Origin of the sequence: Tenacibaculum sp. A30 (assembly GCF_051200845.1) — a bacterium.
In the GTDB taxonomy this organism is placed as follows: Bacteria; Bacteroidota; Bacteroidia; order Flavobacteriales; family Flavobacteriaceae; genus Polaribacter.
The window spans coordinates 2023261-2138603 of record NZ_CP195160.1 but is presented as its reverse complement, the minus strand read 5'-3'; the positions used below and the strand labels follow the sequence as shown (position 1 = coordinate 2138603).

The following is a 115343-nucleotide window of genomic DNA, read 5'->3' as shown; positions in this document are numbered from 1 at the left end:
AACGTTGGAGGATTTATTGGAATATTCTTCATGGCGTTAACATTAGCAATTGTATCGTTCTCTTGTACTGGACCGATTTTAGGTTCTTTATTAGCAGGATCGTTAAGTGGTGGTGCTATGCAATTATCTGTAGGTATGGTAGGATTTGGTTTAGCTTTAGCGTTACCTTTTGCTTTATTTGCAATGTTCCCTAACTGGTTAAATACTTTACCAAAATCTGGTGGATGGTTAAATACAGTTAAAGTTGTTTTAGGATTTATTGAATTAGCTTTCGCTTTCAAATTCTTATCAAATGCAGACTTAGTTGGTCACTGGGGATTATTAAAGAGAGAAATCTTTATTGGTATTTGGGCTTTAATTGCATTCTTATTAGCTCTTTACTTATTCGGATTTATTGGGAAAAAGTATGGAAAAATGACGCTTTTCAGAGTCTTAGTAGGTATAGGTGCATTAGCTTTATCTGTCTACTTAGCTCCTGGAGTAATGGAAAAACCAGCTTGGAATCAAAATGAATTATTAAGTGGCTTTGCTCCGCCTAAATTCCATAGTATATATGAAAAAGACAACCACTGTCCTCTTAACTTAAACTGTTTTAAAGATTTTGACGAAGGTATTGCTTACGCTAAATCTGTAAATAAACCAGTATTATTAGATTTTACAGGGTGGGCATGTGTTAACTGTCGTAAAATGGAAGAGAATATTTGGAGTCAACCAAACATCTATTCTTTAATCAATGATGACTATGTATTAATTTCTTTATACGTAGATGATCACCAAAGAATGTTACCAGAAGAAGAACAATTTGATTTTATCAAATCTAACGGTAAAGTAAAAAGAATTAGAACCTATGGTGATAAGTGGGCTACCTTACAAGCAGCTAACTTTAAAACTGCTTCTCAACCATTCTATGTATTAATGAGTCCTGAGTTAGAAGTATTAAACTCACCTCAACAGTATACAGACCACACAACATATTACAATTGGTTAAAAACTGGTTTAGACCGTTTCAACAACAATTAATAGTATTGTTTTATAATCTTTACAAAGCCTCTTTTTTAAAAGGGGCTTTTTTTATATCTTACATTAAAAAAAAGATGAGTCCAGAAACAATCATCAGTATCTTTTTAGGGATCGGGCTTGCCGCTTCGGTCGGATTTCGAGTTTTCCTGCCTTTGTTTGCTTTAAGTTTAGCTGGTTATTACCAAGCTATCCCTTTAAACGAGAACTGGATGTGGGTTGCAAGTTCTCCTGCTATTATCACATTGGGCGTTGCTACTCTATTGGAAATATTTGCCTATTACATTCCTTGGTTTGACAACGTACTCGATACTATAGCCATTCCGTTAGCTGCCATTGCGGGTACAGCTGTAATGGTTTCAACTGTTGCCGATTTATCTCCCGTAATTACTTGGGCACTGGCAATTATTGCTGGTGGAGGAACAGCAACGGCAATAAAAGGAACTACAGCTTCTGCTCGTTTAACTTCAACAGCTACAACAGCTGGCGTTGCAAACCCTATAATTTCAACAGTAGAAACAGGCACCTCGGTGGTAATGTCTGCTTTTTCTATCTTCTTGCCTATACTCGCTATCGTTTTTGTTGTTTTTATATTCTTAAGCATGCGAAAGTTATACAGGTTTGTTTTTCCTTCGCTAAAAAAAGACGAAGAACAAGCATAACTAAATCAAACGTAATAGCTTAACATATTTTTTATATCTTTAACAGAAAGAGGAAAAATATGCTAGTAAAAGTTTATGGAAGCGCTGTTTTTGGTATAGAAGCTACTACAATTACTGTTGAAGTAAATATTGATAAAGGAATAGGTTATCATTTGGTAGGATTACCCGATAAAGCCGTAAGTGAAAGTTCGTACAGAATTTCAGCTGCTTTAGCCAATAACAACTATAAACTTCCTGGTAAGAAAATCATAATAAATATGGCTCCTGCCGATATTCGAAAAGAAGGTGCTGCTTATGATTTAACCTTAGCTGTTGGAATTTTAGCAGCTTCTAACCAAATACAATCTGAAAACATAGAAGATTATATAATTATGGGAGAACTTTCTTTAGATGGAAGTTTACACCCCATAAAGGGTGCATTGCCCATTGCTATTAAAGCCCGTGAAGAAGGATTTAAACACTTAATCCTTCCTAAAGAAAATGCAAAAGAAGCAGCCATTGTTAATGACTTAAATGTTTTGGGAGCTGATAATATTATGGAAGTTATCAATCATTTTGATGGTAATAAACTAATTGAACCTACAACCGTTGACACCCGCGCTGAGTTTTATAAACACATGGATTTTCCTGAATTTGATTTTTCAGATGTTAAAGGTCAAGAATCTATTAAACGCTGTATGGAAATTGCTGCTGCTGGCGGACATAACATTATATTAATTGGCCCTCCAGGTGCAGGAAAAACAATGTTAGCCAAACGACTTCCATCAATTTTACCTCCAATGACCTTACATGAAGCCTTAGAAACCACTAAAATACATTCCGTTGTTGGAAAAGTAAAGAATACTGGCTTAATGTATCAACGCCCCTTTCGTAGCCCTCATCATACAATTTCGGACGTTGCACTCGTAGGAGGCGGACAATATCCGCAACCGGGTGAAATTTCATTAGCCCACAACGGAGTATTATTTTTAGATGAGCTTCCTGAGTTTAAACGAACAGTATTAGAAGTCATGCGCCAACCTTTAGAAGATAGAGAAGTTACGATTTCTCGTGCTCGTTTTACTGTGAATTATCCTAGTAGTTTTATGTTAGTCGCAAGTATGAATCCTAGTCCTTCAGGATATTTCAACAATTCAGATTCGCCTATTACCTCCTCACCTGCTGAAATGCAACGTTATTTAAGCAAAATATCGGGTCCGCTATTAGACAGAATCGATATCCATATTGAAGTAACCCCTGTTCCTTTTGAAAAGCTCTCAGAAGAACGCAAAGGAGAAAGTAGTATGGATATTAGGAAGCGTGTCACTAAAGCTAGAGAGATACAAACAGAACGATTTAAAGATTTTGAAAATATTCATTACAATGCACAAATGAATGTAAAACAAATTCGTGAATTTTGTAAATTATCAGAAGAAAGTAAAAGCTTATTGAAAATAGCCATGGAAAAGTTAAACCTATCGGCTAGAGCTTATGACAGAATTTTAAAAGTATCTCGTACCATTGCCGATTTAGCAAATTCAGAAGATATTCAATCAGAACATATTACAGAAGCTATTCAGTATCGTAGTTTAGACAGAGAAGGTTGGTTAAGCTAACCTAAGAAAAAAGAAATACATTGTAAGGCAACAGGCAATTAGCAATGCTTTGCTCAAAAAAACCTCGTTAATACTGGTAAAAAAGAACATTGTGTAAACGATTAATAGTTTTTTAACACTTGTTCTTTGAATAATATTTATAAATTTACAGACTACTATAAAAAATTTTTATAAATGAAAAAATTTATCTATTCATCGCTTTTAGCGCTATCTATCGTTGCATGTAGCAAAGAATCAAAAGATTATGTTACTTTTTCTGGAAAAATAACAAATAAAAATTCAGATTCTGTTGTAATATCTAACCCTCAATTTAAATTCAACAGAGTAATAAAAGTTGATGAAAATGGTATGTTTAAAGATACTATGAATGTAAAAGATGGCTTTTACAGACTTTTTGATGGGAAAGAATACGCTACTTTATACTTAAAAAACGGAGCTGATATTAACATGACTCTTGATACGAATGAGTTTGATGAAACTATCACTTTTACAGGAGAAGGCTCTAAAGAAAGTGCTTTCATCGCTAAATCTTCTATGGAGCAAGAAAAATTATTTGGAGATAAAGAGTTAATGGATTTACCAGAATTAGACTTTAGAGCTAAAGTTTCTGAATTTGTTGATGGATTTAACAAAAGAGTTGATGAAGCTGCTTTAGATTCTACATTTGTTGCAAACCAAAAACAAAGTATTACTGGTTTAGAAAAATACTTAACAAAAGTATATAACGATAAACAATACTTAGCTAAAAACTTAGCAAAAGGTATGGCATCTCCTAAATTTGTAGATTACGAAAACAATGCTGGAGGTACTACTTCTTTAGATGATTTAAAAGGAAAATACGTTTATATCGATTTATGGGCTACTTGGTGTCAGCCTTGTAAAAACGAAATTCCTTTCTTAAAGCAAGTTGAAGCAAAATATCACAATAAAAATATCGCATTTGTAAGTATTTCTGTTGACAGACAAAAAGATTATGAAACTTGGAAACAAATGATTGTTGACAAAGAATTAACAGGTGTTCAATTATACGCTAAAGAAGATAAGTCTTTCATGGATGCTTATAGAGTTTCTGGAATTCCAAGATTTATCTTATTAGATCCTCAAGGAAACATTGTAGATTCTAACGCTCCAAGACCTTCTAATCCTAAATTAGTTGAGTTATTCGAATCATTAAACATCTAATTAGAAAATCATTAGAAGTTTAGATATAAAAAAATCCCGCAACGTTAATGTTGCGGGATTTTTTTAACTCCTTTATCCTTGTTTAGATTCATTAAAAATAATATATTTGCCGAATGAATTTTTTAACAGAAGACGTATCTTTTAAAATATCTTGTGGTGGCAGAAATTGTTACCAACTAGATTTAGGTTACAAAGTAATAGACTTTACTTTTTGTCAGCTATTGGCTTTCAGAAAAAAAGTACTAGAATACGCTTCTTACGAATCATTAGAAACGATTATCGACGGTGATAACTTCGTACTCCTTTTTGCAGCAGACAACAAGCACTTATTATTCTTAGATGTACCTCAACTTATAGAATTACGAGAACTTCTTTTAGCTATTTTTAAGCAGAAAACCCTTTACTAAGACTAGCTTTAAATTAGATACTCCATTCTTTTTAAAGCCTTATAATCTGTATCTTTATAGTATTAAAACTAAACAAAATATTATGGAAACAGCAATAAGAAGAGACATGATTTTAGATGTGGAAGTAGTTGATTTGCTAAACCACCAAATCATGATGGAGCAATATGCTTCTTCTAAGTACTTAGCTATGGCATCTTGGTGCGACCAAAGAGAGCTTAGAAATAGTGCTACTTATTTTTATAAGCAAGCTGAAGAAGAAAGAGCTCATATGATAAAGATTTTTAAATTTGTAAACGATAATGGTGGTAGTGCCATCTCTCCTACTGTAACAGAAGTAGCGCATGAATTTGAAAGCTTACGAGCTATTTTTGAAGCTTCTTTAGATGCAGAAATAGAAGTAACTAAAGCTATTCATAACGTATTTAAAACCGCAAGAAAAGTAGGTGATTTTACTTCTGAAATCTTTTTACAATGGTTTGTTACAGAACAAGCTGAGGAAGAAGAAAAAGTAAGAGACATTTTAGACTTAATCGATTTAATGGAAGGTATGCCTTTAAAAATGATTGATGAGCGTATTCCTACTGAATAAAACAAAACGTTTATAAAAAGCATAAAAAAATCCCGCAACAATGTTGCGGGATTTTTTGTGTCTTGACTCTTGATTCTAAAATCTCAAATCTCAAATCTCAAATCTATAATCTAGTATCTATAGTGTTCTGGCTTGTATGGACCTTCAACAGTTACACCAATATATTTCGCTTGGTCTTCACGTAACTCAGTTAACTCTACACCAATCTTAGCTAAGTGCAATTTTGCTACTTTTTCATCTAAATGTTTTGGTAACATGTACACCTCATTTTTATACGCATCAGAATTATTCCATAACTCGATTTGCGCTAAAGTTTGATTTGTAAATGAGTTAGACATTACAAAACTTGGGTGACCTGTAGCACAACCTAAGTTTACTAAACGTCCTTCAGCTAATACGATAATATCGTTTCCTTTAACTGTATACTTATCAACCTGAGGCTTAATTTCAACCTTAGTATCTCCGTAAGTATCGTTTAACCAAGCCATTTGGATTTCGTTATCAAAGTGACCGATGTTACAAACGATAGTCTTATCTTTCATTGCTTCGAAGTGCTCAGAACGTACGATATCTTTGTTACCAGTAGTAGTAATTACGATATCAGCCTTACCTACAACAGTTTCTAATTTCTTTACTTCAAAACCATCCATAGCAGCTTGTAACGCACAAATAGGATCAATTTCAGTAACAGTAACGATAGAACCAGCTCCACGGAAAGAAGCCGCAGTACCTTTACCTACATCACCATAACCACAAACCACTACTCTTTTACCAGCTAACATTACATCAGTAGCACGACGAATTGCATCTACAGCAGATTCTTTACATCCGTACTTATTGTCAAACTTCGATTTAGTAACCGAGTCATTTACGTTAATAGCAGGCATTGGTAACGTTCCGTTTTTCATACGCTCGTATAAACGGTGTACCCCTGTAGTAGTTTCTTCAGATAAACCTTTAATTCCAGGAGCTAACTCAGGATATTTATCTAAAACCATATTCGTTAAATCTCCACCATCATCTAAAATCATGTTTAATGGCTTACGGTCTTCACCAAAGAATAACGTTTGCTCAATACACCAATCAAACTCTTCTTCGTTCATACCTTTCCAAGCATATACAGGAGTTCCTGCAGCTGCAATTGCCGCAGCAGCTTGATCTTGCGTAGAGAAAATATTACAAGAACTCCAAGTAACCTCAGCACCTAAAGCTTGTAATGTTTCAATTAAAACCGCAGTTTGAATCGTCATGTGTAAACATCCTGCAATTCTTGCACCTTTTAAAGGTTGCTCCTCTTTGTATTCTTCACGTAAACTCATTAACCCAGGCATTTCTGCCTCTGCCAATTCAATCTCTTTTCTTCCCCAATCGGCTAAAGAAATATCTTTAACTTTGTAAGGAACATATGTAACGGTTTTTGTGCTCATATTTTTGTATATTTATATATCTTAAATTTGAGTCGCAAAATTACGAAATAACTTTCTAAAATATGCCTCTTTACAAAACATTAACGGTAAACAACCACGCTAAAGCGTTGATTTGGAAGATAGATGAACCTTTTGAAGAACTTTCAAAAGGGGTATTTCTTACAGATGAAAATCAGCAGCGAGTAAATGGTATGAAATCCGATTTGCATCAAAGAGGTTTTTTAAGTGTGCGCCATTTACTAAAAGAAATTGGTTATACTGATAATGATTTAGTGTACGATGAGTATGGAAAACCACATTTAAAAGATGGAAATTTTATTTCGATAACGCATTCATTCATCTTTTCGGCTATCATTATTTCTACAGAACAACCTGTTGGTATTGATATTGAAATGCAGCGAGACAAGATTGTGAAAATCGCACACAAATTTACTCCTATTGAAGAATACAAATCGATTGCCAACCACGATGCTTTGGTAAGTAAACTCACCATTGTTTGGGGCGCCAAAGAAAGTTTGTATAAAATCTACGGAAAGAAAAAACTCCGCTTCTTAGAAAACATTTATATTGAAGATTTCTCTTTTGACACCAATGAAACTACAGGTAAAATTTTGTGCGAAGGTGAAACTTCTGACTACGATATTCGCTTCTTAGAAATGGAAGGGTTTACTTGTGTATATGCATACTAAGGAACTATTCTATTAAAACACCTTAAACAATTTTGAAACTTTGTAACTTTGTTTCTTTTCAAAAAAAAAGAACAATGAAAATCTCTGTAGAACTTACCCTAAGTCCACTTCAAAACGAATTTGAAGAACCTATTATCAACTTCATTAAAAAGTTACGTGCTTCTGGTTTAACTATATTGGAAAATCCATTAAGCACCCAAGTATATGGTGACTATGACACCGTAATGAATTTGATTACTTCTGAGTTAAAAAACACGTTTGAATTAATAGATAATGGATTGTTATTTATGAAAATTGTAAAAACGGATCGTAGCGATTATGAACCAACTTTTTGATTTCCTTTTCGGTCAATATGCCAACTATAATCCCATAGATGTTTGGCTAGAAATTATTGCCGTAATTTTTGGTTTTTTATCGGTTTGGTATTCTAAGCAGAATAAAATTTGGGTGTTCCCTACGGGGATGATAAGCACTGCTATTTTTGTGTACCTCTTGTTAAAATGGGAACTATTAGGCGATATGATGATTAACGGCTACTATTTTAGCATGAGTGTATACGGTTGGTATATCTGGACGCGTAAAGTAGATGCCTCTCACGTTACACCAATTTCTAGAACCACACCAAAAGAGAAAAAAATAAGCATCGCTATTTTTTTAGCAACCCTAATTTTTGTGTATGTTGTGTACACAAGTTTCGACAAATGGACTAACTGGACTGCCTATGTTGATACCGTTACCACAGCTATTTTCTTTGTGGGAATGTGGCTCATGGCAAAACGAAAAATAGAGAACTGGATTTATTGGATTATCGGAGATATCATTTCCGTTCCTTTGTACTTTTATAAAGGATTTACCTTTACCAGTTTTCAATATTTAATTTTTACTTTTATAGCAATTGCAGGATATTTAGCATGGAAAAAGCACTTAAACAACAACCTATCAACCTTGTAAAGGTAGTTTTATTTGGACCTGAAAGTACGGGAAAAACTACCCTTTCTAGTCAGTTAGCACGCCATTACAATACGGTTTGGGCTCCCGAATTTGCTCGGGAATATTTACAAGACAAATGGAATAACGAACGTAAAACCTGTGAACAAAGCGATTTAATTCCGATTGCTGAAGGACAAATGGGTTTGGAAAACGAATTGGCTAGAAAAGCAGATAAAGTCTTGGTTTGTGACACCGATTTGCTAGAAACTAAAGTATATTCTGAAGAGTATTATGGCGGATTCGTAGATCCGAAATTAGATGAGGCTGCCATTGCAAACACTTACGATATTTATTTTTTAACCTATATCGATACTCCTTGGGAGGCCGATGATTTACGCGACAGACCCGAGCAACGTTTGGAAATGTTTAAAGCCTTTGAAAATGCGTTAAAAAAATACAATCGCCCTTATTTGTTATTAAAAGGTGATAAAGAAACCCGCTTAAAAAAAGCAGTAGCAATTATTGATGCGTTACTCGCTGAAAAAGAAAACTTGTATTCTTTTTCGGATACCCTTACCGATGTAGACATGCATTTTATGCATCAAGATTTAGGAACACCCGATTACCCAATTGACTAATGAATAAATACATTAAAGAAAACTGTCAATTCGAGTGAATTTTGCGATTGAAAAGAGCATAATTTGTATCGAGAATTTAGGACTTAGACGCTGGAATAGTTCTCGATAGCTCTGCTGAGCGTAGCCGAAGTAAAATTTTCATCTCGTTATCACTTGATAAAAACCACTCGAACTGACATTAGAAATTAATGCATTCACAAACACCATGAACAAAGAACAACTACTAAAAGAACTCAATTTTAAAGCCGTACGAAGCTCTGGTGCGGGCGGACAGCATGTAAACAAGGTTTCCTCAAAAGTAGAATTGACGTTTACTATCGAAAGTTCTGAAGGACTCACCGAAGAGGAAAAAGAATTGTTGCTTAAAAACCTAGACAACAGATTGTCTAAAGACAATGTTTTAACCCTAAGCTCTCAAGAAAGCCGCTCACAACACCGCAATAAAGAATTGGTAACTGAACGCTTTTTTAACCTCTTAGAACAAGCTTTAGTAGTACCTAAAGTACGTAAAGCTACTAAACCTAAAAAAGCAGCGATCACCAAACGTTTAGACGAAAAAAAACAACACTCAGAAAAAAAAGAAAACCGAAAAAAGTTTCGGTTTTAGAATATAAAAAGTTAAAAACACTATTACCTTTAACTTTTTTACTTAAATCTTTTCTTACAACGGAATATTCCCATGTTTTCTATTAGGTCGTTCTACCTTTTTACCTTCTAACATAGCAAAGGCTTTAATCAGTTTTCTACGGGTGTTTTGTGGCAAAATAACCTCATCTACAAATCCGCGTTCTGCTGCTCGGTACGGATTCGCAAATTTATCAGCATACTCCGCTTCTTTCTCCGCTAGTTTCGCTTCGTGATCGTCTGCTTCGGCAATTTCCTTTTTAAAGATAATTTCACTCGCTCCTTTTGCTCCCATTACCGCAATTTCTGCACTAGGCCATGCAAAATTCATATCGGCTCCAATGTGTTTTGAATTCATTACGTCATAGGCTCCACCATAAGCTTTACGGGTAATTACACTTACTCTTGGCACGGTAGCTTCACTCAACGCATATAATAGTTTTGCTCCATTGGTAATAATAGCGTTCCATTCTTGGTCAGTTCCTGGTAAAAATCCTGGTACATCTACCAACACTAATAACGGAATATTAAAGCAATCACAAAAACGAGTGAATCGTGCTGCTTTTTTAGAACTGTTTACATCCAAACATCCGGCTAAACTCATCGGTTGGTTGGCAACAATCCCAACACTTCTTCCTCCTAAACGCGCAAACCCAACCACGATATTATCAGCATAATCTTTATGGATTTCAAAAAACGAATCAGCATCAGCAATACCATCAATTACTGCACGCATATCGTACGGCTTGTTGGCATTATCTGGAACTATATTGGCTAATTCTTCTCTAATTTCATCGCCTAATTCAAATGGTAACTTTGCTGTAGTTTCTTGATTGTTCTGTGGCATATAGCTCAACAATGTTTTAATATCTTCCAAACATTGTACATCGTTCGCTGCCGTTAAATGCGTAACTCCCGATTTGGTTGCATGCGTACTCGCTCCTCCTAATTCTTCTGAAGTTACTTCTTCATTGGTTACTGTTTTTACTACGTTAGGTCCCGTAACAAACATATAACTTGAATTTTCTACCATAACGGTAAAATCGGTCATCGCTGGTGAATATACTGCTCCACCTGCACAAGGTCCCATAATTGCTGAGATTTGTGGAATTACTCCTGATGCTTGTACATTTCTGTAAAAAATATCGGCATAACCACCTAACGAACGTACTCCTTCTTGAATACGCGCTCCACCAGAATCGTTCAATCCGATTAATGGCGCTCCTACTTTTACCGCTAAATCCATAATCTTACAGATTTTTTCGGCGTGTGTTTCCGATAACGAACCTCCAAACACCGTAAAGTCTTGTGCAAACACATATACTAAACGTCCGTTTACAGTTCCGTATCCTGTTACCACTCCGTCACCATAAAACTTCTGATTTTCCATTCCAAAATCGGTCGTTCTATGGGTTACTAAAATGCCGACTTCTTCAAAAGAACCTTCATCTAAGAAATAATCGATTCGCTCACGAGCGGTTAATTTTCCTTTTTGATGATGACGGTCGGTACGTTGTTGTCCGCCTCCTAACTTTGCTTCGGTAAGTTTATGTTGTAATTCTTCTATTTTAGATTTCATCTATATTCTTTTTTTGGGCGTTCCCCAAGGGTCGGGCTTTCCGCTATATCTTTTGTTGGTTCTCGATACTTGCTTCGCAAACTCGAACTGACAACAAAAGGATGCCGCTGCAATCCCTAACGCACATGATGTATTAACAAGTTTTTAAAATACGTTGCTCTTTTAAATACTGCTGTAAGGCTACTTGTGCAGCAATCTTTGCTTCTTTTTCGTATCCTGCTTTTAACAACTCAGGCGTATAATATTTCTTTACAAAATGAGTATCGAAATTCCCTGAGGTGAAAGCTTCGTGTTCGCATACGAACTTTCCGAACGGCAACGTAGTTTCTATTCCTTTTACCTTATAATTACTAATCGCTTGTTTCATTAACTCAATAGCTTCTTCGCGTGTATTTCCGTAGGTAATCAATTTAGAAATCATCGGGTCGTAATAAATAGGAATTTCCATTCCTTCTTCAAAACCATCATCTACACGAATATTTTCTCCTTTCGGATGTCGGTAGGTTTCCAACACTCCAATACTCGGTGCAAAATTGTCTAACGGATCTTCTGCATATACACGTAACTCTAGTGCATGTCCGTTAATTTGTAAATCGTCTTGGGTGAATGATAGCTCCTCTCCTCTTGCTATTTTTATTTGTTGCTCTACTAAGTCTACTCCCGTAATGAGTTCAGTAACTGGATGCTCTACTTGTAAACGTGTATTCATTTCTAGGAAGTAGAAGTTTTTGTTTTCGTCTAGTAAGAACTCCACTGTTCCAGCTCCTAAATAATCACAAGCTTTCGCAACTCTTACAGCTGCAGCCCCCATGGCTTCTCTAATTTCTGGAGTCAACACACTCGATGGTGCTTCTTCTACTACTTTTTGGTGGCGACGTTGTACCGAACATTCGCGTTCAAATAAGTGTACTACGTTTCCATGAGCATCTGCCAATACTTGGATTTCGATATGACGTGGTGACCCTACATATTTTTCTATAAATACAGAACCATCTCCAAAAGCTGATTCTGCCTCTGAAATTGCACGCTGCATTTGTTCTTTAATATCGGCTTCTTTTTCAACAACACGCATTCCTTTTCCTCCACCTCCTGCTGAAGCTTTGATTAAAATCGGATATCCTATTTCATTCGCTACTTTCGAAGCATATTCTACATCGGTTACCGCTTCGTCAATACCTGGAACCATCGGAATATCATAGGCTTTTACTGCATCTTTTGCAGCCAATTTACTTCCCATAACTTCAATAGCATGAGTTTTTGGACCTATAAATACAATTCCTGATTTTGCTACGGCTTCTCCAAAGGCTGCGTTTTCACTTAAAAATCCGTATCCTGGGTGAATTCCATCTACATCTAACTCTTTCGCTACTTCAATAATTTTATCGCCTAATAAATACGATTGGTTAGAAGGTGCAGGACCAATACATACTGCTTCGTCTGCAAAAGTTACGTGTGGTGAATTTCTGTCTGCTTCAGAAAAAACTGCTACCGTTTTAATTCCCATCTTTTTTGCTGTACGCATTACACGCAAGGCAATTTCTCCTCTATTTGCTACTAATATCTTTTTCATATTATTCCATTTCTATTAAAACCGTATTCTTTTCTACTTTATCACCTGCCTGAATAGCTACCGATTTTACGACTCCGTCTCTTGGTGCTTGTAAGGTATTCTCCATTTTCATGGCTTCTAACACCAAAATTCCATCACCTTCTTTTACTTCTTGACCAATTTCAACATCAACAGAAACAATTAACCCAGGCATTGGTGCCTTGATATCGTTTTCTTTTTTCTCTGCAGCTACTTCTAAACCTAATTCATCAATCAACATATCTAATTCGTTAGAAATATTCACCTCATAGGTGTTTCCGTTGATTTGAATGGTGTATGTTTTTTTGTTGAAGTTTGTTTGGAGTATGGTAGCTTGATACGATTGGTTACCACCAAGTACGTGGTAGTTATTTTGTGATTTTTCTACTATGTCTAACGCCTCTATTTGCGCTTCAGTAAAGTCAAAATCATGCGTTTTATTAACGCTCGTTTTAAAAGATTTACTCATAAATGTCTGATATTTTCACCACTAAAATATTAAAATTACAACGGAATGCATGTGTTAAATCTATAAATTGATTAGAATGTTTTTTTACTTCCTTGATTTCATCCTATTCATTTATGAATAACCCTAGAAAAACCCGCTATTTATCGCTCTTAATTCATATTTCGTATTTACCTTTGCACCGTTCTCATAAAGGGGTGCTTTTTTGAGTTATTAGTGTTTAATGAATAGTTGTTAGTTAACTTAAAATTCAACATTTACAACTCATAGTTAAAAATAGGCTGAGATCATACCCAACGAACCTGGAACAGGTAATGCTGTTTAGGGAGGCGATAATCGCCATTTGGAAACCAATTATTACGAGAAACTTGTTTATTGAAGAAAAGATTACTTCGTCGTAAACTCCTCGTAATGACAAATTTTAATTATTCAATGTTTAACTAAAGAATAATTACCTCTTTTTATTCGATTTTGTTTTTTATAAATGAGACCGATGTCTTTTCGTAAAAAAGTGAAGATAGTAACTTTTTTACTCGTAGTATTCACAACATTAACAACAAGCGCACAAACGTTTATTTTATCTGGTAAAGTAGTTGATGGAAATCAAGAACCTTTAGTTGGCGCAACCGTTGCTGTTAGAAATCAAACCAAAGGAACTTCAACCGATTTTGAAGGTAGTTTTAAATTAAACCTAACCAAAGGAACACATGTTATTGAGGTTTCTTATGTAGGATTTAAAAGTACTTCGCAAGAAGTTGAACTTACCAACAACCAACAAATTACCTTTCAATTAATTTCTAACGAAACAGTGTTAGATGAAGTGTTGGTTTCTGCTGTTCGTGTAAAAGCAGATGCACCTGTAACACACTCTAACCTTAGCAAACAAGAAATAGAAAAACGTAATTTAGGACAGGATATTCCTGTATTATTAAACTATTTACCTTCGGTAACATCCTCATCAGATGCGGGTGCTGGTATTGGATACACCTATATTCGTGTACGTGGTTCGGATGCTTCTCGTGTAAATGTTACCATTAACGGAATTCCGTATAACGATGCCGAAAGTCAAGGAACTTTTTGGGTAAATATGGGAGATTTTGCTTCGTCAACCCAAAGCTTACAATTACAACGTGGTGTAGGAACTTCTACGAACGGTTCTGGAGCTTTTGGTGCTAGTTTAAACATTTTAACTGATGCTGTTTCAGAAGAAGCTGGTGGAGAAATTTCAAATGCTTTTGGTTCGTTCGGAACAAGAAAGCACACCGTAAAATTTACTACTGGAAAACTAAACGATCATTTTGAGTTTGCAGGACGTTTGTCTAACATTTACTCTGATGGATACGTTGATAGAGCTTTTACCGATTTAAAATCGTATTTCTTACAAGGTAGTTATACTGATGACAATACGTTGATTAAAGCCTTAGCTTTTGGAGGAAAAGAAAGAACGTACCAAGCTTGGTATGGATTAAGTGCTGAGGAATTACAAGAAAACCGTCGTCAAAATCCGTATACCTATGACAACGAAACTGATAATTATTGGCAAGATCACTACCAATTACACTGGAATGAGCAGTTATCTGAAAATTGGTCTACCAATATTGGTTTAAATTATACCAAAGGAGAAGGGTATTTTGAGCAATTTAAAGAAGACAGTGCTGTATCAAAATATGATGGTATTGTAGAAGCGACAGGAACTGACTGGTATGGTTCTCCGGCTACAGATTTAATTGTTCGTCGTTGGTTAGACAATGACTTTTATGTGGCTAATGCTAACGTAACTTATAAAACTGAAAAGTTCGAGTTAATATCTGGTGCTTCTTATAGTAATTATACAGGAGATCATTTTGGAGAAGTTATTTGGGCTAAAGAATTTGCTGATGGAGCTAGTATTAGAGATCATTATTATTTTAGTGATGCTAAAAAAGATGATTTTAGTGTTTTTTCTAAGGCTACTTTTAATGTTTTTGATAACCTAAAAGCTTTTGTTGATCTACAAGGTAGATTTATTGATTATCAAACTAACGGATTAACTTCAGATAGAAACCCTTTAAATGTTGATACTTCGTTTAGCTTCTTTAATCCTAAGCTAGGGGTTACTTACACCATCAATAAAGAAAACAGTATTTATGCATCGTATGCGCGTGCGAACAGAGAACCGAACCGTGATGATTTTCAAAACGGTATCAACGTACAACATGAAACCTTAGATGATTTTGAACTTGGATGGCGTTTACACAATAAAACAGTTCAATTGAATACTAATATCTACTATATGTCTTACGATAATCAATTAATTCAAACAGGTGGACTAAATGATGTAGGGGAGTATTTACGTGAAAACGTTAAAGATAGCTATCGTTTAGGAGTAGAAATTGATGCTAATATTAATGTTTCAGACAAGTTTAGCATTAACCAAAACCTTACGGTAAGTAGTAATAAAATCAATAATTTTATGTTAGATCGTGATGGTGTTCAACGTAATATTGGAACTACGGATATTGCTTTTTCTCCTAATATTATTGCTGGAAATGCTTTAGTTTATAAGCCTGCAAAAGGGCTACAATTAGCTTTACTGTCTAAATTTGTTGGTGAACAATACTTAAGTAATACTAATACAAAAGCCTCTAAACTAGATAGCTATTACGTTAGTGATTTTAATGTTAGTTATGAACTTGAAATGAATACAATTTTTAAATCAATTGTATTTACAGGATTGGTTAACAACCTTTTTGATAAAGAATATGTTGATAGAGGGTATACCTATTTAAATACTTGGGACACTCCTGGAACTTCTTTTGAAGTACAAGGATACTATCCGCAAGCTACTAGAAACTTTTTAGTAGGTGCAACGTTAAAATTTTAAGTGGGAAAAGAGCTAAGAAAAAGTAAAACCGAGACAATTGTCTCGGTTTTTTTATGCTCTTGAAAATTAAGTTCTAAAAGACTAACTTCGTTATCGGTAGATATAACTTATATTCTTAATTACGTTATCATTAATTTTGAAATAAACCTAACAAAAGCAAAAAAAACCTTAAAAATTATATTTTTTTAAAAATAAAATCAAATAATTGATTTTATTTTGTATTTTAGCTTAAAACAAGATTTTAATGATAAAAGAAATTTCTAAAAAGCAAGTTTTAGACAGAATAAGGTTTGAAAACCCTTGGTGGGTTGAAGGACACATTGAGGATGATTATAATGAAATGCCTCGCAGGTTGTATTTTGAACTTTTTAAACCCCTTGTTTATGAGAGAGATATAAGACGGGCTGTTGTTTTAATGGGACCTAGACGTGTAGGTAAAACTGTAATGTTATTCCATCTAGTTGAAGATTTAATTCAAAATGGTGTTAATCCTAAAAAAATTATTTTCATCACAATTGAAAATCCGATTTATAATAACATTCCTTTAGAGCAATTGTTTTTATATGCTAAAGAAGCTACTGGAATAAAAGATAAAAATGATTGGCATATTATTTATGATGAGATTCAATATTGTAGAGATTGGGAAGTTCATTTAAAATCTTTAGTAGATAGTTATCGTAAAGATAAGTTTATCGTATCTGGTTCAGCTGCTGCCGCTTTAAAATTCGCAAGTAATGAAAGTGGAGCGGGAAGATTTACAGACTTTTTATTACCACCTTTAACATTTAACGAATATATATCACTTAAAGGATTAGATAGGATAATTACAACAACAAACCTTAAATGGAAAGAGCATATTACCGAATTTTATTCATCATCACATTTAGATGAATTAAACAAACATTTTCTTGATTACATAAATTTTGGTGGTTATCCTGAAGTTATTTTTTCAGAAAAAATTCAAGCTAATCCAGGAAGATATATAAGACAAGACATAGTAGATAAAGTTTTATTAAGAGATTTACCTAGTTTATATGGAATTAGCGATACAAGAGAATTAAATTCACTGTTTACTACAATTGCATATAATAGCGGTGGAGAATTTTCTCTTGAAACATTAAGTAAACAATCTCAAGTACCTAAAAACACTTTAAAAAAGTATATTGAATACTTGGAAGCAGCCTACTTAATAAAACAAGTAAAGCGAATAGACCAAAGTGGTAAACGATTTAAAAGAGATAACTTTTTCAAAATATATTTAACAAATCCATCTTTAAGAAGCGCATTGTTTTCCCCCATAACTGCTACTGATGAAATGATTGGGAATATGGTAGAAACCGCAATATTTGCTCAATGGATGCATCGTGAATGGTTTACGCCTTGGTATGCAAGATGGTCAGGTGGAGAAGTTGATATGGTTGGAATTAGCGATTCAACCTTAAAACCTTTATGGGCACTAGAAATTAAATGGTCTAACAGATATTTTGATAAACCTAATGAACTCAAAAGTTTGTATAAATTCTGCACAGAGACTAGTTTAAACTATCCTATAGTAACTACTATAGACAAAGAAGGAGAAAAAGAATATAAAGAATTAAATATTCAGTTTCTTCCATCTTCCGCTTATGCTTATACTGTCGGAAAAAACAGTTTAGACCGAAAGAAAAATATATAAAAAGCTACTTACAACAATCGTTCCTATAAAAAGTAATTGCTTCTTCTCGTCTACTTTTGAAAATCTTCGTAGATTTTTAGTTTAGTATGTATCTACAAAATTTAATACTAAATCACGCAACTAATCATAGCCGAAGCTGATAACAAAACACAAAAAATCCCGAGCAAATGCTCGGGATTTTCTTTATTCTTTATTTTTTTCTTCCCATTCTAAAATTCCTCCTAGAACATTGTAGGCTTTGTATCCTTTTTTGGCTAGGAGTTCTGTAGCTTTTTTACTTCTACCTCCTGAGCGACAGTAAATATATACAGGTTGCGTTTTATCTAACTTTTCTAAAACCTTTCCTTCAAAGTCATCTCCTGTAATATCTATTTTTATCGGATCTTTAATTACTCCCTCTGCCCATTCTTGTGGAGTTCTAACGTCTAATAACTCTACGTTATCTTCGTTTTCTAAAACTACCTGCAAGTTTTCAACCGTGATATCTTTTGCCTCATTGGTTTGAGGTTTACACGACAATACCACTGTTAAAAATAAACCTACTAAAAATATACCTCTCTTCATTATTTTTATTTTAAAGTTGATGGACAAACAGCTGCTGATCTTGGAATATCAGTTTCTTTAATTGCTTTGTATCCACCTGCAACATCAATTATGTTATGGAATCCTCTTGCTTTTAAAATAGATGCTGCAATTACAGAACGATATCCACCTGCACAATGCACATAAAAATCTCCTTTCGTTGGAAACTCTTCAATATGATCGTTTAAGAAATCTAACGGAGTACTTGGTGCATCTATAATATGCTCACTTGCATATTCTCCTGGTTTACGCACATCAAAAACTGGAGCTCCCTTCGTAAGTTCTTCTGCTAAAACAGTTGCAGGAACAGAACGCAAGGTATCTACTTCTTTTCCTGCTGCTTTCCAAGCATCAAAACTTCCATCTAAATATCCTAATACATTGTCAAAACCAACACGAGATAAACGTGTAATCGTCGTTTCTTCTTGTCCTTCAGGGGTAACTAATAAAATTGGTTGTGTAACATCTTTAATCAAGGCTCCTACCCATGGGGCAAATGTTCCTCCTAAACCAATAAAAATTGACTGCGGAATGAATCCTTGAACAAATTCTGCTTGATTACGAACATCTAACACCAACGCATCAGTTTCATTCGCTATTTTTTCAAAATCTTCTACTGATAAAGCTTTTGCTCCGCTTTTAATAACTTCATCGATAGATTGGTATCCTTCCTTATTCATTTTTACATTTAAAGGAAAATATTCAGGTGGAGGCAATAAACCATCAGTTACTTCTTTCACAAACTCTTCTTTGGTCATGTCTGCACGCAATGCGTAATTGGTTTTCTTTTGATCTCCAATCGTTCCAACTGTTTCTTTACTTAAATTCTTACCACAAGCTGAACCTGCTCCGTGTGCTGGATACACGATTACTTCATCTTCCAACGTCATGATTTTTGTACGTAAACTATCGTACAATAATCCTGCTAATTCTTCTTGTGTTAAATTTGCTGCTTTTTGCGCTAAATCAGGACGCCCTACATCTCCTAAGAATAAAGTATCTCCACTAAAAATCGCATGATTTTTTCCGTCTTTATCTTTTAATAAATAAGAAGCACTTTCCATGGTATGCCCTGGTGTGTGTAATACGGTGATGGTAATATCACCTAACGTAAATACTTCACCATCTGTTGCGATATGAGCCTCGTAGTTCGTTTTCGCTGTTGGTCCATATACAATCGTTGCTCCTGTTTTTTCTGCAAGGGTTACGTGACCGCTTACAAAATCTGCATGAAAATGCGTTTCAAAAATATATTTGATTTTAGCGCCATCTTTTTCAGCTCTGTTTATATAAGGATCTACTTCACGTAATGGATCTATGATTGCTACTTCTCCGTTACTTTCAATATAATAGGCTCCTTGTGCTAAACAACCTGTATAAATTTGCTCTATTTTCATAATATTATATAGTTATTTATACGCTTGATGTATGTATTGTGCGTATTTTTTTTGGTTTTGATTATCTCCTGTTTTATAAAAATTTACGGCTCCATTAGCACGCATAAAAAAGTGATCTAAACTTACAACATCTAATAAACCACCTCTAAAAAAGGCATCTCTTACTGGCCCTTTGACTCCTGCAAAATAGAATTGGATATTATGCTTGTTAAAATAAACTATACGTTCTTTTAACATATCTATACCCGTACTATCTACTCTGTTAATACTCTCTGCATCTAAAACAATCAACTTTAATGCCTTTCCTTTTTCTGCTGCCATTTCGTCTAATTTATCACGAAAATAGTTGGAATTGGCATAAAATAATTGTGCATCAAAGCGGAACACTAAAATTTCTTCTTCTATGATAACTTCCTTGAATCTGTTTTTATTACGATAAAAATCTGAATTTGGCACTTTTCCTAACTCCGCTACGTACGGTCTTGAGGTTCTAAAAATTAAAACGATTAACGATAAAACTACTCCTATTAAAATTCCATATTCAATTCCGAAGAAAATCGTTGCTAAAAAAGTAGCTAATAATAACCAGAAATCTAAGTTATTCGCTTTCCATAACCTTCTTGCTTCTTTTACATTTATCAAGTTAAAAACCGCAACAATAATAATTGCTGATAAAATAGTTTTAGGTAAATGGTAAAATACCGGTGTTAAGAAAAGTAAGGTGATTACTACTAATAATGCTGAAACAATTGCTGAAACCCCTGTTGTCCCTCCTGATTCTGCATTGATTGCCGAACGAGAAAAACTTGAGGCTGAAGGATATGATTGAAACAACGATCCAACCATGTTACTTAATCCTAACGCTACTAATTCTTGGTTTGGTCGAACCCTATATTCATCTTGTTTAGCTTCCAACGTTTTTCCTATAGAAATGGTTTCTAAATATCCTACCATCACCAATGTTGCAGCAATTGGTATTAATTCTCGTATTAATGCTACATCAATTACTGGTATTGAAAACTTAGGAAGTCCTGAAGGAATATCTTTTACGATAGCTACATCTGTAAGTTGATCTCCAAAAAGACGTATTGTTACGATTCCTAATATCACAACGATTAATGCATTTGGAATCTTTCTATTTATTTTTCTAAAAATTATGATAATTATACAGGCAATTAAACCTATGATCGTAGTATTTGTTTTAAAATATTGAAGTCGGAACAAAATATCTTCTAACAACACATGTATTTGATCACTTTGTACAAAATCTACTCCAAATAAATTTCTAAACTGATTCAGTCCAATAATTAAAGCTACGGCTGATGTAAACCCAGTTATTACTGGTCTCGATAAAAAGTTAACTACAAAACCTAAGCGGAAAATTCCCATTAAAAATTGTATACTCCCTACTACCAACGCAAGTAATATTGCTATACCTATATAACTTTCAGATCCTGTTAATGCTAAGGTAGAAACTCCTGTTGCAACGATTAATGAATCCATTGCTACAGGACCAATTGCTACTTGGCGTGATGTACCAAAAATAGCATACATTAATTGAGGCATTAATGCGGCATACAACCCATAAATTGGTGGTAATCCAGCAATAAGTGCATACGCTATACCTTGTGGAATTAACACAATAGCAACGGTTATACCTGCAACTACATCACCTCTTAATTGTGATTTTTTATAGTTGGGCAACCATTCTAGTATCGGTATGAGTTTTTTTAACAGTTTCATTTTTAAAAGAGCTCTCCTTGGCTACTTCCTTTAATTCTACCTAAATGTTTATAAGCCAAATCGGTTACTTCTCTTCCTCTTGGCGTACGCATGATAAACCCTTGTTGAATTAAAAAAGGTTCATACACTTCTTCTATTGTTTCTGAATTTTCTGCCACGGCAGTAGCTAACGTGGTAATTCCAACTGGCCCCCCTTTGAACTTATCAATAATCGTAGATAATATTTTATTATCCATTTCATCTAGCCCATGTGCATCAACATTTAATGCTTTTAGCGCATATCTAGCTATTTCAATAGTAATGGTACCATCTCCTTTTATTTGTGCAAAATCGCGCACTCTACGCAATAATGCATTCGCTATACGTGGTGTTCCTCTACTTCTTCCTGCTATTTCAATAGCAGCTTCCATAGAAATTGGCACTTTTAATATAAATGCACTTCGTTGGATGATGTTTGTTAGCAGTTCAGTTGAGTAATAATGTAATCGACTACTGATTCCAAAACGAGCTCTCATAGGAGCTGTAAGTAATCCTGATCGTGTAGTTGCTCCTACTAAAGTAAACGGTTCTAAATTGATTTGTACTGTACGTGCATTAGGCCCTGATTCAATCATAATATCGATTTTATAATCTTCCATAGCCGAATACAAATATTCTTCTACTACAGGGCTTAATCGATGGATTTCATCTATAAAAAGTACATCTCTTTCATCTAAGTTGGTTAGTAAACCTGCTAAATCTCCTGGTTTATCTAAAACAGGGCCTGAGGTAACTTTAATTCCTACTCCCAACTCATTCGCTAAAATGTGTGCTAACGTCGTTTTTCCTAACCCCGGAGGTCCATGAAATAAGGCGTGGTCTAACGCTTCATCACGCTGATTTGCTGCTTCAACAAAAATCTTAAGATTTTCTATCGCTTGATCTTGACCTGTAAAATCATCAAATGACAGTGGACGCAGCTTTTTTTCAACGTCTAACTCTTCATTAGAATAATGTTTGTTTTCAGGGTTTAGGTTTTCGTTCATATAGTTGCAAATATACTTGAAATAAAACGGTTGTTTTGTAATATATGTTACTTAGCTCTTTACTATGCTAAGATACGTATTGTAGACAGTCCTAATAATTAATTATTGATAAGGAACAAATTTATTATCAAACTTTACAGAAACAATACTATCTTTAATGTAATTAACGAATATATAATTACAAGTTAATTTATCTAAAAGAACATCTTTGCCTTTATTTATGTTTATTTTGACTTTAGAAATATTTTTTATGCTTCCTAAGTTAACATCTTTAGCATAACCTAATGTTTTGTCTGTTGTCACTGTACCTTTAAATACTTCTTTGTTATTCACCGATACTTGAACTAAATCATTATCAAAATGAGACTCAAAAAAGATTACGGTAGTATCACTCTTGTAATCTAAACAATTCCCAGTTCCAAATTTAATTCCATAATTACTTTTAGTATCCTTAACTACTTTTTTACATGACACATTTATAAGGCGAAAAAGTAAAAACATTATAATACTTGGTGTAATGTAATTTTTCATTTTTATATAATATTTTTTTTATTCTTTTTCCAAATTTTATAAAAGGTAGTAAAAATAAAAAGCCTCCCAAAATTGGGAGGCTTTTTATTTTTTACTTTTTATTAAGATGGCTCTTCTCCATCTAATAATGGCACTGTTTGCGGCACGAAGTCTTTTCCGTGAACATACTCTCCATTTTCATCTGTTTTACTGTAATCGTAAGCCCATCTGTGAACTTCAGGAATTTCTCCTGGCCAGTTTCCGTGAATAGCTTCTACAGGAGTAGTCCACTCTAATGTGTTTGCATTCCAAGGGTTTTGCGTAGCTTTTTGACCTCTGTACATAGAGATAAAGAAGTTAGCGATAAAGATTAACTGAGCAAATCCACCGATAATTGCCATGATAGTCATGAATACGTTGATATCTGCTAAGTCATCAAACATTGGGAAACTTGTGTTTGTATAGTAACGACGAGGTAAACCAGCTAAACCAATAAAGTGCATTGGGAAGAATACTCCGTAAGCTGTAATAATTGTTAACCAGAAGTGCCAGTAACCTAATGTTTTGTTCATCATTCTACCATACATTTTAGGGAACCAGTGGTACACACCAGCAAACATTCCTAATAAGGCAGATACCCCCATTACTAAGTGGAAGTGAGCCACTACGAAATAGGTATCGTGAACGTTAATATCTAATGCTGAATCTCCTAATACTAATCCTGTTAAACCTCCTGTTACGAATGTAGAAACTAATCCGATAGAGAACATCATTGCTGGGTTTAACTGTAAGTTACCTTTCCATAGTGTAGTTACATAGTTAAACGCTTTTACTGCTGATGGAATTGCAATTAATACTGTTGTAAATGTGAATACAGAACCTAAGAATGGATTCATTCCTGATACGAACATGTGGTGACCCCATACGATTGTAGATAAAAATGCAATTGCCATAATAGATCCAACCATTGCACGGTATCCGAAGATAGGTTTACGTGCGTTAGTAGAAATTACTTCAGAACTAATACCTAATGCTGGTAATAAGATGATATATACCTCAGGGTGACCTAAGAACCAGAATAAGTGTTCAAATAATACTGGTGATCCTCCTTGGTAGTGTAATACTTCTCCAGAAATAAAGATATCTGATAAGTAGAAAGAAGTACCAAAGCTTCTATCAAAAATTAATAATAATGCTGCTGATAATAATACTGGGAATGAAATTACACCAATAATTGCTGTAATGAAGAAAGCCCACATTGTTAATGGCAATCTTGTCATTTTCATTCCTTTAGTACGTAAGTTTAAAACTGTTACGATATAGTTTAATGATCCTAGTAAAGATGAAGCAATGAAAATTGCCATAGATACTAACCATAATGTCATACCTGTACCTGAACCTGGAATTGCTTGTGGTAAGGCAGATAATGGCGGATAAATTGTCCATCCTGCAGATGCTGGTCCTGCTTCAACAAACAATGAAATAACCATGATTACTGATGATAAAAAGAATAACCAGTATGATACCATGTTTAAGAATCCTGAAGCCATATCACGTGCTCCAATTTGTAACGGAATTAAAAGGTTAGAGAAGGTACCACTTAAACCTGCCGTTAATACAAAGAATACCATGATTGTACCATGTATTGTAACTAAGGCTAAGTACATATCTGGGTTCATAATTCCATCTGTTTGATGGTTACCTAAGAACGCTTCAACAATTGAAAACGATGTATCTGGCCATGCAATTTGTAAACGAAACAACATAGACATAAAACCTCCTATGATACCCATAAATATACCTGTAACTAGGTACTGCTTAGAGATCATTTTGTGATCTTGACTAAAGATGTATTTAGTTACAAATGTTTCTTTGTGATGATGATCTGACATAATCTATATCTTTATATACTTTTAAAAAATATCTTATTTTATTACTTGAGCTAATGTTTGTTGTTCTGACAACCATTTGTTGTATTCGTCTTCTTCTACAACAGTAATTTTCATTTGCATGTTGTAGTGAGAGGCTCCACAAATTTTATTACATAATAATACATAATCAAACTCATACGGATCTTCTCCTTTAGCTCTTCTAATTTTGTTAATTCCTTCGGTTTTAGCAACTACTTCTGAGTTCTGACGCATTTCAGCAGTTGTATACTTTGGTGTGAAAGCAAATTGAGTAACCATACCTGGAACACAGTTCATTTGCGCTCTAAAGTGAGGCATATAAGCAGAGTGTAATACGTCTTGTGAACGGAACTTGAATAATACCTTTTTACCTTTTGGTAAATATAATTCTGTTACTTGCTTATCGTCTTGTGCACTTGGGTCAGACATATCTACACCCATAGTGTTAATTCCTTTGATAAAGTTTACATTACCAAGACCTAATTGGTTGTCTTCACCTGCATAACGAGCATCCCAACGGAATTGTTGAGAGTATACCTCAATAACAATTGGGTTTTCATCGTCTCCAACATACATAATGTTGTTCCAAGCCCATAAACCGTATCCAATTAACAATACAATTGTTACTGCAGGAATTGTTGTCCAAATTAACTCTAATTTGTGGCTATCAGCATAAAATAATGCTTTGTTGTTTTTATTTCCTCTGTACTTATAAGTAAAGAAGAAAATTAAAAACTGCATTCCGAACTGAACGATTCCAATTAACCAAAATGTAATATTGAATAAGTTATCGTCATGCTCTCCTTCAACAGAAGCAGCTTCAGGTAACATGATTACATTCATTGCTATTAAGCAATAAATCATCATTGCATAAAGGAATGCTAGGAAAGCTAACGAGTATTTAGCTTGTTTTTCGTTGTCTTCATCTGTAGCAATTACAGAACGGAAATTCATTATACGAGTAATTTGCCAAAAACTTACTCCGATTGCAACTGCTATGAAAATATAAAATAAAGCGAGCATATTATCTAAACTATTTGTTTATTAATTCTTTTTAATTAATGATGATTACTATCTTCTCCTGTGTGTTCGATGTTGTAGTAATGATAGGTTTCACTTTCGTGTAAGTAAGGGTTTCCTTTTGGTACTGGATTAGCTTTAGCAAATGCACTAAACGTAGCAAAGATAAATAATCCTGTAAAGAATAATAATCCGCTTATTTCACCAATTCCGAATCCCCATTGACCACCAACGGTACCTGGCATAATCATTACAAATAAGTCAATATAATGACCTGCTAAGATTACAACACCTCCTAAGATTACAAACCAAGGTCTGCTCTTAAAATCACTGTTGATTAATAATAATACTGGGAAAACAAAGTTCATTACAACCATTGCTAAGAATGGTACTTTGTATTCGTTAAAACGTAATAAGAAATACGTTGTTTCTTCTGGCATGTCTGCATACCAAATTAACATGAACTGTGAGAACCATAAGTATGTCCAGAATACTGAGAAACCAAACATAAATTTCGCTAAGTCGTGAATATGACTATCGTTTACTAATGGTAATGCTCCTTTTGAACGTAAATAAATAGTTACCATAGCAATTACTGTTAAAGCAGATACTAAGAAAGTAGCTAATACATACCATCCAAATAATGTAGAGAACCAGTGTGGGTCGATACTCATAATCCAATCCCATGACGCCATACTTTCAGTAATCATAAAGAATACTAAGAAAATAACTGTAGCGTTGTAGTTTTTCTTGTGTTGTTTTAAATCACCATTATCTTGTGCTAAAGACCACTTTCTGATAAGGAAATAGTAAACATTCCATCCTGCTAAGTATACAATACTTCTAATTAACCATCCTGGAGTGTTTAACCACCATTTTTTACCATCTACAATAGCATCGTAGTTTTCACTTGTAGGATCAGTTACTCCTTCTCCCATCCAAGTAAATAAGTGGTTCATGTGCATCGCTGTTAATATTAAGAACGCTAACATGAAAACACTTACGTAATGTATGTTTGAAGAGATAGCTTCCATTACTCTGTGTAATACTACTGACCATCCTGCTTGTGCAACGATTTGAGATCCGTAAAAAGCTAATACTAATAACGTGATTCCTAAAGAGAATAATAAAGCTACATACATTGCAGACCATGGTCTGTTTTGCATTTGGTGTAAAGCGTGCTCTGCGTGAGCATCATGATCTTCACCATGTGCTTCAGCTACTGCATGAGTTTCTTCTTTTACTTCAGTTTGCGCTACTTCTTCCTTAACGTCAGCTTCATTTGCATTAACAACTGTTGAGTCTTGTGCTTGTTCTGCAACGTTTGCTACAGTCTCTTCTACTTGAGTTGCTGTGCTATCTGCTTGAGTTTCTTCAGTAGCTACTTCTTCTACATGCTCTTCTACTTTAGCTTCTTCAACATGCTCCTCTATAGTGTGAGTAGCTGTTGCTTCATGACCACCGTGGTGAGCATCTTGTTTTGCTAAAATTTCTTTTGCTTCATCTAATGTTTTAGGCGCTGTAAAGAAACTATAACCTGTTCCTAAAAGTCCTACAGCCATTAAAACAATAGCTAGCATTTTTAATTTTCCTGAAAACTGGTACATATCTTAACTATCTATTATAGACTTATTTTAATTCGCTTCTTAATTTTTCTACGTATTGTACAACTTGCCAACGCTCGTTGTATCTTAACTGTGATGCGTGAGATCCCATTAAGTTTTTACCGTACATAATTACGTGGTAAATGTTTCCTGGTGTTAACTCTCTATCGGTATAACTTGGAATACCGTTGAATTTATCTCTTTGAGATAATACTCCGTTACCATCACCTTTTGTTCCGTGACAAGAAGCACAGTAAATATCGTATAACACTTTACCTTTTTCTAAGTTTTCCTCAGTTGTTGGTAATGGGTTTTTTAATTCTGCTTTCGCTTTTTCATATCCTTCATTGGTATCAGGAATATCATAAGCTACTACACCGTTTCTACTTACAGTACCTGCAACAGGTTGTATGTTTACCATCTTGTTATTTACACCTTCTGCTCCATTAGCGTCGTAAGGTACAGATACATACATATCAGGCATGTATTGTACTTGTGGTTTACGTTTATCGTTACAAGAACTTAAGCTTGTTGCTACTACAGCTAAAGCGATAATTATTTTTAAACTCTTCATATCTCTTTATTAGTGCGTTTCTACTACGTTAATTTCTACAGCTCCTGTTGTTTCTAACAATGCTACTAACTCATCTTCGTTTCCGTGAACTGGAACTTCCATTAAGAAATGATCATCTGTAGTTCTTGGATCTGGGTTTTCAGCTTCTTTAAATGGCCAAATTCTACTTCTCATATAAAAAGTGATTACCATTAAGTGTGCTGCGAAGAATATTGTTAATTCGAATAAAATTGGCACGAAAGCTGGCATGTTAGCTGCCCAAGAAAAGTTTGGCTTACCACCAATGTCTTGAGGCCAATCAGCAATCATAGTATACCATGTTAACCAAACTGCTACTGATAAACCTGTAATACCATATAAAAAAGCAGTAATTGCTAAACGTGTTGGAGCTAAGCCCATTGCTTTGTCTAATCCGTGAACTGGGAATGGACAAAATACTTCTTCAATATGATGATTTTCTGATTTTACTTTCTTAACGGCATCCATTAAGATATCATCATCATTATATAATGCGTGAATTACTTTATTAGTGCTCATTGTTCTCTTCTCTTGATTTTTTAAAATTCTCACCTGATGATTTCAAAATAGTCTTAATCTCTGCCGTAGGGATTACTGGGAAAGTTCTTGCATATAATAAGAATAATACAAAGAAGAACCCAATAGTTCCTATGAAGATACCTACGTCTACGAACGTTGGCTCAAAACGCCACCATGTAGATGGTAATTGTCCTTTACTTAATACAATTGCGATAATATCAAAACGCTCGAACCACATACCGATGTTAATTACAATTGAGATAATGAAAGACCAGATAAAACTTCTTCTAATTTTTTTAATCCATAATAACTGTGGAGTGAAAATGTTACAGATTAATAACGACCAGAATGCCCATCCATAAGCACCTGCTTCAGCACCAAACGATAAATATGTATAGTTTTCATAAGGAGAACCTGTATACCATGCGATGAAGAATTCAGTTGCATAAGCTACAGCTACAATACCACCTGTTAAAATAATTACGATGTTCATATACTCTACGTGTAAACGCGTTATATATGCTTCCATATTTGTAACCTTACGCATAATACCTAATAAGGTTTGTACCATTGCGAATCCTGAGAAAATCGCCCCTGCTACGAAGTAAGGAGGGAAAATTGTTGAGTGCCATCCTGGGTTGATAGAAGTAGCGAAGTCCATCGATACAATTGTGTGTACAGAAAGTACTAATGGAGTTGCTAAACCTGCTAATACTAACGACACTTCTTCAAAACGTTGCCAGTCTTTAGCTCTACCAGACCATCCGAAAGATAATAATGCATAAATTTTCTTTTGGAAAGGTTTTACAGCTCTATCACGAATCGTTGCAAAATCAGGTAATAAACCAGTCCACCAGAAAACTAATGATACCGATAAATACGTAGAAATTGCGAATACATCCCATAATAATGGCGAGTTAAAGTTAACCCATAATGATCCGAATTGGTTAGGAATTGGTAATACCCAGTATCCGTTCCATGGACGACCCATGTGGATGATTGGGAACAATCCTGCTTGGAATACCGCAAAGATTGTCATCGCTTCTGCAGAACGGTTAATTGCCATTCTCCATTTTTGACGGAATAATAAAAGTACTGCAGAGATAAGTGTTCCTGCGTGACCAATACCTACCCACCATACGAAGTTGGTAATATCCCATGCCCAACCGATGTTTTTACTTAATCCCCATACACCGATTCCTGTTCCTACGGTGTAGAAGATACATCCAAATCCCCATAACATTGCTGCTAAAGAGATATAGAATGCTATATACCAATTTTTGTTTGCTTTACCTTCAATAGGTCTTGCGATATCTTCCGTAATATCATGGTAACTCTTGTCACCAAGTATTAAAGGTTCTCTATAAGATGATTCGTAATGAGACGACATAAATCTATATACTTATTAATTTTACTATTAAGCTTCGTTTGTATTTCTTACTTTCACTTGGTACACTACGTTTGGTTTTGTACCAATATAATCTAACACATGGAATGCTCTTTTATCTTCTTTTAATGCTGTAACTGTATCTTCAGAGTTGTTAATATCTCCAAATACCATAGCTCCAGTAGAACAAGCTGCAGAACAAGCTGTTTCAAACTCATCTTTGTTTACAGCTCTACCTTCTTTCTTAGCTTTTAAGATGGTAGCTTGTGTCATTTGAATACACATAGAACATTTTTCCATAACTCCACGAGAACGAACAACTACGTCTGGGTTTAACACCATTTTTCCGTACTCATTGTTCATGTTAAAGTCAAACTCGTTGTTTTCAGCATAGTTAAACCAGTTGAAACGACGAACTCTATATGGACAGTTGTTTGCACAGTAACGAGTACCTACACAACGGTTATATGCCATTTGGTTTTGACCTTGACGACCGTGAGATGTTGCTGCTACTGGACATACTGTTTCACATGGTGCGTGGTTACAGTGCTGACACATCATTGGTTGGAAAGCAACCTGTGGATTTTCAGCTGGGTTTTCTAAAGCATCAAATAAATCTCCTTTGCTTAACTCTAATACTTTTTCAGTATATCTTCTTTCAACTTCTTGGTTCGCTAAATTAGGGTTCTGAGCTTTGAACTCTTCTAACGTCATTGTTGCTTCGTGTTGCTTATCTACAACAGTTGAAGAATAATAACGGTCAATACGTAACCAAGCCATATCTCTACCAACTCTCATTTCATCTTTACCAACAACAGGTACGTTGTTTTCTGCGTGACATGCAATAACACAAGCCCCACATCCTGTACAAGATGTTAAGTCAATAGATAAGTTAAAGTGGTGTCCTATACTTCTATCATGCTCATCCCATAAGTCGATTTTACTTCCTTCAACTTCTTGGTGATCGTAAGAAACCATAAATGGTTTGTTCCATGTATGTTTAGGATCTAAACTCTTATCGTTTACTTCTTTTAATGAAGCTTCTTTTAAAATATCATGACGACCTGCTAATGTGCTTTGTACTTGCATACAAGCAAACTTGTGCCATCCAGAAGCTTTTTCAATAGAAACGTTGAATTGTACGTTGTTTCCATTTTGATAGAAAGGATATGCATTGATACCTACTTGCATCTCTGGCTTTAATCCTTGAGTTCTACCGTAGCCTAATGCTAAACCAACTGATCCTTTAGCTTGACCTGGTTGAATGATTACTGGAATCTTGTTAATTGTAACTCCATTAACCGTTACATTAGCATAGTTCCCGTTAATTGCTCCGTTATCTTTTACTGGGTTTTCAAAACCTAATTCTTTAGCATCTACCATAGAAACAGTTAAATAGTTATCCCAAGAAGCACGGGTAAGAGGGTCTGGTAATTCTTGTAACCAAGGGTTGTTGGCTTGTTTACCGTCTCCTAATGCAGTTGATGAATATAAGTTTAATTCAAATCCTGAAGCACTGTTAGCAGATCTTACTAATCCTACTGCTGCTGCATTTACATCTGCAGTAGATTCAAAAGCAACATCTTCAGAAATAATTGCTTCAGACTTAAAGAAACCATCATGCAATGCTTGATTCCAAGAAGCTCCTCCTAAAACATTAGTACTCCAAAATTCTTTTAAAGTATCATAGTAATTTACTGTACTACCTGACCACTTTAATAATACATCTTGTAACTGACGTGTATTAAATAATGGTTGAATAGTAGGTTGCATTAAACTATAAACACCTTCTTTAGCCATAACATCTCCCCAACTTTCTAAGTTGTGAGGTGCTGGTAATGTATATTGTGTAGCATTAGCCGTTGCATCATTCTGAGTAGATAAGGCAACAGATAATTTTAAGTTTTTAATTCCTTCTGCAAAATCAGCTGCATTTGCTAAAGAGTAAACTGGGTTTACGTTATACGTAACTAAACCTTTTACTTTTCCTCCTTTAATATCTGCTACTAATTGTGCAACTTCAGTATCGTTACCTTGGCGAGTTAAGTTTACCGCTTTTGTATCGATTACTTCACTGTTTAATGCGTTGTTAATTGCTAAAGCAATTAATTGTGCGTTTTTATCATTTAATCCAGTAAGTACAACTCCTTTTGAACCTGCTTTTTTAAGATCGTTAGCTAATTGCTTAACTTCTGCATCAAAAGCGGTTGCTTTAGAAGGAAGAGAACTTCCTGTTACTGCATTGTATAAATTGATTAAAGCGAAAATTTGTTCAGATGGCTTAGCAACTATTCTTTTATCGGCACTAGCACCTGTTAAAGACATGTTACTTTCTATTTGAACGTGATAAGACATTTTACCTGTTGCTACTCTACGACCATCTGCATATGACTTCTCATATCCACCTTGCCAATCTCCTATGAAATCTGCTCCGATAGACGCGATAACTCCTGCTTTGCTAAAATCGTAATCTGGTAAAGCTCTTTTACCATACATAGCTTCAAAAGCATCAGCTGTAGCACTTTCAGAAATTGCATCATATACTACATGCTTAACATTTGGATAAGCAGAGATAAAATCAGCAATAACTTTATCAGTAGAAGGACTCGCTAAAGTTCCTGTTAATAACACTACTGGTTCGTTAGCGTTCTTTAACTCGTTTAATTTAGCCACGATTTCTTTATCCGCATCAGCCCAAGAGATTTCAGTTTCACCTTTTCTTGGTTCTCTTAATCTTAATTTACCATCATACAATGATAAAACCGATGCTTGCGTACGTGCGTTTGTTACTCCTCCTGCCTCTTTGTTAGGCATGATTTGAATTGGACGCCCTTCACGTGTTTTAACTAATACGTTTGCGAAATCAAAACCATCTGCGATTGTAGTTGCGTACCAATCGGCAACACCTACTACGATATCATTAGGTTGCACTACATAAGGAATTGATTTTCTTACTGGACCTTCACAAGCTGCTAAAGAAGCTGCTGCAGTGGTAAATCCAACATATTTCAAGAAATCTCTACGTGATGTTGATGAAGTTTCTAAGGTTTCTTTATCACCTAAAAACTCATCTGTAGGGATATCTTGTACAAACTCATTATTACGTAGCGTTTCAACAATAGAACTTCCTTTAAGTTCCTCAACACTTTGCCAGTATTTTTTGTCTGAAGCCATTTATATATGTGTTTTTCTACTTTCTAATTTGATTAATAGTGGCACTTACCACACTCTTTTCCTCCTAATTGTGCAATTGTTACTTGCTCAACACCGTACTTTTTAGCTAATTCTTCGTGAATCTTAGCATAGTACTCATTACCTTTTAAGTCTACCTTAGTATCCTTATGACAGTCGATACACCAACCCATTGTTAATGGAGAATATTGATACACTTCTTCCATTTCTTCTACTGGTCCGTGACATTTTTGACAAGCAACCCCACCTACTGTTACGTGTTGTGAGTGGTTAAAATATGCAAAATCTGGTAAATTATGAACTCTAACCCATTTTATTGGCTTAGTATTACCTGTGTATTCTAATTTTTCTGGATCCCAACCAGCAGCTTCGTAAATCTTAGCGATTTCTTTATCTAAATCTGATTTCACTAACGTATGGTCATCCATTACTACTTTAGTATCTTCTGCTACTTCTGAAATGTTTTTATGACAGTTCATACAAACATTTACAGATGGTATACCCGAATGCTTACTATGTTTTGCTGCAGAGTGACAGTATTGACAATCTATCTTATTATCTCCTGCGTGAATTTTATGCGAGAATGCAATTGGCTGAATTGGTTGATACCCTGTATCAACACCTACTTTAAACAACGTACCAAACAAGAAGTACGCCGCTACTAAAGCACCAAAAATCACCGTTAACACTTTCAAGAATGTATTTTGCTTAATACCTTCCCACAACTCAGCAGTTTGCCCCATTAAACCTGGAGTTTTTGGAGCTCCTTTTAATTCACTAATAGTCTTTAATAAACTACCAATAATTAAAAACGCAACAATAATTGCCGCCGCTAATATGTAAACCAACCACTGAGGCGCTTGATCTCCTTGAGACTGACCAGCAACTTCCGCACCTGCAACAGGAGCCGTCTTCAACTCACCTACAGTTGTATAATACAAAATATCATCAATATTTTGATCAGTTAACTGAGGGAAAGCATTCATGCTAGATCCATTATACTCTTCAAAAATCGCAATAGCATCTTTATCTCCAGAAGCTCTTAAAGCAGCATTATCTTTAATCCATGCCTTTAACCATTCATTGGTTCTTTTTTCTTCAATACCAGCTAAAGCAGGCCCCACAAGTTTTTTATCTAACTTGTGACACGAAGCACATAAAGACTTAAATAATTTCTTCCCTTCTTTTTGACGCGCTTCGTCTACATCTTGCGAGAACGCCGAAAAACTTACTAAGAAAACTAAAAAGAAAGCTAAACTCCTTACTAGAGTTTTGGTTAACCGACTGTGATGATTCACACTTTTCATACTATAAAATATAAGTTTTGTATCTATTTTGGTACAATTTTTTCTGTATTACTAATTTTAATTTAGCACACAGAAAGTTGCACAAAAGTACTACTTCTGTCTAAATTGTGAAATGTAAAGAGATTGCTTATTTGCAATTTATAATAATTCTAAATAAAAGAGATTAACAATCTATTAACGGACAAGTCGTTACTTTTGTAAAAAGATTCAAAAAATGAAGAAAAGCAGTTTAATCATAACACTTATACTTCTATTAACAGCTGGTGTTTTTAGCGCAAACGCACAATCTAAGTACGCTGATAGCAAAAACATTAACTCTTTAATAGAGAAAAAGAGAGCTTACAACAAACACAACGGAACTGGTTATAGAATACAACTATACAATGGTCAAGAAGGACGCGCTAGAAGCTTACGAAATAGATTTCAAGTTGAGTACCCTGGCGTATACACCAAATTAACCTATTCTGCCCCTGAGTGGAAAATACAAGTTGGAAATTACAAAACACGTTTACACGCAGACAGAGCTTTAAATGAAATTCGCGAGAAATTCTCTGGGGCTATCGTTGTTCCAATGTAAAAACAATACTTACACCATAAAAAAAGAGTGATCGCTTGATCACTCTTTTTTTATTTATATCACTAATACTTATTATTAATAAGCTCTAGCATCGCTTCCTTCATAAAAATTGATAAACGCTTGGTTTACTACTCTATGACCTCCATCGGTAGGATAATCTCCAGTAAAGTACCAGTCTCCTAAATTATCTGGACAAGCTTTATGCAATTCACTAACAGGTTGAAAGATTACTTCTACTTCAGCTTTGATTTCTTCAGTTTTTAACATCTGAGCAATCTTAGCAGAGATTTCTTCATCAGTAAACGGAGCATAAATTTCTTTTACGTAATTCACTACGTCTTTGTCCTCACTATTTTCTTGTTGCTTACATTTTTGATATACTTCATCAACAATATTGTATTGATTTGTTTCTTTTAACAACTCTAAAGCAGCTTTAAATGCGATAAATTCATTAATCTTAGCCATATCAATACCATAACAATCTGGATAACGAATTTGAGGTGCCGATGAAACCACAACAATCTTCTTTGGATTTAATCGATCTAATATCTTGATGATACTTTTCTTCAAAGTAGTTCCTCTTACGATACTATCATCAATAATCACTAAGTTATCGGTTGGTTTTACAACTCCGTAAGTAATATCGTATACGTGCGCTACTAAATCATCACGACTACTGTCGTCTGTAATAAAAGTACGTAATTTCGCATCTTTAATAGCTATCTTTTCAAAACGTGGTCGTTTAGAAAGAATCTCCGTTACCTTTTCTTTTGATAATTTTCCTCCACCTGCTAAAATAGCATCTGTTTTCTGTTGATTTAACACATCTTCCGCAGCTTCCATCATTCCGAAGAAAGAAGTTTCTGCTGTATTTGGAATGTAAGAAAACACAGAGTTTTCAATATCGTTATCAATCGATTTTAACACTTCAGGAAATACATATTTTCCTAAATTTTTACGCTCTTTATAAATTGAAGCATCACTACCTCTTGAGAAATAAATACGCTCAAACGAACATGCTTTTTTAGGACGTTGCTCTAAAATTGGCAACATGCTTGTTTGACCATTTTTCTTAATAATTAACGCATGACCTCTTTCAATTTCTTTTATTGAATCGATATCTACATTAAAAGCTGTTTGAATAACTGGACGCTCAGAAGCTACCACCACCACTTCATCATCTTCATAGAAAAATGCTGGACGAATAGCTGATGGATCTCTCAATACAAACGCATCTCCGTGTCCTAACATACCTGCCATGGCATAACCCCCGTCCCAGTTCTTAGCTGAACGCTTTAAAATACGTTGAATATCTAAATGTTCTTCTATGTAAGGAGAAGCATCTTTTTTATTAAATCCTTCTTCTTTTGCTTTTAAGTATAAATCAGAAACTTCTGATTGTAAGAAGTGCCCTATTTTTTCTAAAATAGTAACCGTATCTGTAGATTCTTTTGGATGCTGCCCTAACTCTATTAAATCATTTAATAATTGTTTAGAGTTTGTCATGTTAAAGTTACCCGCAACAATTAAGCTTTGATGCTTCCAGTTACTTTGACGTAAAAACGGGTGTACATTTTCGATAGAGTTTCCTCCAAAAGTACCGTAACGAACATGCCCTAAGAATAAATTACCTAAATAAGGTACATTTTCTTCCTGCCATTCAACATCATCAACTTTATCTGGATTTTCTTCAAAAACCCCGTTGATTCTTTTATTAATTTTTCCAAAGATATCTTGAATAGGTTGCGACTCATTCGATCGAACTCTACTTATATACCTTGTTCCTGGCTCTACATTAAATTTAATACTTGCTAATCCAGCACCATCTTGACCTCTGTTGTGCTGTTTTTCCATTAACAAATACATTTTGTTTACACCATAAAACGCGGTACCGTATTTATCTTTATAATATTGTAATGGTTTTTTTAATCGAACCATTGCAATTCCGCATTCATGTTTAATAGCGTCACTCATTTAATTTCAAGTATTTAGTTGTGTTGTGGTTTTGTGTGTTGTATAAAAAAATCCGCACCAAAAAGCGCGGATTTATAGTTATGATAATTCAATATCAAATTGTGTTAATTCTTTAAAAGCTTGTAAACGTGTTTGTACTTCTTGGTTAGTTAGCTCCTCCATACGCTCTGTTCCGAATTTTTCAACACAGAACGATGCTAAGTTAGATCCGTAGATAATAGCACTCTTCATATTTTCAAAAGAGATATCTTCAGTTTTAGCTAAATATCCGCAGAAACCTCCTGCAAACGTATCTCCAGCTCCTGTAGGATCGAACACTTCTGCTAGTGGTAATGCTGGTGCAAAGAACATATTACCTTCGTTAAATAATAAAGCTCCGTGCTCTCCTTTTTTAATCACCACGTATTTAGGTCCCATTTCATGGATTTTTTGAGCTGCATTAACCAACGAATACTCTCCACTTAACTGGCGAGCTTCTTCATCGTTAATTGTAATAACATCTACACGTTTTAACACTTCGTGTAAATCGTTTAAAGCGATATCCATCCAAAAGTTCATAGTATCTAGCACCACTAACTTTGGACGCTCATTCATTTGATCTAATACAGATGCTTGCGTTAACGGATGTAAATTTCCTAACATTACAATTGGCGCATCTTTAAAAGATTCTGGCACTACTGGCTGAAAATGCTCTAACACATTTAATTCAGTAACCAAAGTATCACGAGAATTCATATCGTTATGATATTTTCCACTCCAAAAGAAGGTTTTTCCGTCTTTTACGATTTCAACTCCATCAGTATTGATTCCTTTGTTGTTCATCATATCTAAATATGACTGAGGAAAATCTCCTCCAACAACAGAAACAACTCCTGTTTTTACTCCAAACTGTGAAGCTGCCAATCCTACAAACGTACCTGATCCTCCTAAAATCTTATCTGTCTTTCCGAAAGGTGTTTCAATAGCATCAAACGCTACCGTACCTACTGCTAATAATTTACTCATAACTCTACCTAATCTCCTGTACTAGAAGAAATATTTATTTTCTTTTTGCCTTAACAACGTAAGACTTAAAGTTTTACTAATAATATGTATTAAGACGCAAACTGTAATGTTAACTGCCTTTTTTGTCGTAATTTTGCCCCTTTAATTAAAAACGGTCTTTTTGACTTTGCAAAAATAGTTTTAAAAAATGACTATCAAAGAAATACAAGAAGAAATTATTGATGAGTTTTCAATGTTTGAAGACTGGATGGAACGTTACGAATACATCATCGAATTAGGAAAATCATTACCATTAATAGACGATGCTTACAAATTAGATGAAAATCTGATAAAAGGCTGTCAGTCAAAAGTATGGCTACATTCTGAATTAAAAGGAGACACTATTGAATTTACTGCCGATAGTGATGCAATTTTAACCAAAGGAATTGTGGCTTTATTATTGAGGGTATTTTCAAACCAAACACCGAAAGCTATTTTAGAAGCTGACACTAATTTTATTGACGAAATTGGCTTAAAAGAACATTTGAGTCCAACCAGAGCTAACGGATTAGTATCAATGGTAAAACAGATTAAAATGTATGCGATTGCACAGCAAAGTAAATTAACTAATTAGAAACCTATTGAATATGAAAAAATTTTTTAGCTTTTTATTAATTCTTTTCTTTTTAGTTAGCTGTTCTAACAATGATGAAGAGCTTACAAAAGAAACACCTAAGCTACTCATAAAACTTGAGCAAATAGAAACAGGAAGCAGTTCTGATACACATATTTCACATTATAATTATGATTCTGATAACTTTTTAATAAGTATCACTAATAATGATACTTTTTTTAGTAAAGCTCATTATGACAGTAATAATAATTTAGTTAAACTAGACCAAGAGAATTATAACGTTTCTGACAATTATGAATATCTAAACAATAAGCTTGTAAAGCACTCTAGAGTTGAAGATAATTCTATTGTTAGATCTATAGAATACACTTACGACAGCAATAATCTTTTAACTTCTGAGAAAGTAACTTATCATTACAATACACCATCAACAACAACTATTATATATAACTATGAGTATAACGGTAATACTGTAAAAAAAATAAATACTACAAATACAAGCAGTTATACAATAATTAAATACGACGGTAAGAACTTTCCTTTTTTGGAAGCAAATTATGTAAAAAGAATTTTTCCTTTAATAAAACTAGGTAACATTATAGAAGAAAAATCTTATAGCAACGGAGAGTTAAATTACACTAAAACAAATACAATTACGTATGACAATGACGACTTCCCTACTGTAATTGTGGTTAATGAAGTTGATTCTAGTGGTTACTCATGGGGAGAAACAAGAAATTATACATACAACAAATAAAATAAGATGACTGAAGATCAATTAGAAGAATTAGGAGATAAAATTGTACGTGTATTAAAAACGATATACGATCCTGAAATTCCAGTAGACATCTACGAATTAGGATTAATTTATGACGTATTTATTTCGGAGGAAAACGATGCGAAAATATTAATGACGTTAACCTCTCCTAACTGTCCTGTAGCAGAAACTTTACCTGTTGAAGTTGAAGAAAAGGTAAAAACACTAAAAGAAATTAACAACTGTGAAGTTGAAATCACTTTTGATCCTACTTGGACACAAGACATGATGAGTGAGGAAGCTAAATTAGAGCTAGGAATGTTATAAAATAATTTCATTTTTTAAGGAAATTATTACAATACTTAAATAGCAGTTAAAGTTTTTTAACTCAACAACTATTGAATAAAAATATGGCAGAAGAAATAATTAATAGAGTAGCAAATAGTAATCTTACTACAATAGACCTTGAAGATTTTTATCCGAAAGGAAATCGTATTGTATTTGACATAAAAGACTGGCTGTATGAAGAACTCATATTGCGTGAAAAAGATTTTAGAGAATCTGTAAAAAATCACGATTGGTCTCAATATCAAGATAGTTATGTTGCTCTAACTTGTTCTTCTGATGCTATTATTCCTTCATGGGCATACTTGTTACTAACTGTAGAACTTACTCCTTTTGCAAAAAAAGTAGTAGTTGGTGATTTACCGTTACTTGAAACAGTTATTTATCAAGATATCATAAACCAAATTGATATATCTGAATACAAAGACAAACCCATAATCATAAAAGGTTGTGCAAATAAGCCTATACCACCTTCAGCATACACCTTACTGATTGAAAAAGTAAAAACTGTAGCCAAGACTATTATGTTTGGCGAAGCTTGCTCAACGGTACCTCTTTACAAGAAAAAAAAGTAATTCGATTTATAAACTCCTTAACTTAACTATAGATGAAAAAACTCTTTTTATTTCTTTTTATATGTTATTCTTTTTCTACCTTTTCACAAAGGACAAAAAAAGACAGCATTTCAGCATTAAAATTAGTTAGTGCTCCTGCTGAAGTTGACTATAGTTCTACCATTATAAGACGATTCCTTACTCCTGAAGTATTGGTAAAAAAGAACCCACCAAAAAAATGGATGGTTACCGGAAAATATACTTTTTTATTCAACCAATCATCTTTTGCCAATTGGTCTGCAGGAGGAAACAACACGGTTGCAGGAAACATGACGCTTGGTTATGATTTCAACTACAAAAAAAAGAAATGGAACTGGGATAATAAAATCATATCTGCTTACGGCTTAAGCTATGTTGATGGTCAAGGAATGAGAAAAACAGAAGACCAATTTGAATACAACTCTTTATTAGGTTTAAAAGCCTCTAATCTTTGGTTCTTCTCATTTTTTAGCAATTTTAAAACTCAGTTTTCTAGAGGGTATGACTACAAGCAAGAACCAAAATTAGCTGTTTCTGACTTTTTCTCTCCTGCTTATTGGAGTTTTGGTCCCGGTATGCTTTGGAAACGAAATGACGATGCTAGGATAAACATCGCACCAGCTACAGCACGATATACATTTGTTTCTAATGAATTTTCAGGAAAATATGGTGTTGAAGAAGGTAAAACCTCAAAATTAGGGCTAGGTTTTAACCTTTCTGCTTACTACAAGAAAGAAATTATGAAAGACGTTACAATGGAAAACATTCTTGCTGTCTATTCAGATTACTTAAACAAACCTCAAAACATTGACATAGATTACCAATTAAACATCTTGGTTAAGATTAACAAAAATCTTTCTACAAACCTTGGTTTACATGCCATTATTGATGATGACGCTTCTAAAAGAATACAATTTAAAGAGGTTTTTGGACTTGGATTAAATTATATTTTTCATAAAACGTGACTTTTAATCAATAACTTTGTCTAAGTTTTTTGTAAGGTGTACATTCGCGCCTTCAAAAAAATAAATTAAAATTTATCCAAATGAAAAAATTATTAGCAATCGCTGTTTTATTTAGTGCTTTAACAGCCAATGCCCAAGAAGAAAAAAAAGATGAACCTAAAGAAGGATGGAAACGAAGTGGAAACATTTCTTTCCTATTCAATCAATCTGCTTTTAATAACTGGTTAGCCGGAGGTACAAACAACATTTCTGGTACTCTTGGTTTAAACTACGATTTTAACTACACAAAAGGTGATTGGACTTGGGACAATAAATTAATTGCTTCTTACGGTTTAACAAAACTAAAAGGAGAAGAAATGAAAAAAACAGATGACCGTTTAGAGTTAAACTCTTTAGTTGGTAAAAAAGCTGGTGGAAACTGGTACTACTCTGCTTTTTTCAACTTTAAAACACAAATGTCATCAACTGATGTGAATGGTGTTCAAACTTCGCACTTCTTTTCTCCTGCATACTTCCAATTTGGACCTGGTATGTTATGGAAAAAACACGATAACTTAAAAGTTAACATTGCCCCTGCAACTTCTAAATTAATAGTAATGCACGGACATTTAACCGAAATGGGAGACGCTTTTGGTGTTGCACAAGGAGAAACTACTCGTTATGAGTTAGGGGCTGCTTTAAACGCTTATTACAAGTTAGATGTAATGAAAAACGTTTCGGTAGAAAATATTTTAAACCTTTATAGCAACTACTTAGAAGATTTTCAAAATGTAGATATTGATTACACTGTAAATGTTGTGATGAAAGTTAACAAGTATTTATCAGCCAACCTTTCTATGCAAGCAATTTATGATGATAATGCTTTTGAAGGATTTCAAACAAGAGAGGTATTTGGTTTAGGAATTAACTACGGTTTTTAAAACATAACAAAACACCTATTTAAAACCTCAAGAAGTACTTCTTGAGGTTTTCTTTTTTATGTATTTTAGCTTAAAAATTATAACGAATGACACTTTTAATTGTTTACGCAACTTTATCTATATTTTTTTCTTTTTTATGCTCCATACTTGAAGCTGTTTTACTAAGTGTAACACCAACTTTTGTTAATGTTAAAAAGAAAGAAGGTAAAGCGTACGCTGATGGCTTAGAAGCCTTAAAAAAAGATGTAGATAAACCTCTTATTGCTATTCTTACTGTTAACACTATTGCTCATACTGTAGGCGCTATTTTAGTAGGTGCGCAAGCAAAAAAAATATTTAGTGATGATGGTAATGGTGTTTTTATTGTTTCAGCTATAATGACTATTTTAATTTTAGTGGCTTCTGAAATTATTCCTAAAACTATAGGAGCTACTTACTGGAAATCGTTAGCTGGTTTTTCAACAAAAGCTTTAAACATCTTAATCTTTTTCTGCAAATACACAGGAATTATCTGGACGCTTCAACTTTTTACCAAAATATTTGGAAAAGGAGCCCATGGTGAAAGTGTACTTAGTAGAGAAGATTTTACCGCAATGACTGACATTGCTGAACAAGAAGGAGTTTTTCATGAAAGTGAAGGAAAGGTGATTAGAAATATGTTAAACTTTAAACAAGTACAAGCTAAACATATTATGACTCCTCGTACAGTTCTTACTACTGCTGATGAAAACCAAAGTATAAAATCTTTCTTTGACGAAAATAGACCTTTGCGTTTTTCAAGAATTCCTGTTTATGCTGAAAATCCAGATAACATAACGGGTTATGTGTTAAAAGATCAATTGTTGCTTTCATTGGTAGATAATAAAGGAGATGAACCTTTAAAAACTATTAAAAGAAATATTATAATAGCTAGTAGAGAGTTATCTATTCCAAACTTATTTGATCGGTTAATTGAACAAAGAGAACATTTAGCCTTAGTTGTAGATGAATATGGCTCTGTTAGTGGTTTAGTTACTCAAGAAGACGTTATAGAAACGCTTTTAGGACATGAAATTATGGATGAAAGTGATAACGTAGCCAACCTTCAAAGTTTAGCTAGAAAGAGCTGGGAACAGCGTGCTAAGCGATTAGGAATTATTAGTGATGATAGTGAAAATGAATAAACTATTTTAATCATTATACAAAAAGAGGCGTGAATTACAAATTCACGCCTCTTTTATTTTATACAACTAAATTAATTAGTCATTAATCGTCCAAGAAACATAGTACATAGAACCGATGAATCCTGAACCAGGAGCTACCATATATTCGTTACCTGTTAAATTAGTTCCTCCAATTTTAAATCTAGATTTAAGTGAAGGCACTCTATAATTTATTTGTGCATCTAATACTGTTCTTGCAGATACCATATCATCTAAGAAACTCGACTGCCATAAAAACTCATCTTGCCATCTTACATTCACATTAAATCCAAAGTTGTTAAATAAATTCGGATTACCAAACATAACTTTTACTTGATGCTCTGGTGTATTAAATCCTGGTTTAAAGCTTGAATCTTCACTTTGATCAAAAACTAGTTTTGAATAGGTATAATTTGCTCCTAAATTAAATGTCTTAAACACTTTAGTATTTAACCCTACTCCTACACCGTACGAATCTACATTAGCTGGTGTATTTGTGTTAAGTACAAACGATGTATAGTCTCCATTATCAATTGCTGCATTAGCTAAAGCGTTTGGTGTTCCATCTGCTTCTAAACCTCCATAATTAGCTACAATAACATCTTTAAAAGCTACAAAATCGTTATACTGGTTGTAATAACCATTAATATCTAATTCTAAAATGTTTCTACTATTTAAATCAATAATACTTCTATACCCTACTTCATAAGAAGTTACTTTTTCTGGTTTAATTGGGTTTACATGAAGCTTAACTCTGTTATCTTCTCCTGCCAATGCGTTGTCAAAAACGTTTCTACCAGTAATTGTATTGGTAGTACCATCTTGATTCATTGCTATTGTAGAAAAACGGTCTAAGTTTTCTTCTGAAGTTCCTAAAATATACTTACTTGGTCCTGAACGTAATCCGAAGTATTGCTCTAAAGTACTTGGATTTCTAAACCCTGTTTGATAAGAAGCTCTTAAAATATGGTTTTTTGAGTCTCCTAAAGAATAGTTTAATGCTACCCTTGGCGAGAAGTTTCCTTCGAAGTTTTTAGATTTATCATAACGAACAGATCCTGTAAACTTTAATCTATCCTCTAAAAATTTCTTTTGAATTTGAGAGTAAACCCCAAACATATCAAACTCAATATTATCGTTTTCATCGGTAAATAATGTTCCGTTTGAGTTAATATCATACTTACGATAAGAACCTCCTACTTGAATTTCTCCCCAACGAATAATATCTTTAAAGTTATAGTTGGCATCAAAATGGTAAAAAGAAGTTTCATCTTTTATACCTGCTCCTCCTTTGTTTATTGGAGTATTAATTACTTCTTCTAATGCTGTTTTAAATTCTGCTGATCCTGGTACAAATCTATTTCTGTTAGCATATCTTCTTGCATCTGCATCGTTAAAAGCAGTGTAATTTTGATCGTTAATTACTCCTGAATACATGTCTATGTATTCTTTATACCAGTTTTGCGTCGGATTGTACTTTTCATTTAAGGCAATTGCAGCAAATCGTAAATCGTGAGTTTTTCCTGAATCGTTTCCAGTATAGTATCCTCTTGCATAGAAATTCTTCCCTTTTAATTCTAATTTATACTGCTCGATAAAATATCCTTTTTGAGAGAATCTGTTGCTTCCTTGGTAGGTATTGTCTCCACGAGAAAAACGAGAATTTAAAATAATTTCGAACGCATCATTAGCCCATGGTCTGATATGAATAGATCCGTCAAATTTTAAGTTATAACCATCATAATTAGTTAAGTCTGCTTCATTGTACCCTGTTCTACTTACATCCAAAGAAGGTAATGCTGAATTTAAATCATTTAAGTTAAAATTAAAGTCATCACCATATACATTTACTCCATCGTAATCTGTATTAGTATCTCTATCTCCATCAATTGCTACACCACCAATTCCTGTAGTATTTCTAGTATCATCAGCATGCCACTCTTCTGCAGAAAAGTAAGTTAGGTTTACTTTTGCAGCTAAATAGTTATTAAATTTATATGCCATACGTGCACCCACATCGTAAAAAGCATTATTCCCTGCTGCTTCTTGCGACATGTTTCCTGTTTTAATATACGTGCTAATACCTGCATCATCAAAAGGGTTTCTACTTTTCATTAACAAAATACCGTTAAAGGCGTTTGCCCCATATAAAGCAGAAGATGCTCCTGGAAGAATTTCAACATTTTTTACATCTAAATCTGAAAGCCCCATAATATTTCCTGCTGAGAAATTTAATGCAGGAATTGATGTTTCTACCCCGTCTACTAACTGTACAAATCGAGTGTTATCGAAAGTAGAAAAACCACGTGAGTTAACAGATTTGAATCCGTAGTTTGCTTCACGCGACTCGATTCCTTTTAAGTTTGTTAATCCGTCATAAAACGAGATAGAAGTATTTCTTTTAACATCAACAATCCCCATTCTTTCAATGGTTACTGGCGATTCAATAACTCGTTCAGGAGACCTTGATGCAGAAATTACAACTTCTTCTAATGCGATGTTTTCTTTCAAAATCACATTTATTTCTTGATCTTGAGATACAACCTCAATGATTTCTGTTTTGTATCCAAAAGCTGAAACTTGGATTGTTACAGGATAGTTTGATGCTGATTTTAAAATAAAACTTCCCTCGAAATCTGAAATTGTTCTATCATTTCCTGAAATAATTACAGCATTAGAAAAAGGCTCTAAATATTCATCATAAACTTTTCCATTTATAGTCGTTTGTCCGTATACAGATACAGCACAAACTACTAAAAATATAGATAGTAGTTTTTTAAACATAATGTTTATTTTAATTGGTTTTTGTAAAATTATTATTGATTTATTTACTCATCTAGAGCAAACATGATTGGGAATCCGTATTTAACTGAAGCGTTATCTCCTTGTTTTTTTCCAGGGATAAATTGAGGTAATTGAGATACAACTCGAACCGCTTCGTTATTTAATAACTCTCCGCCCTTAGGCCCTAAGGTTTTGATGTTTTTAACCTGTCCGTTTTTATCAATAATAAAACGAACCCAAACCTCGCCTTGAACAGATTCTTTTACCGCCTGACTTGGGTATCTGAAGTGTTTTTGAATATGTTTTACCATTTCAACATTAAAACAATCTAATCGTTCTCCTTTTTTTACTTTTTTACAAGCTGTAAAAAGAGGGATTTTATCTACAGTACTAAATTTTTCAGCATTTTTTATTTCTTCTGCTGATAATTTACTGGTAATATCTTCGATATTATTTTTTATTGTTAATGGCTGAGAGATTTCTGCAAGTTGATTTGTGCTTTCAACTTCAGCTGTTCCTGCACTAGATAACTCCACACCAGATGAAACGGCTTGTTTTTTGAAATTTTCTCTCTTTTTTAAATACCTTCTATTAGCTGATACTTTAACAGAGATTTGACGCGTACCTTTATTGTCTTTACTTTTAGGTTCAATCGTACATTTAGTAATACTATTTAAATCTAAAGTTTCTTCTGGAGTTTCGCAAACCTCTCGTTGAGACATTGCATTAGTAGTGTATAAACACACTAAGAATATAAATAAGAATAATTTTTTCACATTTATGGGTTTTAAGAATCTCCTAGTCAACCAATTAATTGATTTAATAACCGGGGAATTTCGGCGTGCAAAGTTACTCTTTTTTTGTGAAAAATTAAATTTTTTAGCAGTTAATCTACATTAGATGTTAATGTAAAATCCATAGGAAAACTATACAGTACTTTTGACGGTTTATTAGCTTGTTTTCCTGGCTTAAAATTTGGGAGTAACAACACAATTCTTTCTGCTTCTTGTTTCAAGATTTCATGCACTCCTTCACCTTCTATTTTTATACTTGTTACCTTACCTGTTTCGTCAATTATAAAACTTACCTGCACGCTTCCTTCTATCCCTTCATCTAAAGCTTTTTCTGGATAAACTAAATTATTAAGTATATGCTGTTGCATTTCATAATTAAAACAATCGATTTTATTCATTGATGCATCTGCACACGATAAAAACATTGGTATTTCTTCAACTACATCAAAAGAAATCCCCTTACTTTCTACAGTTCTAATAATTGGGGTAGGATTACTTAAACGAGCTAGTTTTAAATTATTAATTGCATTGAAAGTATGCATTTCTTTCGCTTTTAAGTCTTCAGCTAAACGAATAGCTTTTTCAAAATAAACACGTTTTTTTAAATATCTTCTACTAGTAACTGTGGTAACCATTGTAGAAGCTTCATCATTACTGTCATCATGCTTTTCAATCAAACATTTATCTACAGTATTAATATCTTGTGTTTTATGATCTTGAGATGTACATTTTTCTTGTGCATTTACTAAATGCGTGCTATATAAAATAGCAAACAAGAATATCATTATTTTTTTCATCACGATCTTATTTTGTTAAAACATGGTAACTCAATACAAAATTGAGCAGACAATTCTTTAGGCCTTTATTTTAAAAATTAAAAGCTTTGTGAATACCTATTAAGTTTTAGGACTGTATTAAACTAAGTTTAGAGTGTTAATGAATGAACTCTTTTCAACTTGATGTTCTACTAAAAATCGTGCTGATTTTTTATGTGAAGTTTTGTTATTTTTCATTTTTTAGGGGGATAAAATGTTTAAAAAACTGGTTTACAATGTTTAAAATAACACAGAAAATACTGTATTAACAATTATAAATGTAATGAAAAAGAACTTAAATAGCAATTATTTAAGTTCTTTTTGTGTTATCGTTGTGTTTTGTTATCGTAAAAAACTAGTACTCATTATATAAGAAATCATTATACGGAAAACGCTGTATATGTATCTTTTTTACCTCTTCATACACCTTTTCTTTAAAATCTTCTAAATTGTCTTTATTCAAAGCTGATATGAAAATACACTCCGTTTCTAAATCATTCATCCAGGTTTTTTTCCAATCTTCTAAAGTATAATGTTCCTTTGTTTTTTCTGTTACTATATCGTCTTCATCAATAGTTTCATGAGTATAAGCATCTATCTTGTTAAACACCATAACCGTAGGCTTATCTTTACTATCAATTTCATCTAAAATTTTGTTTACAGAAGCAATATGATCTTCAAAATTTGGATGCGAAATATCTACTACATGCAGTAGTAAATCGGCTTCTCTAACTTCATCTAAGGTAGATTTAAACGATTCTACTAATTGAGTTGGTAACTTTCTAATGAACCCAACAGTGTCGGTCATTAAAAATGGAATATTTTTAATGACTACTTTTCTCACTGTAGTATCTAAGGTTGCAAATAATTTATTTTCAGCAAAAACCTCACTCTTACTAATTACATTCATTAAGGTAGATTTCCCCACATTCGTATATCCTACCAAAGCAACGCGCACCATTTTCCCACGGTTTTTACGCTGTATTGACATTTGCTTATCAATAGTTTCTAATTTCTTTTTAAGCAATGAGATTTTATCACGAATAATACGACGGTCAGTTTCAATTTCTGTTTCCCCTGGTCCACGCATACCAATTCCCCCTTTTTGCTTATCAAGGTGAGTCCACATTCGGGTTAATCGAGGTAATAAATATTGATATTGCGCTAATTCAACCTGAGCTTTTGCTGAACTTGTTTGTGCTCTACTCGCAAAAATATCTAGGATTAAGTTGGTTCTATCTAAAATCTTACAGTCTAAAAAACGTTCTATGTTCCTCAACTGCGCAGGCGATAATTCGTCATCAAAAATTGCTGTTCCAATATCGTTTGAATCTATATACGCTTTTACATCTTCTAGCTTTCCTGTTCCTAAAAAAGTTTTCGGATTGGGCTTATCAAGTTTTTGCACAAAACGTTTTACAGCAACCCCTCCAGCTGTTAGAGTTAAAAACTCTAGTTCATCTAAATACTCTTCTGACTGTTTTTCGTCTTGATGTTGGGTTATAATTCCTATTAAAACCGCTTTTTCTGATATGGCTTCTCGTGTTTCTATCATACGTTACAAAAGTACGAATTTATCAATGCAAAGTAATTAACTTATTTGTTTAAGAACTAGGTTATTTTTAATCTTACAGTAACTCTTTAATCATCTTTTTTAATTGTGGAAGCACCTCTTTTTCAAACCATGGATTTTTAGTTAACCAAAATCGATTTCTTGGTGATGGATGTGGTAACACAAAATAGTCTGGTAAATATTCGTGAAAAGCATCTACCGTTTCTGTAAGCGTTCGTTTTGCTTTGTCTTTTAAATGGTAATTCTGAGCATACATCCCAATTAAAATAATTAACTTCACATTAGGCATTTCATCTAGCAAAGGTTGATGCCATTTCGGAGCACATTCTTTTCTTGGTGGTAAATCTCCTGATTTTCCTTTTCCTGGATAGCAGAATCCCATAGGAACAATTGCAAAGTTATTGGTGTCGTAAAATTGGGCATCGGTAACTCCTAACCATTTTCGTAATTGCTTTCCACTAGCATCATCCCACGGAATACCTGATTGATGTACTTTAATCCCTGGTGCTTGACCAACAATAATAATCTTTGATTGTTTACTTGCTAAAACAACAGGATTAGGCTCAATAAAGTCTTTACAAATAGTGCATTTACGAATATCGGCTAGTAATTCTTCCATAGTTAAAACACTAAAATCCTATCGATTTAAAATGCTTTATTAATAAGAGATGTCTCTATACAATTTTGTGCTTATTCGCATTCCTCAAGAACAAAATCACTCGATATGACAAGTATTAAAACTTAATAAAATCATCAAAAGCTACGTAGTACGGTTGATCTTTAAAAACAGGGAGCTCTATACTCTCAGCATTCGCAATACCAATTCCTGCAAACCAAACTTTTGCATTTTGATTTTTTGCGTGTTCTTTAAAGGTTTCCATCCATAACACATCATATTCTTGTGGTGACTGAATGTTATTTGTAGTTTTTACCAACACAAAAATGGTAGGCTCTCCTTTTTTATACAACACAAACTGCGGATGCTTTTTCAACTCGCTATTGATTGCAACAAATTCATAACCCATTTCTTGCAGTTTCTTACCCACAATATTCATTCCTAAATTGTGGAGTTCTTGCTTGGTAAGTTCTTGCATTATTTCTTCTTATTGCGTTTATTATAGTTTTTATCGCCTCTAGTTTTTGGCTTTTTGTATTTCTTAGCAAGCTCTCTTCTATACGAACCTCCTTGATTTGTTTTTTTATTCTTTTCCTTTTTTTCATGGAAAGCTGGACCTGCTTCATACTCTTGAGAAGTTCTATTTTTATTTACTTCTCTTTCTTCCTTCGGACGCTCTTCTTCCGTTAATTGCTTGGTTATCTCAACTTGTTCAGGAATTTCTAACTTCGGAATTGTATAATTCATCAACTCCTCAATTCGTTGTTTAGCTTCCTGCTCTTTTTCCGTAGCAAATAAAATTGATTTTCCTTCATGTTCTGCACGACCTGTACGACCAATTCTGTGCATATAGTTTTCTGGGAAATGCGGCACATCAAAATTGACTACATGAGTAACCTCTTCTAAATCCAATCCACGAGCAATTACATCGGTTGCAATTAAGATTCGTTTTTCTCCTTTATTGAATTGTTCAATAGAACGCAAACGATAATTCTGTGTTTTGTTCGAGTGAATTACACAGGCTTGTGACGGAAATTCTTCAGCAACACAATCAAACAATCTATCTGCGTTTCTCTTATTCGGTGCAAACACCAACACTTTACTAAACTCCGATTTATCGAATAACAAATAGTTCAATAAGTTGACTTTTGTATAAAAATTCGGAACGTCATAACTTGTTTGTTGAATATTATCTAACGGAGTTCCACTAACTGCAATAGCTATTTTATGCGGCGCTATAAAAAAGTCATCAATCAATGCTTCTACATCTTCCGTCATCGTTGCCGAAAACATGATATTTTGACGTCGTTGTGGTAGTAAATCAAAAATATTTAACAACTGAAAACGGAAACCTAAATCAAGCATCACATCTACTTCATCAATTACCAACTTTTGAATAGATTTTAGCTTCAAAACATTGCTTAATGCTAAATCGTATAAACGTCCAGGAGTAGCTACAATAATATCTGCCCCTTGCATAACTGCTTCTTTATGACGGTTTAAATTAACACCTCCATAAACTCCTACAGTTTTTAACGTAATATATTTGGCTAACTTTTCAATTTCATCAACCACTTGCACAACTAATTCACGTGTAGGCACTAAAATCATCACTCTCGGATGTTGTTGTTTTGAAAACTTTAAATCGCGAAGTATAGGCAATAAATACCCGAAGGTTTTACCTGTACCTGTTTGGGCAATACCCACTACATCTTTTCCTGAACGAATTACAGGAAATGCTTGTTCTTGAATAGGTGTCGGATTAACGAAGCCTAATTCTTCAATTGAATTTCTTAGTGGATTTGATAAGTCTAAATCTTGAAAAGTAGTCATTAACAATAATTTGATGCAAAGGTACAACCATTATTTTGTATATTTAAAGGACTTAATTCATTTTGATTATGGAAATACCTAAAAGATTAGAGCAAGCACTTATAAAGCTTTATAACGCTTTTCATAATGACGAATTAAACCCTGAATGTTGTTCAGCTTGTGCAGTTGGTAATATTTTAGACAACCGAGATAGCTGGAAACACCTAACAAATGGTCATGGTTCGTTAGAGTTAAGCTATGTAGGTAGGGTACATCAAAATTTAGGTAGAAAATTTAATGGTTACTCTCCTTTAGAACTCTTACAAATTGAAAAAGTGTTTTTAGAAACTTGTGGATTTACAGTTCCGTTATGTCATTACAATCCAAAACCTCAAAACCCAACACATAAAGAAACTTTATTTAATGGTTTATGTGCTGTCGTTGCTCACTTGTGCAAACTAGAAGACTTACCAAATGTCATGGAGTATTCTAAGATTTTTGAATATGAACAAGACAGTCCTGTGTATAAGTTTGATGTGATTTACGAATAAATCATCTTGCAAAAAACATCGTTTTGCAATCAAAACACTTAAATTTTTTCTTATTGAAAAATATGACCTTTTGAAGAAAGCTTCTTCTTTTTCTTCTAACAAATGTAGATTGGCAATTTGGACAATTCATAGATTTAGTTTTATTATTTATTTAGTTGATAATCAAAAAATAAAATCATTTTTTTAAATCTAAAGTTAAAAAAAATACATTTTGTTGAAAATTAATTATGAAAAGTACTTTTTTATGCATAAAAAAACCGATACAATACTGTATCGGTTTTATATTTTAAAATCACTGAGTGATTATCCTCCAAAGTCATCAAAACGAATGTTTTCGTCATCAAGACCAAAATCTTCACCCATTTTTTGTACTGCTTTGTTCATTAATGGTGGCCCACAGAAATATAATTCTAAATCCTCAGGACTTTCATGCTTAGATAAATATTGGTCTATTACAACTTGGTGAATAAACCCAACAAAACCATCTCCGCTTTCATCATTAATATCTTTTTTAACCTTCCAGTTATCTTCTTCTAATGGCTCAGATAATGCCAAGTAAAATTTAAAGTTTGGAAAGTCTTTTTCTAATGCTCTAAAGTAGTGAATGTAGAATAATTCTGCTTTAGAACGACCTCCGTACCAGTATGTTACTTTTCTACCAGTCTTTAAAGTTCTAAATAAATGATAAATATGTGAACGCATTGGTGCCATACCAGCTCCACCACCTACATATAACATTTCAGCTTCAGAATCATTAATAAAGAATTCACCATAAGGTCCAGAAATAGTTACTTTATCTCCTGGCTTTTGATTAAAAATATACGAAGATGCCACCCCTGGATTTACATCCATCCATCCACCTTTAGCACGGTCGAAAGGAGGTGTAGCTACACGAACATTTAACATGATTTCTCTTCCTTCTGCAGGGTAAGAAGCCATAGAATATGCACGCTCTACAGTTTCTTCATTCTTCATTACCAATGGCCTTAGGTTAAATTTATCCCAATCAGCCTCAAATTTATCAGGCTCACCTGGATGATCTTGTGGATGAGCAGAAATATCCATATCAGCATATTTTACTTCACATGGTGGTATTTCAATTTGAATATACCCACCTGCTTTATAATCCATTTCTTCTGGAATCTCAACTACAAACTCCTTAATAAAGGTTGCTACGTTATAGTTTCTTACAACAGTTGCTTCCCATTTCTTAATTCCGAAAATTTCTTCTGGAATAGAAATATCCATGTCTTGTTTTACTTTTACCTGACATGCTAAACGAATACCATGTTGTAATTCTTTACGTGTAAAGTGAGGCGTTTCTGTTGGTAAAGCTTCACCTCCACCAGAGTTTACGTGACACTCACATTGTACACAAGAACCACCCCCACCACATGCTGATGGTAAGAAGATTTTTTCATTACCTAAGGTAGATAATAAAGTTCCTCCTGATGGTACTTCTATTGTTTTTTCACCATTGATTGTAATTTTTACAGGTCCAGATGGTGCTAACTTTTGTTTTACAAATAATAATAACGCTACTAAAACTAAGATTACCGCTAAAAACGCTAATACTGTAATAGCAACTGTTCCTCCTGTGCTTACTTCTAAAAATACCATTATTCTGTAATTTCTTTAGTGTTATTAGCTAATTCTTCAGCTTTCTCTTCAGTTGTTTCAACTTTCTTCTCTTCTACTTCTTTCTTTTCAACCTGAACTGCTGTAGTTTCTTCTTTTTTACCTTCATCATCACCACCTGTTAACATTCCACCGAAACTCATAAATCCGATAGCCATTAAACCTGTAATAATAAATGTAATTCCTAATCCTCTTAACGCTGGTGGTACAGATGAATATCTGATTTTTTCACGAATAGCTGCAATTGCTAAAATTGCTAAGAACCATCCGATACCAGAACCTACACCGTAAGTTAATGATAAACCTAATGTTGGGATTTCACGAGATTGCATGAATAACGATCCTCCTAAAATTGCACAGTTTACAGCAATTAACGGTAAGAAAATTCCTAAAGAGTTATATAATGCTGGTGCAAATTTTTCTACAATAATTTCTACCAATTGTACCATGGTTGCAATGGTTGCAATAAACATGATGAATGATAAGAAACTTAAATCATAGTCTGCATACTCAGCTCCTAACCACTTTAAAGCTCCAGGTTGTAATAAATACTGATCTAACAACCAGTTAACTGGTACAGTTACCGCTAATACGAAAATAACGGCTGCTCCTAAACCTACGGCTGTTGATACTTTTTTAGATACTGCAAGGTATGAACACATTCCTAAGAAGGTTGCGAATACCATGTTATCTATAAATATCGACTTGAAAAATAATTCTATATGTTCCATATTTTTATAGTATTTAGTATTGAGTTTATTGATAGCATCTCAATTCTCATATCTAACGTCTCATTACTATTTTAATCTTCTACTAATGCTTTATTTCTTGTACGTTGTACCCAAATAATAATACCTACAACGATTAATGCCATTGGTGATAATAACATAAATCCGTTGTTTTCATATCCTAAAGCATACAATCCTGTTTTCTCGATAGGATCTCCTAATACTTTAAATCCTAATAAAGTACCAGAACCTAATAATTCTCTAAAGAATCCTACAATAATTAAGATTACTGCGTATCCTAAAGCATTACCAATACCATCTAAGAAAGATCTCCAAGGTCCGTTACCTAAAGCAAAAGCCTCAAAACGTCCCATGATAATACAGTTGGTAATAATTAACCCAATAAATACCGATAAGGTTTTACTTAAATCGTACGCAAATGCTTTTAACACTTGGTCTACAATAATTACCAATGTAGCTACTACGATTAACTGTACAATAATTCTAATTTTTGATGGAATAATATTTCTCATTAACGAGATTACCACATTTCCTACTCCTAATACAAATAATACCGATAAAGACATTACAATAGAAGCTTTTAACTCTGCCGTAATTGCTAATGCAGAACAAATACCTAATACTTGAATAGTAATTGGGTTATTATCTGCTAATGGATCAGTAATTAACGCTGCGTCTTTTTTTGATAAAAGTCCCATATTTATTTTAATGTTTTAAAGTAAGGTACGTATAAACCTAATTCGGTTTTAATCATTGCAGCTACCCCGTCTCCAGTAATAGTTGCTCCTGCAATTGCATCTACCTCGTTATCATTTTTATCTTCGTTCTTTGGATCATTGTTTGATTTAGAAACTGCAATTCCTTTAAAAGAACCGTTGTTCATTAAATCTTCTCCAATAAAATCATCCATAAAGTAACGTTGCTTAATGTTAGCTCCTAAACCTGGTGTTTCTCCTTTATGATCAAAGAAAACTCCTTGAACTACCATGTTTTTATCCATTGCAACGTATCCCCAAATAGCATCCCAAAGACCTTTACCTCTAATTGGTGCGATGTAAAATGTAGTTCCATCTTTTTCACCAACAAATAATGGTAATTTTCTTGTTTTACCTTCTTTAGCTGCTGTTTGTTGTTTTTTAACATCAATTAAATATGCGTTAGCATCTTCAGAAACGTTTTCTCCTTCGATTACTAATTGCTTTTTGATGTATTTAGCAAACTCATCTGCTACTTTATCTTTTGAAACAAATACGATACTTGTTTCATCGTTTTCGTTTACACCCATTGCATACAAAATGTTTTGTTGCTTTTCGATACGTTTGTTAGCATCGATTGTTGGGCGAAGTGATGACGCTGTAAAAGCTAACAACGCACCCACTACTAGTACCATTCCTATTGCGAATACTACCGTATATACATTACTATCTGTCTTCTTACTCATAATTAGGCAGTTTTAGCTTTTAAACGTTTTAATCTTCTCTTTACATTTCCTTGAACCACATAGTGATCGATAGTTGGAGCAAATACGTTCATTAATAAGATCGCTAACATTACTCCTTCTGGATATGCTGGGTTGAATACACGAATCATAATCGAGATAAATCCGATTAAGAAACCGTAAATCCATTTTCCTTTGTTAGTTTGTGCTGCTGTTACAGGGTCAGTTGCCATGTAAACCGCACCAAATGCAAAACCTCCAATTAATAAATGCTTCCAGAAATCTAAACTCATTAATCCGTAAAACTTACTCGTTTCACCAACCCATCCCATATCAACTACTTGGTTAAAGATGAATCCCATTACTAAAGCTCCGATTACTGAAGATAACATAATTCTCCAGCTTCCAATCTTTGTAAAGATTAAGAATAAAGCTCCTAATAAGATTAATAATGTTGAAGTTTCTCCTACTGAACCTGGAATAAATCCGAAGAACATATCAGAAACTGAATAACTAATTGGTTGTGATTGTGCTAAACTTCCTAAAACTGTTTCACCAGAAATTGCATCAGCAGTTCCAGCAGCTTCTACAGCTCCGTGAACCCATACTTTATCTCCTGACATCCAAGTTGGATATGCGAAGAATAAAAATGCACGAATTGTTAACGCTGGGTTTAAGATGTTCATTCCTGTACCACCAAATACTTCTTTACCAATTACAACACCGAAAGCTACAGCTACGGCTAACATCCATAATGGTAAGTCTACTGGTACGATTAACGGAACTAACATTCCTGTTACTAAGTAACCTTCTTCTACTTCGTGTCCTTTAATTACAGCAAAGATAAATTCGATTACTAAACCTACTAAATACGATACAATTACTAATGGTAAAATTTTAGTTAAACCAACTAGGAAGTTGTCCATATTCCAAAAGTCTCCACTAAAGAAAGACATTCCTTCAGTAAAGCCATTAATTGCAGCGTTGTGTTGATACCCTGCATTAAACATACCGAAAAGTAAACATGGTACTAATGCCATAATTACTGTATTCATGGTACGCTTTAAATCATCGGCTGCCTTGATATGAGTTCCTCCATGAGTAGTCTCATTTGGCAAATATAAAAAGGTGTGGATTGCGTTAAACGCAGGTGCCATCTTAGTACCTTTATATTTCTCTTTTAAATTATGTAAATTTTGTTTTAAGCCCATATCTTATCCTAATTCTTCTCTCATTAAATCTAATCCTTCACGAATTATTTTTTGGTGAGGTTGTTTCGATACACAAATAAATTCTGTTAATGCAAAATCTTCTGGTGCAATTTCATAAGCTCCTAATCCTTCCATTTCGTCAAGATCTTTATACATACAAGCTTTTAATAATTGCATCGGATAGATATCTAACGGAAAAATTTCTTCATACGAACCAGTTACCACAAATGCTCTGTGCTCACCGTTAGTATTCGTATTTAAGTCATATTTTTTCTTCGGGTTTAACCAAGAGAATGTCAATGCTCTAGAAGTAGATATCTTGTCAAAGATTGGCTTATTCCATCCGAAGAATTCATAGTCATCTCCTTCTGGAATTGCAGTAATTACATTGTCGTAATATCCTAAGAAACCATCTTCCCCAACTTGCACACCGCTTAACACGTTTCCGCTAATAACACGTGCATTAGTAGTTTCTAAGTTTCCTTTAACAACATCAGCAATTTGCGCTCCTGCCTTAGCAGTTACGTATTGTGGTTTGTTAAATTTAGAACCTGCTAAAGCAATTGTACGTGTAACGTTAAACTTACCTGTTAATAATAACTCCCCAATAACAACTAAGTCTTGTGGAGTTACTACCCACACAACTTCTCCTTTATTAATAGGATCAATTTGTGCAATTTGAGTACTTACGTTACCTACAGGGTGTGGACCAGAAACTTTATGTAACTCAACACCTTTAACCCCATTAAATGGAGATAATGTTGAATTTGCTGCTACAGAAACATGTACTTTACCAGTAGTTAACTTTGTTAACGCTGTTAAAGCTGCTTGTAACTCTGCTTCTTTACCTTTTAACGCATAATCATAATCTGCTGCTAAAGGTGCACTTGCATAGGCTGATACAAAAATAGCTTTTGGTGCTTGATTTGGATTTGCAACTACGTCATATGGACGTTGCTTTACAAACGGCCAACAACCTGAAGCAAATAAGTGGTTTTTCACCTCTTCTCCAGACATTGCATCAACATCTTTTTTACCAAAATCTTTGTATTCCTGCTGTGCATCAGCAGTGATTTTAATTGCTAAAACTTTTCTTCGTGCTCCACGAACGATTTCCGTAACTTTACCACTAACTGGACTAGAGAATAAAATACGCTCGTCACTTTTTGCATGAAAAAGTGCTTCACCTGCTTTTACTTCTGTACCTTCTTTTGCTAAAATTTTAGGAATAACGCCGTGAAAATCATCTGGCTTTACTGCAAATACACCACCTAATGGAAGTTCGGTAGTTACCTGTTCTGCCTCGCCAACTAGCTTGATATCCAAGCCTTTCTTAATACGGATGTCTTTTGACATAGGAACTGATTAATTTGATTTTCTTAAAAACACGCAAATTTAAAAATTTTACCCCCCTTTACAGAACAAAACAATCCATATCTTTACTTTATCTTCTTATTTATATTTATTCTAAATAAAAACCTTGTCTTTGGCGTATATTTTGATATTTTTGTTACATTATGAAATTAAGAAACCTACTTATACTTGTTTTTTTCTGTGCTATTTCAAACTATGCTCAAAACATAAAAACAGTTCAACTACGTCCTAAGCACAATTCTGAACAATACGCACCAATTGTACGTTTAGGAGATGTTTTAAAACTATCTTTTGATGATTTAGAGGCTGATAGCAAACAATATCAATACAAAATTGAACACATGACACATGATTGGAAACCTAGCTCTATGACTAGCAACCAATACATTCAAGGTTTTGAGCAAAACGAAATCATCAATTTTTCAAATTCGTTCAACACACTTCAACCCTACACGCATTATTGGGTTGAAATACCAAATCAAAACACCATTATTACTAAAAGTGGCAATTATTTAATTTCTGTTATTGATGAAAATTACGAGGTTGTTTTCACTAGAAAATGTGTATTTTATGAAGATATAACCACCGTAGGTGTGGCTGTTTTTAGAAGTAGAAATACCGCTACAGCTAACGAACAACAAACTGTTCAATTTTCAATAAATCATCCGAACTTACAAATCAACAATCCTGCACAAGAAATTAATGTAACACTTTTTCAAAATCACAATTGGAACACCGCCATTAACAATTTACAACCTGTTTTTACAAAACCTCATCAATTATTATACAACCACACTGTAGATACTAATTTTTGGGCAGGTAATGAGTTTTTAAATTTTGACACCAAATATATTAGAAGTAGCAGTTTAAATGTTGCTAGAGTTACACGTGACAATTTATATCACAGTTATTTATACACCGATGAACCCAGAGCGGACAAACCTTACACCTACAATCCTGATATTAACGGACAATTCGTAATAAGAACTACCGAACGTGATGCAAACAACGAACAAGATGATACCGAAGCTGATTACTCTTTAGTCCATTTTTCATTAGATTCTTTTGAACCTTATGAAAACAAAGACGTGTATGTGTATGGCGCTTTCAATAATTATGAATTATCAGAAGAAAACAAAATGTCGTATGATTCTAGTCAAAGTATATACAAAGCTGTTTTACCTTTTAAACAAGGATTTTACAACTACAGTTACGCTACTTTAAACTCTAACAATTCTATAAACCTACATGAAATTGACGGTTCTTTTTATCAAACCGAAAACGAATATACCGTAATTGTTTACTACAAACCGTTTGGTGAAATTTATGACAGAGTTATAGGTGTTGGCAACGGTTATTTTAATCAAAATAGGTAAGCCTTACAATAAACATTGACTAAAAAGTGAAAAAGAACTATCTTTATCCTATGTTTCAGCAAGTAACTAAGGGGATAAAAATTTCGGTAAAAACTTCTTTTAAGAATACCGTGTACAAGGGCTATCAGCAGTATTATGCCTTTAGCTACTATATTACTATTGAAAACAAATCGAAAGAAACGGTAAAGCTCCTGGAACGTTTTTGGGTAATTTTTGATGCTCTTAACAATATTGAATATGTAGAAGGTGAAGGTGTTGTTGGCGAAACCCCTATTTTACAACCAAACGATGTTTACAATTACAGATCTAACTGCTTTTTACTCTCTACAACTGGAGCCATGGGTGGCAACTATAAAATGATTAATACCAAAACCCTTGAAGAGTTTTTAGTAACCATACCTACATTTCAACTAACTACTACGCCTACTTTAAACTAAATGATTAAAAAAATAAAGTTCCTGTCGTAAGAGATGCTAACTGCCTTAACTGCGGATGTCCTTTTACCAATAATTAGAAATTCTGCCCTGAATGCGGACAAAAAAACAGAGGTGAAAAAATTACCTTAGCAACCTTTCTTCGTGAACTTTTTGCTGGATTCTTTTCTTTAGATACAAAGTTTTGGAGAACCTTAATTCCTTTATTGATTAGTCCCGGAAAGGTTTCAAAAGATTATATTGAAGAAAAACGTGTTCGATACACCAATCCGTTTCGATTTTATTTAGCTACAACAATTATTTTCTTTTTGATTTTGGGAGCAATTAATAGTTACGACCATTTTGAAAGACTTAGAAAAGGAACTCTTGAAAAATCATCTCCTATAAGTGTTAATAACGAAAATAATCAAGAAAAAATACTCAGAATTGGTCAATTACACGATTTAGTTTTCGGTGAAATAAAGATCAATCAAAAGAAATTAGACTCTTTAAATCAAAACAAAAAAGATTCGGTACCTCAACTGGACTCAATAGTTAACAACTACAACAATTCTACTATCGAAGTTTGAAGAAAAAAATCCAACTCTTTCTTCTGAAAAAGCTTTAGATAGTTTAGGTATTGAGAAAAATTTCAGCAACAGGTTCTTGTATTCTAAGGTAAAACTTGTAAACTCTTACCTTAGAAGTGATGAAGAGCATTCAAAATTTAACAAACAACTATATTCACATATTTCAATTTCACTATTTGTACTACTTCCACTGTTTACACTCTTCTTGTCGTTTATGTATATTAGAAGAAAATTTACCTATGTTGAGCATTTAGTGTTTGTTTTTCATGTTCAAACCGTATTTTTCTTACTCGCCAGTATTTTTTACATTATAGGCTTCATCAATAAAAGTGGCAATAATTTACCTACAATTTTTTCAGTGCTTTTTTTACTATATTTATTTATAGCAATGAAAAAGCTTTACGGGCAGTCGTTCTTTAAAACCCTAGTAAAATACTTTATTGTAAACACCGTTTTTATAAACTTAATGTTTATAGGTATTCTAGTTGTGTGGATTATAACTTTCGCTCTGTATTAATTTTTAATTCAATAGTTGTAAAAAGAAGTTTTTTGAAGTATTTTTTAACTTTACTGTTGCTTTTAAGTCATTACTACTAGCTACAAACAATTGTATTGATTGTACTTTATCTAGATATTTGTTTTTGAAGGAGTATACGCCCCTATCTTTAGCTTGATATTGAGCCACATCAAACAAAAAATAAAACTTATCATCAAGTTTTTTAAGCTTATTTAAAACTGGTTGTTTTTGCGAAGTGAATTGTAGCTCTCCCTCATTACAAAAACTATAGGTAGTAAATAAAGGCATAAGAGTTAACACTTCGCTATTGTTTACTCTTTTGATTACCTCTTTTTCATGCAAATACTCACATAATCCCTCTCCTTCTAAATTAAAAGTTACGTTAGGAGTTATTGTATTTTGAATTTCTTTTTTGGCAACCTTGTTAAAGTCATCATCGTACTCATAAGTTACAATAGTGTCTGATTTCGTAACAAAGGAAGAGAGGTTAAAGTCCATTACCCCATTCCATTTAGTCGTGATAGAATCCAACGATAATGTAGTAAGCTTTTTAAATTTTCCTGAAGCATTTTCAGGCAAAATATTGACTAACTTTTTTATATTTAGTTTCCCTGAAATAATAGTGATAGCATCAGCTTCAAAACCAGCTTTAAAAGGTAAGAAAATATCGTTATTTTCATTTAATTTCCCTTCAATACTTAACTGACCTTCATCAACCAAGACTTTGAAAAAGTCTCCTTTATTGGTACTGAATGCTATCGGGCTTTTATGCTTTTTAATATTCGAAAAAATTTCAGCATCATCAGAAAAGTAATTCCCTTTATCAAGAGCCTTTATTAACTCATTAGAAACCTTAGCACTTTTATCAATCTTAAATAGTACTTGAACTTTATTATTGTTAACTACACAAGTAACTTGTTGTTTCCTGTAAATGGTAGTTATACCTACCTTTTCTTCTTTAAATCCCGTCTCTTTTAAAACTTCAACAAAATTATTTTTAACCGAAACTTTATTACTGATTAAAAATCCTTTAAACTCTTGTTTATTGGTATACAGAAACACATTACTTGGAATTTCAATTTGATCTAACAACGAGCGTTGTTTTTCTTTTACTGCAGATGATTTTTTAAAGTCTAGTTGAGAAAATGGATGCTCTAAAAAACTGGTAAGTATATTGTATTCTATTTCTCGAAGGTTGATATGTACAACCGCCTCTGCAGAAACAGGAACCTTTTCTGTATAAATTACGGTTGGATTATACCTAAAAAACCCAACCGTAACTATAATACAGCATACTATAAGAAAGGTATATGCTATTTTTTTTATCATTCAGTTTATTTAGCTACCGAATTGATAAACTTTAATAATAATTTTAAGGTGTTTTCTTCTGTACCTTGTGTTGAAAGTTTTAACTCAGAAGAAATTGTATTCCCTTTCATTCTAGACACTCTAAACACAGCATCATTCATGTTTTCAGTAGAAAAATGTAACGCTTCTTTTTCTGACTTACTCATCCACTCGTTTGGTACTTTGTTTAAAACAGCATTTACATCAACATATAATACTGTTGAGTTATTCCTAACTAATTTACTGTGTTTTTTAGTATTGAAATTTGTAGTACCGTTTGCAATATTTAATGCTCCAGTTTTAGAGGTCGTTAAATACAACACATCGTTTTTAACCACTGAGTATAACCCAAATGGTAAATCAGCTTTTTTAGTTACAAACTCAACCACATTATCCTGAATTTTTACCGCCTTGTGCTTTTCTCCTATTCTGTAAAACTTATTTAATAAATCTTCTTTTTCAGAGCCAATCATTAATGTAAAATCTGGCACAAAATCTTCTTTTGTTTTTGTTACCTCTTTACGCTTATAATTCTTATCATACTCATAAGTAGTGTACTCAACTTCTTGTTTAGCAAAATCGTTCAATACCAACAACGCATCACCTGTAATTAATTCTCCAATTGCTTTTTCATCTATCACTAAAGAAAATAAATCTCCTACAATTTCAATTTCTTCTTGAAACTTAGGTAAAATGCCACCGTACATTTTGTTTACCAATTCTGGATACTGTTTTAACGTTTCTTCAGTGTTTAAAGAAATACTCCAAAAAGCTAAAGCTTTATCATGATCGAAGCTATTAACTAAATTACGATCCATTCTCTTATTATAAATCTTCTTAAAAGACCTTTTCATATCAGAACTAACTGCCATATCTAACAAAACTCTTGCATCTTCTTTTTCAAAAAACAAGTTTGCTGTTACTTCTTCTACTCCGTAAACATTTTGATTTCCTTCTGCATACAAAGGATAAAAGCTGTTTCCAAAAGATTTGAAAATATCTGTCATTAACTCACCATAATTACGCACCCATAATGTTGCTGATGAATTCTTCTTTTTACTTTTTTGAAATTTTCTGTTTGAAGCAATTGATTTAGAGTAGTTTTTATCAAAAACATTCAATCCATATTCTTTCGACCATTCTCTAGCTAATCTTCTCTTAAAGTTATAATTGTATTCTCCTTCTTCTTTTAATTGCTCTAAACGCTCTTTGTTATCAGAGAAAAATGATGAAGACATACTTCCGTTTATAAGTAATAACGTGTGGTCATTCCAAATTTTAAAAGAAGAACGTCCTGCGATGTAACTATAGTTTCCTTCCGTTTTAAGTTTCTTTTTTTCGCGTTCATACAACAAAGATTCAAACGTTTTTCTATCGTTTAACTCAACATAAAAGTTATGATACGAAATGCTATCCGTCTTTGTTAAGAAATAATATGCGTTTGCATTAATATTCACACCTGCCTTAGCTACAGAAGAAACTTTATGCTTAATTACTTCATTATCTTTACTTCTTTCTTGATTTTCATCAACAACTACTGATTGAGACTTAACCTCGTAATTCCTATAATCTCTATTTAAATCTTTTAAAATCTCTCTTCCAATAGCATTTTCATCAATATCTGACACATTGATTAACTTAAATAAGTTTTCTGCATTTGCAGAAATTAATACATCAACATTCTCAGGTATTTTAGTCTCTAATCTTTGAGCTTGTATAACTGTAATTGTGTTTAAAAGCAGCAGTGTAGCAATAATTTTTTTCATCTGTTTGTTTTTACTTTTTAAAATCATAAGTAACCTTTGATGATTAAAGTAATCTTTATACTTTCTATTTAAAAGATTTTTAACCATGTGGGTTTCATCCTGATTTTAATTCTCTAATTGAATTTTATTTTTGATTGTTTGTGTGTTCGATATAATATCTTGCGCTTGTAAATGCAGCATAATTGCTTTTTTACTTTTTGATATTCTTGCTTGGTTATTCTCAGTTGATTTTATAGGTTCTTCAAATCGATAAACACTCGTGTACGTAGCCGTTTCAAATACTTTACGATCTTGATTTTTTGTTTTTTGAAACTCTTTTCCTAAATCGAAATGATGACTACGAGTAAACGTTTTCTTTTCTTTATTAAATGTGAAATGCTGATTCTTCTTAATCGCTTCTATATGCTTTTTTGAACTGAAGTTAGAAATCACTTCGTTCAAAGCTTCAACATTATCAAAATCACACGAAACAGTTACGATAAATTCGTTAAAATCTAACGTGTTTTTTACGTTATGAACCCCTTTGGTCTGCTTTATTTTGTAAACTATTTCGTTTACTTTGTTTCTAATAGTAGTTTTAGATGGTACTTTGTAACCATTAATACTATCAAGCAACATTATTGAAGCTAATTTTGTTTTACTTTTACTTAAATTGATAGTTAACACAGCACTACCCGAACCATCTTTTTTAAAGCTAACTTCTTCTACAAACTCAAAGCAGCTTGTAAACAAAAAAGTAGAAATAAGTGAGAATAGCAATAGTAATCTTTTGTTCATATTAAATTTTTGGCAAAGATACCAAATAGGTTTAATTACGAACGAATGATTTCTTCTTGTATTGTGTTAATATTTGAATGTAAATCGTAGTAAGTCATAGTTAGTTCATTGTCTTTTTTTACCACAGAAGTAATACTTACTGTTTCAACATAACTACGTTTCATTTTTAATGAAATTTCTGGAGTTCCTCTGGTTTCATCTTGATGAAAGTTAACGATATTTAACTGATTAATCTCTTGAGTAGCATTCAACCATTCTGAAAACCATTCTCTTCTTAACTGTTTCATTTCTTCACCATATAAGGTAGAAGATGACCATATTTTAGGTTCACTACCTAACTCTTGAAAATATTTTTCAACTCCATCCCAAACCAACTCGTATGCTTTTAGTTCGTTTACCCAATCTACCAACACAATTGTAAATGGCTCTATTCCTTCAAAATTAAAATTCTCAATCATTTCAAAAGGATTATCAACCTTTAGTAATTGCTTTACAATAACTCCCCTACTCATGCGGTAAGATTCCGCTCTTTTGTGTTTGGCAAAACCTCCGTTCAATAAACAAATCAACCGGTGTTTTTCGCTTAAACCAATCCATGTCCCACCAGCTAGCTCATCTTTCGGATAGGTTAACTTCACTCCTTCTTCACAGTAAGTTTTTGGCGCAATTGTTTTACGCTTCGGATCTTCATCTCTATTAGAAGTTAAAATAAAATTATTATCCTTTAAAGGTAAATAAGTTACCGTACACATGTTGTTCTCCTTTTATTAAATTCAAGCCTTTTGTCCACCTAAATATTCCTAAAATAACCTTAACTTTGTCTTTTTAAGAAAGTTTTCAAGACTTTTCAATAACAAAGAAAGAAATTTAATTCAACAAACAACATACAAAAATGGGAAAAGGATTTTTTCACGTACCGACTGCCATTAATGAAACTGTAAAAGGATACGCTCCTGGATCTCCAGAGCGCGAAGCAGTTTCTAAACAATACAAAGAATATTTTAACGGATCTATGGATGTACCAATGTATATCGGTAGTGAAGAAGTTAGAACAGGAAAGACTGAAAACATGACTCCTCCTCACGATCATCAACATGTAGTAGGGCAATATCATGTTGGAGACAAATCGCACGCTGAAAAAGCTATCGCTGTTGCTTTAGAAGCTCGTAAAGAATGGGCACAAATGCCTTGGGAGCAAAGAGCTGCTATCTTTTTACGTGCTGCTGAATTAATCGCAGGTCCTTACCGTGCAAAGATTAATGCTGCAACAATGATTGCACAGTCTAAAACAGTTCATCAAGCAGAAATCGATTCAGCTTGTGAGTTAATCGACTTCTTACGTTTTAACGTAGAGTATATGACTGATATTTACAGTGAGCAACCTAATTCTGATGACGGAATTTGGAATCGCGTTGAATACAGACCATTAGAAGGATTTGTGTACGCTGTAACCCCTTTTAACTTTACTGCTATTGCTGGAAACTTACCTGCATCTGCAGCAATGATGGGGAATGTTGTAGTTTGGAAACCTTCTAGTAGCCAAGTTTTTTCTGCGAACGTAATTATGCAAATCTTTAAAGAAGCTGGTTTACCTGATGGTGTTATCAATTTAGTATTAGGAAATCCTGCTGATATTACTGAAGTTGTATTAGCTTCTCCTGATTTTGCTGGAATCCACTTTACAGGTTCTACAAACGTATTCCAAGATATTTGGAAGAAGATTGGAGAAAACATCCACATCTATAAAACATATCCAAAAATTGTTGGTGAAACAGGAGGTAAAGATTTTATCATCGCTCACCCATCAGCAAACGCTAAGCAAGTAGCTACTGGTATTTCTCGTGGTGCTTTCGAATTCCAAGGGCAAAAATGTTCTGCAGCTTCAAGAGTATACTTACCAAAATCATTAGCTGAAGAAACTTTAAATTATGTAAAAGAAGATATCGCTTCTTTTAAAATGGGTTCTCCAGAAGATATGAGCAACTTTATCACAGCTGTAATCCACGAAGGATCTTTTGATAAATTAGCTAGCTATATCGACCAAGCTAAAGCTGATGCTGATGCTGAAGTTATTGCAGGTGGTAACTACGATAAATCTAAAGGATACTTTATCGAGCCAACAGTTATCTTAACTACTAATCCTAAATACACGACTATGGAAACTGAATTATTCGGTCCTGTAGTAACTATTTATGTATACGAAGATGCTGATTGGGCTGAAACATTACAATTAGTTGATGGAACTTCTGAATACGCTTTAACAGGGGCTGTATTCTCTACAGATCGTTATGCAATTGCTGAAGCTACTAAGGCATTAGAAAACTGTGCTGGTAACTTCTACGTAAACGATAAGCCAACAGGTGCTGTAGTAGGACAACAACCATTTGGTGGAGCAAGAGCTTCAGGAACAAACGATAAAGCAGGATCTGCCCAAAACTTATTACGTTGGGTATCTCCTCGTTTAATCAAAGAAACATTTGTTTCTCCAACTGATTACCGTTACCCTTTCTTAGGATAGGATATTCCGATTACGGAACTCTATATAACTAAAAGCAACCTCACTTCGGCTACGCTCAGTAACCAAGTAGGTTGCTTTTTTATTTCCTTAATTAACTCAACTCAATTTTCATATTCAAATACAACCATTTTGTTGGTACATCTAATGATTGTCCGTTTACTAGCTTATCATAATCAATACCCCAATCCAATAAATTTACTTGACCTTGTAGTACTAATTCACTAGACATGCTTTCGTATGAATTTCTAATTCCTGTTGCAAAAAACTTCACTTCTTTTTCAACTCCTTTAATAGACATCGCACCATTAATTTGATACCAATCCACTCCCATCACATACACATTGGTCGTTTTAAACCTTATTTTTTCGTTGTTATCGCTAATAAAAACTCCTTTGGTTTTAACTCTTTCAGTTAAATCAGCCACATCACCTCTACATGCTTTAAATGAGTTAGGATCTACTTCAAAAGAAATACGCATATTTTCTAACGGATTTCCAGCATCCATTCGCACAGGAATTTCCACTTTTAAATCGTCTACAATACCTCCAAACGGTGTGCTACAATGTCCGTGTGTTACAAACATATTAATCGTTTGATTTTTTTCTGTTTTTTCAACCTCTGTTTTCTCTTTTATAGTAGGTACTGAAGTTTTAGTAGCATAACCACTAATAAAAACTACTGTTAACAATAACACTCCTAACAGAAGGCCTTTTTTTATACTATTCATAATTTCAAATTTTAAAGTTTCCTCAAAATTATCAGAGCCTATCGTGAAAAATGCAAATCAATTGTCAAAAAAGTGTAAAAAGTACCTTTAACAAGGCTTTTATACTTAGTTTGCCCTCTGAAATACTATAAAATAAATGTTTCATCATTCCTTTTAACCTACCTTTGCAAAAAATATTTTGATGCAGTTTTCAGACCTACAACTTAGCAAGTCTATCTTAAAAGCACTTAATGAAGAAAGACACCACAAACCAACTCCGGTACAAGAAGAAGTAATTCCGTTAGTACTCAATAAAAAAGATGTGATTGTAGCTGCTCAAACAGGTACAGGTAAAACTGCTGCTTTTGCGTTGCCTATTATTCAAGAGCTTTCTGAAGAAGCTGATGTTGAAAAAAGAGCCAAAAAGATAAAAGCGTTAGTGGTGAGCCCTACTCGTGAATTAGCGATTCAAATTCAAGAAAACTTTAAAACCTATAGCAAATACACTAATTTAAGAACTACTGTTATTTATGGTGGTGTTGCCATACAGCCACAAAAAGATGTTTTAGAAAAAGGAGTGGATGTTTTAATCACTACCCCAGGTCGTTTTATCGATTTGCACCAACAAGGCAGTATTGATGTTCGTCAATTAAAAACATTGGTGTTAGATGAAGCCGATTTAATGCTAGATATGGGCTTTATTGAAGATGTACAAAAAATTGAAGAATTGTGTCCGCGTAAAAAACAGACCTTACTATTTTCTGCAACAATGCCTAATAAAGTAAGTGATTTGGCTAAGTCGATGTTATACAAACCTGAAAAGGTAGATATTTCTCCTGCGGAAACGACCTCAACTAACATTGGTCAGTTACTGTATTACACACCAAAAAAGCATAAGGTCGACTTATGTTTACACTTGCTTCGTAATACTATACATGGACGTATTATTATCTTCCGTCGCACCAAATTTGGAGTTGACAAATTGGAGAAAACACTTCAAAAAAACGGATACAAAGCAACCAGTGTACACGGTGATAAATCGCAAAACTTACGAAATCAAGCTATCGAAGATTTCAAAAATAACAAAGCCAATATTTTAATTGCTACCGATCTTGCTGCTCGTGGAATTGACGTTAGCAAAGTAGATGCAGTAATTAATGTTGACTTACCTAACATTCCTGAAACATACGTACACCGAATTGGTAGAACTGGTAGAGCAGGTAAATCTGGAATTGCCTTTTCATTATGTAGTGCCGATGAAACTTCTTACATCAAAGCTATTCAAGAATTTATGGATAGAACTATAAAAGTTATAGAAGATCATCCATTCCCTTTAGCAAAGCCTAAGCCTAAAAAGCAGCCAAACACCATTAGCAAACACAAAAAAGGAAGAAAATCAGAAGCTTCTAAAAAGAAGAAAAGACGCTGGTATTAAACTTTTTATAAAAAATAACACTAAAATAATTGGTGTTTTATTTATTAATCGTAATATTGCAATATACAGATTAAGTAATGGGATTAACCAAATCAGAAATATTTACTGAAGAGCAAAATCAATTGGCTACCATCGCAAAAGTGTTGGGACATCCTGCTCGTATTGCCATTTTACAACACTTATTCAAATTGAATTCTTGCGTGTGTGGTGACTTGGTAAATGAAATCGGTTTGGCGCAACCTACCATTTCGCAGCATTTAAAGGAATTAAAAAAGATTGGTATCATTAAAGGAACTATTGAAGGAACTAGCGTTTGCTATTGCATCAATCCATCAACTTGGAAAGAAATTAAAACCTTGCTTTCTTCTTTTTTAAACCTTGATATGAATAACCAGAGTTGTTGCTAAAAAAAATTTGAAACCATTAATCGTAATATTACAATTAAAAAAAACAAAACCATGAAACTATCAGAAATTAAACAACATTTAAGTACGTTAAAAACTATTGCTTTTCAATTACCTGACGGAAGCTTAGTGCCTAATCATTTTCACGTAACAGAAGTAGGAAAAATTACCAAAAACTTTATCGATTGTGGTGGAGTTGTTAGAAATGAAGAAGTGGTAAACTTTCAATTATGGAATGCGAATGATTATGATCACAGATTGCATCCAGAGAAGTTAATCCACATAATTGAATTATCAGAAAAAGTATTAAACATTCCTGATTTAGAAATTGAAGTAGAATACCAAGGAAGTACGATTGGAAAGTATGGATTAGATTTTGACGGAACTAACTTCTTATTAACTACAAAACAAACAGATTGTTTAGCGAAAGATAACTGCGGAATTCCACAAGAAAAACCAAAAGTGAAATTAGCTGATTTGCAAAAGCAAACTGCTTGTACACCAAACTCAGGATGTTGTTAATATGAAAGCAAGAACCTCAACGCTATTTTCTGAACTACAGGAAACTATTTCTAGCTTACCAACTGTTTCAGAAGAACGAAAAGAAGTTTTACAACTGCTTGTAAACTATATTCAGGAAAAACTGGAGAATAAGGAGATGATAAGCCTAAATTTTATTTGCACACACAACTCCAGAAGAAGTCATTTGTCGCAAGTATGGGCGCAAACTATGGCGTATCACTATCAAATACCAAATGTAAACACTTATTCTGGTGGTACAGAAGCTACCGCTATGAATTCAACAGTTGTTACTACTTTAGTTGATAACGGATTTAAAATTCAACAATTATCTGATGGAACAAATCCTATTTACGCAGTAAAGTATGCTGATAACACACCATCTATTATAGGTTTTTCTAAAAAGTATGACGATAACTTTAATCCAACCTCAAGCTTTTGTGCTATTATGACTTGTTCACAAGCAGATGAAGGATGTCCGTTTATCGCGGGTGCTGATAAAAGGATACCTGTTACTTATGAAGATCCAAAATTATATGATGGAACACCTTCTGAAAAAGAAAAATACTCAGAAAGAAGTTTACAAATTGCATCTGAAATGCAGTATGTATTTTCTTCAATAAAAACTAGCCTTTAAACTTTATTGGTAAGTGCACCACTTTTTTAGTTTCGAAGAAGTCTTCTTCAAAAAAGTCTGGTAAATCATAAATGGTGGCTTTAGGGAAGTTCGCAAGTTCTTCTGTAAGGTCACCACCTTTTAAATATAAAATTCCGTTTTTCAACGCGTGGTTTTCTTTCTTTTTTACCTTATTTTTTACCCAACGATGAAAGGTTTCCATTTGCGCTACCGCTCTACTTACAATAAAATCATAGGTTTCATCTACCTCCTCTACGCGTCCGTGAGTCGTTTTTACATTTTGTAAACCTAACCCTTCTACTACTTCGTTAACCACTTTAATCTTCTTCCCAATAGAATCTACCAAGTGAAATTGCGTTTCTGGAAATAAAATTGCCAACGGAATTCCTGGAAAACCTCCACCAGTACCTACATCCATCACATTTGCTCCTGGTTGAAACTCCATTACCTTCGCTATTCCTAATGAATGTAATACATGACGTAAATACAATTCATCAATATCTTTACGAGAAACAACGTTAATTTTTAAATTCCAATCTTGATACAATTCTTGCAACTTAGAAAATTGTTCTAATTGTGTTTCCGTTAAATTGCCAAAGTATTTTTTTATAAGTTCCATCTAGTGATTTTTTCCGCTGCAAAAATAAAAAACAATTTGGTATTGTTAATTTTTAAGTAAAAGATATTAATCTGGTTAAAAAGTTGGTCTATAGCAATAACCGTGAACCAAAAACGTTTATTTTTGCGAGACAAACAAACAACAAATGACGACAGTAAACTTCTCAAGAATAGACAAAACAAAGTTCTTTAGAACTTTAAACAAAAGAGTTAATACATACTTTAAAGAAAACGAAATTAAACGTACAGGAAACTGGAAATTATACACAAAGGCAATAATTATGTTAGCTATTTTTATTGTTCCTTTCATATTAATTTTAACTATTGATATGTCTCAATGGATAAAATTAGCCTTAACTGTATTAATGGGAGTTGGAATGGCTGGAGTTGGAATGAATGTAATGCACGATGCTAACCATGAATCTTTCTCAAGCAAAAAATGGGTAAACAAACTTTTTGGAAGCAGTATTTATATTTTAGCAGGTAATGTGTACAACTGGAAAGTACAACACAATGTATTACACCATACCTACACAAACATTCAAGATCATGATGAAGACATGGATGCTGGTAGAATCATCCGTTTTTCAAAGCACTCACAATGGTTATGGATTCACAAATTTCAAAAATATTATTCAATCTTTTTATACGGATTGTTAACTATTAACTGGGCAATTACTACCGATTTTAAGCAGATGCATAGCTATTTAAAACGTAAATTATCGTACGGAGAATTCCCTAACCCAGCAAAAGAATGGACAAAATTAGTGGTTTCTAAAGTGATTTATTATGCTCTTTGGTTGGCATTACCAATCGTAGTTACAGATGTTGCTTGGTGGAAGGTATTAATCGGATTTTTTGTAATGCACTATACTGCAGGAATCATTTTAAGTGTAGTTTTCCAATTAGCACACATCGTTCCTAAAACAGAAACTCCTTTACCTGATGAAGACGGAAATATGAAAAACACCTGGGCTATTCATCAGTTATATACCACTGCAAATTTTGCCCCTAAAAACTGGTTTATCAATTTCTATACAGGTGGATTAAATCATCAAGTAGAACACCATATTTTTCCTCATATTTCTCATATTCATTATGATAAATTAGCTAAGATTGTAAAAGAAACTGCTAAGGAATTTAATCTTCCTTATAACGAATACAAAACAACTCGTAGAGCAGTTATTGAGCATTTCAGACATTTAGCTGAGTTAGGAAGAAAACCTCAATTAGCATAATCAACACACAAGATAACAACACAATGTCAAACGCATTATCAAACAGAATTAACAGTTTACCTGTATCGCAAACTTTAGCTATGGCAGCTAAAGCAAGAGAATTAAAAGCTGAAGGTAGAGATATCATCAGTTTAAGTTTAGGAGAGCCTGATTTTAACACTCCTGATTTTATTAAAGATGCCGCTATTGAAGCCATCAATCAAAATTACAATTCATATACTCCTGTAGACGGATATGTAGAATTGAAAGAAGCTATTTGCGAAAAATTTAAGCGTGATAACGACTTAACATACACACCAAACCAAATTGTAGTTTCTACAGGAGCAAAACAATCTATTGCTAACGTAGCACAAGTATTGTTAAATCCTGGTGATGAAGTGTTATTACCTGCTCCATATTGGGTAAGCTATTCTGCAATTGCTACGTTATGTGAAGCAACCTATACAGAAATTCCTTCTTCTATTGATACTGATTTCAAAATCACTCCAGAGCAATTAGAAGCAGCAATTACACCAAAAACAAAGATGATTTTCTTCAACTCACCAACTAACCCTAGTGGTTCTATTTATAATGAGGAAGAATACAGAGCTTTGGCTAAAGTATTAGAGAAGTATCCAAACATCTATATCTTATCAGACGAGATTTACGAGCATATCAACTACGGAACAAAGCCATTTAGCTTTGCTGCTATTGAAAGCATGTACGACCGCACCATTACTGTTAACGGATTAGCGAAAGCATTTGCTATGACAGGATGGAGAATCGGTTATATTGGTGCTCCTGAATGGATTGCTAAAGCGTGTACAAAAATGCAAGGTCAAATTACTTCAGGAACCAACTGTATTGCACAACGTGCTGCAATTACCGCTGTAAAAGCATCGCCAGAAAAAGTACAGTACATGGTAGATGAGTTTAAAAACCGTAGAGATTTAGTATTACAATTACTAGGTGAAATTGACGGTTTCAAATTAAACGTACCTGAAGGTGCTTTTTATATTTTCCCAGATATTTCTGATTTCTTCGGAAAAACCATCCGTGGAAAAGAAATTAAAGATGCTAACGATTTTTCTATGTTGTTATTAGAAGAAGCTAATGTAGCTACAGTTACTGGTGAAGCCTTTGGCGCTCCAGACTGTATCCGTTTATCGTATGCTGCTTCTGAATTACAATTACGTGAAGCTATCAAGAGAATTAAAGAAGTTTTAAGTTAAAACTAAAAATCCTTTATAAAAAAAGACCTCACAACTTTCTAAAATCTGTGAGGTCTTTTTTGTTAGTAAGCGCTACTTTTTATAAATCTTCCTATGATAAACAATTGGCTATCGCCCTGCGATTAAAAAGGAACTTTCAATTTTCTAACCTTTTTCTTTTTTGGCTTCTTTAAATACAATGCTTTTTTATTGTAATCTATAAACGCTTTTCCAGCTTCTAAAATATCTGCACCAATAATCCCATCAACTTCTTGTGCATTATGTTGTTTTAAGGCAGTATTTACATGCGTTAAGTCAAACAATACTAAATCACAAGCTTCAGTTTTCCACTTCCCTATTTTCAATGAATTATTTTCCGACTTGTGTGTTTCCATATCGGTTGCTCCAGCTCCTGCTGCTTTTACCTCACTCTCTTCAGAAACAAGTTTAAAACGCTCAATTAAATCCAATCCAACACATGAATTAGACGCTCCTGTATCCAGAATAAAAGCTCCCTTCACCCCATTAATTTCAGCAGTTAACTCCAAATGATTAGTCACCATTTTTTTGAGTTTTATTTTGATGTATTTCTTTTTTCGTAATACTTTTTTCAAACTTGCCATTTCTTGTACTTTTGTCCTCGCAAAGATACAATATAATACAATGTACCCTTGAACACAGTCGAAAGGGATTTCTATTAAAATTATGATAACCGATACACATACACACCTATACTCAAGCCAGTTTGATGAAGATAGAAACGAAATGATACAACGTGCAAAAGATACTGGGGTTTCTCGTTTCTTTATTCCTGCGATTGATAGTTCTTATACTGAACGTATGTTCGATTTAGAAAAAAACTACCCGAACGATGTGTTTTTAATGATGGGGTTACACCCAACTTCGGTAAAAGAAAACTACCAAGAAGAATTAGCGCATGTAAAAGAATGGTTAGACCAACGTGATTTTTATGCAATTGGTGAAATTGGTATCGATTTGTATTGGGATAAATCATTTTTACCACAACAACAAGAAGCTTTTCGTACGCAAATTCAATGGGCTAAAGAAAAACAATTGCCGATTGTTATCCACTGTCGTGATGCCTTTGATGAAATTTTTGAAGTTTTAGAAACTGAAAAAGGAGACGATTTATACGGAATTTTCCACTGTTTTACAGGAACCTTAGAACAAGCTGAGAAAGCAATTTCTTATAACATGAAATTAGGAATTGGTGGTGTAGCGACTTTTAAAAATGGAAAGATTGACAAGTTCCTAAACCAAATAGACATCAAACACATTGTTTTAGAAACCGATTCTCCTTACCTAGCTCCTACTCCGTACCGAGGAAAACGTAATGAGAGTAGCTATATTACCAATGTTGTAGATAAGTTAGTAGATATTTACGGATTAACTTTCGATGAAATTTCGGAAATTACAACACAGAACTCTAAAGACGTTTTTGGTGTCTAACCTACAAACTACATATTATAAAACTCCTATTGGGATTGCCAAAATTGAAGGTGATGAAAGCGGAATCCAATCAATCTCCGTACTAGATGAAGATACCTCAACTCCAATCAGTACTCAAAAAGATGTTCCTGCTTATTTACAAGAATGTGTTACACAATTGGACGAGTATTTTGCAGGAACAAGAACAGCGTTTGATTTACAATTGAATCCTCAAGGAACAATCTTTCAGCAATCGGTTTGGAATGAGCTATTACATATTCCTTTTGGTAGCACCAGAACGTATTTAGAACAAACCAAACAGTTAGGAGATGTCAAAGCCATTCGTGCTGTAGCTTCAGTGAATGGTAAAAACCCTATTTGGATCGTTATTCCGTGCCACAGAGTTGTAGGTTCTGATGGCTCATTAACAGGATATGCAGGGGGTATTTGGCGTAAAAAATGGTTATTGGAACACGAAAGTGGAGCAAAACAACAAACACTATTCTAATTTTCGTCAAGCTAAACTCGTTTCAGCTTCGCATCCTAAAAAGATTCCTGCCTACGCAGGGATGGCAACTTAATTCAAATTGCGTTTTTCAATAAAAAATTTCTTCAACAAAAACCCGCATTCTTCTTCTAAAACCCCTGATATTACCTTTGTTTTTGGATGTAATTTTGTTTTTAATACACTAAAACCAAGCTTTGGTTCACTTGCTCCGTACACTATTTTACCTATTTGCGTCCAGTAACTCGCTCCTGCACACATCTGGCAAGGTTCTAATGTAACATACAAAGTACAGTCTTTTAAATACTTTCCACCTAAAAAGTCTGCTGCTGCAGTAAACGCTTGCATTTCAGCATGTGCGGTAACATCATTTAACAACTCTGTTAAGTTATGTGCTCGTGCTATTATTTGATTTTTAAAAACAATAACTGCACCAACAGGAACCTCTCCTTTATCAAAAGCTAACTCAGCTTCTTGAAAAGCTTTTCTCATAAAGTAGGCATCATCAAATGGATTCATCAACAAGAGTTTTTGTAAATACGAAAACAAATGTAGCCAAAATTTGTTTGTGTAAACTCTAGGTAAAATACTTATTTTTACCAAAATTTACGATTTGATTTCAATCAATACTTCTGAGAATAAAAAAGTCTATTTTGCTTCTGACCAACATTTAGGAGCTCCAACTTCTGAAGCTAGTTTTCCTCGTGAACAAAAGTTTGTTGCATGGTTAAACGAAGTTAAGAAAGATGCTGAGGCTATTTTTATTTTAGGTGATTTATTTGATTTTTGGTTCGAATACAAAACTGTAGTACCTAAAGGCTTTGTTCGTGTTTTAGGTAAACTTGCTGAAATAAAAGATAGTGGTATTCCGATTTACTTTTTTGTTGGAAATCATGATTTATGGATGCATGATTATTTTGAAAAGGAATTAAACATTCCTGTATTTCATTCACCTCAAGAATTTAAAATCAACGATAAATTATTTTTAATAGGCCATGGTGATGGGTTAGGACCTGGAGACAAAGGGTATAAACGTATGAAAAAAGTGTTTACATTCCCGCTATTTCAATGGATGTTTCGTTGGCTACATCCAGATTTAGGTGTTCGATTAGGACAATACATGTCGGTTAAAAACAAATTGATTTCTGGTGATGAGGATGCTAAATTTTTAGGCGAAGACAATGAATGGCTAGTACAATATTGTAAACGTAAATTAGAAACCAAACACTACGATTATTTTGTTTTTGGACACAGACATCTTCCTTTAGAAATTCAACTTAAAGAGAACAGTGTTTACCTTAATACAGGGGATTGGATTCAGTATTATACCTATGCGGTTTTTGAAAACGATAAACTATTTTTAAAAGAATATAAACAATAAAAAGAGCACCTCAAAAAGGTGCTCTTTTTTATCTAACAATTAAGCTTAGAACTTAAAAGTTAATCCTGCTTTAAAAGTCATTCCATTAAATCCAAATTGATTTACCTCCCATGGATACTTAAAACGCCCTCCTAAATCAGTTACAACATCTCCTTTGGTATCAATTTCATCTGGGTACACATCAAATAAATTATTTACCTGAGCATTAAACGAAATCATATCTGAAAATTCATAACCAAAAGACACGTCAGTTATTACTTTCCCACTAAATGTTTGATCTTTATTGGGATCTGTTGCATGTTGCCAAGTTACTTCTCCAAAATAGGTGTTATTTAAAAAAGCGGTAAACTTTTTATACTTGTAATCTGCACCAAACAAAAGTTTGGTATTTGGTCTTGCACTAATAATTCTTGACTGCTCTTTTCTATTAAAAATAGCATTCTTATAATTTGCCAACTTAGTTGGGGTTTTTACTTCTCCTTCTAGTTTAGTTTTATTGATGTTTAATGCTAAGTTTAACCCTAATTTACCTGCCGCAAAATCGATATTTTTATAACGCATTGTATAATCAAAACCTTCTGTTTTAGTATCAGCAGCATTGATAAAAAACTTAATACTTGTTACTGAGTTATCATCTAAAATCTGTTGAACATCTGCATTTGGATTACCGTCATCATCAGTTCCTCCTATTTCTCCAGAAAACACAACTCTATCTTCTACTTTAACATTATAATAGTCTAATGAAATAGTAAAATCATTAGAAGCCTTAACAGTTAATCCTGCTGAAATATTTTTTGATGTTTCTGCAAACAATGAAGCTACTCCTAAATCTTTAATCACAGGACTAACGTTGTTGAATGTTCCTTGATTAGAGATTGTACCTCCAGAAACCAAAGTTTGTACATTACTTAAATATACTTGATGTAACGAAGGTGCTCTAAACCCAGTACTATATGAAGCTCGTAACACTCCTGCTTCTCCTAATTTATATCTAGAATTTACTTTCCATGAAAAATTATCTCCAAAATCTGAATAATTCTCATAACGAACTGCTCCCCCTATTAAAAAATCTTCTGAGACATCCCAATCTAATGTCCCATAACCACCTATATTAGTTCTTGTTTCATTTAAAGCATTACCTGGTTGTAAACCTGGAAATGATTGTGCTCCCCCGTCAATATACGAAGCCTCTTCTCCAGCAGTTACCTCAAAACGTTCTTGTCTTGCTTCAACTCCAAACCCTATACTTACATCTCCAAAAGAACGACTCATATCAAAGTTCCCAACAATATTACTGAAAGCATACGCTCCAGCATCAAAAGAAGTAGGGCTATTAGCTCCTAAACTTACATTAATAGTATTACCTATAGTATAATCAACAGAGTTACGTCCGTAACTACCACTTAAATCAGCATTAAATCCTCCTAACTTAAACCTACTACCTGCTGTAAACAAAATATCTTGAATATCTGTTTCAAAGGTTGGTTGAAATCCATCATAAGTTTCTCCTGGAGGTGTTAACAATCCAAAATCATCTGTAATCCAATATGGAGGTCTATAAAGAGCAAAACTTTTACCTTGTCGCATATTAAATCCTCCAAAACCATATAGTGTAGTATTCTCGTTTAAAGGATATTCTGCATTCACAAACAAATCTCCTTTTTTCATTTCTGGCTGTCCAATAATCATTCCTAAATCTGGATTATCTCGTGTCCATTGATTATCTACACCAAACAAATCATCTTTTCCTGGTTCACCAGCCCTATCGGTTTTCTCTTGATAACTTAAACCAAGTGTAGCATTCACAAAACCTCCTTCACCAAAGGTAAATGTATGGTTAACATCTCCATCAATATTAAATCCGTCTCCTTCTTTCGTTACCCCAGAGTTTACATTTACTTGAGTAAATTCAATATTTTTCTTTAAAATAATGTTTACAACTCCAGCTACGGCATCAGAACCATATTGAGCCGAAGCTCCATCACGTAAAATCTCTACTCTTTCAATAGCAGCTGTAGGAATACTTTTCATATCTACTCCAACTTCTCCTTTACCTGGTGTATCATTTACATACACCAAAGCACTTTGGTTCTTACGCTTTCCATTTACCAAAACTAAAGTTCTACTTGGCCCTAGCCCACGCAAATCGGCAGGATCAAAATGCGCAGTTGCATCAGAAATTGTTTGGTTACTTGAATTGTAAGAAGGAACCGTGTACGTTAACATTTGGTCTATATTTGTTTGACCTGTAGCTTGCAACTCTCTCACACTTACATTATCAATAGGCACTGCAGAATCTAAAATTGTTCTAGGCTTAGCACGGTTACCTGTTAACACAACTTCTTCTAAAACATTATCTTCCTTTAAAACTATAGTAACGTATGAAACATTATATAATGTTTTTTCTAACGTGGTAAAACCCACCGAAGAAAACACTAACGTAGCAGGCATCTGTTTAACATTGAGTACAAATTCACCTTGTTCATTCGTACTTACCCCATTAACTGTCTCCTTTTCCAAAACATTAACCAAAGCAAGTGGAGTTCCACTTTCATCAGTCACTTTACCTTTAATTGTCTGACCAATCATTGATGTAAATGACATCAATAAAATAAAGACAAAAATTTTGTTTTTTGCTTTCATAAGTGTATTCATTAGATTTAGTTTATATACAATGTTAAAAGTGTTAATTTTATATCAGAATAGCAAATTTTTTAATATAAAATTGACATATATATAAATAGAAACGTTGTTGTTTAACAAAAAACCACTCAATCATGGCTTTTTACCTTTAACCATACTTTAACAACTCTTATTTTCTTATTATTGTAGCTTTGTTTCATAAAATTCTAATTTATTTCAAATACTATGGATATAGACGTAAGAGCCATCAATGAAAAAATAGAAAGAGAGAGTGCCTTTGTAGATTTATTAACTACTGAAATGAATAAAGTAATTGTTGGTCAAAAGCACATGATTGAACGATTACTTATAGGGCTTTTAGGAAACGGTCATATCTTATTAGAAGGTGTTCCTGGTTTAGCAAAAACCCTAGCTATCAACTCACTTTCTAAAGCTATCGATGCAAGTTTTAGCCGTATTCAGTTTACTCCAGACTTACTACCTGCTGATGTTGTAGGTACTATGATATACAACGTAAAAGAGAATGACTTCTCTATTAAAAAAGGACCAATTTTTGCCAACTTTGTATTAGCAGATGAGATTAACCGTGCTCCTGCAAAAGTGCAATCTGCATTGTTAGAAGCTATGCAAGAACGTCAAATTACTATTGGCGACGAAACTTTTAAACTAGACGAACCTTTCTTAGTAATGGCAACTCAAAACCCAGTTGAACAAGAAGGTACATACCCACTTCCTGAAGCACAAGTTGACCGTTTCATGTTAAAAACTGTAATTGACTATCCAAAATTACAAGACGAACAACTTATCATGCGTCAAAACTTAAATGGAAGTTTTCAAAAAATAAACCCTGTAATTTCTATAAACCAGATTATCAAAGCTCGTCAAGTAGTTAATGAGGTGTATATGGATGAAAAAATCGAAAAATATATCTTAGATATCATTTTCGCAACTCGTTATCCTGAAAAATATAACCTAGAAAAACTGCAACCATTAATAAGTTTTGGATCTTCTCCTCGTGGTAGTATCGCTTTAGCAAAAGCTGCAAAATGTTATGCTTTTATTAAACGAAGAGGATATGTGATTCCTGAAGATGTGAGAGCTGTAGTAAATGACGTATTACGCCACAGAATTGGAATTACTTACGAAGCAGAAGCAGAAAATATTACTTCAATAGATATCATCAATTCTATTATTAACGAAGTACAAGTACCTTAATCAATTATCAATGAACAATTATCAGCTGAAAATATTTTTACTGATTATTGATAACTGTTAACTGAGAATTGAAAAAATGGACACAAAAGAATTACTAAAAAAAGTTCGAAAAATAGAAATTAAGACACGTAGGTTGTCTAATCATATTTTTGGAGGAGAATACCACTCAACCTTTAAAGGGCGTGGTATGACTTTTTCTGAAGTACGCCAATATCAATACGGAGACGATATTAGAGCAATCGATTGGAATGTTACCGCGCGTTACAATGAACCTTATGTAAAAGTTTTTGAAGAAGAACGCGAACTTACTATGATGTTGGTAGTCGATGTTTCAGGTTCTGAATTTTTTGGTACTTCTGAACAATTTAAAAAAGATACCATAACAGAAATTGCTGCAACATTAGCATTTTCTGCCATTCAAAATAACGATAAGGTTGGATTAATTCTGTTTTCTGATCAGGTTGAGTTATACATTCCGCCTAAAAAAGGAAAAAGTCACGTATTACGAATTATTCGTGAGCTTATAGAATTTCAACCAAAAAGCAAACAAACCAACATTAGTGAGGCTTTAAAATTTTTATCCAACATTATGAAAAAGAAAGCTATTGTTTTTATGCTTTCTGATTTTATGGATGATAATTATGAGCGTACTTTAAAAATTGTTGGTAATAAGCACGATGTAACGGGTATTCGCGTATACGATAAACACGATGAAGAAATTCCGAATTTAGGAATGGTTCAAATGTTAGATGCAGAGACAGGCAAAACACATTTGGTAAATACGAGTTCTAAAAATGTAAGAACACATTACAAAGCCAATGCCTTACGTTTAGCTGATTATTTTGAAAATTCGTTTACAAAAAGTGGCGCAGGCACTATTAGCACAAGAGTTGATGAAAGCTATGTGCGTAAATTATTAGGTTATTTTAAAAGAAAAGGATAAGAATGAAATACAACTTTTTTTATTTATGCTTGTTTTTAGCTTCTTTTACCTTTGCACAACAACCTCAGGTAAAAGCTGAAATTGACACTACCAGCATTAGAATTGGAGAACAATTTCAATATAAAATATCTGTTGATGCTACCGAAAATGTCATCATCCCTAAGTTAGAAGATTTAAAAGGATTGGAAGTAATCGATACCCTAAAAATTGACACTATTGAAAACAAACTGGTTCAAAAATATATTTTAACAGGATTTGATAGTGGTGCATTTTACATTCCTAGGCAGCAAATATTTATTAGAAATCAAGCCTATTTAACTGATAGTTTACTTGTAAATGTTGCTACTGTTCCTATCGATACCACCAAGGTTAAAAAATTCCCTATTAAAGGAATCAAAGGGGAACCGTATCAATTTGATGATTTTAAACAGTATATCTGGTGGGCTGTGATAGTTTTAGCTGTTATTGCACTACTACTCTACTTCTTTGTTTTCAAAAAGAAAAAAGAACAACAAGAAAAAGTTGTTGTTCCGTTATTGGCTCCTTATGAAGAAGCAATGCAAAAATTAGAAGAGCTAGATAAAAAATTATTGTGGCAGAATAATCAAGTAAAACAATATTACAGCGAGTTAACCGACATTATTAGAGGGTATATTGAACGAGAGTTACACGTTCCTGCTCTAGAAAGCACCACGGATGAATTAATTAGTGTTTTAAAAGATTTTAACGACACAAAATCAATAGAAACGACTAAAGAAACTATTGAAAAGTTAAAAGGATTATTACAAGAATCCGATTTAGTAAAGTTTGCAAAGTCAAAGCCTTTATCACATGAAATAGAAGGAGACCGTAAAAATGCTACCTTTATTATTGATAATTTGAAACCAAAAAAACAAATAGAAGAAGATGGAGTGGAGTAATTTTGAGTTTCATAGTCCCGAGTTTTTATGGTTGCTAATATTGATTCCTCTATTAGCTTTTTGGAGTTTCTATAGCCGAAAAAAAGATAGTGCAAAATTAAAAATACCAAGCACCAAAGGTTTTAAAACACAAGGTTCTATTTTACCTAAATTAAAACCTTTACTGTACTTGTTAAGACTACTTGCATTGACTTGTTTAATCATTGCTTTGGCTCGTCCAAGAAACGTAGCTGTTAGCAAGAAAACAAAAACAAATCGCGGTATTGATATTGTAATGGCTATTGATGTTTCGGCAAGTATGTTAGCCAAAGATTTACAACCAAACCGATTGGAAGCTTTAAAAAGAGTAGCTACTGATTTTGTGAATCGTCGTCCGAATGATCGTATTGGTATCGTTGTGTATGCTGGTGAAAGTTTTACACAAACTCCTATTACTAGTGATAAATCCATTGTAAAAAGAACCATTTCTGAAATTAAATGGGGACAATTAGAGGATGGTACCGCTATCGGAATGGGCTTAGGCTCTGCCGTAAACAGATTAAAAGAAAGTAAAGCAAAAAGTAAAGTAATTATTCTGTTGACAGACGGAGTAAATAATGCTGGTTTTGTTGATCCTAAAACAGCTACGGAGCTAGCAAAAGGTAACGAAATAAAAGTATACACTATTGGTATCGGAACTAACGGAATGGCTCCTGTACCTTGGGCAAGAGACCCAAGAACAGGTAAGATTTCATTTAAAAATCAACCTGTAGAAATTGACGAAGCCTTACTAAAACATATAGCTTCCGAAACCAACGGAAAATATTTTAGAGCCACAAACAATACGAAGCTTAAAGAAATTTACGACGAAATTGACAAGCTAGAAAAAACAAAAATAGAAGAGTTTAAATACTATAATTATTCTGAAAAATATCGCTTACTCGTGTTCTTAGCAGGAATCTTTTTATTACTAGAGTTTTTGCTGAAAAACACACTGTTTAAGAGTTTTATATAGAGTTGTGTAGTTTTGAATTCTTTACGAAAAGCACAGTTAAACCATTAAACACATCAACAATTAAACTATCCGAAGGATGTACAAACTAGAAGAACCAATATATTTTTACCTTTTTGCAATTATTCCCATAATAGTTGTGGTTTTCCTGTTGGTTTTATGGTGGAAAAAACGAACACAGAAAAAATTCGCAAACACTATTCTTTTAACCAGAATAGCACCAAACACTTCCACTTTTAAATCCGTTTTAAAATTGATTGTTTTTATTTTAGGACTCTCTTTTTTAATTCTGTCTTTGGTAAACCCTAAAATGGGTTCCAAACTTAAAACTGTAAAAAGAGAAGGTGTTGATGTTGTTTTTGCTTTAGATGTTTCTAAAAGTATGTTAGCAGAAGATATTGCTCCAAATCGACTAGAAAAAGCTAAACAAATTATTTCTAAAACGATTGATAAATTAGGAAGCGATAGAGTTGGTATTATCATTTATGCAGGAAATGCGTATCCGTTACTTCCAATAACAACCGATCACGCAGCAGCAAAAATGTTTTTGCAAAATGCAAATCCTGATATGGTTTCAAGTCAAGGTACCGCTATAAACGAAGCCTTAAACTTAGCAAAAACTTATTACGATAACGACGAGCAAACCAATCGCTTTTTAATTATAATCTCTGATGGTGAAGATCATCAAGAAGAAACTAAACAAGTTGCGCAAAATATTGCCAACGAAGGTGTAAAAGTATACACCGTAGGTGTAGGTACTGAAAAAGGAGGTCCAATTCCTATAAAATTAAATGGCGCACTTATTGGTTATAAAAAAGATAGAATGGGAGAAACAGTAATTACCCAACGTAAACCCGATGTTTTACAAGGAATTGCTGATGCTTCTGACGGACAATATTTTGATGGAAATAAAACTGAAAATCCGGTTGAGGCTATCGAAAAAATTATTGGCAATGCACAAAAAAGTGAGTTTGAAACTAAACAATTCTCTGACTACAAAGACCAATTTCAATGGTTTGTAGCTATTGGGTTGTTGTTTTTAATTCTCGATATGTTTTTGTTCGACAAAAAGACCAAGTGGTTAAAGAAAGTAGATTTATTTAATGAGGAGTCGTAAACTCCGTTAAGTATTGAATGATAGAATGAAATATTTACAAAACATCCTAATAATCCTTGCTTTTGCTTTATCGGCTACGGTAAACGCACAACAAGACACGTTGAAGTTACAGCGTGAAGCACGTGCTTTATTACGAGACGGAAACAAGCTTTACAACAAAGAAAAATATAGCGATGCTGCCATTGCTTACCGAAAAGCCTTAGGCAAAAACAGTAAGTATGAAAAAGCAAGTTATAACTTCGGAAACACTTTATATCAAGAAAAAAAGTACAAAGAAGCTATTGAACAGTTTGAAGTAACCACCAAAACCTCAAAAAATAAAATAGAGCAAGCTGAGGCTTACCACAATATTGGTAATGCTATGATGGAAGAAAAGCAATACGAACAAGCTGTAGAAGCTTTTAAAAATGCTTTACGAAGAAATCCGAATGATGATGAAACTCGTTATAATTTAGCAGTTGCTCAAAAAGAAGCTAAAAAACAACAGCAAGATCAAAAGGACGACAAGGATAAAAACAAAGACCAACAAGATCAGAATCAACAGAATAAAGATCAGCAAGAGCAAGACGACAAAGACAAACAAAACGATAAAAATAAAGATCAAAAAGGCGACGATAAGGACAAAAAGGATGATAACCAAGATCAGAAAAACGATGATCAAAACAATCAGCAAAAACCTAATCAAGACCAAAAAGACAAACAAAATCAACAACCTAAACCTCAACAAGGTAACATGACTCCTGAGCAAATGAAACAACTGCTAGAGAGTTTGAACAACGAAGAAAATAAGACACAGAAAAAAATGAATGCGCAAAAATCAAAAGGAAGAAAAGTAAAACAAGAAAAAGACTGGTAATTTTTTCAGTTGTTAAAATCTTAATTATTTTTAGGCATTTTTGAAAAATGAATATGAAGTTGAAAGTATACATAACGTTATTAGTTAGTTTTATAACAATTGCCATTAGTGCACAAGACGCTGCATTAACGGCTACGGTTAGTAAAAACAAATTGGGAGTTAACCAGCGATTACGTATTGAGTTTTCAATTAACAAACAAGGAGGCGACAACTTTACCCCACCAAACTTTACTAATTTTAAAATAGTTGGTGGCCCTAGCCAATCAGTTAGTCAATCTTGGATTAATGGTAAAGTTTCTTTTAACCAATCCTACACTTTTATTCTTCAACCATTACGAAAAGGAGAATTCAACATTCCTTCTGCAAGCATAGAAATAGAAGGAAAAACCATTAAATCAAATCCCATAAAAATTATTGTTTTAGATGCTGTAGACATTCCAAAAAACCCAAATGACCCTAGTTATATTGCCGAACAAAACATTCATTTAGTTGCAGAAGTTTCTAAATCGCAGCCCTATGTTGGTGAAGGAGTTTATATAGAATATCGTTTATATGTTAGCGATAATGTAAGCATTTATGATTTTGGGGTTACAGAGGCACCGCAATACAATGGCTTTTGGAATCAAGAAATAAAAGTTAATGGAACTCCAGTAAAAATAGGTACTTATAATGGAGAACGTCATCGTTACGCTGTTTTACACAAAGCATTATTAATTCCTACAACTTCAGGTAAACTGACAATAGACCCTATGAAAATGGATATTGTCGTAGCTGTACCTACTGGAAAAGTAGACTTCTTTGGAAACTTAATTACACGTCAAATACGTAAAGAGTTTTCTTCAGCAAAAAAAGTAATTAACGCTAAAGCATTACCTCTTCAAAATAAACCTGAAGATTTTACAGGTGCTGTTGGTCAGTTTTCTTTTGATGTTTCCCTTAGTAAAAACACCTTAAAAGCAAACGAGTCATCTCAAATTAAAGTTGCTGTTAATGGAAAAGGAAACTTGAAACTATTTGAACTTCCTAAAATTGAAACTCCTAAAGAACTAGAAGTATACCAACCTGAAAGAAAAGAAAATGTTAGTGTTCTTTCTGATGGTTTAAAAGGATCAGTTACTGATAGCTATACAGTGGTTCCAGAATATAAAGGGAAATACAAAATTCCTAAAGTTAGTTTTTCTTACTTCAATCCTAAAGAAAAAGTATACCAAACCATAACTACAGATGATTTATATGTTGATGTGTTAGAAGGAAAAGAAATTACTTCAAATTCTGATAATAACGCTGCAATTAAACAAGACGTAAAAGTTACGGGTAGTGATTTTAGGTATATTCAAACATCAACTAGTTTTCAACCTAAACAAACAGAAGACTTCTTTAAATCAACCATATTTTATATTTTGTTATTACTTCCAATCTTAGCGATTCCTTTTGGAATATTTATTTATAAGAAAAAAGAAGAACGCGATGGCGATGTTATAGGAAACAAACTACGAAAAGCTGATAAACTGGCTAAAAAATACTTATCAGAAGCTCAAAAACAATTAGGTAATAAAGAAGCTTTTTATGAAGCGTTGGAAAGAGCTCTACACAATTATTTAAAAGCAAAATTAAACGTAGAAACTTCTGATATTAGTCGTGAGAAAATCACTGAATTATTAGCTAATAAAAATGTTGATAACACAACAATACATAGTTTTATTGATGTTTTTAATGATTGTGATTTTGCTCGATACACTCCTATTACCAATGTACAAATGAAAGAAGAGTACGAAAAGGCAAAACAAGTAATAATGCAATTAGACCGACAATTATAATGAAAAAGCTAGCTATATTATTATTCTTATTGGTGTCATTTAGTACGTTAGCACAAAACACCAACGATTTATTTTCAAATGCAAACTCTTTGTATAAAGAAGGTAATTATGAAGAGGCAATTAAATTATATAAGCAAATTGAAAGTCAAAACATTGCTTCTTCTGAACTATATTACAACTTAGGAAACTGTTACTATAAACTTAACAAAGTAGCTCCTACAATTTATAATTACGAAAAAGCACTACAACTAAACCCTTTAAACGAAGATGCTAAAAACAATTTAATTTTTGCTAAACGATTAACTTTAGATAGAATTGAAGCCTTACCTAAATCGGTATTTCAAAAATTTAATGAAAACTATTTACAAAAGCTTACTTATAACGCTTGGGCTATCGTTACTGTAGTAATATCTTTTATTGCTTCAATATTGTTTTTACTTTTTTATTTTGCTTACAGTCCTAACAAGAAAAGACTTTATTTTTCAACAAGTATCATCTCTTTTTTACTTTTAATAATTTCAATTACCATCACTTATTCACAGTACAGTCAGTCTAAAAATACTATTGAGGCTATTATTTTTACAGAAGAAATTTCTATTAAAAACGAACCTACAAGTAACTCAGACGAAGTCTTTACTTTACACGAAGGCACTAAAGTTCTTGTACTAGATTCTGTGGACAATTGGAAGAAAATAAAACTAGCTGATGGAAAGATTGGTTGGACTCAATCTAAAAATTTAAAAGAATTATAACATTTTAGCTTAAAAAAAATAATTACTTTTGTAGCTGAACTTATAATAGTTATATCGATTGAAGTCTAAAATCGCCATATTTTTTGTTGTACTATTCGTAGGAATCATTGTTGCTCCTTCGATAATTACGTTGGTAGATAAAGACCAAGATATTACTATCTTCTTAAGCTTAAGTGAAGAAGAAGAAAATACAAAACATGTTAAGGTTGCTGAATTAAAAGCTCATCCTAACAGTGATTACACTTCTTTTTTATACAGAACTATTCAAAAAAAGAAAAACGTACGTTTTGAATCTAAAAACTATGTTTCTCAACACCCTAAAATTCTAACTCCACCTCCCGAGTTTTTTACTGCTTAATTTTTTGACTATTTATTTCATGGAATAAAAATCCGTGTGATGTTTGGTGAATAAAATTAATGTTTTTTGAGATATGCACTTATAATTATTGTCATACCTCAACCTATTAAGTAAAAATAATTGATTTTTCATTTTAAAAGTACACTCTAAATTCTCATTTGGAGTATCAAAATATACACATACATTATGTTTAAAAATATTAAAAGCGACTTACCCGCTAGTATAGTCGTGTTCTTTGTAGCTTTACCTTTATGTTTAGGTATTGCTTTGGCCAGTGGAGCCCCTCTTTTTTCAGGAGTAATTGCAGGAATTGTTGGAGGTGTTGTTGTTGGAGCTATCAGTGGCTCTAAAATTGGAGTTAGTGGACCTGCTGCTGGTTTAGCAGCTATTGTATTAACAGCTATTGGTTCTTTAGGAGGTTATGAAAACTTTTTAGTAGCTGTTGTTTTAGGAGGAATTATTCAAATTCTTTTTGGAGTTCTTAAAGCTGGTGTTATCGGATATTACTTTCCGTCATCTGTAATTAAAGGAATGCTTACTGGTATTGGAGTTATCATTATTTTAAAACAAATTCCTCATTTCTTCGGATATGATGCTGAACCAGAAGGAGCAGATAGTTTTATTGAAGCTTCTGGTGAAAATACATTTTCTGCAATCTTTAATATTGTAGATAATATTACCATGGGGTCTATGGTTATTGGTTTTATTGGATTAGCTATTTTAATTCTTTGGGATAAAGTTCTAAGTAAAAAAGGGAAAATATTTCAACTAATTCAAGGGCCTTTAGTAGCTGTAGTGTTGGGAATTGTGTTTTTTACATTAACACAAGGAAATGAAACATTAGCAATTCAAGCTTCTCACTTAGTAAGTGTGCCAATTCCTGAAAGTGTTGATTCATTCTTAGCTCAGTTTACCTTCCCTGATTTTAGTGCTATTACTAATTATGAAGTATGGGTAACAGCTTTTACTATTGCTTTAGTAGCTAGTTTAGAAACGTTACTTTGTGTTGAAGCTACTGATAAATTAGACCCTGAAAAGAATGTAACTCCAACCAATAGAGAGTTAGTTGCACAAGGAACAGGTAACATTTTATCTGGTTTAATCGGTGGATTACCAATTACACAAGTAATTGTAAGAAGTTCGGCAAACATTCAATCAGGTGGAAAATCTAAAATGTCTACTATCATTCACGGTTTATTATTGTTGATATCGGTAATTTTAATTCCAACTTTATTAAACAAAATACCTTTATCTGTTTTAGCTGCAATTTTATTAGTAGTAGGTTACAAATTAGCAAAACCAAGCTTGTTCAAACAAATGTACACTTTAGGATGGAAGCAGTTTATACCTTTTATGGTAACAGTTTTAGGTATTGTTTTTACCGATTTATTAACTGGTATTTCATTAGGTTTAGCAGTAGGAGTAGTTGTTATTTTAATTAAAAGCTACCAAAACTCTCACTTCTTACACATTGAAGACAAAAGTAACGGTGTACACAAAATAAAAATGACACTTGCTGAAGAAGTAACATTCTTTAACAAAGGAGCTATCTTAAAAGAATTAGATAGTTTAGCTGAAGGAACACACTTAGAATTAGATGTTAGAAAAACTAGATATTTAGATAACGATATTATTGAAATTTTAGAAGATTTCGCATTTAAAGCCAAAGAAAGAAATATTAATATCAAGCTTATTTCTGAACGTGGAGAAGTTGAAAACCCAGATAGTTTCATTCAATTCTTTAAGTTAAGACCAAAAGTGGCATAACGCCTTTTAAAGGTTATAACGAAATAAAAAACACTTTACTAACAATACGCTATTCAAAGTATTGTTAGTATTCAATAAAAAGATATAAATAATTTTATAAAAAATATAAATCATGAAAGCACATACTAAAGAAACTCAAGCTACTATGACTCCTGAAAAGTCATTACAATATTTAAAAGAAGGAAACTTAAGATTTCAAAACAACTTAAAAGCGAACCGTAACTTATTAGAGCAAGTTAACGATACTAGAGAAGGACAATTTCCTTTTGCTACTATTTTAAGCTGTATCGATTCTAGAGTTTCTGCTGAGTTAGTTTTCGACCAAGGTTTAGGAGATATTTTTAGCGCAAGAATTGCTGGTAACTTTGTAAACGAAGATATTTTAGGTAGTATGGAGTTTGCTTGTAAGTTAGCAGGTACTAAATTAATCGTAGTATTAGGACACACAAGTTGTGGTGCCGTTAAAGGAGCTTGTGATAATGCTGAGTTAGGTAACTTAACCGCCATGTTAGGTAAAATTAAACCAGCTGTAGAAGCTGTAACTGAGCCAAAAGACGAAAGCTTAAGAAACTCATCTAACATCGAGTTTGTAAATAACGTTGCTGAAAAGAACGTACAATTAACTATTGATAGAATTTTAAACGAAAGTGAAGTACTAGCTGATATGCATAAAAACGGTGAGGTTATGATCGTTGGAGCTATGTATAACATTGAAGACGGTGCTGTTACTTTTTTTGAATAAAAATTACCCCTCTTGATTTTACACCACAAAGAGAATCTAAATTTAATTTTAGGTTCTCTTTTTTTATTAACTTCGAAAATTATTTCCCTCCAAAAATAGAAAGGTGGTGAAAACTCTTCTAACGAGTAATATTTACAACTATGAATCTATCTAAAATTTTTGATAACAATAAAGAGTGGGTAAAAAACAAGCTATCTACCGATAAAGACTATTTTAAAAAATTAAACGAAGGACAAAATCCTGAATTACTATACATAGGATGTTCAGATAGTAGAGTTTCTGCTGAAGACTTAATGGGTCTTGACCCTGGTGATGTTTTTGTACACAGAAACATTGCCAACATGGTACCTGCAATCGATTTGAATTCTGCTTCGGTAATTGAATATGCTGTAGAGCATTTAAAAGTAAATCATATTGTGGTTTGCGGTCACTATTCTTGTGGTGGTGTAAAAGCCGCAATGCAATCTGCCGATTTAGGTTTATTAAACCCTTGGTTACGTTATATTAGAGATGTATATCGCTTACATAAAGATGAATTGAATAAAATTGAAGATGAAAATGAGCGTTACGACCGCTTGGTTGATTTAAACGTACAAGAACAATGTGTTAATCTTATTAAAACCGCTGCTGTACAAAAGGCTTACAGAGATAGAGGCTTAAAAGTACATGGTTGGGTTTTTGATATTAAAACAGGAAACCTCATCGATTTAAACATCGATTTTGAACGCATCTTAGAGGGTATTATGGAAATTTACCATTTAGACTAAAAAACAAAAACGGATGAAAAGTTTCATCCGTTTTTGTTTTTATATATTGAGATCTAACTCTAAAGTATTCTTTTCTCCCTCCTCCTTTTCTTCATCTTTAATAATTGATGGGAAAATAGTTGGTGCTATTTTTTTTACGGGTTTGTATAAAATAGACTCTTCTAAACTTTCTTGTTTTACAAACGGAATGGTGTCATTCATTTTTCCAAAGAAAATAAAAATTACGCTTAAAATTAACCCAATTTTTAAAGCTCCAAAAACACCACCTAAAATTTTGTTCAAAATTCCTAAAGCAGCAAAATCAGCTATTTTGGTTAAAATTTTTCCTAATAATGCTATGGCTACAATTATTACCACAAAAGTTCCTGCAAAAGCCGCTAGAGAAATATACTTTTCATCCCAAGTAACACTATTTTTTAACCAATCTCCAATAAAATACGAAAAGTGAATCGCTCCATATACTCCAGCAACCAAGGCTACCAACGAAGCTATTTCAACAAAAAGCCCTTTCATAATACCTCTTACAAAACCGAAGAGCAACAAAGCTGTAATAATAATATCAAAAGTATTCATAAGTGCGAAAACAAATTACATGTTCAAATATACATAACTCATTTGTATCTTTGCTTTTTCTAAAAAACACAAATGACTAAAGAAACCAACTTAAAAGAAAAATGGGATTTCGTGGTAACTCAATTATCACAACAATTTGCTGACGGTGATGAACTAAATATAGATGGAATTATTTATTTAATTGGTGTTCAAGAACTCGGACAAGGTCATAGAAAGTTTAAAAAAGATGAGAAAGTTAACCTAATGCACATAGCAATTTGTAAGTTGTTAGAGCCTTACGGATACTATGAATTCGATTTTTTTGATAATGATGGTTGGCCTCACTATAAAACCTTAACTGAGCTTCCTACTTTAAAACCAGGAGAGCAATCGGTTTTAATGAAAGAAGCTATTATTAACTATTTTGAAGTAATTGACTTTTTTAGTTAAGTAACACTTAATTTTCGAATCATTTTTGATAATAACTTCGGAAAGAAACGTTTGGTATAAACTCCAAGCTTTTCCTTAACTCCGGCAATATATACCTCTTCTCGTTTGTTTCGAATAGCTTTTAGCATTTGTTTAGTAAACTCATCAGGATGAATACCGTTTGCTGTGGCTGTATCCATCGTATTTTGCGGACTTCCATCACCTGTTAACGCATTTTTAGAAACATTAGTCGTTACAAAACCTGGACAAACCAACGTAACAGCAATATTATCGTTATGGTGTTCTGCTCGCAAACTATCAAAAAAACCATGCAATGCATGTTTTGTTGCAGCGTAAGTGGAACGTAATGGAGTTCCTATCTTTCCTACTATACTCGTGGTTACCACAAAATGTCCCGATTTATTTTCAATAAAATGAGGTAATAAAGCTTTTGTTAAAGCAACCGTTCCTAAATAATTAATATCCATCAATCGTTTGTCAACTTGTATTGAAGTATCTTTTACCAATGATCGTTGGCTAATTCCTCCATTATTTACTAAAACATCTATTCTACCAAAAAATGAAATAGCTTCAGCTACTTTACTAGCTAAACTTTCATAAGCCTCTAAATCTAGCGTAAGAATAGCAACCTTTTCAGGAAACTTACATTGATTCTTTACTTCAATTAAGGCACTCTCGTTTCTTGAAGAGATAATTAATTTTGCTCCTAGATTAGCCAATTCAATAGTTAAAGATTTTCCTATACCTGATGAAGCTCCAGTAATCCAAAATACTTGATCTTTAAATTTCATGTTATCAAACAATTAAAAAAACATCTCTAAAGTACAGAAGAAAAAATAAATGTGGTATACTTCTTGGATAGAAGTTTGTAAATACCTAGTTTTAAAACCTTGTAAGTAACCCTTTAAAATATTATGATGAAAAAATTACTCGCTCTATTAATATTTACCGCACCACTAGTTAACGCTCAATATTCTGTTAAAGGTACTATGACTCCTCCAGAGAAAAGTGACCAAATAGCTCTTTATAAAATAGAAGGCGCAAAACAAGATTATGTTGCCTTCACAAACATAAAGTTAGACACCGTAAATATTAACGGAAGTCAGCAAGTTTTAGGGAAGTTTAATTTTGATTTGGGCGAAAATGCTAAACCTGGTGCTTATCGTGCAGTATACAGAACTAGAGGAGCAGGTTTTGTTGATTTTTTCTTCAACAATGAAAATATTGAGTTTATTTTCAATCCAAAATACCCAGATCAATCGGTTCTTTTTACAAGTTCTAGAGAAAATAAATTGTATAGTGAATACCTACAAGCTTATAACGCAGTACAAAAAAAAATAGATTCTTTACAAGCTTCTTATATAGAGTCTGAAGATAAAGAAGCTAAAAAAGCTTATAAGAAAGAAATTAAAGAGCTTGAAGATATTCAAAAAACCTTTGAAAACAAATCGGAAGGAATGCTGGTAAACAGCTTTATAAAAGCATCTCGCCGTTATAACTCATACAATCCTCACGATAATATAAAAGATTATTTATCTGCTACTAATGAAAACTTTTTTGAGTATGTAGATTTTAAAAACGAAGACCTATACAACTCTTCTTTTTTAATTGATAGAATTAACGACTATGTTTTCTATTTAAACTATTCTGATGATAGAGAAGTACAACAAAAGTTAATTAAAGAGTCTATTGAAAATGTAATGAAGAAAATTTCTTCAGATAAATTAGAAAAGGCTGTTACTTACTACTTAATTAGCGCACTTACCGATAAAAGAAACGGCCCTCTTGTAGATTGGATGTTTGAAGAATATTTTGATGAGTTACCTGCTAAAGATCAAGATGCGGAGTTTAAAAAAGAAAAATTAGACGTTTTACTGGCAACTGTAGGTAGAACTGCTCCAGATTTTTCTTGGGAAGAAAACGGACAAAAGTTAAAATTATCTACTTTAAATGACGGAGAAAAGTACTTATTAGTATTTTGGAGTACAGGTTGCCCGCACTGTGTAAAAGAAATACCTGAATTATATAAATTCATGCAAACGCATAAAGAAGTTTCTGTTATTTCTTTTGGTATAGAAGACGATGCTGCTGAATGGACTGCATTCGTTAAAGATTTACCAGAGTGGCATAATGCAATAGGAACACATCCTGATTACAAGTTTGATAATGAAACGGTAAAAAAATACAACTTACTTGGTACACCTACTTATTTCATATTAGACAAAGACAAGAAAATTATTGCAATGCCTGATCACGAAGAAGATGTAGAAAAATATTTTAATAGTGGTAAAAACAATTAATCCACTCAATTAAAACCTCACAAAAAAAGCTCAACAGAATTATTTGTTGAGCTTTTTTTATACTTTAAAAATATAGAAAGGCATCTTTAATATGCTCTATTTTAAACGCTCCTTGTTCTCGTAAAATAGCAATTATATCAAATCGAACTTCAACATCTAGATCTCGGTCATTTACATAATTATCAATAGCACTTACTAGTAATTTTATTTTCTTCGGATTCACAAAATCTTGGGGATTACCAAAATCGATAGATGATCTTGTTTTCACCTCAACAGCAATTAACAAATCGTCTTTTTGAGCAATAATATCTACTTCTGCTTTTTGAAAACGATAATTCTTTTCAACAATTTCATACCCATTTTTCAATAGATAATCAACTGCTAACTGCTCTCCTTTCTTACCAAGCTCATTGTGTTGTGCCATATAAAAACTTATATTTGAATAACCTTAAAACTATCTACCATGAAAAAAAATATGGGAAACACCGACAAAGCTATTAGAACACTAATTGCTTTACTAATTGCGGCACTTTCTTACTTTGAAATTATCTCAGGCCTTTTAGGTAACATATTGCTTGTACTGGCAATTATTTTGCTAATCACCAGTTTTGTTAACTTTTGTCCATTATATCGTTTATTTGGCATAAACACTCGAAAAGACAAAAATTAAGTTACTTAAATAATACTGTAGAAGTTTCTTTTTGAACACTTAAAGAAACTTCTCTTCCTAAAATCAACGCTCTATTATCTGGCTCATGCCCTGCAGGAAAGTTAAAAAGAATAGGAATATCTTTTGGAACAACCTCTAAAATTAACTGCTCTATTGAACTTCCCCACGGAGTTGTGTTTCTTTTTATCTTGGTCATATCACCTACAATAATAGCCTTAACCTTTGTAAAATACCCTGCACGTTTTAAACTTTGCAACATTCGATCAATCGAATATTTGTATTCTCCTATTTCTTCTATAAATAAAATTTTACCGTCCGTAGAAATTTGACTATCCGACCCCAACATCGACGCTAAAATAGCAATATTTCCTCCTACCAATTCTCCTGATACTTCTCCTACTCTATTCTCTTTTGAAGAAGGAATTGAATATCGTAATTCCTCTCCAAATAATGCTTTTTTAAAAGTAGTAATGGTTTGTACAAGTTCTTCTGGTTTTTCTTCCATACTTGTACCCATCATAGCATGTAGCGTTTCTATTCCTAAATTATGAATATGATTATGAAAAGCTGTAATATCAGAATAACCAACAATCCATTTAGGATGTTGTTTAAACTTCGTGAAATCTAATTTATCTAAAATTCTAACAGAACCATACCCACCACGAGCACTCCAAATTACTTTAATATTCGGGTTATCTAACGCATCTTGAAAATCTTGACAACGCTCTTCATCCGTCCCTGCAAAATGATCATTTTGATTGAATAAATGTTTACCATAAACCACTTTTAATCCCCAACTTTCAGCCAGTTCTTTTGCTTTATCAATTACATGTTTTCTATTCTTTAAAATTCCTGCAGGAGCCACAATAGCTATTGTATCTCCTTTATGTAAATATGGTGGTGTTATTAATTTCATAGTTTTATTTTGCGCATAAACCGATGTAATTATCAATAAAAAAAATAAAGTGAAAATTCTTTTTTCCATAAACAAGTCTCTTTCTTGATTCTAAAAGTTTAAAATCCATCAAATGTACCTAATTTATAACAGTATAAAAAATTGCTTTTTCGTACTTTTGCGGTTTAATTTTAGTCGAAAAAACATGAGTACACCAAAAAGATATACAATTACAGCAGCATTACCTTACACAAACGGACCTATTCATATTGGTCACTTAGCAGGGGTATATGTTCCTGGAGATATTTATGCTCGTTATTTACGTCAAAGAGGAAAAGACGTGGCATACATTTGTGGTTCAGATGAACACGGAGTTGCAATACCAATGCGTGCTAAAAAAGAAGGTGTTACTCCACAAGCTATTATAGACAAATACAACGGAATCATTAAACAATCGTTTGAAGATTTCGGAATTTCTTTTGATAACTATTCGCGTACCTCAGCAGAAATCCATCATAAAACAGCTTCAGATTTCTTCACCAAATTATACAACGATGGTGAATTTATTGAAGAGGTTACACAACAATTGTACGATGAAGAAGCTAATCAGTTTTTAGCAGATCGTTTTGTTATTGGTACCTGTCCTAAATGTGGCAACGAAGAAAGTTATGGTGATCAGTGTGAAAAATGTGGAACGAGCCATAATGCTACCGATTTAATCAATCCTAAATCGGCAATCACTGGTAATGTACCTACTTTAAAAGAAACCAAACACTGGTTTTTACCATTAGATAAGCACGAAGCTTTTTTACGTGAATGGATTTTAGAAGGACATAAAAATGATTGGAAACCTAACGTGTTAGGTCAAGTAAAATCGTGGATTGATGACGGTTTACGTCCTCGTGCCGTAACTCGTGATTTAGATTGGGGAATTCCCGTTCCTGTTGAAGGTGCTGACGGAAAAGTTTTATATGTTTGGTTTGATGCCCCTATTGGGTATATTTCTTCTACCAAAGAATGGGCTGCCCGTGAAGGTAAAAACTGGGAAGACTATTGGAAAAAAGACGATACGAAATTAGTACACTTTATTGGTAAAGATAATATTGTGTTTCACTGTATTATTTTCCCTGCAATGTTAAAGGCACATGGAGATTTTATTTTACCTGAAAATGTACCAGCAAACGAGTTTTTAAATTTAGAAGGAAATAAGTTATCTACCTCTAAAAACTGGGCAGTTTGGTTGCATGAGTATTTAGAAGATTTCCCAAATCAGCAAGATGTGTTACGTTATACCTTAACAGCTAATGCACCTGAAAACAAAGACAACGATTTTACTTGGAAAGATTTTCAAGCAAAGAATAATAATGAGTTAGTTGCCATCTTCGGTAACTTTATCAACCGTGTGGTAGTGTTAACCAACAAATACTATAACGGATTAGTACCTGCTGCTGGGGAATTATCAGAAGCAGATGAAAATGCTTTAGAACAATTAAAACAATTCCCAGATGTGATTGCGAAATCTATCGAGCGTTACCGTTTTAGAGAAGCATCTCAAGAGATGATGAACTTAGCTCGTTTGGGTAATAAATATTTAGCAGATGAAGAGCCTTGGAAAGTAATTAAAGAAGATGAAGAGCGCACAAAAACAATCATGAATGTTGCCTTGCAAATCGCAACTGGTTTAGCAGTAGTATCTGAACCGTTTTTACCTTTTACTTCTGAAAAGCTAAAATCAATTTTAAATATTGACAATTCACTTACTTGGAATGACATCGCTGAAAAAGAGGTTTTACTAGCTGAGAATCATCAAATAAATAAAGCTGAATTATTGTTTTCTAAAATTGAAGATGCTACTATTCAAACACAATTAGATAAATTAGAAGCTACTAAAAAAGCGAATGAAGCTGAAAACAAAGTGGTAGAACCTCAAAAAGACACCATCGAGTTTGATGATTTTACTAAAATGGACATGCGTGTTGGAACTATTTTAGAAGCTGAAAAAGTAGCGAAAGCTAAAAAGTTATTAAAACTAAAGGTTGATGTAGGTATGGATGTTCGTACAATCGTTTCTGGTATTGCTGAAAGCTTTAAACCAGAAGATATCGTTGGACAACAAGTAACTGTTTTATGTAATTTGGCTCCAAGAAAAATCCGTGGCGTAGAAAGCCAAGGAATGATTTTAATGACCGATACACCAGATGGTAAATTAGCTTTTGTACAACCTTCTGAAAAGGTGAATAATGGGGAGCTTATAGCTTAAAATATATTCACAAGATAAAAAACCTCGCTAAAAAGTGAGGTTTTTTTTACATCTTTATTAAAGAAATTCCAACCCCTTACTTACCTATCATAAAGCACTTTAAAGCAGCAGCTTCATTAAATTTCAAATTTATCTTATAACACACTTAATTTAAGGCATTATTTTTGAGGAATTCTGAATTCATTGCTAAAAGAATTACATGAAAACTGAAGTCATATTCTACAAAAAAAAGCTAATCAAAATTTTTAAATTATTTTTATTTATTAATCTCCTTTTTATTAAAACCTTCTCCTTTGCACAAAAACAAAAAAACAATTTAATAATTAATAATTTTCAAAACTATGCTACTGAATATAGAGAATTAGCCTATTCTCAACTTAATAAATCTACCTACATAAAAGGAGAAACTTTGGGGTTTTGTAGTTATATAATTGATAAAGCAAAAAAAACACCTTCACTTTTAACTAAAAACTTGTATTGTGTTATTACAGATGAAAACAACCAAATTATTAAGAGCAAATTAATTAAAGTTAATCGAGGAATTGCATATAACTCGTTTGAAATCGACAGTCTTTTTTCTAGTGGAAAATATACTTTTAAAGCATACACAAACTGGATGAAAAACTTTGATGAGCCCAATGCTTTTATTGAATCTTTTAAAGTTATAGATCCAGAAAAAAAATCTTACTTAAAAAGAAGTACTCTTTCCAACTCAATAGATGCCCAATTTTTACCCGAAGGAGGTCACTTTGTTAATAATATAAAAACCAAAGTAGGAGTTACTATAAAAGATAATAACGGATATGGTATTCCGAATGTTGTAGGCGAAGTATACGATTCTAATAACACCTCTATTGCCACTTTTAAAACAAATTTTGTAGGTATTTGTAATTTTTCTTTACTTCCAAAGACGAAACAAAATTACATAGTTAAAATTACTCATTTAGGTAAAGAATACAAATACACTATTACAGGAGCTAAAAGCAAAGGAGTTTCGATTAAACTAAGCCAAGTAAACAACAAAGTTCTTGTAGAGTTAAATACAAATCAAGAAACATTAAAAAGTATTAAAAACAAACCTTTTAAATTAATTATACATAACGGAGATATTATAAAAGAAGGTGTAGTTAAATTTAACAAAACTAGTTCTACTAAAATAATTGATCAAAAAAACTTACTTCCTGGGATAAATATTTTTACTCTTTTTGACGAGAACAACAATCCTATTTTAGAGCGTTTATTTTTTAATTATAAAGGTATTGAAACGTTAAGTTTGGGGGAGGCTAAGTTTTCAAAAAAAGAAGATTCTTTACAAATTAACATTCCTTTTTCTCAACCATCTTATAATACTAAAAACAGTTTACACCTAAGTATATCTGTACTACCAAAAGATACTAAAGCTTATCAAAAAAATCATAATATAATTTCTTACACACACCTACAACCATATGTTAAAGGATATATAGAAAATGCGGGGTATTATTTCACTAATATTAATAGAAAAAAGAAGTATTATTTAGACAATTTACTCCTTACACAAGGTTGGAGTAGTTATGATTGGAACTCTATTTTTGAAAACAACACTTCAAGTCGATTTGCTTTTGAAAATGGTATTACCATTAAAGTAAATAAAAACAATATTAACAACTCTGAATTTTTTATTTCTCCATTAAAGCTTAATAATCCAAGTATTATAAATATCCAAGAAAACAAAAAGTTTTTTGTTGAAGATGGCTTGTACCCATTAGAAGAAGAGTCTTTAAAATTAAGTGTATTAAATAAGAAGGGAAAACTAATTAAACCTAATTTATATGTTCAATTTTCCCCTTATAAAATCCCCTTAATTAATAACTATTTAAAAACATCTTTACCTCCCAAAAACAATTATTATTCTTATGAATTTAAGACTAGTCCTTTTTTATCCTCTAAACTTGATGAATATCAAAACCTAGACGAAGCCATTATTAGTGTAAATTTAAGGCAACAAAGAATCGATAAAATTCAATCTAAAAATTGGGGGGATATTTATTTAATAGATGACTCTCTTAGAAGGTTTAATTTAAGATTATCTAACTATATCACTTCATATGTAATGGGTTTTACAGTTACTGAATATATGGGGCTGTTTATTTTAAGTAAAAGTTCAGGGAAATCATCTTTCAGCTCCGCTCCTCCAACCGTATACTTAGACGATGTGATTCAGTCAAATCTTGACTTCTTACATCATTTCAGTATGGATGACATAGATTATATGGTTGCAAATCGACATGGATTTGGTGAGGGCATGCGTGGGTCTAATGGGGTATTAAAGATTTACACCCGAAAAACCTCAAACGTAAAAAGAAAAATTAACAATAATAGGACGTTTGATTTTCCATTAACCTTTTCAAGTAACAAAAAGTTTTACACTCCTAAATACACAACTTACAACACTTCTTTTTACAAAGAATATGGTGTAATAGACTGGATTCCTAATGTTATATTAGACAATGAAGGGAATTTAAGTTTTAAAATACACAACCCTGCTAATACAAACATCCTTCTTTTTATAGAAGGGATTACCCAAGACGGAAAATATATTACTACTACAAAAACTTTAAATATTAATAATAATTAGTACTATTAATCAAAATAATAAAAGAGTTAACCTTTAAGCAACTCTTTTATTTTACACATTCTTAAACCAACCTACGATACTTAAGCGAGGTCTTGTCAACGCTACTTTTACCTCATGCTCGGTTACATCACTCTTAAAAAAAGCAACCCTACCTCCAATCGGTAAAATAGATTCTGTCTTTTCTTTAGTGTACAACACCAGCTCTCCTCCATCATCTACATTCCAATCGTCATTTAAGTACATTACAAACGAAAATAATCGTCCGTTATCACTCTTAAACTGATCGACATGACGTTTATAAAAACTACCTATATCATAATAGGCATAATGAAATTCAAAAGCATTAATACTAGTATAACATGTTTTGTTTAGATACTCAGCAAATTCATTCATTTTCTGGATGAACTTTTTCTCTAAAACATCCTCTGTTTTTTCGTTAATCCAGCAAATAACATCTCGTCGTATCTCTTTGTCTTTTGTATAGTCAGCGTCTTTTCCAATACCCGCTCTATACATGGTTCCTTCGGTATAATGTTGTGTCAAATTATCCCGAAATCCTGCTATCATATCCGCAGAAAAAAAATCATCACAAACTCCAAACTCGTTGGAAATTAAGCCAGTAATCAATCGTTCATACTGTTGCTTATGCAATTCATTTACAGTTGTTTGCATTAATAAATTTACAATTAGACTAACCGCGAAAGATAGTCTAAAAACATATAGATTGTATACCCCCGAATAAAAATTTATATTTGTTTTATTTTATGAATTTACTATCCTTTATAGGTTCTCACACCAACCTTTCTTCAACCGCTATTCAAAATACTATTGAACTGTTAAATGAAGATTGTACCATTCCTTTTATTGCTCGTTACCGAAAAGAAAAAACAGGAAATTTAGATGAAGTTGAAATTGGTCAAATTGTTCAATTCAAAGAACAATTTGAGGCCTTAGAAAAGCGAAAAGCAGCAATTTTAAAATCTCTGGAAGAACAAGAAGTTTTAACCGATGAGTTAAAAAGCAAGGTTGAAAAAGCAGAAGATTTAACTACGTTAGAAGACCTATATCTTCCCTATAAAAAGAAACGTAAAACCAAAGCGGAAACGGCTCGCAAGAATGGATTAGAACCGTTAGCAAAGATGATTATGAGTCAGCGAGTAAATGATTTGGAATTTACCGCTTCAAAATACCTTTCGAACGAAGTAGAACAAATAGACGATGCTTTAGAAGGTGCTCGCCATATTATTGCTGAATGGATTAACGAACGAACGGATGTTCGAAATAACATTCGTTATCAATTAGAGCGTTTTGCAACCATTGAAACCAAAGCTATCAAAACCAAAAAGGAAGATGAAGCTGCTCAAAAATTTAAAGATTATTTTGATTGGGAAGAAAACCTAGGTCGAATTCCTTCTCACAGATTGTTAGCTATTTTACGTGCAGAAAAAGAAGGTTTTATCCGTATAAAAATCAGTATTGATGACGAACGAGCACTTCAAAAAATGGAAGACAGAATTATTCGTTCACATAACGAATGTGCAGAACAAATTGAACTAGCTATTGCCGATGCATACAAACGCTTGTTATTCCCTGCATTGTCAAATGAAGCTTTAACTATTGCTAAAGAAAGAGCAGATGAAAGTGCCATCAACGTATTTGCTAAAAACCTACAACAATTACTATTAGGTTCTCCACTGGGTGAAAAACGAATTTTAGCTATCGATCCTGGATTTAGAACAGGTTGTAAAGTGGTTTGTTTAAGTGCTCAAGGAGATTTATTACATAACGAAACTATTTTTCCGCATGCACCGCAACATCAATCAAAAGAAGCAATGAACAAACTTAGTTCTTTGGCAGATGCCTATAAAATTGAAGCCATTGCTATTGGTAACGGAACTGCTTCAAGAGAAACAGAACAATTAGTAAAACGTGTATACTTTAAAAATACTGTGGAAATATTTGTCGTGAGTGAAGCTGGCGCTTCTATTTATTCAGCTTCCAAAATTGCACGAGACGAGTTCCCTAATCATGATGTAACTGTTCGTGGGGCAGTTTCCATCGGACGTAGATTAGCAGATCCTTTAGCTGAATTGGTAAAGATTGAAGCAAAATCAATAGGAGTAGGACAGTATCAACATGATGTAGATCAAACACAACTAAAAAAGTCGTTAGATACTGTAGTAGAACACTGTGTTAACAAAGTAGGTGTTAATATTAATACCGCCAGTGCTTCTTTGTTAAGTTATGTTTCTGGTATTGGACCTAAATTGGCTGAAAATATTGTGAATTATAGAAATGAAAACGGAGCTTTTACTAATAGAACCGCCATTAAAAAAGTTCCTCGTTTAGGAGGAAAAGCATTTGAGCAATCTGCCGGTTTCTTACGAATTAAAAATGGTGACAACCCGCTAGATGATTCTGCAGTACATCCAGAACGTTATACTTTAGTAAAACAAATCGCCAAAGATGCTGGTAAAAAGGTAGATGATTTAATTGGTAACGCTTCAGTTTTAAAACAAATTAAACTCCAACAATATGTAACCGATTCTTACGGATTACCAACGCTACAAGATATTATAAAAGAGCTGGAAAAACCTGGCTTAGATCCTCGCTCAACAGCCAAAGCTTTTAGTTTTAACGAGCATATTAAAACAATAGATGATGTACGAATAGGTATGGTACTACCTGGAATTGTAAATAACATTACCAATTTTGGTTGCTTTGTTGATATAGGTATTAAAGAAAGTGGCTTGGTACATGTTTCTAACCTTTCTGATTCTTTTGTAAAAGATGTTAACGAACATGTAAGTTTACATCAACACGTTCAAGTTAAGGTATTGGAGGTAGATATTACAAGAAAACGTATTCAATTAAGTATGAGTTTTTAACTAAAAAAAACGAGCTAATTAAGTTAGCTCGTTTTTTGTATGCAAAATACTATTATTTTAGTTATTAATAATCCAAGAAAGATAATACAAACTACCTATGTTTCCTAAACCAGGAGCATGTTGATATTCTTCTCCAAATAAATTTGTTCCACCTATTTTAAACTTTGATTTTAAACTAGGTACACGATAATTTAATTGTGCATCTAAAACAGTTCTTGCTTTTACATCTCCCTTTACAAAAGTAGACACCCATCTGTATTTATCTCTCCATCGTGCATTGATGTTAAATCCAAAATTTTTGAAAAGCTTTTCATTACCAAACTGGATTTTAACACTATGTTTTGGTGTGTTAAAGTTAGGTTCAAAAGATCCAAAATCTAAATCTTCTTTCATTTCAAAATCTGTGAAGTTATAATTTGCACCTATATTAAAGTTTCTAAATAGCTTTGTGTTAAGCCCTATACCCACACCATAAGAGTTTATCTTAGATTTAGCATTGGTTATTAAGTTAAACTCTGTTACACTTCCCGTTCTAACTGCTTCATCAGCTAAAGGGTCTAATTGTCCTGTTGCTATAACATTTCCAATATTAGGCACTACTACATCTTGAAAGAATACAAAGTCATTATGGATACTATAAAAAGCGTTAAAATCTATATCTAAATTAGTATCATTAATGTTTAAAAGGCTTCTATAACCTAATTCAAATGTTTTTACCTCTTCTGGTTGTATCTCTTTATAATCAGATTTAATATTTTGTCCTTTATCGTTAATAAAATCTAAATCATATACAGATCTTGTTAATAAAGCATTATTAATTATATCATCTCCTGTCGTAATAGAATTTTCTGTTACAGTATTACCCGTAGTAGGATCTTCATATCTACTAACAGTAGGGATGACTATTCTTCTTAGGTTATCTGCTGTAGAACCTATAGCAGTTTTTCTTGCAGAAGGCAAAAACATATATTGTTCTTGAATTGTTGGGTTTCTAAAACCTGTTTGATAAGATGCCCTAATTATATGTAGTTTTTCTTCTCCTAAAGCATAATTAAGCGCTAATCTTGGAGAATAGTTTGGAGAAAAATTCTCAGATTTATCGTAACGGATAGAACCTGTAAACTTTAATCTGTCATTTAAAAATTTCTTTTGAAGTTGAGTATAAAAACCATATTCTTCAATACTAATTTCTTCGTTAGCATCATTAAATATTGTTCCTTTTGATTCTGGATTATAGTTTCTATAAGAACCTCCTACTTGAACATCTGCCCAATCATTAAGTAAGCTTCTAAAGTTGTAGTTTGCATCTACATGCGCATAAGCACTTTTATCGTAAATTTTACTACCTCCTTCAGTTATTAAGGTTGATGTAATTGAATTAAACCCATTGGTAAATTCAGCAGTACCTGGGTTTAACCTATATTGATCTGCAAATTCTCTAGACATTGCTATAACTCTTGAATCAACATCACTTACATTAAAAGGATTACCTGAAGCTCCTATTAAAGATGAGTTATTATTAACTAAATCCATATACTGTATTGCATAATAATCTCCCCAGCTTGGTCTGTAAGTTGTACCAGATAAAACAGGAATCTTAGCATCAGCTAAAGAATTTAGTCTTTGAGCTGTTCTTGTTAAATCGTAAGTATTACCAGCGTCATTACGTGTATAATAACCTCTTACAAAGAAATTATCTCCTTTTATTTCTAATTTAGATTGTCCAATATAATAGTTACGTTGCGCAAACCTTGAAGCAGCTCCTTGAAACATATTATCTCCCATTGCTATTCTTGTAGCTAATTGAATTTCTAATGATTCATCTTTAAAAGGTCTATAATGTAAAGAGGTTGAAAATTTTATGTTTTTAGATTTGTAATCTTTAACTAATTCTCTTTCTGAATACCCTTTTCTACTAATATGTGTTCCTACAGGGAAGTTTAATGTAGAATCTTCATCTAGTGATGAAGCATCTAAATACCCTAAATATACAAGCACAGGAGTTGAGCTAGCTAAATCAGCAAAATCTTCATCTCCATACATATTTACACCATCATAATCTAAGCTTAAAGGAGCATCAAAACTTCCATTAATAATTTCGTTGGTGTCAATTCTTTTGTTTCTATTGTCGGTAGCATGCCATTCTTCTGCTTCAAAATAAGAGAAGTTTACTTTTGCAGCGAAAGCATCACTAAACTTATAGGCCATTCGAGTACTTACATCATAAAAAGGATTATTTCCTGCTGCTTCTTGACTGGTCATTCCTCCTTTTGCTAAAACACTTATTCCTGTATGATTAAAAGGATTTTTGGTATCCATTATCATAATACCATTATAAGCATTGGCACCATATAATGCTGAAGATGCTCCTGGTAGTATCTCTACACTTAAAATGTCTAGTTCTGATACACCAGATAAATTACCAGCACTAGTATTTAAAGCTGGTGCTGCTGTATCCATACCATCTACTAACTGAACAAACCTTGAATTATTAAAATCAGCAAATCCTCTAGTGTTTATAGATTTGTATCCATAACTAACTTCTCTAGCATCAACACCTTTTAAGTTTACCAAGGCATCATAAAATGAATTTGAGCTACTCTTTTTAATATCGGTTAACCCTAATCTTTCTATGGTAACAGGAGATTCAATAATTTTTTCTGGTGTTCTAGAAGCTGATATAACGACTTGGTCTAATAACAAGTTTTCTTTTAAAACAACATTTACTTTTTTCTCGAAAGAAACAATTGAAACCTCTTCTGTATTAAACCCAAAAGCAGAAATTGTTATTGTTTGAGGTAACGTATTGCTCGGTAAAAGGATTGAGAAATTTCCTTCTTCATCTGAAACAACAAATGTTTCTCCATTTGAAATTTTTGCATTGTAAAACGGTTCTAAATATTCATCATACACAGAACCTGATATTTTTACCTGAGCATAACTTGATAGCATAGCCAAGGTAAAAACAATCATTACTAATTGTTTTTTTAACATTTTAAATTTAATTGATTTTTATTCTTCTAATGAAAAGTTTATTGGAAAACCATATTTTACAGGTACACGTTTTCCATTATTTTTCCCTGGTTCGAAGCGAGGTAGCATAGATACCACTCGTTTTGCTTCTTCATTAAGAATTTCTCCTCCGTCAGGGCCTAAAGTTTTAATATTTGTTACATAACCATCTCTATCTATAACGAAACGAATCCAAACTTCTCCTTGAATTTGGTTTCTTACAGCTTCTCCTGGATAGCGAAAATGTTTATTAATGTGATTAACCATCTCTAAATTAAAACAATCAAGTCTCTCTTTTTTCTTGGTATTTTTACATTTATCAAAAGAAGGTATTTTTTCTGTATAATAAAGTTTAGTTGCTTTTGATAACTCTTCTTTAGATAACATTTCTGTTATTCTTGTTAAATTATTTTCATACCCTGATGTTAGGTTTTTATTTTCAATATCTACAGGTTGTGTAGTTGAAACCTCGTTAACATTTAAAGTACTAACTGAATTTATAGCTTGTGCCTTTTTTTTAAGGACTCTTTTTTTAAGATATCTTTTGCTTGCTGATATTTTAACTTTAATTTGTCTATCTGCCTTTTTCTTTGAGTTTTTTACAGGTTCTATAGTACATTTTGTTATACTATTTACATCCATAAAAGAATCATCTGGAGATTCACACACTTCTTTTTGAGCATAAAAACTTAAAGATGACAACAAAAAAATCACTAAAAAATACTTTCTCATATAAATAATTATATATTATTAAAATAATAAGGATTAAAAATATTCTTACGAATTAGATATCATCGGGGGAACTGCCGGCAAAATTACATGTTTTAAAAATATTATTAAGTATTTTTTTTAAAAAAAACAGCTACATTTATCTTTGTTTTTTAACGTTGATTATCAGTATTTTAGATGTTTTACTTACTCCCTAACATTAATAGTTCATTACAAACTACTTCTGTTATATAACGTTTATTACCTTCTTTATCTTCAAAAGAGCGAGAAGTCAATCTACCTTCAATCATTACTTCTTTTCCTTTTTCTAAGTACCTCTCAATAATTTCAGCTGTTTTATTCCAAGCAACTACATTGTGCCTCGTTGCTCACTACTTTTGTTAGCCTCCCCCATATTAAAGCCACAAATTTAAGCTACCATATTTGTTTTTAATCTTTTTTTATTTAATTTTGTTAACCAAATGGTTAAACTTAATGGTTGAATTATGGCGAAACACAAAGACAATAAAACAGAGGAACAAATACTGGAAGCAGCACAAAAAATATTTCAATCTAAAGGAATGGATGGTGCCAGAATGCAAGAAATTGCTGATAAAGCTAGCATCAACAAGGCCATGTTGCACTACTATTACAGAAGCAAGCAACTTTTGTTTGAAGCTGTTTTCAAAAAGGCGTTTACCTTATTGGCACCACAGCTTAATGCCATACTTAACGATAATTCAAGCTTGGAAGACAAAATCAAGAACTTCACCCATAACCATATCAGCTTTATTTTAAAGCATCCTTACTTACCAAACTTCATCATTCAAGAGCTTAACAGAAATCCGCAGTTCATTGAAAAAATAAAAACCAATGTTGCTTTTCCCAATATTGACAAGTTTAAGGAGCAAGTAAAAAATGAAGTGGACAAAGGAACCATAAAACCTATTAGCGCAGAACAATTGTTCATCAACATTATATCCCTAAACATTTTTCCCTTTGTTGCTTCACCTTTAATCAAAGCCTTTACAGATGCTGATGACAAAACCTTCAAAACACTTATGGAAGCAAGAAAAAAGGAAGTATCCGATTTCATCATTAATTCCATTAGAAAATAATTCTCTATGAAAACTATATTTATATATGCATTAGTTCTGTTAACAACATGTTTTGGCTACAGCCAAAGCACAATGAGTTTACAAGAGTGTTATGAAGGTTTAAATACAAATTATCCACTTGTTAAACAGCGTGCTATTTTAGATAGTCAAAAAGAAGCAGAACTTTCGGCTATTACAGCCAAAACGCTACCGCAATTTAACCTGAATGCCCAAGCCACCTATCAAAGTGACGTTACGGAAGTGCCTTTTCCAAACACGGGTATCGAACCTTTGAACAACGACCAATACCGTGCTACCCTTACGGCCAACCAGTTGATTTTTAATGGCGGAAAAATCAAGGCAACACAAGGGCTTCAGAATATTGCAACCGATAGAAAAAAACAGGAAGTTGAAGTCAATCTGTACCAGTTGAAACAACATGTTAACCAACTGTATTTTTCAATTCTTCTGATTGATGACCAAACGGCACTATTGAATGTAAGGGAACAACAGTTACAAAGTAAACTAAAGGAAGTGAAGTCTGGAATAGAAAACGGCGTGCTGTTACCAACTTCAGATAAAGTTATTGAAGCCGAATTGCTTAAAATCTTACAGCAAAAACAAGAAGCCGTCAACAATAAATCAAAATTGATAGCCTCTTTATCTGCATTAATTGGAATTTCCATTTCAGCTGAAACAGAATTCCAAAAACCTTTGGTCTCAATGAACGAAAGTTCTGAATTGAACAGACCCGAATTAGGTTTGTACAGCTTGCAAAAACAAGAGATTGAACATCAACAAAACCTACTATCAAAATCATTGATTCCTGAACTCAATGGTTTTGCAACAGGCGGTTATGGCAACCCAGGCTTGAATATGCTGGAAAACGACTTTACCTCATATTACATAGTTGGTTTAAAGTTAAACTGGAATGTGTTCGACTGGAACGGCAATAAAAAGCAACGGCAAGCACTGGACTATTCAAAAGAATTGATAGACAATCAAGAAGAAGTTTTTAAACTGAACACAAACACCGCTTTAAATGAACAGCTTAAAGAAATTGAAACCCTTGAAAACACCATTGAGATAGACCAACAGCTTATGGTTTTGCAACAGGAAGTTGTGGCTACTTCAGAATCCCAATTAAAGAATGGTGTTATTACAACCTATGAATATGTTACAGAACATACCAAATTGCACGAAACAGAAAATGTGTTCAACCAACATAAAACCCAATTGGAACTGGCCAAAGCCAATTACAACATCCTTAAAGGAGATCCTAAATAGAAGAACGATGAAAACAACAAGAATAAAAATACTAATTGTACTAACTATTGCAGTTTTGCTAACCGCATGTAACAGTAATGGTGATAAAGCAGATGGCTACGGTAATTTTGAAGCTACCGAAATAACCATTTCCGCAGAAAACACAGGAAAACTAGTGGCTTTTACTATTGACGAAGGCACTGTTGTAGAGCACAATCAATTAATCGGTTATATAGACACCATTCCTTTGTATCTCAAAAAAGAGCAGCTTTTGGTTCAAAAAGAGGTCATTAATTCCAAATCCAAAGGCGTCTTGTCACAAATTGATGTATTACAGGCCAGACTGAAATCCGCCAATATCAACAGAACTCGAGTCGAGAACCTAATTAGAGACAATGCCGGAACTCAAAAACAACTGGATGACGTGCAAGGTGAAATAGACATAATCAAAAACCAAATACGAAGCGTTGAAATCCAAAATGCACCTGTGGTAAACGAACTGAAAACGCTTGATGTGCAGCTACAACAAGTAGAAGACCAAATTCAAAAAAGTAAAATCGTTAATCCAATAAACGGAACGGTGCTATCAAAATATGTCGAAGCCAACGAGATTGTAGCTTTTGGAAAACCACTCTATAAAATTGCCGATTTATCAACAATGGAATTGCGTGTTTACGTAAGTGAAACCCAATTGGCCAAGATAACGATAGGCGAAAGCGTTTCCGTCAAAATCGATGACCAAGAGGCAATGAAAACCTATGAGGGCATCATCAGTTGGATAGCTTCGGAAGCGGAGTTTACCCCAAAAATCATCCAGACCAAAGAAGAACGCGTTGCCTTGGTTTATGCAGTAAAGGTTCAGGTAAAAAACGATGGTAGTTTAAAAATAGGAATGCCTGCCGAAATGTGGTTAAAATCAAATAAAAATCAATAACTATTTAAATCTAAAACTTATGAAAAGAACAACACTCATGCTATTTGCAGCAGCACTACTTATTGCAAGTTGTAAAGACCAGCCAAAAGAAAACAGCACAACTGAAACCAATAAAGTTGAACACACAGAACAACATTCTGAAAGTGCTGTAATTGATAATAACTGGATGAACAACATAGAACTGAACAATGGTGCTAGATGGGAAGCAAACCCAGAAACCAATGAAGGAGTTGCAAATATGAAATCAATTTTAACACAGAGTAATCCTAAAGAGTTGAAAGACTATCACGAGATTGTCAATGCCTTGAATAAAGAGAAAAACTATGTCATCAAGGAGTGTTCCATGAAAGGACCTTCACACGATAATCTTCACGTATGGCTACTTCCTTTAATTGAAAAAATTGATGCTTTAGAAGAGGCTAAAACATTGAATGAAGCACAACGCATTTATAAGAGCATTGAGCAAAATGTAAATGCCTACGACGAATATTTCGAGTAAACATGGGCATTACCGTATCCAACATATCAAAATCCTATGGCAAGGTAACTGCCTTATCGGCTATTTCTTTTGATGTAAAGCCCGGTGAGCTTTTTGGGCTCATTGGGCCTGATGGTGCCGGTAAAACCACCTTGTTTCGTATCCTAACCACCTTGTTGATAGCTGATAAAGGACAAGCTACCGTAGCAGGTTATGACGTGCTTAATGATTACAAGTCCATTAGAAACAGTGTTGGCTACATGCCTGGGCGATTCTCATTGTATCAAGATTTGACCGTAGAGGAAAACCTAAATTTTTTCGCCACCATTTTTGGAACAACCATTGAAGAAAACTACGATTTGGTAAAAGATATTTATGTACAAATAGAACCTTTTAAAAATCGTAGGGCAGGCAAATTGTCTGGTGGTATGAAGCAAAAATTAGCGTTGAGCTGTGCATTGATACACAAACCCAAAGTATTGTTCTTGGATGAACCTACAACCGGTGTGGATCCTGTATCCAGAAAAGAGTTTTGGGAAATGCTAAAGCGGTTGCAAGAAAAAGGTATCACCATTTTGGTTTCGACACCTTATATGGACGAAGCCGCCCTATGCGACCGCATTGCGTTAATTCAAGATGGTAAAATCCTGGAAATTGACACGCCAAACGCTATTGTAAGCCATTTCCCTAAACCTTTATACAATATCAATGCTGACAATATGTACAGTCTTATCGAGAGTTTAACAAAGTATGAACATACCTACAGTATTTTTCCTTTTGGTGAATTTGTACACTATACAGACAAGCGGGACTCTATGGATAAGGAAAGTTTAAAAGCCTATTTGGAATCACAAGGGCTTACGGATATTCACATAGAAGAAACCCAGCCTACCATAGAAGATACTTTTATGGAATTAGCCAAATAACTGTCCGTTCGAGCGCAGTCGAGAACCAAAAAATATTTTGATTGTGCTCAAGGCGACAAAATAAATTATGAAAAACAAAAACGTCATAGAAGTTGAAAATTTATCCAAATTGTTTGGTGATTTTGCTGCGGTAAACAACATCAGTTTTCAGGTTAAGGCAGGTGAAATATTTGGTTTTTTAGGAGCTAATGGTGCTGGCAAAACGACAGCCATGAAAATGCTTATTGGTATTTCATCGCCTACATCGGGAAAGGCAACCGTTGCTGGTTTTGATGTGTATAAAGAAGCCGAGTCCATTAAAAAGAATATTGGTTACATGAGTCAAAAATTTGCTTTGTATGATGATTTGACCGTAAAAGAGAACATCACTTTTTTTGGTGGCATCTATGGACTATCCAAAAAGCAAATAGACCTAAAGCGCTGCGAACTGGTTGAAGAATTAGGGCTTCAAGAAGTCACCAACAGCCTTGTGGCTTCATTACCCTTAGGATGGAAGCAAAAGTTGGCCTTTTCAGTGTCCCTTTTGCACGAACCCAAAATTGTTTTTTTAGATGAGCCCACAGGTGGCGTTGACCCTATTACCCGACGCCAGTTTTGGGAAATGATATACAAAGCCGCCCACAACGGAACGACCATTTTTGTAACGACCCATTATATGGACGAAGCCGAATACTGCGACCGTGTTTCTATAATGGTCAATGGTAAAATTGAAGCGCTTGATACCCCAAAAAAACTAAAAGAGCATTATAAAACAGACACCATGAACGATGTGTTTTTAAAACTGGCCAGAGGATGAAACGATTTGTAGGCTTTGTACGAAAAGAATTTTATCACATTTTCCGAGATAAACGTTCCCTGTTTATTTTGTTCGGAATGCCCATTGCCCAAATATTACTGTTTGGTTTTGCCATTACCAATGAAATCAACAATGTAAATATTGCCATTTTAGACCAAGCCAATGATGTTACCTCTAAAGAAATAATAAATAAAATAGCCTCTTCAAAACACTTTA

108 protein-coding genes and 1 pseudogene (2 of these 109 only partly in view) are annotated in these 115343 nt (G+C 33.2%); 60 read left to right on the top strand and 49 right to left on the bottom strand.

Annotated features, from left to right (window positions below):
* The 6 genes from ACR9ES_RS10260 to ACR9ES_RS10235 form a co-directional block, all read left to right on the top strand.
* Positions 1 to 1020: the 3' portion of a cytochrome c biogenesis protein CcdA gene (locus ACR9ES_RS10260; RefSeq protein WP_435254145.1), read on the top strand. Its footprint begins 945 nt before the window's first position; 1020 of the gene's 1965 nt are visible here — the last part of the coding sequence; its start codon lies off the left edge, out of view; its stop codon occupies positions 1018 to 1020.
* Between the two features lie 74 nt (positions 1021 to 1094).
* Positions 1095 to 1679: a DUF4126 domain-containing protein gene (locus tag ACR9ES_RS10255; protein ID WP_274633423.1), complete on the top strand. Its 585-nt coding sequence runs from the start codon at positions 1095 to 1097 to the stop codon at positions 1677 to 1679.
* Positions 1680 to 1738: 59 nt separating this feature from the next.
* Positions 1739 to 3274, top strand: coding sequence for a YifB family Mg chelatase-like AAA ATPase (locus tag ACR9ES_RS10250; RefSeq protein WP_435254144.1), 1536 nt, complete (start codon positions 1739 to 1741; stop codon positions 3272 to 3274).
* A 174-nt stretch (positions 3275 to 3448) separates the two neighbouring features.
* The gene (locus tag ACR9ES_RS10245) at positions 3449 to 4456 is read left to right on the top strand and encodes a TlpA family protein disulfide reductase (RefSeq protein WP_435254143.1); all 1008 of its coding nucleotides are present in this window, start codon (positions 3449 to 3451) and stop codon (positions 4454 to 4456) included.
* Between the two features lie 113 nt (positions 4457 to 4569).
* Positions 4570 to 4863 carry a hypothetical protein gene (locus tag ACR9ES_RS10240; RefSeq protein ID WP_435254142.1) on the top strand — a complete coding sequence of 98 codons (294 nt, stop codon included), beginning with the start codon at positions 4570 to 4572 and terminating at the stop codon, positions 4861 to 4863.
* Positions 4864 to 4945: 82 nt separating this feature from the next.
* The gene (locus ACR9ES_RS10235) at positions 4946 to 5452 is read left to right on the top strand and encodes a ferritin (RefSeq protein ID WP_435254141.1); all 507 of its coding nucleotides are present in this window, start codon (positions 4946 to 4948) and stop codon (positions 5450 to 5452) included.
* Positions 5453 to 5562: 110 nt separating this feature from the next.
* On the opposite strand, the gene ahcY is transcribed toward ACR9ES_RS10235, so the two are convergent.
* Positions 5563 to 6879, bottom strand: coding sequence for an adenosylhomocysteinase (ahcY, locus tag ACR9ES_RS10230; RefSeq protein WP_274633428.1), 1317 nt, complete (start codon positions 6877 to 6879; stop codon positions 5563 to 5565).
* A gap of 62 nt (positions 6880 to 6941) precedes the next feature.
* Here ahcY and ACR9ES_RS10225 point away from each other — a divergent pair, with 62 nt between their 5' ends.
* The 5 genes from ACR9ES_RS10225 (at position 6942) to arfB (ending at position 9743) form a co-directional block, all read left to right on the top strand.
* Positions 6942 to 7568, top strand: coding sequence for a 4'-phosphopantetheinyl transferase family protein (locus ACR9ES_RS10225; RefSeq protein ID WP_435254140.1), 627 nt, complete (start codon positions 6942 to 6944; stop codon positions 7566 to 7568).
* Between the two features lie 74 nt (positions 7569 to 7642).
* Positions 7643 to 7903 carry a hypothetical protein gene (locus ACR9ES_RS10220; protein WP_274633430.1) on the top strand — a complete coding sequence of 87 codons (261 nt, stop codon included), beginning with the start codon at positions 7643 to 7645 and terminating at the stop codon, positions 7901 to 7903.
* The gene (gene pnuC, locus ACR9ES_RS10215) at positions 7887 to 8519 is read left to right on the top strand and encodes a nicotinamide riboside transporter PnuC (protein WP_274633431.1); all 633 of its coding nucleotides are present in this window, start codon (positions 7887 to 7889) and stop codon (positions 8517 to 8519) included. Before ACR9ES_RS10220 ends, pnuC begins: the two co-directional genes overlap by 17 nt.
* A complete protein-coding gene (locus ACR9ES_RS10210; RefSeq protein WP_274633432.1) occupies positions 8480 to 9136 on the top strand; it encodes an ATP-binding protein in 657 nt (218 codons plus the stop codon). Before pnuC ends, ACR9ES_RS10210 begins: the two co-directional genes overlap by 40 nt.
* Positions 9137 to 9341: 205 nt before the next feature.
* A complete protein-coding gene (gene arfB, locus ACR9ES_RS10205; RefSeq protein WP_274633433.1) occupies positions 9342 to 9743 on the top strand; it encodes an alternative ribosome rescue aminoacyl-tRNA hydrolase ArfB in 402 nt (133 codons plus the stop codon).
* Positions 9744 to 9797: 54 nt separating this feature from the next.
* On the opposite strand, the gene ACR9ES_RS10200 is transcribed toward arfB, so the two are convergent.
* The 3 genes from ACR9ES_RS10200 to ACR9ES_RS10190 form a co-directional block, all read right to left on the bottom strand.
* The gene (locus ACR9ES_RS10200; protein ID WP_274633434.1) at positions 9798 to 11339 is read right to left on the bottom strand and encodes an acyl-CoA carboxylase subunit beta; all 1542 of its coding nucleotides are present in this window, start codon (positions 11337 to 11339) and stop codon (positions 9798 to 9800) included.
* A gap of 133 nt (positions 11340 to 11472) precedes the next feature.
* Positions 11473 to 12909: an acetyl-CoA carboxylase biotin carboxylase subunit gene (accC, locus tag ACR9ES_RS10195; protein WP_435254139.1), complete on the bottom strand. Its 1437-nt coding sequence runs from the start codon at positions 12907 to 12909 to the stop codon at positions 11473 to 11475.
* 1 nt (position 12910) lies between these two features.
* The gene (locus tag ACR9ES_RS10190; protein WP_435254138.1) at positions 12911 to 13396 is read right to left on the bottom strand and encodes an acetyl-CoA carboxylase biotin carboxyl carrier protein subunit; all 486 of its coding nucleotides are present in this window, start codon (positions 13394 to 13396) and stop codon (positions 12911 to 12913) included.
* A gap of 490 nt (positions 13397 to 13886) precedes the next feature.
* Between ACR9ES_RS10190 and ACR9ES_RS10185 the strand changes: the two genes are divergently transcribed.
* Positions 13887 to 16256: a TonB-dependent receptor gene (locus tag ACR9ES_RS10185; RefSeq protein WP_435254137.1), complete on the top strand. Its 2370-nt coding sequence runs from the start codon at positions 13887 to 13889 to the stop codon at positions 16254 to 16256.
* Positions 16257 to 16500: 244 nt separating this feature from the next.
* Entirely contained in the window at positions 16501 to 17931 is a 1431-nt protein-coding gene (locus ACR9ES_RS10180; protein ID WP_435254136.1) for an ATP-binding protein, read from the top strand.
* 183 nt (positions 17932 to 18114) lie between these two features.
* On the opposite strand, the gene ACR9ES_RS10175 is transcribed toward ACR9ES_RS10180, so the two are convergent.
* From ACR9ES_RS10175 to ACR9ES_RS10115, 13 genes are all read right to left on the bottom strand, one after another.
* A complete protein-coding gene (locus ACR9ES_RS10175; protein WP_435254135.1) occupies positions 18115 to 18495 on the bottom strand; it encodes a rhodanese-like domain-containing protein in 381 nt (126 codons plus the stop codon).
* Between the two features lie 5 nt (positions 18496 to 18500).
* The gene (locus ACR9ES_RS10170) at positions 18501 to 19910 is read right to left on the bottom strand and encodes an MBL fold metallo-hydrolase (RefSeq protein ID WP_435254134.1); all 1410 of its coding nucleotides are present in this window, start codon (positions 19908 to 19910) and stop codon (positions 18501 to 18503) included.
* A 12-nt stretch (positions 19911 to 19922) separates the two neighbouring features.
* The gene (locus ACR9ES_RS10165) at positions 19923 to 21653 is read right to left on the bottom strand and encodes a SulP family inorganic anion transporter (RefSeq protein ID WP_298996781.1); all 1731 of its coding nucleotides are present in this window, start codon (positions 21651 to 21653) and stop codon (positions 19923 to 19925) included.
* 2 nt (positions 21654 to 21655) lie between these two features.
* Complete coding sequence (gene ruvB / locus ACR9ES_RS10160) at positions 21656 to 22678, bottom strand: Holliday junction branch migration DNA helicase RuvB (protein WP_120185687.1); 1023 nt, start codon at positions 22676 to 22678, stop codon at positions 21656 to 21658.
* A gap of 102 nt (positions 22679 to 22780) precedes the next feature.
* A complete protein-coding gene (locus tag ACR9ES_RS10155; protein WP_435254133.1) occupies positions 22781 to 23209 on the bottom strand; it encodes a hypothetical protein in 429 nt (142 codons plus the stop codon).
* Positions 23210 to 23310: 101 nt separating this feature from the next.
* Positions 23311 to 25080: a cytochrome c oxidase subunit I gene (locus ACR9ES_RS10150; protein WP_435254132.1), complete on the bottom strand. Its 1770-nt coding sequence runs from the start codon at positions 25078 to 25080 to the stop codon at positions 23311 to 23313.
* Between the two features lie 33 nt (positions 25081 to 25113).
* Complete coding sequence (locus tag ACR9ES_RS10145) at positions 25114 to 26121, bottom strand: cytochrome c oxidase subunit II (protein ID WP_435254131.1); 1008 nt, start codon at positions 26119 to 26121, stop codon at positions 25114 to 25116.
* A gap of 35 nt (positions 26122 to 26156) precedes the next feature.
* Positions 26157 to 27725, bottom strand: coding sequence for a quinol:cytochrome C oxidoreductase (locus tag ACR9ES_RS10140; protein WP_435254130.1), 1569 nt, complete (start codon positions 27723 to 27725; stop codon positions 26157 to 26159).
* Positions 27726 to 27747: 22 nt separating this feature from the next.
* Complete coding sequence (locus ACR9ES_RS10135; RefSeq protein ID WP_435254129.1) at positions 27748 to 28296, bottom strand: c-type cytochrome; 549 nt, start codon at positions 28294 to 28296, stop codon at positions 27748 to 27750.
* Between the two features lie 9 nt (positions 28297 to 28305).
* Entirely contained in the window at positions 28306 to 28833 is a 528-nt protein-coding gene (locus ACR9ES_RS10130; RefSeq protein ID WP_435254128.1) for a DUF3341 domain-containing protein, read from the bottom strand.
* Positions 28823 to 30223, bottom strand: coding sequence for an NrfD/PsrC family molybdoenzyme membrane anchor subunit (gene nrfD / locus ACR9ES_RS10125; RefSeq protein ID WP_028891351.1), 1401 nt, complete (start codon positions 30221 to 30223; stop codon positions 28823 to 28825). Before nrfD ends, ACR9ES_RS10130 begins: the two co-directional genes overlap by 11 nt.
* 27 nt (positions 30224 to 30250) lie before the next feature.
* Complete coding sequence (locus ACR9ES_RS10120; protein WP_435254127.1) at positions 30251 to 33394, bottom strand: TAT-variant-translocated molybdopterin oxidoreductase; 3144 nt, start codon at positions 33392 to 33394, stop codon at positions 30251 to 30253.
* A gap of 32 nt (positions 33395 to 33426) precedes the next feature.
* Positions 33427 to 34719 carry a c-type cytochrome gene (locus tag ACR9ES_RS10115; RefSeq protein ID WP_435254126.1) on the bottom strand — a complete coding sequence of 431 codons (1293 nt, stop codon included), beginning with the start codon at positions 34717 to 34719 and terminating at the stop codon, positions 33427 to 33429.
* A gap of 214 nt (positions 34720 to 34933) precedes the next feature.
* Here ACR9ES_RS10115 and ACR9ES_RS10110 point away from each other — a divergent pair, with 214 nt between their 5' ends.
* Entirely contained in the window at positions 34934 to 35296 is a 363-nt protein-coding gene (locus ACR9ES_RS10110; protein ID WP_298996829.1) for an SPOR domain-containing protein, read from the top strand.
* Between the two features lie 75 nt (positions 35297 to 35371).
* Here the strand turns inward: ACR9ES_RS10110 and ACR9ES_RS10105 are convergent, their stop codons facing one another.
* The gene (locus tag ACR9ES_RS10105; protein WP_435254125.1) at positions 35372 to 37270 is read right to left on the bottom strand and encodes an amidophosphoribosyltransferase; all 1899 of its coding nucleotides are present in this window, start codon (positions 37268 to 37270) and stop codon (positions 35372 to 35374) included.
* 78 nt (positions 37271 to 37348) lie between these two features.
* Positions 37349 to 38275: a PfkB family carbohydrate kinase gene (locus tag ACR9ES_RS10100; protein ID WP_435254124.1), complete on the bottom strand. Its 927-nt coding sequence runs from the start codon at positions 38273 to 38275 to the stop codon at positions 37349 to 37351.
* 187 nt (positions 38276 to 38462) lie between these two features.
* Here ACR9ES_RS10100 and ACR9ES_RS10095 point away from each other — a divergent pair, with 187 nt between their 5' ends.
* The 7 genes from ACR9ES_RS10095 (at position 38463) to ACR9ES_RS10065 (ending at position 43631) form a co-directional block, all read left to right on the top strand.
* Positions 38463 to 38888, top strand: coding sequence for a SufE family protein (locus tag ACR9ES_RS10095; RefSeq protein ID WP_408034590.1), 426 nt, complete (start codon positions 38463 to 38465; stop codon positions 38886 to 38888).
* A 13-nt stretch (positions 38889 to 38901) separates the two neighbouring features.
* Positions 38902 to 39645, top strand: a complete 744-nt coding sequence (locus tag ACR9ES_RS10090) for a hypothetical protein (RefSeq protein WP_435254123.1) — start codon at positions 38902 to 38904, stop codon at positions 39643 to 39645.
* Positions 39646 to 39651: 6 nt separating this feature from the next.
* The gene (locus ACR9ES_RS10085) at positions 39652 to 39972 is read left to right on the top strand and encodes a DUF59 domain-containing protein (RefSeq protein WP_028891358.1); all 321 of its coding nucleotides are present in this window, start codon (positions 39652 to 39654) and stop codon (positions 39970 to 39972) included.
* An 83-nt stretch (positions 39973 to 40055) separates the two neighbouring features.
* Positions 40056 to 40565 carry a DUF2480 family protein gene (locus ACR9ES_RS10080; protein WP_274634432.1) on the top strand — a complete coding sequence of 170 codons (510 nt, stop codon included), beginning with the start codon at positions 40056 to 40058 and terminating at the stop codon, positions 40563 to 40565.
* A 32-nt stretch (positions 40566 to 40597) separates the two neighbouring features.
* Positions 40598 to 41548 carry a DUF3078 domain-containing protein gene (locus tag ACR9ES_RS10075; RefSeq protein WP_435254122.1) on the top strand — a complete coding sequence of 317 codons (951 nt, stop codon included), beginning with the start codon at positions 40598 to 40600 and terminating at the stop codon, positions 41546 to 41548.
* A gap of 80 nt (positions 41549 to 41628) precedes the next feature.
* The gene (locus ACR9ES_RS10070) at positions 41629 to 42468 is read left to right on the top strand and encodes a DUF3078 domain-containing protein (RefSeq protein ID WP_298996856.1); all 840 of its coding nucleotides are present in this window, start codon (positions 41629 to 41631) and stop codon (positions 42466 to 42468) included.
* Positions 42469 to 42554: 86 nt separating this feature from the next.
* Complete coding sequence (locus tag ACR9ES_RS10065) at positions 42555 to 43631, top strand: CNNM domain-containing protein (RefSeq protein WP_435254121.1); 1077 nt, start codon at positions 42555 to 42557, stop codon at positions 43629 to 43631.
* Positions 43632 to 43706: 75 nt separating this feature from the next.
* Here ACR9ES_RS10065 and ACR9ES_RS10060 read toward each other — a convergent pair whose 3' ends face one another.
* From ACR9ES_RS10060 to ACR9ES_RS10030, 7 genes are all read right to left on the bottom strand, one after another.
* The gene (locus tag ACR9ES_RS10060) at positions 43707 to 46433 is read right to left on the bottom strand and encodes a TonB-dependent receptor (protein WP_435254120.1); all 2727 of its coding nucleotides are present in this window, start codon (positions 46431 to 46433) and stop codon (positions 43707 to 43709) included.
* A 44-nt stretch (positions 46434 to 46477) separates the two neighbouring features.
* Positions 46478 to 47209 carry an energy transducer TonB gene (locus ACR9ES_RS10055; RefSeq protein ID WP_435254119.1) on the bottom strand — a complete coding sequence of 244 codons (732 nt, stop codon included), beginning with the start codon at positions 47207 to 47209 and terminating at the stop codon, positions 46478 to 46480.
* Positions 47210 to 47319: 110 nt separating this feature from the next.
* Positions 47320 to 48024: an energy transducer TonB gene (locus tag ACR9ES_RS10050; protein ID WP_435254118.1), complete on the bottom strand. Its 705-nt coding sequence runs from the start codon at positions 48022 to 48024 to the stop codon at positions 47320 to 47322.
* 373 nt (positions 48025 to 48397) lie between these two features.
* Entirely contained in the window at positions 48398 to 49597 is a 1200-nt protein-coding gene (gene hflX / locus ACR9ES_RS10045; RefSeq protein WP_435254117.1) for a GTPase HflX, read from the bottom strand.
* Between the two features lie 73 nt (positions 49598 to 49670).
* Entirely contained in the window at positions 49671 to 50234 is a 564-nt protein-coding gene (locus tag ACR9ES_RS10040) for a uracil-DNA glycosylase family protein (RefSeq protein WP_298996873.1), read from the bottom strand.
* 115 nt (positions 50235 to 50349) lie between these two features.
* The gene (locus ACR9ES_RS10035; protein ID WP_435254116.1) at positions 50350 to 50709 is read right to left on the bottom strand and encodes a Na(+)-translocating NADH-quinone reductase subunit F; all 360 of its coding nucleotides are present in this window, start codon (positions 50707 to 50709) and stop codon (positions 50350 to 50352) included.
* Positions 50709 to 52064 (bottom strand): DEAD/DEAH box helicase, encoded by a 1356-nt coding sequence (locus ACR9ES_RS10030; protein WP_274634441.1) that lies wholly within the window; start codon positions 52062 to 52064, stop codon positions 50709 to 50711. The genes ACR9ES_RS10035 and ACR9ES_RS10030 overlap by 1 nt, the downstream gene beginning before the upstream one ends.
* A 68-nt stretch (positions 52065 to 52132) precedes the next feature.
* Here ACR9ES_RS10030 and ACR9ES_RS10025 point away from each other — a divergent pair, with 68 nt between their 5' ends.
* The gene (locus ACR9ES_RS10025; protein WP_274634442.1) at positions 52133 to 52594 is read left to right on the top strand and encodes a Na(+)-translocating NADH-quinone reductase subunit F; all 462 of its coding nucleotides are present in this window, start codon (positions 52133 to 52135) and stop codon (positions 52592 to 52594) included.
* A 303-nt stretch (positions 52595 to 52897) separates the two neighbouring features.
* Here ACR9ES_RS10025 and nqrF read toward each other — a convergent pair whose 3' ends face one another.
* From nqrF to ACR9ES_RS09995, 6 genes are all read right to left on the bottom strand, one after another.
* On the bottom strand, positions 52898 to 54214 hold the full coding sequence (gene nqrF, locus ACR9ES_RS10020) for an NADH:ubiquinone reductase (Na(+)-transporting) subunit F (RefSeq protein WP_435254115.1): 1317 nt from the start codon (positions 54212 to 54214) through the stop codon (positions 52898 to 52900).
* The gene (gene nqrE / locus ACR9ES_RS10015) at positions 54214 to 54963 is read right to left on the bottom strand and encodes an NADH:ubiquinone reductase (Na(+)-transporting) subunit E (RefSeq protein ID WP_028891370.1); all 750 of its coding nucleotides are present in this window, start codon (positions 54961 to 54963) and stop codon (positions 54214 to 54216) included. Before nqrE ends, nqrF begins: the two co-directional genes overlap by 1 nt.
* Positions 54964 to 55034: 71 nt before the next feature.
* Positions 55035 to 55679 (bottom strand): NADH:ubiquinone reductase (Na(+)-transporting) subunit D, encoded by a 645-nt coding sequence (locus tag ACR9ES_RS10010; protein WP_028891371.1) that lies wholly within the window; start codon positions 55677 to 55679, stop codon positions 55035 to 55037.
* A 2-nt stretch (positions 55680 to 55681) separates the two neighbouring features.
* A complete protein-coding gene (locus ACR9ES_RS10005; protein WP_274634443.1) occupies positions 55682 to 56422 on the bottom strand; it encodes a Na(+)-translocating NADH-quinone reductase subunit C in 741 nt (246 codons plus the stop codon).
* A gap of 2 nt (positions 56423 to 56424) precedes the next feature.
* Positions 56425 to 57630: an NADH:ubiquinone reductase (Na(+)-transporting) subunit B gene (locus tag ACR9ES_RS10000; protein ID WP_028891373.1), complete on the bottom strand. Its 1206-nt coding sequence runs from the start codon at positions 57628 to 57630 to the stop codon at positions 56425 to 56427.
* Between the two features lie 3 nt (positions 57631 to 57633).
* The gene (locus tag ACR9ES_RS09995) at positions 57634 to 58986 is read right to left on the bottom strand and encodes a Na(+)-translocating NADH-quinone reductase subunit A (protein WP_435254114.1); all 1353 of its coding nucleotides are present in this window, start codon (positions 58984 to 58986) and stop codon (positions 57634 to 57636) included.
* Between the two features lie 161 nt (positions 58987 to 59147).
* Here ACR9ES_RS09995 and ACR9ES_RS09990 point away from each other — a divergent pair, with 161 nt between their 5' ends.
* The 3 genes from ACR9ES_RS09990 to ACR9ES_RS09980 all read left to right on the top strand — a co-directional run bounded on the left by ACR9ES_RS09990 (position 59148) and on the right by ACR9ES_RS09980 (position 61383).
* The gene (locus ACR9ES_RS09990) at positions 59148 to 60380 is read left to right on the top strand and encodes a DUF5103 domain-containing protein (protein ID WP_435254113.1); all 1233 of its coding nucleotides are present in this window, start codon (positions 59148 to 59150) and stop codon (positions 60378 to 60380) included.
* A 50-nt stretch (positions 60381 to 60430) separates the two neighbouring features.
* A complete protein-coding gene (apaG, locus tag ACR9ES_RS09985) occupies positions 60431 to 60817 on the top strand; it encodes a Co2+/Mg2+ efflux protein ApaG (protein ID WP_435255643.1) in 387 nt (128 codons plus the stop codon).
* A gap of 119 nt (positions 60818 to 60936) precedes the next feature.
* Entirely contained in the window at positions 60937 to 61383 is a 447-nt protein-coding gene (locus ACR9ES_RS09980) for a DUF3667 domain-containing protein (RefSeq protein ID WP_435255642.1), read from the top strand.
* Positions 61384 to 61903: 520 nt separating this feature from the next.
* On the opposite strand, the gene ACR9ES_RS09975 is transcribed toward ACR9ES_RS09980, so the two are convergent.
* The 4 genes from ACR9ES_RS09975 to ACR9ES_RS09960 form a co-directional block, all read right to left on the bottom strand.
* Positions 61904 to 63229 (bottom strand): hypothetical protein, encoded by a 1326-nt coding sequence (locus ACR9ES_RS09975; RefSeq protein WP_435254112.1) that lies wholly within the window; start codon positions 63227 to 63229, stop codon positions 61904 to 61906.
* Between the two features lie 5 nt (positions 63230 to 63234).
* The gene (locus tag ACR9ES_RS09970) at positions 63235 to 65013 is read right to left on the bottom strand and encodes a hypothetical protein (protein WP_435254111.1); all 1779 of its coding nucleotides are present in this window, start codon (positions 65011 to 65013) and stop codon (positions 63235 to 63237) included.
* 105 nt (positions 65014 to 65118) lie between these two features.
* Entirely contained in the window at positions 65119 to 65790 is a 672-nt protein-coding gene (locus ACR9ES_RS09965; RefSeq protein WP_435254110.1) for a hypothetical protein, read from the bottom strand.
* Between the two features lie 35 nt (positions 65791 to 65825).
* Positions 65826 to 66542, bottom strand: coding sequence for an NRDE family protein (locus ACR9ES_RS09960; protein ID WP_435254109.1), 717 nt, complete (start codon positions 66540 to 66542; stop codon positions 65826 to 65828).
* Between the two features lie 140 nt (positions 66543 to 66682).
* Here ACR9ES_RS09960 and pruA point away from each other — a divergent pair, with 140 nt between their 5' ends.
* Positions 66683 to 68308, top strand: coding sequence for an L-glutamate gamma-semialdehyde dehydrogenase (gene pruA, locus ACR9ES_RS09955; protein WP_274635295.1), 1626 nt, complete (start codon positions 66683 to 66685; stop codon positions 68306 to 68308).
* Positions 68309 to 68399: 91 nt separating this feature from the next.
* Here the strand turns inward: pruA and ACR9ES_RS09950 are convergent, their stop codons facing one another.
* Positions 68400 to 69035: a YceI family protein gene (locus ACR9ES_RS09950; protein WP_274635294.1), complete on the bottom strand. Its 636-nt coding sequence runs from the start codon at positions 69033 to 69035 to the stop codon at positions 68400 to 68402.
* Between the two features lie 181 nt (positions 69036 to 69216).
* On the opposite strand from ACR9ES_RS09950, the gene ACR9ES_RS09945 reads away from it, so the two are divergent.
* From ACR9ES_RS09945 to ACR9ES_RS09930, 4 genes are all read left to right on the top strand, one after another.
* Positions 69217 to 70449 (top strand): DEAD/DEAH box helicase, encoded by a 1233-nt coding sequence (locus ACR9ES_RS09945; protein WP_435254108.1) that lies wholly within the window; start codon positions 69217 to 69219, stop codon positions 70447 to 70449.
* 77 nt (positions 70450 to 70526) lie between these two features.
* Positions 70527 to 70856, top strand: a complete 330-nt coding sequence (locus tag ACR9ES_RS09940; protein ID WP_274634479.1) for an ArsR/SmtB family transcription factor — start codon at positions 70527 to 70529, stop codon at positions 70854 to 70856.
* 51 nt (positions 70857 to 70907) lie between these two features.
* On the top strand, positions 70908 to 71375 hold the full coding sequence (locus tag ACR9ES_RS09935) for a DUF6428 family protein (protein WP_435254107.1): 468 nt from the start codon (positions 70908 to 70910) through the stop codon (positions 71373 to 71375).
* Between the two features lies 1 nt (position 71376).
* Positions 71377 to 72009, top strand: coding sequence for a low molecular weight phosphatase family protein (locus tag ACR9ES_RS09930; RefSeq protein ID WP_435254106.1), 633 nt, complete (start codon positions 71377 to 71379; stop codon positions 72007 to 72009).
* Here the strand turns inward: ACR9ES_RS09930 and rsmG are convergent.
* A complete protein-coding gene (rsmG, locus tag ACR9ES_RS09925) occupies positions 71999 to 72628 on the bottom strand; it encodes a 16S rRNA (guanine(527)-N(7))-methyltransferase RsmG (protein ID WP_435254105.1) in 630 nt (209 codons plus the stop codon). The two genes, ACR9ES_RS09930 and rsmG, sit on opposite strands and share 11 nt — an antisense overlap.
* Before the next feature lie 145 nt (positions 72629 to 72773).
* On the opposite strand from rsmG, the gene ACR9ES_RS09920 reads away from it, so the two are divergent.
* On the top strand, positions 72774 to 73865 hold the full coding sequence (locus tag ACR9ES_RS09920; RefSeq protein WP_435254104.1) for a fatty acid desaturase family protein: 1092 nt from the start codon (positions 72774 to 72776) through the stop codon (positions 73863 to 73865).
* 23 nt (positions 73866 to 73888) lie between these two features.
* Entirely contained in the window at positions 73889 to 75076 is a 1188-nt protein-coding gene (locus ACR9ES_RS09915) for a pyridoxal phosphate-dependent aminotransferase (RefSeq protein ID WP_435254103.1), read from the top strand.
* Between the two features lie 122 nt (positions 75077 to 75198).
* On the opposite strand, the gene ACR9ES_RS09910 is transcribed toward ACR9ES_RS09915, so the two are convergent.
* A complete protein-coding gene (locus ACR9ES_RS09910) occupies positions 75199 to 75678 on the bottom strand; it encodes a retropepsin-like aspartic protease (RefSeq protein ID WP_435254102.1) in 480 nt (159 codons plus the stop codon).
* Positions 75679 to 75760: 82 nt separating this feature from the next.
* On the opposite strand from ACR9ES_RS09910, the gene ACR9ES_RS09905 reads away from it, so the two are divergent.
* Positions 75761 to 76525 carry a TatD family hydrolase gene (locus ACR9ES_RS09905; RefSeq protein WP_435254101.1) on the top strand — a complete coding sequence of 255 codons (765 nt, stop codon included), beginning with the start codon at positions 75761 to 75763 and terminating at the stop codon, positions 76523 to 76525.
* On the top strand, positions 76518 to 77012 hold the full coding sequence (locus ACR9ES_RS09900; protein ID WP_435254100.1) for a methylated-DNA--[protein]-cysteine S-methyltransferase: 495 nt from the start codon (positions 76518 to 76520) through the stop codon (positions 77010 to 77012). Before ACR9ES_RS09905 ends, ACR9ES_RS09900 begins: the two co-directional genes overlap by 8 nt.
* A gap of 69 nt (positions 77013 to 77081) precedes the next feature.
* Here ACR9ES_RS09900 and ACR9ES_RS09895 read toward each other — a convergent pair whose 3' ends face one another.
* Positions 77082 to 77531, bottom strand: coding sequence for a nucleoside deaminase (locus ACR9ES_RS09895; protein WP_435254099.1), 450 nt, complete (start codon positions 77529 to 77531; stop codon positions 77082 to 77084).
* A gap of 91 nt (positions 77532 to 77622) precedes the next feature.
* Here ACR9ES_RS09895 and ACR9ES_RS09890 point away from each other — a divergent pair, with 91 nt between their 5' ends.
* Complete coding sequence (locus ACR9ES_RS09890; protein ID WP_435254098.1) at positions 77623 to 78390, top strand: UDP-2,3-diacylglucosamine diphosphatase; 768 nt, start codon at positions 77623 to 77625, stop codon at positions 78388 to 78390.
* 45 nt (positions 78391 to 78435) lie between these two features.
* Here ACR9ES_RS09890 and ACR9ES_RS09885 read toward each other — a convergent pair whose 3' ends face one another.
* Positions 78436 to 81045 carry a TonB-dependent receptor gene (locus ACR9ES_RS09885; protein WP_435254097.1) on the bottom strand — a complete coding sequence of 870 codons (2610 nt, stop codon included), beginning with the start codon at positions 81043 to 81045 and terminating at the stop codon, positions 78436 to 78438.
* 213 nt (positions 81046 to 81258) lie between these two features.
* Here ACR9ES_RS09885 and ACR9ES_RS09880 point away from each other — a divergent pair, with 213 nt between their 5' ends.
* The 12 genes from ACR9ES_RS09880 (at position 81259) to ACR9ES_RS09825 (ending at position 93278) form a co-directional block, all read left to right on the top strand.
* The gene (locus tag ACR9ES_RS09880) at positions 81259 to 82248 is read left to right on the top strand and encodes an AAA family ATPase (RefSeq protein ID WP_435254096.1); all 990 of its coding nucleotides are present in this window, start codon (positions 81259 to 81261) and stop codon (positions 82246 to 82248) included.
* 76 nt (positions 82249 to 82324) lie between these two features.
* Complete coding sequence (locus ACR9ES_RS09875) at positions 82325 to 83191, top strand: DUF58 domain-containing protein (RefSeq protein WP_435254095.1); 867 nt, start codon at positions 82325 to 82327, stop codon at positions 83189 to 83191.
* 2 nt (positions 83192 to 83193) lie between these two features.
* Entirely contained in the window at positions 83194 to 84111 is a 918-nt protein-coding gene (locus ACR9ES_RS09870; protein WP_435254094.1) for a hypothetical protein, read from the top strand.
* Positions 84098 to 85105 (top strand): vWA domain-containing protein, encoded by a 1008-nt coding sequence (locus ACR9ES_RS09865; protein WP_435254093.1) that lies wholly within the window; start codon positions 84098 to 84100, stop codon positions 85103 to 85105. Before ACR9ES_RS09870 ends, ACR9ES_RS09865 begins: the two co-directional genes overlap by 14 nt.
* A 76-nt stretch (positions 85106 to 85181) precedes the next feature.
* Positions 85182 to 86219 carry a VWA domain-containing protein gene (locus tag ACR9ES_RS09860; RefSeq protein ID WP_435254092.1) on the top strand — a complete coding sequence of 346 codons (1038 nt, stop codon included), beginning with the start codon at positions 85182 to 85184 and terminating at the stop codon, positions 86217 to 86219.
* Positions 86220 to 86244: 25 nt separating this feature from the next.
* Positions 86245 to 87075 carry a tetratricopeptide repeat protein gene (locus ACR9ES_RS09855; RefSeq protein ID WP_435254091.1) on the top strand — a complete coding sequence of 277 codons (831 nt, stop codon included), beginning with the start codon at positions 86245 to 86247 and terminating at the stop codon, positions 87073 to 87075.
* A 53-nt stretch (positions 87076 to 87128) separates the two neighbouring features.
* Positions 87129 to 88892 (top strand): BatD family protein, encoded by a 1764-nt coding sequence (locus ACR9ES_RS09850; protein WP_435254090.1) that lies wholly within the window; start codon positions 87129 to 87131, stop codon positions 88890 to 88892.
* Positions 88892 to 89644 carry a tetratricopeptide repeat protein gene (locus ACR9ES_RS09845; RefSeq protein ID WP_435254089.1) on the top strand — a complete coding sequence of 251 codons (753 nt, stop codon included), beginning with the start codon at positions 88892 to 88894 and terminating at the stop codon, positions 89642 to 89644. Before ACR9ES_RS09850 ends, ACR9ES_RS09845 begins: the two co-directional genes overlap by 1 nt.
* Positions 89645 to 89702: 58 nt before the next feature.
* Entirely contained in the window at positions 89703 to 90002 is a 300-nt protein-coding gene (locus tag ACR9ES_RS09840; RefSeq protein WP_435254088.1) for a hypothetical protein, read from the top strand.
* Positions 90003 to 90188: 186 nt separating this feature from the next.
* A complete protein-coding gene (locus ACR9ES_RS09835; RefSeq protein WP_435254087.1) occupies positions 90189 to 91769 on the top strand; it encodes a SulP family inorganic anion transporter in 1581 nt (526 codons plus the stop codon).
* A 112-nt stretch (positions 91770 to 91881) separates the two neighbouring features.
* A complete protein-coding gene (locus tag ACR9ES_RS09830; RefSeq protein WP_435254086.1) occupies positions 91882 to 92511 on the top strand; it encodes a carbonic anhydrase family protein in 630 nt (209 codons plus the stop codon).
* Positions 92512 to 92651: 140 nt separating this feature from the next.
* Entirely contained in the window at positions 92652 to 93278 is a 627-nt protein-coding gene (locus ACR9ES_RS09825; RefSeq protein ID WP_274634459.1) for a carbonic anhydrase, read from the top strand.
* Positions 93279 to 93317: 39 nt separating this feature from the next.
* Here the strand turns inward: ACR9ES_RS09825 and ACR9ES_RS09820 are convergent, their stop codons facing one another.
* Complete coding sequence (locus ACR9ES_RS09820) at positions 93318 to 93851, bottom strand: CvpA family protein (protein ID WP_435254085.1); 534 nt, start codon at positions 93849 to 93851, stop codon at positions 93318 to 93320.
* A gap of 72 nt (positions 93852 to 93923) precedes the next feature.
* Here ACR9ES_RS09820 and ACR9ES_RS09815 point away from each other — a divergent pair, with 72 nt between their 5' ends.
* Entirely contained in the window at positions 93924 to 94280 is a 357-nt protein-coding gene (locus ACR9ES_RS09815) for a hypothetical protein (RefSeq protein WP_298997010.1), read from the top strand.
* Here the strand turns inward: ACR9ES_RS09815 and ACR9ES_RS09810 are convergent.
* Positions 94277 to 95071 carry an SDR family oxidoreductase gene (locus tag ACR9ES_RS09810; protein ID WP_435254084.1) on the bottom strand — a complete coding sequence of 265 codons (795 nt, stop codon included), beginning with the start codon at positions 95069 to 95071 and terminating at the stop codon, positions 94277 to 94279. The two genes, ACR9ES_RS09815 and ACR9ES_RS09810, sit on opposite strands and share 4 nt — an antisense overlap.
* A gap of 126 nt (positions 95072 to 95197) precedes the next feature.
* Between ACR9ES_RS09810 and ACR9ES_RS09805 the strand changes: the two genes are divergently transcribed.
* The gene (locus ACR9ES_RS09805; RefSeq protein ID WP_435254083.1) at positions 95198 to 96580 is read left to right on the top strand and encodes a TlpA family protein disulfide reductase; all 1383 of its coding nucleotides are present in this window, start codon (positions 95198 to 95200) and stop codon (positions 96578 to 96580) included.
* Between the two features lie 64 nt (positions 96581 to 96644).
* Here ACR9ES_RS09805 and ACR9ES_RS09800 read toward each other — a convergent pair whose 3' ends face one another.
* On the bottom strand, positions 96645 to 97004 hold the full coding sequence (locus ACR9ES_RS09800) for a YraN family protein (protein ID WP_274634454.1): 360 nt from the start codon (positions 97002 to 97004) through the stop codon (positions 96645 to 96647).
* A 39-nt stretch (positions 97005 to 97043) separates the two neighbouring features.
* Here ACR9ES_RS09800 and ACR9ES_RS09795 point away from each other — a divergent pair, with 39 nt between their 5' ends.
* Positions 97044 to 97250: a YgaP family membrane protein gene (locus ACR9ES_RS09795; RefSeq protein WP_435254082.1), complete on the top strand. Its 207-nt coding sequence runs from the start codon at positions 97044 to 97046 to the stop codon at positions 97248 to 97250.
* A gap of 1 nt (position 97251) precedes the next feature.
* On the opposite strand, the gene ACR9ES_RS09790 is transcribed toward ACR9ES_RS09795, so the two are convergent.
* Positions 97252 to 98235, bottom strand: coding sequence for a S66 peptidase family protein (locus ACR9ES_RS09790; protein WP_435254081.1), 984 nt, complete (start codon positions 98233 to 98235; stop codon positions 97252 to 97254).
* Positions 98236 to 98350: 115 nt separating this feature from the next.
* Here ACR9ES_RS09790 and metG point away from each other — a divergent pair, with 115 nt between their 5' ends.
* Entirely contained in the window at positions 98351 to 100405 is a 2055-nt protein-coding gene (gene metG / locus ACR9ES_RS09785) for a methionine--tRNA ligase (protein ID WP_435254080.1), read from the top strand.
* 199 nt (positions 100406 to 100604) lie between these two features.
* Complete coding sequence (locus ACR9ES_RS09780; RefSeq protein WP_435254079.1) at positions 100605 to 103022, top strand: hypothetical protein; 2418 nt, start codon at positions 100605 to 100607, stop codon at positions 103020 to 103022.
* Positions 103023 to 103073: 51 nt separating this feature from the next.
* Here ACR9ES_RS09780 and ACR9ES_RS09775 read toward each other — a convergent pair whose 3' ends face one another.
* Positions 103074 to 103694: a 2OG-Fe(II) oxygenase gene (locus ACR9ES_RS09775; RefSeq protein WP_435254078.1), complete on the bottom strand. Its 621-nt coding sequence runs from the start codon at positions 103692 to 103694 to the stop codon at positions 103074 to 103076.
* Between the two features lie 92 nt (positions 103695 to 103786).
* On the opposite strand from ACR9ES_RS09775, the gene ACR9ES_RS09770 reads away from it, so the two are divergent.
* Positions 103787 to 105910: a Tex family protein gene (locus ACR9ES_RS09770; protein WP_435254077.1), complete on the top strand. Its 2124-nt coding sequence runs from the start codon at positions 103787 to 103789 to the stop codon at positions 105908 to 105910.
* 57 nt (positions 105911 to 105967) lie between these two features.
* Here ACR9ES_RS09770 and ACR9ES_RS09765 read toward each other — a convergent pair whose 3' ends face one another.
* The 3 genes and pseudogenes from ACR9ES_RS09765 to ACR9ES_RS09755 form a co-directional block, all read right to left on the bottom strand.
* Entirely contained in the window at positions 105968 to 108904 is a 2937-nt protein-coding gene (locus ACR9ES_RS09765; protein ID WP_435254076.1) for a TonB-dependent receptor plug domain-containing protein, read from the bottom strand.
* A gap of 18 nt (positions 108905 to 108922) precedes the next feature.
* The gene (locus tag ACR9ES_RS09760) at positions 108923 to 109654 is read right to left on the bottom strand and encodes an energy transducer TonB (protein ID WP_073182492.1); all 732 of its coding nucleotides are present in this window, start codon (positions 109652 to 109654) and stop codon (positions 108923 to 108925) included.
* 179 nt (positions 109655 to 109833) lie between these two features.
* A pseudogene (locus tag ACR9ES_RS09755) lies at positions 109834 to 110010 on the bottom strand (single-stranded DNA-binding protein); the annotation flags it as partial.
* A 126-nt stretch (positions 110011 to 110136) separates the two neighbouring features.
* Between ACR9ES_RS09755 and ACR9ES_RS09750 the strand changes: the two are divergent.
* The 7 genes from ACR9ES_RS09750 to ACR9ES_RS09720 all read left to right on the top strand — a co-directional run.
* Positions 110137 to 110748, top strand: coding sequence for a TetR/AcrR family transcriptional regulator (locus tag ACR9ES_RS09750; protein ID WP_435254075.1), 612 nt, complete (start codon positions 110137 to 110139; stop codon positions 110746 to 110748).
* 6 nt (positions 110749 to 110754) lie between these two features.
* Positions 110755 to 112014 carry a TolC family protein gene (locus tag ACR9ES_RS09745; RefSeq protein WP_435254074.1) on the top strand — a complete coding sequence of 420 codons (1260 nt, stop codon included), beginning with the start codon at positions 110755 to 110757 and terminating at the stop codon, positions 112012 to 112014.
* Positions 112015 to 112021: 7 nt separating this feature from the next.
* Entirely contained in the window at positions 112022 to 112927 is a 906-nt protein-coding gene (locus ACR9ES_RS09740) for an HlyD family secretion protein (protein WP_435254073.1), read from the top strand.
* A gap of 19 nt (positions 112928 to 112946) precedes the next feature.
* Positions 112947 to 113426 (top strand): hypothetical protein, encoded by a 480-nt coding sequence (locus ACR9ES_RS09735; protein ID WP_435254072.1) that lies wholly within the window; start codon positions 112947 to 112949, stop codon positions 113424 to 113426.
* Between the two features lie 2 nt (positions 113427 to 113428).
* Positions 113429 to 114331 carry an ABC transporter ATP-binding protein gene (locus ACR9ES_RS09730; RefSeq protein WP_435254071.1) on the top strand — a complete coding sequence of 301 codons (903 nt, stop codon included), beginning with the start codon at positions 113429 to 113431 and terminating at the stop codon, positions 114329 to 114331.
* Positions 114332 to 114398: 67 nt separating this feature from the next.
* Entirely contained in the window at positions 114399 to 115127 is a 729-nt protein-coding gene (locus tag ACR9ES_RS09725; RefSeq protein WP_298997054.1) for an ABC transporter ATP-binding protein, read from the top strand.
* A protein-coding gene (locus ACR9ES_RS09720; RefSeq protein ID WP_435254070.1) for an ABC transporter permease crosses the window boundary here: on the top strand, positions 115124 to 115343 show its 5' portion. The gene runs 887 nt beyond the window's last position; only the first 220 of its 1107 coding nucleotides appear in the window; the start codon lies at positions 115124 to 115126; its stop codon lies beyond the right edge, outside the window. Before ACR9ES_RS09725 ends, ACR9ES_RS09720 begins: the two co-directional genes overlap by 4 nt.

Bases quoted from the DNA above. Each gene is read 5' to 3' on its own strand.
- ACR9ES_RS10170 (WP_435254134.1), bottom strand. From the start codon at position 19,910: ATGAAAATAGAGCAAATTTATACAGGTTGTTTAGCACAAGGAGCCTAT.
- ACR9ES_RS10095 (WP_408034590.1), top strand. From the start codon at position 38,463: ATGACTATCAAAGAAATACAAGAAGAAATTATTGATGAGTTTTCAATG.
- ACR9ES_RS09760 (WP_073182492.1), bottom strand. From the start codon at position 109,654: ATGAGAAAGTATTTTTTAGTGATTTTTTTGTTGTCATCTTTAAGTTTT.
- ACR9ES_RS10075 (WP_435254122.1), top strand. From the start codon at position 40,598: ATGAAAAAACTCTTTTTATTTCTTTTTATATGTTATTCTTTTTCTACC.
- ACR9ES_RS10115 (WP_435254126.1), bottom strand. From the start codon at position 34,719: ATGAAAAGTGTGAATCATCACAGTCGGTTAACCAAAACTCTAGTAAGG.
- ACR9ES_RS10005 (WP_274634443.1), bottom strand. From the start codon at position 56,422: ATGAGTAAGAAGACAGATAGTAATGTATATACGGTAGTATTCGCAATA.
- ACR9ES_RS09970 (WP_435254111.1), bottom strand. From the start codon at position 65,013: ATGAAAAAAATTATTGCTACACTGCTGCTTTTAAACACAATTACAGTT.
- ACR9ES_RS10235 (WP_435254141.1), top strand. From the start codon at position 4,946: ATGGAAACAGCAATAAGAAGAGACATGATTTTAGATGTGGAAGTAGTT.
- ACR9ES_RS09855 (WP_435254091.1), top strand. From the start codon at position 86,245: ATGAAATATTTACAAAACATCCTAATAATCCTTGCTTTTGCTTTATCG.
- pnuC (WP_274633431.1), top strand. From the start codon at position 7,887: ATGAACCAACTTTTTGATTTCCTTTTCGGTCAATATGCCAACTATAAT.
- ACR9ES_RS09850 (WP_435254090.1), top strand. From the start codon at position 87,129: ATGAAGTTGAAAGTATACATAACGTTATTAGTTAGTTTTATAACAATT.
- ACR9ES_RS09825 (WP_274634459.1), top strand. From the start codon at position 92,652: ATGAATCTATCTAAAATTTTTGATAACAATAAAGAGTGGGTAAAAAAC.
- ACR9ES_RS09735 (WP_435254072.1), top strand. From the start codon at position 112,947: ATGAAAAGAACAACACTCATGCTATTTGCAGCAGCACTACTTATTGCA.
- ACR9ES_RS09730 (WP_435254071.1), top strand. From the start codon at position 113,429: ATGGGCATTACCGTATCCAACATATCAAAATCCTATGGCAAGGTAACT.
- ACR9ES_RS10140 (WP_435254130.1), bottom strand. From the start codon at position 27,725: ATGTACCAGTTTTCAGGAAAATTAAAAATGCTAGCTATTGTTTTAATG.
- ACR9ES_RS09875 (WP_435254095.1), top strand. From the start codon at position 82,325: ATGGACACAAAAGAATTACTAAAAAAAGTTCGAAAAATAGAAATTAAG.
- ACR9ES_RS10255 (WP_274633423.1), top strand. From the start codon at position 1,095: ATGAGTCCAGAAACAATCATCAGTATCTTTTTAGGGATCGGGCTTGCC.
- ACR9ES_RS09750 (WP_435254075.1), top strand. From the start codon at position 110,137: ATGGCGAAACACAAAGACAATAAAACAGAGGAACAAATACTGGAAGCA.
- ACR9ES_RS10130 (WP_435254128.1), bottom strand. From the start codon at position 28,833: ATGAGCACTAATAAAGTAATTCACGCATTATATAATGATGATGATATC.
- ACR9ES_RS09765 (WP_435254076.1), bottom strand. From the start codon at position 108,904: ATGTTAAAAAAACAATTAGTAATGATTGTTTTTACCTTGGCTATGCTA.
- ACR9ES_RS10250 (WP_435254144.1), top strand. From the start codon at position 1,739: ATGCTAGTAAAAGTTTATGGAAGCGCTGTTTTTGGTATAGAAGCTACT.
- ACR9ES_RS09830 (WP_435254086.1), top strand. From the start codon at position 91,882: ATGAAAGCACATACTAAAGAAACTCAAGCTACTATGACTCCTGAAAAG.
- ACR9ES_RS09930 (WP_435254106.1), top strand. From the start codon at position 71,377: ATGAAAGCAAGAACCTCAACGCTATTTTCTGAACTACAGGAAACTATT.
- ACR9ES_RS10150 (WP_435254132.1), bottom strand. From the start codon at position 25,080: ATGTCAGATCATCATCACAAAGAAACATTTGTAACTAAATACATCTTT.
- ACR9ES_RS10175 (WP_435254135.1), bottom strand. From the start codon at position 18,495: ATGAAGAGAGGTATATTTTTAGTAGGTTTATTTTTAACAGTGGTATTG.
- ACR9ES_RS09960 (WP_435254109.1), bottom strand. From the start codon at position 66,542: ATGTGTACGGTAACTTATTTACCTTTAAAGGATAATAATTTTATTTTA.
- rsmG (WP_435254105.1), bottom strand. From the start codon at position 72,628: ATGGAACTTATAAAAAAATACTTTGGCAATTTAACGGAAACACAATTA.
- nqrF (WP_435254115.1), bottom strand. From the start codon at position 54,214: ATGGTATTTTTAGAAGTAAGCACAGGAGGAACAGTTGCTATTACAGTA.
- ACR9ES_RS10145 (WP_435254131.1), bottom strand. From the start codon at position 26,121: ATGCTCGCTTTATTTTATATTTTCATAGCAGTTGCAATCGGAGTAAGT.
- ACR9ES_RS09780 (WP_435254079.1), top strand. From the start codon at position 100,605: ATGAAAACTGAAGTCATATTCTACAAAAAAAAGCTAATCAAAATTTTT.
- ACR9ES_RS09870 (WP_435254094.1), top strand. From the start codon at position 83,194: ATGAAATACAACTTTTTTTATTTATGCTTGTTTTTAGCTTCTTTTACC.
- ACR9ES_RS10070 (WP_298996856.1), top strand. From the start codon at position 41,629: ATGAAAAAATTATTAGCAATCGCTGTTTTATTTAGTGCTTTAACAGCC.
- ACR9ES_RS10090 (WP_435254123.1), top strand. From the start codon at position 38,902: ATGAAAAAATTTTTTAGCTTTTTATTAATTCTTTTCTTTTTAGTTAGC.
- ACR9ES_RS09740 (WP_435254073.1), top strand. From the start codon at position 112,022: ATGAAAACAACAAGAATAAAAATACTAATTGTACTAACTATTGCAGTT.
- ACR9ES_RS10035 (WP_435254116.1), bottom strand. From the start codon at position 50,709: ATGCAAGAACTTACCAAGCAAGAACTCCACAATTTAGGAATGAATATT.
- ACR9ES_RS09915 (WP_435254103.1), top strand. From the start codon at position 73,889: ATGTCAAACGCATTATCAAACAGAATTAACAGTTTACCTGTATCGCAA.
- ACR9ES_RS09805 (WP_435254083.1), top strand. From the start codon at position 95,198: ATGAAAAAATTACTCGCTCTATTAATATTTACCGCACCACTAGTTAAC.
- ACR9ES_RS10100 (WP_435254124.1), bottom strand. From the start codon at position 38,275: ATGAGTAAATTATTAGCAGTAGGTACGGTAGCGTTTGATGCTATTGAA.
- ACR9ES_RS10180 (WP_435254136.1), top strand. From the start codon at position 16,501: ATGATAAAAGAAATTTCTAAAAAGCAAGTTTTAGACAGAATAAGGTTT.
- ACR9ES_RS10220 (WP_274633430.1), top strand. From the start codon at position 7,643: ATGAAAATCTCTGTAGAACTTACCCTAAGTCCACTTCAAAACGAATTT.
- accC (WP_435254139.1), bottom strand. From the start codon at position 12,909: ATGAAAAAGATATTAGTAGCAAATAGAGGAGAAATTGCCTTGCGTGTA.
- ACR9ES_RS10105 (WP_435254125.1), bottom strand. From the start codon at position 37,270: ATGAGTGACGCTATTAAACATGAATGCGGAATTGCAATGGTTCGATTA.
- ACR9ES_RS10110 (WP_298996829.1), top strand. From the start codon at position 34,934: ATGAAGAAAAGCAGTTTAATCATAACACTTATACTTCTATTAACAGCT.
- ACR9ES_RS09920 (WP_435254104.1), top strand. From the start codon at position 72,774: ATGACGACAGTAAACTTCTCAAGAATAGACAAAACAAAGTTCTTTAGA.
- hflX (WP_435254117.1), bottom strand. From the start codon at position 49,597: ATGATAGAAACACGAGAAGCCATATCAGAAAAAGCGGTTTTAATAGGA.
- ACR9ES_RS09860 (WP_435254092.1), top strand. From the start codon at position 85,182: ATGTACAAACTAGAAGAACCAATATATTTTTACCTTTTTGCAATTATT.
- arfB (WP_274633433.1), top strand. From the start codon at position 9,342: ATGAACAAAGAACAACTACTAAAAGAACTCAATTTTAAAGCCGTACGA.
- apaG (WP_435255643.1), top strand. From the start codon at position 60,431: ATGTTTCAGCAAGTAACTAAGGGGATAAAAATTTCGGTAAAAACTTCT.
- ACR9ES_RS09905 (WP_435254101.1), top strand. From the start codon at position 75,761: ATGATAACCGATACACATACACACCTATACTCAAGCCAGTTTGATGAA.
- ACR9ES_RS10025 (WP_274634442.1), top strand. From the start codon at position 52,133: ATGGAAATACCTAAAAGATTAGAGCAAGCACTTATAAAGCTTTATAAC.
- ACR9ES_RS09940 (WP_274634479.1), top strand. From the start codon at position 70,527: ATGGGATTAACCAAATCAGAAATATTTACTGAAGAGCAAAATCAATTG.
- ACR9ES_RS10010 (WP_028891371.1), bottom strand. From the start codon at position 55,679: ATGGGACTTTTATCAAAAAAAGACGCAGCGTTAATTACTGATCCATTA.
- ACR9ES_RS09725 (WP_298997054.1), top strand. From the start codon at position 114,399: ATGAAAAACAAAAACGTCATAGAAGTTGAAAATTTATCCAAATTGTTT.
- metG (WP_435254080.1), top strand. From the start codon at position 98,351: ATGAGTACACCAAAAAGATATACAATTACAGCAGCATTACCTTACACA.
- nqrE (WP_028891370.1), bottom strand. From the start codon at position 54,963: ATGGAACATATAGAATTATTTTTCAAGTCGATATTTATAGATAACATG.
- ACR9ES_RS10240 (WP_435254142.1), top strand. From the start codon at position 4,570: ATGAATTTTTTAACAGAAGACGTATCTTTTAAAATATCTTGTGGTGGC.
- ACR9ES_RS09865 (WP_435254093.1), top strand. From the start codon at position 84,098: ATGGAGTGGAGTAATTTTGAGTTTCATAGTCCCGAGTTTTTATGGTTG.
- ACR9ES_RS10085 (WP_028891358.1), top strand. From the start codon at position 39,652: ATGACTGAAGATCAATTAGAAGAATTAGGAGATAAAATTGTACGTGTA.
- ACR9ES_RS09880 (WP_435254096.1), top strand. From the start codon at position 81,259: ATGGATATAGACGTAAGAGCCATCAATGAAAAAATAGAAAGAGAGAGT.
- ACR9ES_RS10190 (WP_435254138.1), bottom strand. From the start codon at position 13,396: ATGAGTAAATCTTTTAAAACGAGCGTTAATAAAACGCATGATTTTGAC.
- ACR9ES_RS10155 (WP_435254133.1), bottom strand. From the start codon at position 23,209: ATGAAAAATTACATTACACCAAGTATTATAATGTTTTTACTTTTTCGC.
- ACR9ES_RS09885 (WP_435254097.1), bottom strand. From the start codon at position 81,045: ATGAATACACTTATGAAAGCAAAAAACAAAATTTTTGTCTTTATTTTA.
- ACR9ES_RS09770 (WP_435254077.1), top strand. From the start codon at position 103,787: ATGAATTTACTATCCTTTATAGGTTCTCACACCAACCTTTCTTCAACC.
- ACR9ES_RS10225 (WP_435254140.1), top strand. From the start codon at position 6,942: ATGCCTCTTTACAAAACATTAACGGTAAACAACCACGCTAAAGCGTTG.
- ACR9ES_RS09990 (WP_435254113.1), top strand. From the start codon at position 59,148: ATGAAATTAAGAAACCTACTTATACTTGTTTTTTTCTGTGCTATTTCA.
- ACR9ES_RS09935 (WP_435254107.1), top strand. From the start codon at position 70,908: ATGAAACTATCAGAAATTAAACAACATTTAAGTACGTTAAAAACTATT.
- ACR9ES_RS10000 (WP_028891373.1), bottom strand. From the start codon at position 57,630: ATGGGCTTAAAACAAAATTTACATAATTTAAAAGAGAAATATAAAGGT.
- ACR9ES_RS09975 (WP_435254112.1), bottom strand. From the start codon at position 63,229: ATGATAAAAAAAATAGCATATACCTTTCTTATAGTATGCTGTATTATA.
- ACR9ES_RS09815 (WP_298997010.1), top strand. From the start codon at position 93,924: ATGACTAAAGAAACCAACTTAAAAGAAAAATGGGATTTCGTGGTAACT.
- ACR9ES_RS09945 (WP_435254108.1), top strand. From the start codon at position 69,217: ATGCAGTTTTCAGACCTACAACTTAGCAAGTCTATCTTAAAAGCACTT.
- ACR9ES_RS09835 (WP_435254087.1), top strand. From the start codon at position 90,189: ATGTTTAAAAATATTAAAAGCGACTTACCCGCTAGTATAGTCGTGTTC.
- ACR9ES_RS10200 (WP_274633434.1), bottom strand. From the start codon at position 11,339: ATGAAATCTAAAATAGAAGAATTACAACATAAACTTACCGAAGCAAAG.
- ACR9ES_RS10210 (WP_274633432.1), top strand. From the start codon at position 8,480: ATGGAAAAAGCACTTAAACAACAACCTATCAACCTTGTAAAGGTAGTT.
- ruvB (WP_120185687.1), bottom strand. From the start codon at position 22,678: ATGAACGAAAACCTAAACCCTGAAAACAAACATTATTCTAATGAAGAG.
- ACR9ES_RS09950 (WP_274635294.1), bottom strand. From the start codon at position 69,035: ATGAATAGTATAAAAAAAGGCCTTCTGTTAGGAGTGTTATTGTTAACA.
- ACR9ES_RS10245 (WP_435254143.1), top strand. From the start codon at position 3,449: ATGAAAAAATTTATCTATTCATCGCTTTTAGCGCTATCTATCGTTGCA.
- ACR9ES_RS10065 (WP_435254121.1), top strand. From the start codon at position 42,555: ATGACACTTTTAATTGTTTACGCAACTTTATCTATATTTTTTTCTTTT.
- ACR9ES_RS09910 (WP_435254102.1), bottom strand. From the start codon at position 75,678: ATGGCAAGTTTGAAAAAAGTATTACGAAAAAAGAAATACATCAAAATA.
- pruA (WP_274635295.1), top strand. From the start codon at position 66,683: ATGGGAAAAGGATTTTTTCACGTACCGACTGCCATTAATGAAACTGTA.
- ACR9ES_RS10030 (WP_274634441.1), bottom strand. From the start codon at position 52,064: ATGACTACTTTTCAAGATTTAGACTTATCAAATCCACTAAGAAATTCA.
- ACR9ES_RS10120 (WP_435254127.1), bottom strand. From the start codon at position 33,394: ATGGCTTCAGACAAAAAATACTGGCAAAGTGTTGAGGAACTTAAAGGA.
- ACR9ES_RS10080 (WP_274634432.1), top strand. From the start codon at position 40,056: ATGGCAGAAGAAATAATTAATAGAGTAGCAAATAGTAATCTTACTACA.
- ACR9ES_RS09810 (WP_435254084.1), bottom strand. From the start codon at position 95,071: ATGAAATTTAAAGATCAAGTATTTTGGATTACTGGAGCTTCATCAGGT.
- ACR9ES_RS09775 (WP_435254078.1), bottom strand. From the start codon at position 103,694: ATGCAAACAACTGTAAATGAATTGCATAAGCAACAGTATGAACGATTG.
- ACR9ES_RS09745 (WP_435254074.1), top strand. From the start codon at position 110,755: ATGAAAACTATATTTATATATGCATTAGTTCTGTTAACAACATGTTTT.
- ACR9ES_RS10050 (WP_435254118.1), bottom strand. From the start codon at position 48,024: ATGAAAAAAATAATGATATTCTTGTTTGCTATTTTATATAGCACGCAT.
- ACR9ES_RS10185 (WP_435254137.1), top strand. From the start codon at position 13,887: ATGTCTTTTCGTAAAAAAGTGAAGATAGTAACTTTTTTACTCGTAGTA.
- ACR9ES_RS10135 (WP_435254129.1), bottom strand. From the start codon at position 28,296: ATGAAGAGTTTAAAAATAATTATCGCTTTAGCTGTAGTAGCAACAAGC.
- ACR9ES_RS09800 (WP_274634454.1), bottom strand. From the start codon at position 97,004: ATGGCACAACACAATGAGCTTGGTAAGAAAGGAGAGCAGTTAGCAGTT.
- ahcY (WP_274633428.1), bottom strand. From the start codon at position 6,879: ATGAGCACAAAAACCGTTACATATGTTCCTTACAAAGTTAAAGATATT.
- nrfD (WP_028891351.1), bottom strand. From the start codon at position 30,223: ATGTCGTCTCATTACGAATCATCTTATAGAGAACCTTTAATACTTGGT.
- ACR9ES_RS09790 (WP_435254081.1), bottom strand. From the start codon at position 98,235: ATGGAAAAAAGAATTTTCACTTTATTTTTTTTATTGATAATTACATCG.
- ACR9ES_RS09820 (WP_435254085.1), bottom strand. From the start codon at position 93,851: ATGAATACTTTTGATATTATTATTACAGCTTTGTTGCTCTTCGGTTTT.
- ACR9ES_RS09795 (WP_435254082.1), top strand. From the start codon at position 97,044: ATGAAAAAAAATATGGGAAACACCGACAAAGCTATTAGAACACTAATT.
- ACR9ES_RS09995 (WP_435254114.1), bottom strand. From the start codon at position 58,986: ATGTCAAAAGACATCCGTATTAAGAAAGGCTTGGATATCAAGCTAGTT.
- ACR9ES_RS10060 (WP_435254120.1), bottom strand. From the start codon at position 46,433: ATGTTTAAAAAACTACTATCTATATTTTTAGTAGTTTGTGCTGTATCT.
- ACR9ES_RS10040 (WP_298996873.1), bottom strand. From the start codon at position 50,234: ATGGAAGAATTACTAGCCGATATTCGTAAATGCACTATTTGTAAAGAC.
- ACR9ES_RS09845 (WP_435254089.1), top strand. From the start codon at position 88,892: ATGAAAAAGCTAGCTATATTATTATTCTTATTGGTGTCATTTAGTACG.
- ACR9ES_RS10165 (WP_298996781.1), bottom strand. From the start codon at position 21,653: ATGAAACTGTTAAAAAAACTCATACCGATACTAGAATGGTTGCCCAAC.
- ACR9ES_RS09965 (WP_435254110.1), bottom strand. From the start codon at position 65,790: ATGAACAAAAGATTACTATTGCTATTCTCACTTATTTCTACTTTTTTG.